This window comes from Acinetobacter sp. COS3, assembly GCF_000475335.1.
Classification (GTDB): domain Bacteria; phylum Pseudomonadota; class Gammaproteobacteria; order Pseudomonadales; family Moraxellaceae; genus Acinetobacter; species Acinetobacter venetianus.
In genome coordinates this window covers 1-115,343 of sequence record NZ_AXCD01000078.1, presented here as the reverse complement: position 1 = coordinate 115,343, position 115,343 = coordinate 1, and the positions used below count along the sequence as shown (strand labels likewise).

Annotated in this window: 112 protein-coding genes and 4 pseudogenes; 56 read left to right on the top strand and 60 right to left on the bottom strand. The window is 38.5% G+C overall.

What is annotated here, in order from left to right; genetic code table 11:
• Window positions 1–366 precede the first annotated feature (366 nt).
• Complete coding sequence (gene nadB / locus IO68_RS32555) at window positions 367–2,004, top strand: L-aspartate oxidase (protein ID WP_171068593.1); 1,638 nt, start codon at window positions 367–369, stop codon at window positions 2,002–2,004.
• 227 nt (window positions 2,005–2,231) lie between these two features.
• On the opposite strand, the gene tmk is transcribed toward nadB, so the two are convergent.
• The 3 genes from tmk to pabC are packed head-to-tail and all read right to left on the bottom strand — an operon-like array spanning window position 2,232 to window position 4,715.
• On the bottom strand, window positions 2,232–2,831 hold the full coding sequence (gene tmk / locus IO68_RS32550) for a dTMP kinase (protein ID WP_023014298.1): 600 nt from the start codon (window positions 2,829–2,831) through the stop codon (window positions 2,232–2,234).
• On the bottom strand, window positions 2,831–3,901 hold the full coding sequence (mltG, locus tag IO68_RS32545; RefSeq protein WP_023014297.1) for an endolytic transglycosylase MltG: 1,071 nt from the start codon (window positions 3,899–3,901) through the stop codon (window positions 2,831–2,833). The genes tmk and mltG overlap by 1 nt, the downstream gene beginning before the upstream one ends.
• Window position 3,902: 1 nt before the next feature.
• Window positions 3,903–4,715, bottom strand: coding sequence for an aminodeoxychorismate lyase (gene pabC / locus IO68_RS32540; protein WP_023014296.1), 813 nt, complete (start codon window positions 4,713–4,715; stop codon window positions 3,903–3,905).
• Window positions 4,716–4,969: 254 nt separating this feature from the next.
• On the opposite strand from pabC, the gene IO68_RS32535 reads away from it, so the two are divergent.
• From IO68_RS32535 to IO68_RS32510, 6 genes are all read left to right on the top strand, one after another.
• Window positions 4,970–5,977 (top strand): sulfate ABC transporter substrate-binding protein, encoded by a 1,008-nt coding sequence (locus tag IO68_RS32535; protein ID WP_019384059.1) that lies wholly within the window; start codon window positions 4,970–4,972, stop codon window positions 5,975–5,977.
• An 89-nt stretch (window positions 5,978–6,066) separates the two neighbouring features.
• Window positions 6,067–6,669 (top strand): RBBP9/YdeN family alpha/beta hydrolase, encoded by a 603-nt coding sequence (locus IO68_RS32530; RefSeq protein WP_023014295.1) that lies wholly within the window; start codon window positions 6,067–6,069, stop codon window positions 6,667–6,669.
• Window positions 6,670–6,744: 75 nt separating this feature from the next.
• Window positions 6,745–7,578: a sulfate ABC transporter permease subunit CysT gene (gene cysT / locus IO68_RS32525; RefSeq protein WP_023014294.1), complete on the top strand. Its 834-nt coding sequence runs from the start codon at window positions 6,745–6,747 to the stop codon at window positions 7,576–7,578.
• Complete coding sequence (gene cysW / locus IO68_RS32520; protein WP_023014293.1) at window positions 7,575–8,474, top strand: sulfate ABC transporter permease subunit CysW; 900 nt, start codon at window positions 7,575–7,577, stop codon at window positions 8,472–8,474. Before cysT ends, cysW begins: the two co-directional genes overlap by 4 nt.
• Window positions 8,475–8,485: 11 nt before the next feature.
• The gene (locus tag IO68_RS32515) at window positions 8,486–9,556 is read left to right on the top strand and encodes a sulfate/molybdate ABC transporter ATP-binding protein (protein WP_023014292.1); all 1,071 of its coding nucleotides are present in this window, start codon (window positions 8,486–8,488) and stop codon (window positions 9,554–9,556) included.
• Window positions 9,557–9,631: 75 nt separating this feature from the next.
• On the top strand, window positions 9,632–10,555 hold the full coding sequence (locus IO68_RS32510; protein WP_004878513.1) for a CysB family HTH-type transcriptional regulator: 924 nt from the start codon (window positions 9,632–9,634) through the stop codon (window positions 10,553–10,555).
• Between the two features lie 91 nt (window positions 10,556–10,646).
• Here the strand turns inward: IO68_RS32510 and carO are convergent, their stop codons facing one another.
• Complete coding sequence (carO, locus tag IO68_RS32505; RefSeq protein ID WP_004878512.1) at window positions 10,647–11,396, bottom strand: ornithine uptake porin CarO; 750 nt, start codon at window positions 11,394–11,396, stop codon at window positions 10,647–10,649.
• Between the two features lie 294 nt (window positions 11,397–11,690).
• On the opposite strand from carO, the gene dapD reads away from it, so the two are divergent.
• The 7 genes from dapD (at window position 11,691) to IO68_RS32470 (ending at window position 16,486) form a co-directional block, all read left to right on the top strand.
• The gene (gene dapD, locus IO68_RS32500; RefSeq protein ID WP_023014290.1) at window positions 11,691–12,512 is read left to right on the top strand and encodes a 2,3,4,5-tetrahydropyridine-2,6-dicarboxylate N-succinyltransferase; all 822 of its coding nucleotides are present in this window, start codon (window positions 11,691–11,693) and stop codon (window positions 12,510–12,512) included.
• Between the two features lie 136 nt (window positions 12,513–12,648).
• Window positions 12,649–13,359 (top strand): 7-carboxy-7-deazaguanine synthase QueE, encoded by a 711-nt coding sequence (gene queE / locus IO68_RS32495; RefSeq protein WP_023014289.1) that lies wholly within the window; start codon window positions 12,649–12,651, stop codon window positions 13,357–13,359.
• 75 nt (window positions 13,360–13,434) lie between these two features.
• Window positions 13,435–14,103 carry a 7-cyano-7-deazaguanine synthase QueC gene (queC, locus tag IO68_RS32490; protein ID WP_023014288.1) on the top strand — a complete coding sequence of 223 codons (669 nt, stop codon included), beginning with the start codon at window positions 13,435–13,437 and terminating at the stop codon, window positions 14,101–14,103.
• 30 nt (window positions 14,104–14,133) lie between these two features.
• Complete coding sequence (locus IO68_RS32485) at window positions 14,134–14,547, top strand: hypothetical protein (protein WP_004878508.1); 414 nt, start codon at window positions 14,134–14,136, stop codon at window positions 14,545–14,547.
• Window positions 14,548–14,635: 88 nt separating this feature from the next.
• Window positions 14,636–15,322 carry a diphthine--ammonia ligase gene (locus tag IO68_RS32480; protein ID WP_031234950.1) on the top strand — a complete coding sequence of 229 codons (687 nt, stop codon included), beginning with the start codon at window positions 14,636–14,638 and terminating at the stop codon, window positions 15,320–15,322.
• A gap of 19 nt (window positions 15,323–15,341) precedes the next feature.
• Window positions 15,342–15,803, top strand: a complete 462-nt coding sequence (locus IO68_RS32475; RefSeq protein WP_019384051.1) for a peroxiredoxin — start codon at window positions 15,342–15,344, stop codon at window positions 15,801–15,803.
• A gap of 119 nt (window positions 15,804–15,922) precedes the next feature.
• Window positions 15,923–16,486 carry a CAP domain-containing protein gene (locus IO68_RS32470; protein ID WP_023014286.1) on the top strand — a complete coding sequence of 188 codons (564 nt, stop codon included), beginning with the start codon at window positions 15,923–15,925 and terminating at the stop codon, window positions 16,484–16,486.
• Here IO68_RS32470 and IO68_RS32465 read toward each other — a convergent pair.
• From IO68_RS32465 to gstA, 3 genes are read right to left on the bottom strand one after another with little or no spacing between them, the layout of a single operon-like run.
• A complete protein-coding gene (locus IO68_RS32465; protein ID WP_023014285.1) occupies window positions 16,483–16,863 on the bottom strand; it encodes a nuclear transport factor 2 family protein in 381 nt (126 codons plus the stop codon). The genes IO68_RS32470 and IO68_RS32465 overlap by 4 nt on opposite strands.
• 4 nt (window positions 16,864–16,867) lie before the next feature.
• On the bottom strand, window positions 16,868–17,095 hold the full coding sequence (locus tag IO68_RS32460; RefSeq protein ID WP_023014284.1) for a 2-hydroxymuconate tautomerase family protein: 228 nt from the start codon (window positions 17,093–17,095) through the stop codon (window positions 16,868–16,870).
• 25 nt (window positions 17,096–17,120) lie between these two features.
• Window positions 17,121–17,723, bottom strand: coding sequence for a glutathione transferase GstA (gene gstA / locus IO68_RS32455; RefSeq protein WP_023014283.1), 603 nt, complete (start codon window positions 17,721–17,723; stop codon window positions 17,121–17,123).
• A 97-nt stretch (window positions 17,724–17,820) separates the two neighbouring features.
• Here gstA and IO68_RS32450 point away from each other — a divergent pair, with 97 nt between their 5' ends.
• Window positions 17,821–18,729, top strand: coding sequence for a LysR family transcriptional regulator (locus IO68_RS32450; RefSeq protein ID WP_023014282.1), 909 nt, complete (start codon window positions 17,821–17,823; stop codon window positions 18,727–18,729).
• A gap of 5 nt (window positions 18,730–18,734) precedes the next feature.
• On the opposite strand, the gene IO68_RS32445 is transcribed toward IO68_RS32450, so the two are convergent.
• The gene (locus IO68_RS32445) at window positions 18,735–19,301 is read right to left on the bottom strand and encodes a nicotinate-nicotinamide nucleotide adenylyltransferase (RefSeq protein WP_007481489.1); all 567 of its coding nucleotides are present in this window, start codon (window positions 19,299–19,301) and stop codon (window positions 18,735–18,737) included.
• A gap of 109 nt (window positions 19,302–19,410) precedes the next feature.
• Here IO68_RS32445 and IO68_RS32440 point away from each other — a divergent pair, with 109 nt between their 5' ends.
• Together IO68_RS32440 and IO68_RS32435 are read left to right on the top strand one after the other, a co-directional pair.
• The gene (locus IO68_RS32440; RefSeq protein ID WP_023014281.1) at window positions 19,411–20,211 is read left to right on the top strand and encodes an enoyl-CoA hydratase-related protein; all 801 of its coding nucleotides are present in this window, start codon (window positions 19,411–19,413) and stop codon (window positions 20,209–20,211) included.
• 110 nt (window positions 20,212–20,321) lie between these two features.
• Window positions 20,322–21,083, top strand: a complete 762-nt coding sequence (locus IO68_RS32435) for a nitroreductase family protein (protein ID WP_004878498.1) — start codon at window positions 20,322–20,324, stop codon at window positions 21,081–21,083.
• Here the strand turns inward: IO68_RS32435 and IO68_RS32430 are convergent, their stop codons facing one another.
• Window positions 21,084–21,398 carry an NIF3 1 gene (locus tag IO68_RS32430; RefSeq protein ID WP_019384044.1) on the bottom strand — a complete coding sequence of 105 codons (315 nt, stop codon included), beginning with the start codon at window positions 21,396–21,398 and terminating at the stop codon, window positions 21,084–21,086.
• Between the two features lie 61 nt (window positions 21,399–21,459).
• Window positions 21,460–21,591, bottom strand: a complete 132-nt coding sequence (locus IO68_RS34305; protein ID WP_252152115.1) for a KGW motif small protein — start codon at window positions 21,589–21,591, stop codon at window positions 21,460–21,462.
• Window positions 21,592–21,737: 146 nt separating this feature from the next.
• Here IO68_RS34305 and IO68_RS32425 point away from each other — a divergent pair, with 146 nt between their 5' ends.
• Entirely contained in the window at window positions 21,738–22,331 is a 594-nt protein-coding gene (locus IO68_RS32425; RefSeq protein ID WP_023014280.1) for a hypothetical protein, read from the top strand.
• Between the two features lie 4 nt (window positions 22,332–22,335).
• Here the strand turns inward: IO68_RS32425 and IO68_RS32420 are convergent, their stop codons facing one another.
• The 3 genes from IO68_RS32420 to purL form a co-directional block, all read right to left on the bottom strand.
• On the bottom strand, window positions 22,336–22,746 hold the full coding sequence (locus IO68_RS32420) for an NUDIX hydrolase (RefSeq protein ID WP_023014279.1): 411 nt from the start codon (window positions 22,744–22,746) through the stop codon (window positions 22,336–22,338).
• Window positions 22,747–22,850: 104 nt separating this feature from the next.
• On the bottom strand, window positions 22,851–23,324 hold the full coding sequence (locus IO68_RS32415; RefSeq protein ID WP_023014278.1) for a CC0125/CC1285 family lipoprotein: 474 nt from the start codon (window positions 23,322–23,324) through the stop codon (window positions 22,851–22,853).
• 180 nt (window positions 23,325–23,504) lie between these two features.
• Complete coding sequence (purL, locus tag IO68_RS32410) at window positions 23,505–27,335, bottom strand: phosphoribosylformylglycinamidine synthase (protein WP_023014277.1); 3,831 nt, start codon at window positions 27,333–27,335, stop codon at window positions 23,505–23,507.
• Window positions 27,336–27,734: 399 nt separating this feature from the next.
• On the opposite strand from purL, the gene IO68_RS32405 reads away from it, so the two are divergent.
• From IO68_RS32405 to pal, 11 genes are all read left to right on the top strand, one after another.
• Window positions 27,735–29,075, top strand: coding sequence for a deoxyguanosinetriphosphate triphosphohydrolase (locus IO68_RS32405; RefSeq protein WP_023014276.1), 1,341 nt, complete (start codon window positions 27,735–27,737; stop codon window positions 29,073–29,075).
• Window positions 29,075–29,776: a hypothetical protein gene (locus IO68_RS32400; protein WP_023014275.1), complete on the top strand. Its 702-nt coding sequence runs from the start codon at window positions 29,075–29,077 to the stop codon at window positions 29,774–29,776. The genes IO68_RS32405 and IO68_RS32400 overlap by 1 nt, the downstream gene beginning before the upstream one ends.
• A gap of 8 nt (window positions 29,777–29,784) precedes the next feature.
• Window positions 29,785–30,390, top strand: a complete 606-nt coding sequence (ruvA, locus tag IO68_RS32395; RefSeq protein ID WP_004878488.1) for a Holliday junction branch migration protein RuvA — start codon at window positions 29,785–29,787, stop codon at window positions 30,388–30,390.
• A 4-nt stretch (window positions 30,391–30,394) separates the two neighbouring features.
• The gene (gene ruvB / locus IO68_RS32390; RefSeq protein WP_007481508.1) at window positions 30,395–31,390 is read left to right on the top strand and encodes a Holliday junction branch migration DNA helicase RuvB; all 996 of its coding nucleotides are present in this window, start codon (window positions 30,395–30,397) and stop codon (window positions 31,388–31,390) included.
• Window positions 31,391–31,486: 96 nt separating this feature from the next.
• Window positions 31,487–32,380 (top strand): hypothetical protein, encoded by an 894-nt coding sequence (locus tag IO68_RS32385; protein WP_019384035.1) that lies wholly within the window; start codon window positions 31,487–31,489, stop codon window positions 32,378–32,380.
• A gap of 149 nt (window positions 32,381–32,529) precedes the next feature.
• Entirely contained in the window at window positions 32,530–32,937 is a 408-nt protein-coding gene (gene ybgC, locus IO68_RS32380; RefSeq protein ID WP_004878485.1) for a tol-pal system-associated acyl-CoA thioesterase, read from the top strand.
• 25 nt (window positions 32,938–32,962) lie between these two features.
• A complete protein-coding gene (gene tolQ, locus IO68_RS32375) occupies window positions 32,963–33,661 on the top strand; it encodes a protein TolQ (RefSeq protein ID WP_023014274.1) in 699 nt (232 codons plus the stop codon).
• The gene (tolR, locus tag IO68_RS32370; protein WP_023014273.1) at window positions 33,661–34,113 is read left to right on the top strand and encodes a protein TolR; all 453 of its coding nucleotides are present in this window, start codon (window positions 33,661–33,663) and stop codon (window positions 34,111–34,113) included. The genes tolQ and tolR overlap by 1 nt, the downstream gene beginning before the upstream one ends.
• Window positions 34,114–34,116: 3 nt before the next feature.
• Window positions 34,117–35,409, top strand: coding sequence for a cell envelope integrity protein TolA (gene tolA / locus IO68_RS32365; RefSeq protein ID WP_023014272.1), 1,293 nt, complete (start codon window positions 34,117–34,119; stop codon window positions 35,407–35,409).
• Window positions 35,410–35,508: 99 nt separating this feature from the next.
• Window positions 35,509–36,795, top strand: coding sequence for a Tol-Pal system beta propeller repeat protein TolB (gene tolB / locus IO68_RS32360; protein WP_007481519.1), 1,287 nt, complete (start codon window positions 35,509–35,511; stop codon window positions 36,793–36,795).
• A gap of 22 nt (window positions 36,796–36,817) precedes the next feature.
• A complete protein-coding gene (pal, locus tag IO68_RS32355; protein WP_004878480.1) occupies window positions 36,818–37,384 on the top strand; it encodes a peptidoglycan-associated lipoprotein Pal in 567 nt (188 codons plus the stop codon).
• Between the two features lie 47 nt (window positions 37,385–37,431).
• Here pal and IO68_RS32350 read toward each other — a convergent pair whose 3' ends face one another.
• A complete protein-coding gene (locus IO68_RS32350; protein ID WP_007481521.1) occupies window positions 37,432–37,626 on the bottom strand; it encodes an NF038105 family protein in 195 nt (64 codons plus the stop codon).
• Window positions 37,627–37,803: 177 nt separating this feature from the next.
• Between IO68_RS32350 and IO68_RS32345 the strand changes: the two genes are divergently transcribed.
• The 5 genes from IO68_RS32345 to IO68_RS32325 all read left to right on the top strand — a co-directional run bounded on the left by IO68_RS32345 (window position 37,804) and on the right by IO68_RS32325 (window position 41,266).
• The gene (locus tag IO68_RS32345) at window positions 37,804–38,775 is read left to right on the top strand and encodes a class 1 fructose-bisphosphatase (RefSeq protein WP_023014271.1); all 972 of its coding nucleotides are present in this window, start codon (window positions 37,804–37,806) and stop codon (window positions 38,773–38,775) included.
• A 252-nt stretch (window positions 38,776–39,027) separates the two neighbouring features.
• Window positions 39,028–39,804, top strand: a complete 777-nt coding sequence (locus IO68_RS32340) for a TrmH family RNA methyltransferase (RefSeq protein ID WP_023014270.1) — start codon at window positions 39,028–39,030, stop codon at window positions 39,802–39,804.
• Between the two features lie 158 nt (window positions 39,805–39,962).
• Window positions 39,963–40,571, top strand: a complete 609-nt coding sequence (locus IO68_RS32335) for an RNA polymerase sigma factor (RefSeq protein WP_004878475.1) — start codon at window positions 39,963–39,965, stop codon at window positions 40,569–40,571.
• Window positions 40,564–40,887 carry a hypothetical protein gene (locus IO68_RS32330; protein WP_004878474.1) on the top strand — a complete coding sequence of 108 codons (324 nt, stop codon included), beginning with the start codon at window positions 40,564–40,566 and terminating at the stop codon, window positions 40,885–40,887. The genes IO68_RS32335 and IO68_RS32330 overlap by 8 nt, the downstream gene beginning before the upstream one ends.
• Window positions 40,877–41,266, top strand: coding sequence for a DUF3106 domain-containing protein (locus tag IO68_RS32325; RefSeq protein ID WP_004878473.1), 390 nt, complete (start codon window positions 40,877–40,879; stop codon window positions 41,264–41,266). The genes IO68_RS32330 and IO68_RS32325 overlap by 11 nt, the downstream gene beginning before the upstream one ends.
• Before the next feature lie 64 nt (window positions 41,267–41,330).
• Here IO68_RS32325 and IO68_RS32320 read toward each other — a convergent pair whose 3' ends face one another.
• The 4 genes from IO68_RS32320 to cxpE form a co-directional block, all read right to left on the bottom strand.
• Window positions 41,331–43,793 carry a CSLREA domain-containing protein gene (locus tag IO68_RS32320; protein ID WP_023014269.1) on the bottom strand — a complete coding sequence of 821 codons (2,463 nt, stop codon included), beginning with the start codon at window positions 43,791–43,793 and terminating at the stop codon, window positions 41,331–41,333.
• Between the two features lie 18 nt (window positions 43,794–43,811).
• Window positions 43,812–45,692 carry a rhombotarget A gene (gene rbtA, locus IO68_RS32315; RefSeq protein WP_023014268.1) on the bottom strand — a complete coding sequence of 627 codons (1,881 nt, stop codon included), beginning with the start codon at window positions 45,690–45,692 and terminating at the stop codon, window positions 43,812–43,814.
• Between the two features lie 113 nt (window positions 45,693–45,805).
• The gene (locus tag IO68_RS32310; protein WP_004878470.1) at window positions 45,806–46,504 is read right to left on the bottom strand and encodes a DnaA ATPase domain-containing protein; all 699 of its coding nucleotides are present in this window, start codon (window positions 46,502–46,504) and stop codon (window positions 45,806–45,808) included.
• 20 nt (window positions 46,505–46,524) lie between these two features.
• The gene (gene cxpE, locus IO68_RS32305) at window positions 46,525–47,718 is read right to left on the bottom strand and encodes a chloramphenicol efflux transporter CxpE (protein ID WP_023014267.1); all 1,194 of its coding nucleotides are present in this window, start codon (window positions 47,716–47,718) and stop codon (window positions 46,525–46,527) included.
• Between the two features lie 134 nt (window positions 47,719–47,852).
• Here cxpE and purM point away from each other — a divergent pair, with 134 nt between their 5' ends.
• Together purM and purN are read left to right on the top strand one after the other, a co-directional pair.
• Window positions 47,853–48,923, top strand: a complete 1,071-nt coding sequence (gene purM / locus IO68_RS32300) for a phosphoribosylformylglycinamidine cyclo-ligase (protein WP_023014266.1) — start codon at window positions 47,853–47,855, stop codon at window positions 48,921–48,923.
• The gene (gene purN, locus IO68_RS32295) at window positions 48,920–49,561 is read left to right on the top strand and encodes a phosphoribosylglycinamide formyltransferase (RefSeq protein WP_171068591.1); all 642 of its coding nucleotides are present in this window, start codon (window positions 48,920–48,922) and stop codon (window positions 49,559–49,561) included. Before purM ends, purN begins: the two co-directional genes overlap by 4 nt.
• Window positions 49,562–49,606: 45 nt before the next feature.
• Here the strand turns inward: purN and IO68_RS32290 are convergent, their stop codons facing one another.
• Together IO68_RS32290 and sppA are read right to left on the bottom strand one after the other, a co-directional pair.
• A complete protein-coding gene (locus IO68_RS32290; RefSeq protein WP_023014264.1) occupies window positions 49,607–50,404 on the bottom strand; it encodes an alpha/beta fold hydrolase in 798 nt (265 codons plus the stop codon).
• 168 nt (window positions 50,405–50,572) lie between these two features.
• Window positions 50,573–51,595: a signal peptide peptidase SppA gene (gene sppA / locus IO68_RS32285; protein ID WP_019384020.1), complete on the bottom strand. Its 1,023-nt coding sequence runs from the start codon at window positions 51,593–51,595 to the stop codon at window positions 50,573–50,575.
• A gap of 137 nt (window positions 51,596–51,732) precedes the next feature.
• Here sppA and IO68_RS32280 point away from each other — a divergent pair, with 137 nt between their 5' ends.
• Window positions 51,733–52,680 (top strand): lysophospholipid acyltransferase family protein, encoded by a 948-nt coding sequence (locus IO68_RS32280; RefSeq protein WP_023014263.1) that lies wholly within the window; start codon window positions 51,733–51,735, stop codon window positions 52,678–52,680.
• Window positions 52,681–52,738: 58 nt separating this feature from the next.
• Here the strand turns inward: IO68_RS32280 and IO68_RS34070 are convergent, their stop codons facing one another.
• The 4 genes from IO68_RS34070 to IO68_RS32265 form a co-directional block, all read right to left on the bottom strand.
• Window positions 52,739–53,569: a hypothetical protein gene (locus IO68_RS34070; protein ID WP_023014262.1), complete on the bottom strand. Its 831-nt coding sequence runs from the start codon at window positions 53,567–53,569 to the stop codon at window positions 52,739–52,741.
• Between the two features lie 90 nt (window positions 53,570–53,659).
• Window positions 53,660–56,107, bottom strand: a complete 2,448-nt coding sequence (locus tag IO68_RS32275) for a DNA internalization-related competence protein ComEC/Rec2 (protein ID WP_023014261.1) — start codon at window positions 56,105–56,107, stop codon at window positions 53,660–53,662.
• An 86-nt stretch (window positions 56,108–56,193) separates the two neighbouring features.
• Window positions 56,194–56,880 (bottom strand): lipoprotein-releasing ABC transporter ATP-binding protein LolD, encoded by a 687-nt coding sequence (lolD, locus tag IO68_RS32270; RefSeq protein WP_004878462.1) that lies wholly within the window; start codon window positions 56,878–56,880, stop codon window positions 56,194–56,196.
• On the bottom strand, window positions 56,873–58,108 hold the full coding sequence (locus IO68_RS32265) for a lipoprotein-releasing ABC transporter permease subunit (protein WP_004878461.1): 1,236 nt from the start codon (window positions 58,106–58,108) through the stop codon (window positions 56,873–56,875). The genes lolD and IO68_RS32265 overlap by 8 nt, the downstream gene beginning before the upstream one ends.
• Window positions 58,109–58,133: 25 nt before the next feature.
• Here IO68_RS32265 and IO68_RS32260 point away from each other — a divergent pair, with 25 nt between their 5' ends.
• Entirely contained in the window at window positions 58,134–58,712 is a 579-nt protein-coding gene (locus IO68_RS32260; RefSeq protein ID WP_007481538.1) for a PilZ domain-containing protein, read from the top strand.
• Here the strand turns inward: IO68_RS32260 and IO68_RS32255 are convergent.
• Together IO68_RS32255 and IO68_RS32250 are read right to left on the bottom strand one after the other, a co-directional pair.
• Window positions 58,709–59,602, bottom strand: coding sequence for a DMT family transporter (locus IO68_RS32255; RefSeq protein ID WP_023014260.1), 894 nt, complete (start codon window positions 59,600–59,602; stop codon window positions 58,709–58,711). The two genes, IO68_RS32260 and IO68_RS32255, sit on opposite strands and share 4 nt — an antisense overlap.
• A gap of 7 nt (window positions 59,603–59,609) precedes the next feature.
• Window positions 59,610–60,080 carry a YaiI/YqxD family protein gene (locus IO68_RS32250; RefSeq protein WP_004878458.1) on the bottom strand — a complete coding sequence of 157 codons (471 nt, stop codon included), beginning with the start codon at window positions 60,078–60,080 and terminating at the stop codon, window positions 59,610–59,612.
• Between the two features lie 230 nt (window positions 60,081–60,310).
• On the opposite strand from IO68_RS32250, the gene IO68_RS32245 reads away from it, so the two are divergent.
• Together IO68_RS32245 and IO68_RS34040 are read left to right on the top strand one after the other, a co-directional pair.
• Entirely contained in the window at window positions 60,311–61,249 is a 939-nt protein-coding gene (locus IO68_RS32245; RefSeq protein ID WP_007481545.1) for a hypothetical protein, read from the top strand.
• 35 nt (window positions 61,250–61,284) lie between these two features.
• Window positions 61,285–61,428, top strand: a complete 144-nt coding sequence (locus tag IO68_RS34040) for a hypothetical protein (protein WP_004878454.1) — start codon at window positions 61,285–61,287, stop codon at window positions 61,426–61,428.
• A 78-nt stretch (window positions 61,429–61,506) separates the two neighbouring features.
• Here IO68_RS34040 and serC read toward each other — a convergent pair whose 3' ends face one another.
• Window positions 61,507–62,586: a 3-phosphoserine/phosphohydroxythreonine transaminase gene (gene serC, locus IO68_RS32240; protein WP_004878453.1), complete on the bottom strand. Its 1,080-nt coding sequence runs from the start codon at window positions 62,584–62,586 to the stop codon at window positions 61,507–61,509.
• A 348-nt stretch (window positions 62,587–62,934) separates the two neighbouring features.
• Here serC and IO68_RS32235 point away from each other — a divergent pair, with 348 nt between their 5' ends.
• From IO68_RS32235 to IO68_RS32220, 4 genes are read left to right on the top strand one after another with little or no spacing between them, the layout of a single operon-like run.
• The gene (locus IO68_RS32235) at window positions 62,935–64,431 is read left to right on the top strand and encodes a TolC family protein (RefSeq protein WP_023014259.1); all 1,497 of its coding nucleotides are present in this window, start codon (window positions 62,935–62,937) and stop codon (window positions 64,429–64,431) included.
• A 12-nt stretch (window positions 64,432–64,443) separates the two neighbouring features.
• Window positions 64,444–65,607 carry an HlyD family secretion protein gene (locus IO68_RS32230; protein WP_023014258.1) on the top strand — a complete coding sequence of 388 codons (1,164 nt, stop codon included), beginning with the start codon at window positions 64,444–64,446 and terminating at the stop codon, window positions 65,605–65,607.
• Between the two features lie 3 nt (window positions 65,608–65,610).
• Window positions 65,611–66,741, top strand: coding sequence for an ABC transporter permease (locus IO68_RS32225; protein ID WP_023014257.1), 1,131 nt, complete (start codon window positions 65,611–65,613; stop codon window positions 66,739–66,741).
• Window positions 66,738–67,850, top strand: coding sequence for an ABC transporter permease (locus tag IO68_RS32220; protein WP_023014256.1), 1,113 nt, complete (start codon window positions 66,738–66,740; stop codon window positions 67,848–67,850). The genes IO68_RS32225 and IO68_RS32220 overlap by 4 nt, the downstream gene beginning before the upstream one ends.
• 24 nt (window positions 67,851–67,874) lie before the next feature.
• Here IO68_RS32220 and gyrA read toward each other — a convergent pair whose 3' ends face one another.
• The 6 genes from gyrA to xerA all read right to left on the bottom strand — a co-directional run bounded on the left by gyrA (window position 67,875) and on the right by xerA (window position 75,402).
• A complete protein-coding gene (gyrA, locus tag IO68_RS32215; RefSeq protein WP_023014255.1) occupies window positions 67,875–70,607 on the bottom strand; it encodes a DNA gyrase subunit A in 2,733 nt (910 codons plus the stop codon).
• 353 nt (window positions 70,608–70,960) lie between these two features.
• Complete coding sequence (locus tag IO68_RS32210; RefSeq protein ID WP_023014254.1) at window positions 70,961–71,596, bottom strand: hypothetical protein; 636 nt, start codon at window positions 71,594–71,596, stop codon at window positions 70,961–70,963.
• Window positions 71,597–71,781: 185 nt separating this feature from the next.
• Window positions 71,782–72,717 carry an FAD-binding protein gene (locus IO68_RS32205; protein WP_004878446.1) on the bottom strand — a complete coding sequence of 312 codons (936 nt, stop codon included), beginning with the start codon at window positions 72,715–72,717 and terminating at the stop codon, window positions 71,782–71,784.
• A gap of 12 nt (window positions 72,718–72,729) precedes the next feature.
• Window positions 72,730–73,479: an electron transfer flavoprotein subunit beta/FixA family protein gene (locus IO68_RS32200; protein ID WP_004878445.1), complete on the bottom strand. Its 750-nt coding sequence runs from the start codon at window positions 73,477–73,479 to the stop codon at window positions 72,730–72,732.
• Between the two features lie 470 nt (window positions 73,480–73,949).
• The gene (locus IO68_RS32195; protein ID WP_023014253.1) at window positions 73,950–74,519 is read right to left on the bottom strand and encodes an HD domain-containing protein; all 570 of its coding nucleotides are present in this window, start codon (window positions 74,517–74,519) and stop codon (window positions 73,950–73,952) included.
• Window positions 74,509–75,402: a site-specific tyrosine recombinase/integron integrase gene (xerA, locus tag IO68_RS32190; RefSeq protein ID WP_023014252.1), complete on the bottom strand. Its 894-nt coding sequence runs from the start codon at window positions 75,400–75,402 to the stop codon at window positions 74,509–74,511. The genes IO68_RS32195 and xerA overlap by 11 nt, the downstream gene beginning before the upstream one ends.
• A gap of 161 nt (window positions 75,403–75,563) precedes the next feature.
• On the opposite strand from xerA, the gene IO68_RS32185 reads away from it, so the two are divergent.
• A complete protein-coding gene (locus IO68_RS32185; protein WP_023014251.1) occupies window positions 75,564–76,175 on the top strand; it encodes a LysE family translocator in 612 nt (203 codons plus the stop codon).
• A gap of 33 nt (window positions 76,176–76,208) precedes the next feature.
• Here the strand turns inward: IO68_RS32185 and IO68_RS32180 are convergent, their stop codons facing one another.
• From IO68_RS32180 to IO68_RS32155, 6 genes are all read right to left on the bottom strand, one after another.
• Complete coding sequence (locus tag IO68_RS32180; RefSeq protein ID WP_023014250.1) at window positions 76,209–76,823, bottom strand: alpha/beta fold hydrolase; 615 nt, start codon at window positions 76,821–76,823, stop codon at window positions 76,209–76,211.
• 70 nt (window positions 76,824–76,893) lie between these two features.
• Window positions 76,894–77,748, bottom strand: a complete 855-nt coding sequence (gene dapF, locus IO68_RS32175) for a diaminopimelate epimerase (RefSeq protein WP_023014249.1) — start codon at window positions 77,746–77,748, stop codon at window positions 76,894–76,896.
• Between the two features lie 6 nt (window positions 77,749–77,754).
• Window positions 77,755–79,005 (bottom strand): diaminopimelate decarboxylase, encoded by a 1,251-nt coding sequence (lysA, locus tag IO68_RS32170; protein ID WP_019384000.1) that lies wholly within the window; start codon window positions 79,003–79,005, stop codon window positions 77,755–77,757.
• A gap of 22 nt (window positions 79,006–79,027) precedes the next feature.
• Window positions 79,028–79,252, bottom strand: coding sequence for an LPS translocon maturation chaperone LptM (lptM, locus tag IO68_RS32165; protein ID WP_019383999.1), 225 nt, complete (start codon window positions 79,250–79,252; stop codon window positions 79,028–79,030).
• Window positions 79,253–79,370: 118 nt separating this feature from the next.
• Complete coding sequence (locus IO68_RS32160; RefSeq protein ID WP_023014248.1) at window positions 79,371–80,783, bottom strand: amino acid permease; 1,413 nt, start codon at window positions 80,781–80,783, stop codon at window positions 79,371–79,373.
• A 303-nt stretch (window positions 80,784–81,086) separates the two neighbouring features.
• The gene (locus tag IO68_RS32155; RefSeq protein WP_004878435.1) at window positions 81,087–82,586 is read right to left on the bottom strand and encodes an alanine/glycine:cation symporter family protein; all 1,500 of its coding nucleotides are present in this window, start codon (window positions 82,584–82,586) and stop codon (window positions 81,087–81,089) included.
• 354 nt (window positions 82,587–82,940) lie between these two features.
• On the opposite strand from IO68_RS32155, the gene radA reads away from it, so the two are divergent.
• Together radA and IO68_RS32145 are read left to right on the top strand one after the other, a co-directional pair.
• Complete coding sequence (radA, locus tag IO68_RS32150) at window positions 82,941–84,332, top strand: DNA repair protein RadA (RefSeq protein ID WP_023014246.1); 1,392 nt, start codon at window positions 82,941–82,943, stop codon at window positions 84,330–84,332.
• Between the two features lie 358 nt (window positions 84,333–84,690).
• Entirely contained in the window at window positions 84,691–85,665 is a 975-nt protein-coding gene (locus IO68_RS32145) for a Tim44 domain-containing protein (protein WP_023014245.1), read from the top strand.
• A 618-nt stretch (window positions 85,666–86,283) separates the two neighbouring features.
• Here the strand turns inward: IO68_RS32145 and IO68_RS32140 are convergent.
• A complete protein-coding gene (locus IO68_RS32140; RefSeq protein WP_004878432.1) occupies window positions 86,284–87,912 on the bottom strand; it encodes an inorganic phosphate transporter in 1,629 nt (542 codons plus the stop codon).
• A gap of 436 nt (window positions 87,913–88,348) precedes the next feature.
• Here IO68_RS32140 and metH point away from each other — a divergent pair, with 436 nt between their 5' ends.
• Entirely contained in the window at window positions 88,349–92,035 is a 3,687-nt protein-coding gene (metH, locus tag IO68_RS32135; RefSeq protein ID WP_023014244.1) for a methionine synthase, read from the top strand.
• 255 nt (window positions 92,036–92,290) lie between these two features.
• A complete protein-coding gene (locus IO68_RS32130) occupies window positions 92,291–93,121 on the top strand; it encodes a TIGR02391 family protein (protein WP_023014243.1) in 831 nt (276 codons plus the stop codon).
• Window positions 93,122–93,217: 96 nt separating this feature from the next.
• Here the strand turns inward: IO68_RS32130 and IO68_RS32125 are convergent, their stop codons facing one another.
• Window positions 93,218–93,598 (bottom strand): endonuclease domain-containing protein, encoded by a 381-nt coding sequence (locus tag IO68_RS32125; RefSeq protein WP_023014242.1) that lies wholly within the window; start codon window positions 93,596–93,598, stop codon window positions 93,218–93,220.
• 12 nt (window positions 93,599–93,610) lie between these two features.
• Window positions 93,611–94,096 carry a peptide deformylase gene (def, locus tag IO68_RS32120; protein WP_007481595.1) on the bottom strand — a complete coding sequence of 162 codons (486 nt, stop codon included), beginning with the start codon at window positions 94,094–94,096 and terminating at the stop codon, window positions 93,611–93,613.
• Between the two features lie 132 nt (window positions 94,097–94,228).
• On the opposite strand from def, the gene IO68_RS33755 reads away from it, so the two are divergent.
• Window positions 94,229–94,432 carry an amino acid transport protein gene (locus tag IO68_RS33755; RefSeq protein ID WP_081104321.1) on the top strand — a complete coding sequence of 68 codons (204 nt, stop codon included), beginning with the start codon at window positions 94,229–94,231 and terminating at the stop codon, window positions 94,430–94,432.
• Between the two features lie 45 nt (window positions 94,433–94,477).
• Here IO68_RS33755 and IO68_RS32115 read toward each other — a convergent pair whose 3' ends face one another.
• Both IO68_RS32115 and IO68_RS32110 read right to left on the bottom strand, forming a co-directional pair.
• Window positions 94,478–94,969 (bottom strand): DUF2505 family protein, encoded by a 492-nt coding sequence (locus IO68_RS32115; protein ID WP_004878425.1) that lies wholly within the window; start codon window positions 94,967–94,969, stop codon window positions 94,478–94,480.
• Window positions 94,970–95,077: 108 nt separating this feature from the next.
• Window positions 95,078–95,368 carry a hypothetical protein gene (locus IO68_RS32110; protein WP_023014241.1) on the bottom strand — a complete coding sequence of 97 codons (291 nt, stop codon included), beginning with the start codon at window positions 95,366–95,368 and terminating at the stop codon, window positions 95,078–95,080.
• A 251-nt stretch (window positions 95,369–95,619) separates the two neighbouring features.
• On the opposite strand from IO68_RS32110, the gene IO68_RS32105 reads away from it, so the two are divergent.
• The 3 genes and pseudogenes from IO68_RS32105 (at window position 95,620) to IO68_RS32095 (ending at window position 98,160) form a co-directional block, all read left to right on the top strand.
• Entirely contained in the window at window positions 95,620–96,060 is a 441-nt protein-coding gene (locus tag IO68_RS32105; protein ID WP_004878423.1) for a universal stress protein, read from the top strand.
• A 259-nt stretch (window positions 96,061–96,319) separates the two neighbouring features.
• Window positions 96,320–97,561: pseudogene (locus IO68_RS32100) on the top strand (transporter).
• A gap of 230 nt (window positions 97,562–97,791) precedes the next feature.
• Complete coding sequence (locus IO68_RS32095; RefSeq protein WP_023014238.1) at window positions 97,792–98,160, top strand: hypothetical protein; 369 nt, start codon at window positions 97,792–97,794, stop codon at window positions 98,158–98,160.
• Window positions 98,161–98,251: 91 nt separating this feature from the next.
• Here the strand turns inward: IO68_RS32095 and IO68_RS32090 are convergent, their stop codons facing one another.
• From IO68_RS32090 to IO68_RS32080, 3 genes are all read right to left on the bottom strand, one after another.
• Window positions 98,252–99,415 carry an alanine racemase gene (locus IO68_RS32090; RefSeq protein ID WP_023014237.1) on the bottom strand — a complete coding sequence of 388 codons (1,164 nt, stop codon included), beginning with the start codon at window positions 99,413–99,415 and terminating at the stop codon, window positions 98,252–98,254.
• Between the two features lie 212 nt (window positions 99,416–99,627).
• Entirely contained in the window at window positions 99,628–100,914 is a 1,287-nt protein-coding gene (locus tag IO68_RS32085) for a D-arabinono-1,4-lactone oxidase (protein ID WP_023014236.1), read from the bottom strand.
• On the bottom strand, window positions 100,911–102,647 hold the full coding sequence (locus tag IO68_RS32080; RefSeq protein WP_031234948.1) for a neutral/alkaline non-lysosomal ceramidase N-terminal domain-containing protein: 1,737 nt from the start codon (window positions 102,645–102,647) through the stop codon (window positions 100,911–100,913). The genes IO68_RS32085 and IO68_RS32080 overlap by 4 nt, the downstream gene beginning before the upstream one ends.
• Before the next feature lie 64 nt (window positions 102,648–102,711).
• On the opposite strand from IO68_RS32080, the pseudogene IO68_RS32075 reads away from it, so the two are divergent.
• Window positions 102,712–103,805: pseudogene (locus IO68_RS32075) on the top strand (AraC family transcriptional regulator).
• A gap of 348 nt (window positions 103,806–104,153) precedes the next feature.
• Here IO68_RS32075 and tauD read toward each other — a convergent pair.
• The 4 genes from tauD to tauA are packed head-to-tail and all read right to left on the bottom strand — an operon-like array spanning window position 104,154 to window position 107,749.
• The gene (tauD, locus tag IO68_RS32070; protein ID WP_023014233.1) at window positions 104,154–104,999 is read right to left on the bottom strand and encodes a taurine dioxygenase; all 846 of its coding nucleotides are present in this window, start codon (window positions 104,997–104,999) and stop codon (window positions 104,154–104,156) included.
• A gap of 30 nt (window positions 105,000–105,029) precedes the next feature.
• Window positions 105,030–105,911 carry a taurine ABC transporter permease TauC gene (gene tauC / locus IO68_RS32065; RefSeq protein WP_023014232.1) on the bottom strand — a complete coding sequence of 294 codons (882 nt, stop codon included), beginning with the start codon at window positions 105,909–105,911 and terminating at the stop codon, window positions 105,030–105,032.
• A complete protein-coding gene (locus IO68_RS32060; RefSeq protein WP_023014231.1) occupies window positions 105,908–106,699 on the bottom strand; it encodes a taurine ABC transporter ATP-binding protein in 792 nt (263 codons plus the stop codon). The genes tauC and IO68_RS32060 overlap by 4 nt, the downstream gene beginning before the upstream one ends.
• A gap of 9 nt (window positions 106,700–106,708) precedes the next feature.
• Window positions 106,709–107,749: a taurine ABC transporter substrate-binding protein gene (gene tauA, locus IO68_RS32055; RefSeq protein WP_171068589.1), complete on the bottom strand. Its 1,041-nt coding sequence runs from the start codon at window positions 107,747–107,749 to the stop codon at window positions 106,709–106,711.
• Window positions 107,750–107,974: 225 nt separating this feature from the next.
• Here tauA and chrA point away from each other — a divergent pair, with 225 nt between their 5' ends.
• Window positions 107,975–109,318, top strand: a complete 1,344-nt coding sequence (chrA, locus tag IO68_RS32050) for a chromate efflux transporter (protein WP_023014229.1) — start codon at window positions 107,975–107,977, stop codon at window positions 109,316–109,318.
• 55 nt (window positions 109,319–109,373) lie between these two features.
• Here the strand turns inward: chrA and dmeF are convergent, their stop codons facing one another.
• On the bottom strand, window positions 109,374–110,315 hold the full coding sequence (gene dmeF, locus IO68_RS32045) for a CDF family Co(II)/Ni(II) efflux transporter DmeF (protein WP_023014228.1): 942 nt from the start codon (window positions 110,313–110,315) through the stop codon (window positions 109,374–109,376).
• A gap of 56 nt (window positions 110,316–110,371) precedes the next feature.
• On the opposite strand from dmeF, the gene IO68_RS32040 reads away from it, so the two are divergent.
• Window positions 110,372–110,638 (top strand): metal/formaldehyde-sensitive transcriptional repressor, encoded by a 267-nt coding sequence (locus IO68_RS32040; RefSeq protein WP_004878410.1) that lies wholly within the window; start codon window positions 110,372–110,374, stop codon window positions 110,636–110,638.
• Here the strand turns inward: IO68_RS32040 and IO68_RS32035 are convergent.
• The 8 genes and pseudogenes from IO68_RS32035 to IO68_RS33970 form a co-directional block, all read right to left on the bottom strand.
• The gene (locus tag IO68_RS32035) at window positions 110,633–111,250 is read right to left on the bottom strand and encodes an ATP-binding cassette domain-containing protein (protein WP_007481625.1); all 618 of its coding nucleotides are present in this window, start codon (window positions 111,248–111,250) and stop codon (window positions 110,633–110,635) included. The two genes, IO68_RS32040 and IO68_RS32035, sit on opposite strands and share 6 nt — an antisense overlap.
• Complete coding sequence (modB, locus tag IO68_RS32030) at window positions 111,247–111,939, bottom strand: molybdate ABC transporter permease subunit (RefSeq protein WP_023014227.1); 693 nt, start codon at window positions 111,937–111,939, stop codon at window positions 111,247–111,249. Before modB ends, IO68_RS32035 begins: the two co-directional genes overlap by 4 nt.
• Before the next feature lie 7 nt (window positions 111,940–111,946).
• Complete coding sequence (gene modA, locus IO68_RS32025) at window positions 111,947–112,678, bottom strand: molybdate ABC transporter substrate-binding protein (RefSeq protein WP_227502901.1); 732 nt, start codon at window positions 112,676–112,678, stop codon at window positions 111,947–111,949.
• 223 nt (window positions 112,679–112,901) lie between these two features.
• A pseudogene (locus IO68_RS34265) lies at window positions 112,902–113,287 on the bottom strand (NF045616 family extracytoplasmic (lipo)protein).
• 75 nt (window positions 113,288–113,362) lie between these two features.
• Window positions 113,363–113,770 (bottom strand): NF045616 family extracytoplasmic (lipo)protein, encoded by a 408-nt coding sequence (locus IO68_RS32015; RefSeq protein ID WP_023014224.1) that lies wholly within the window; start codon window positions 113,768–113,770, stop codon window positions 113,363–113,365.
• A 53-nt stretch (window positions 113,771–113,823) separates the two neighbouring features.
• Window positions 113,824–114,252: a hypothetical protein gene (locus tag IO68_RS32010; protein ID WP_023014223.1), complete on the bottom strand. Its 429-nt coding sequence runs from the start codon at window positions 114,250–114,252 to the stop codon at window positions 113,824–113,826.
• Window positions 114,253–114,265: 13 nt separating this feature from the next.
• Window positions 114,266–115,081: a hypothetical protein gene (locus IO68_RS32005; RefSeq protein ID WP_023014222.1), complete on the bottom strand. Its 816-nt coding sequence runs from the start codon at window positions 115,079–115,081 to the stop codon at window positions 114,266–114,268.
• A pseudogene (locus IO68_RS33970) lies at window positions 115,082–115,343 on the bottom strand (PAAR domain-containing protein); the annotation flags it as partial.

Here is a 115,343-nt window from a genome sequence, read left to right as displayed (position 1 = left end):
AGAACCTACATACTGATGATCGAATAAAAATTTAAGGTTATGTTGTATCATAACCATTTCATACGTTTCGTTAAAAAATGTTTATATTTTCAATGTATACAAAGAAATAAAAACCTAAAATGTGAATAAATTGTGGAGGAAAATTAATATAACCACTGTTCAAAACAGGTTTTATAATGACCAACTTAAACTCACATTAAAAAAATGTTCTTAAACGTAATCGCATGATTATTGGTATGTAGCAATACAACAAAACAAGCAAATTATTGACTCATTCGCCAAAAAATCGCTCAATTCTAAGCAGATTAGCTCTTGCCTTTTTGTTCAAAAAGCGTTGTCATTAGCGAACGTTTGAAATTGAAGCAGATCGACATGCCTGATTTAGAAACAATTCATCATTTTGACATGATTATTGTGGGCAGTGGCGGTGCAGGTTTAAGCCTAGCACTCTCTTTACCAAGTCATTACAACATCGCGATTTTAGCAAAGGCTGCGCTCACAGAAGCGAGTACCTATTATGCTCAAGGTGGTGTTGCTGCGGTATTAGATGAGACTGACTCAATTCAACAACATATTAATGACACGATGATCGCAGGTGCACATTTATGTGAACTAGATGCAGTAAAGCATACAGTCGAAGGTGGTAAACCCTCAGTTGATTTTTTATTAGGACAGGGTGTTCAATTTACATTAGACGATGATGAGCAACTCCACTTAACGCGTGAAGGTGGTCACTCACAGCGTCGGATTATTCACTCAGCCGATGCAACCGGCAAAGCAATTTCAACAACTTTAGTCGAGCGTGCAAAAGAAAGAAAAAATATTACAATTTTTGAAAACTATATTGCGATTGATCTCATCACAAAACACAAACTTGGTCATTTAGGTGAAAAGAATAGAGCGATTGGCTTATATGCTTTAGATGAGAAAAATGAACAAGTCCATACCTTCTTAGCGCCATTTACAGCACTGGCTTGTGGCGGAGCAATGAAAGCATATCTTTATACGTCTAATCCTGACATTGCAACAGGCGATGGTATTGCAATGGCTTATCGAGCAGGTTGCCGTGTTGCTAATATGGAATTCAATCAATTCCATCCAACTTGTTTATATCATCCCAAAGCGCGTTCTTTCTTAATTACCGAAGCAATGCGTGGCGAAGGTGCTTATTTGCGCTTACCAGACGGCGAGCGTTTCATGCTACGTTTTGATGAACGTGCTGAACTTGCACCGCGTGATATTGTGGCACGTACCATCGACCATGAAATCAAGCGCCTAGGTATTCGCCATGTTTGGCTAGATATCACCCATAAATCACCAGAATTTATTACCGAGCACTTCCCTACTTTATATGCACGACTTATTGAACTTGGTATCGATATCACCAAAGATATGATCCCTGTCGTTCCAGCTGCACATTACACCTGTGGCGGTGTTGTCGTTGATGAGAATAGTCAAACCGATTTAGATGGCTTATATGCAATTGGTGAGACTTCGTATACTGGCTTGCACGGCGCTAATCGTATGGCAAGTAACTCACTGCTTGAATGTTTTGTGTATGGCATGAGTGCAGCTAACGATATCCAACAAAAATTTGATTCGGACTTTAAATTCCCTACTGTACCATCTTGGGACGAGTCTCAAGTTACGGATGCAGATGAAGATGTTGTGATTCTGCAAAACTGGGATGAGTTGCGTTCAACTATGTGGAACTATGTCGGTATTGTTCGAACTACTAAGCGTTTGCAACGCGCCTTACACCGTATTGAAATGTTGAAACGTGAAATCACTGAGTATTATCAAGATTATCGTGTCAGCAAAAACTTGATCGAATTGCGTAACCTAGTTCTAGTTTCAGAAATGATTGTGCGTTGTGCGATGGAACGCAAGGAATCTCGTGGTTTACATTACACACTTGATTATCCTGAGCTTTCTAATGAAATTCGTAAAACAGTTTTGACACCGCCAAACTTTAAAGTGGAACAACCGCTGGTGAATGAGTGACTCTTTTGTGTTTTGAGCTTTTCAAGACGACTTAAAGTTATTATTAGTTATCGCGGTAGGCGACATGGATGTCGCTCGTTGAACTGCGGTATCAAGGATGTACCGTCAGCTCAACACAGGATTTTTGTTACTTTTCATCCTTGAAAAGTAAGGCATAAGTAACAGAGTTCAAAGTGTGATTTCAAACTTTTTCAACAATACAATAAAGATTGATAATATAGCTGTTTTTATGTCAAATGCTGCAGCGCCTCTTCAAACACAACATCCGCATTCTGTGTTGCATCCAAACGCTTGATTCGTTCAGGCGCTGTCTGCCATAAAGTTTCATAACCCGCACGCACCTTAGCAAAGAAACTTAACTTCTCTTGCTCAAAACGGTCCAATGCCCCACGCTCACGCGCACGAGTCATGCCCAACTCAATCGGTGCATCCAGCCAAAATGTAATATTCGGCATTTTCGCCACAAAAGTTTGATTCAATAGTTGAAGCTTTTCCTGACTTAAACCGCGTCCAGAACATTGATACGCAAAACTGGCATCGGTAAAACGATCACTTAACACAATCTTACCCGCCTCTAATGCAGGTAAAATCACTTGTTCTAAATGCTGTGCTCGTGCCGCATAAATCAATAACAGTTCAGTATCATGACTCATTTGCTCTTCATGATTCACTGCTAATAAAAGTGAGCGAATCTGCTCAGCGAGTGGTGTGCCACCCGGTTCACGAGTCAACACCACTTCTTTACCTTGCTGTTCAAAGTACTGATGAATTTTACGAATCAGTGTTGTTTTTCCTACACCTTCCGTACCTTCAAAACTAATAAACATCATTCACCTTGCTTTTTCTTTGAACGTAGAACAGTTAAATATTCTTGAACTGCACGATTATGGTCTTCTAAAGACGCTGTAAATTTATGACCACCATTTCCTGTTGCAACGAAATAAATATTCTCCGCATTATCAGGGTGCATAGCAGCTTCAATGGCTTTTTTACTTGGCAATGCAATTGGTGTTGGTGGTAAACCGTTAATAGTATAGGTGTTATAAGATGTAGGCGTACGCAAGTCATTACGTGTGATATTGCCTTTATAATTATCGCCCATGCCATAAATCACTGTTGGATCAGTTTGCAAGCGCATACCTATTTTTAAGCGACGTACAAACACACCTGAAACTTGCTGAAGCTCACTATCCAAACTGGTTTCTTTCTCAATAATAGAAGCCATGATCAATGCTTCATATTTATCTTTATAAGGCAGATTAGAAGCCTTATTTGCCCAAGCTTCATCTAATGACTTCATTTGGCGATGATATAAATCGGTTAAGATTTTTTTATCTGTTTCACCTTTGGCGAAGAAATAAGTATCAGGTGCAAACAAACCTTCTGGATGAGAATATGGAATATCGAGTGCTTTTAACAATTGATCTCGGGGTAAATCCAAAATTGTTTTGGTTACATTCGAATCTTTTTTAAGATTTTGAACAAGCTGCTTAAATGTTGTCCCTTCTATCACCAAAATTCGATTCATCTGTGCATTTTCTGCATCAGACAACATCGATAAAACTTGGCGAATACTCATTCCCTGTGTGACTTCATACACACCAGCTTTCATGCTGTCATGGATTAAAAACTTTTGATAAAGCTTTAACACAATAGGTAAGCTGACTTTACCCTCTTTGGCTAGGCGATCAATAAATCTAGAATAAGTATCCCCAGATGAAATCACTAAAAGTTGCTTTTTGCCATCAACAGGGTAATTTTTAAAAAGATTTGCCCATAAAATACACAATATAACCAAACCTAAAAGGAAAATAGCAATCCAAAAGGCTTTGAAAGTAGATTTCGGTTTAGCTTTTGGCTTTTTCTTGCTTTTGCTCGTGTTTGGTGACTTTGGCATATTAATCAATCTGGTTAAGTTTTAAAGTATGAAATAAATCAAGATACGGCTGTTGAGCTAAAACTCGATGATCAAATCGAATTACGGCTTTCATAGGATGTAAAGCATTACAGAAAAATAAACTCTGAATCTGCCCAAGCTCATGCATTTCGACACAACGCTGTTCACATTTCACCTGATATTGTTGCATCAGAGAAAGGATTTTTGCTCGCATAACACCGTGGACGCCATTATAACGAAGTTCTGGTGTAATCCATTGATCATTTATACGAATGAAACAATTACTGCTCACCCCTTCAACAATATTTCCCTGAACATCACTCACCAAAGCCTCTAACCAACCTTGTTGATCAGCTTCTTGCTTTAATAACACTTGTTCTAAGCGATTTAATGTTTTCAGTCCAACAAGATGAGGCATATTTAAACCTAAAGCATGTCGAAGTAAACCACTTTCAATCCATTCTGGTTGAAAAGCTTGCACGACTCTTGGGTAATACCACACATAAATATCCGCTGCATGTAAAGGCAAACTATAACCACGATCACCTTCACCACGGCTAATAACTACCTTTAACGTGCCATTTAGTTGAGAATTATGCTGTTGCAGTTGTTCAAGTGAGGATTCAATCAAAGATAAATCTGCATCTAAACTTAAACTTTTGCAGGCCAAAGCTAAGCGTGCAAAATGCAGCTCTTTTAACTCAAAATTGTTTTGAAAAAGTCGAGCAGTTGTAAAACAACCATCACCGTAATGAAAAGCGCGATCAAGCAAAGGAATAGACTCAATCAGTTGTCCATTTTTATAGCATTGCATGATCCAAACACCTTTCAAAATTTTGCATATAGTCGCACTAAATAGCAGAACAACCTATTGATTTTAAAAAATTATAACAACTTAAAATTTATAAATAAAAATTTCTTTTTTATCAATAATTCAGCATAGCTTATCTCATTTATATATTTCTCTATTTTTCATATCAAATTCGATTTTAATTATTTTTTTTGCAAAAAAACTGGCGTTATGCTGCATCCATATTCCAAACAAACATTGAATTTTTAGGGGTTTTCATGCGTTTATCTCAAATCAAAGTTGGTATTATTGCCACACTATTATCAGTTTCCTCGTTTGCTGCTCAAGAATTCTTGAACGTTTCTTATGATCCTACACGTGAGCTATATACGGATTTTAATAAACAGTTTGGTACTTTTTGGAAACAACGTACTGGACAAGATATTGATTTCAAGCAGTCACATGGTGGTTCAGGAAAGCAGGCACGAGCTGTCATAGATGGTCTAAATGCAGATGTTGTGACCTTAGCGCTTGCCGCTGATATTAATGAAATTGCAGAAAAGTCAAAATTATTACCAAGCGATTGGCAAAAGAAATTACCAAATAATTCGACACCTTATACCTCAACAATTGTGTTCCTCGTTCGCAAAGACAATCCTAAACAAATCAAGGATTGGAGTGATCTCATTAAACCCGGTGTAGAAATTATTACACCAAATCCAAAAACCTCAGGCGGTGCTCGTTGGAACTATTTGGCAGCTTGGGCATGGGCGAAACACCAGAAAGGTGGCAACGATGCAAAAGCGCAAGAATTTGTTCGCCAAATTTATAAACAAACCAAAGTGCTTGATTCTGGCGCTCGCGGTGCAACTACTACATTCGCTGAACGTGGTATTGGCGACGTCTTATTGGCTTGGGAAAATGAAGCTTATCTCGCAGTACGAGAGCAACCGGGTAAATTCGAGATCATTACGCCATCTCTTTCCATCCTTGCAGAACCACCAGTTGCCATTGTAGAAAAAAATGCAGCAAAGAAAGGCAATTCTCAAATCGCTCGTGGCTACTTAAATTATCTTTACTCTCCAGCTGGGCAAGAAATCGCTGCTCGTAATTTCTACCGCCCGCGTAATGCCGCAATTTTAAAAAAATACAGTACAACCTTTAAGCCACTTAAATTGGTGACAATTGATCAAGAGTTTGGCGGCTGGAATAAAGTACAAAAAACTCACTTTGATAATGGTGGTGTATTTGACCAGATCGTAAAACTCAACAGTACAGGTAAATAAAATCCCTCTCTTGCATGGCTACAAACGCAATTTGTCGTTTAGCGTGTAGTTCCCAAGAGAGATTTTCAGGGATTCTAAGGAGAATAGACATGATTCATACTGTAATTGTTCCCGGTGTTGGCGGTAGTGAAGCACAACATTGGCAGTCTTGGTTACAACATAAGCTCGTGTCTAGTTCTCGCGTTGAACAAACTCATTGGGATCGCCCTGTGTTAAGTGAATGGGTTACTCAATTTATTAAAACTATTGTTGCAGCTCCAGCACCTGTCCAAATCGTGGCACATAGTTTTGGCTGTTTAACTAGTGTTGCTGCACTCGCTGAACACCCAGAACTCAGAGCAAAAGTGAAAAATCTAATTTTGGTTGCGCCTGCAAATCCTGCACGTTTTGGTGAATCAGGTTTCGCTCGTCATAGTTTGACTGACTACAAGCAGTATTTTCATCAACTTAAAATTGACGTACCAGCCACGCTATTGATTAGTGAAAATGATCAGTGGTTAGGTTATGCCGATGCGCTACAACTTGCTCAGGCGTGGAAACTAACACCCATCAATCTAGGTGCTGTTGGTCATATCAATGTCGCATCTGGATTTGGCCCTTTCCCTGAGATCCTGAACTACTTGCTGCCTGAAAAAAAGATGCTGCCAATCCCTCGAATGAGTCAGGCAAATTTTAATTTGAAATTTGCCTAACTTTACTCTCGTGTTTTTAGCATTCATATTATTTATTTGCTTGTTTTAGCAAACATTTCTCTTTGAGGAAATATCATGTCGCAGCGTTCCCGAGTGCTGCCTGGGTTTGGTCTATCATTGGGCTTTACCCTCGCTTACGTGTCTTTGATTGTGCTTATTCCTTTATCTGCTGTCTTTATCAAATCTTTTGGAGTTGGATGGGATGGCTTATGGGAAATTTTAACTTCAGAACGAATTTTAAAGTCCTTACAGCTTAGCTTTAGTGCTGCATTAATCGCTGCACTAGTTAACGTTATTTTTGGCTTGTTACTGGCTTGGTGTTTAGTACGATATAGCTTTCCAGGTAAACGGATTGTTGATGCATTAGTTGATTTACCCTTTGCTCTACCAACTGCCGTTGCAGGTATTGCACTCACCTCTTTATATGCACCAACAGGCTGGATTGGACAATATCTTTCTCCGCTTGGGATTGAAGTGGCTTATACACCAATTGGTATTACCCTTGCTCTAATTTTTATTGGTCTACCCTTTGTGGTTCGTACTGTTCAACCAGTACTCAGTGATATTGAAACTGAACTGGAAGAAGCCGCTTCTGCCCTAGGTGCAAATCGTTGGCAGACCATTACCAAAATCATTTTACCAATACTATTCCCTGCATTGCTCACTGGGTTCGCTTTAGCTTTTGCCCGCGGTGTCGGTGAATACGGTTCCGTGATTTTTATTGCAGGCAATCAACCCTATAAAACTGAAATTGCCCCCCTGATGATCATCTCTCGCTTAGAGGAATATGATTACGCAGGTGCAACGACCATTGCCGTAGTCATGCTCATTCTGTCATTTGCCATTCTATTTTTAATTAACTTAGTACAAGCATGGGCGAGCCGTCGCACTGGGAGAGTTGCACAATGAGCCTAAATACCAACAGCAATGCTTTAGCTCTCAAACTTCAAAGTCGAGATGCAACTCGCGAACCGACATGGGTTCGTTTTAGCCTAATCAGCGTTGCCTTAATCTTTTTCCTCAGTTGTTTGATCTTGCCGCTGATTTTGGTTTTTGTTGAAGCATTTAAACAAGGTTTAGCGGTTTATATCAATGCGTTAACCGATTCAGATACTTTATCAGCTGTAAAACTTACCCTAATTACGGCTGCAATTGCCGTCCCTATTAATGTCGTGTTTGGTGTTGCAGCAGCATGGGCCGTTGCAAAATTTCAGTTCCGTGGTAAAGCCATCTTAACCACCATCATTGATATGCCTTTCTCGGTATCACCTGTGATTGCTGGATTAATGTTAGTTCTGATCTTTGGCACACAAGGTTGGATGGGTGGCTGGTTAATGGATCATGACATCAAAATTTTGTATGCCATCCCAGCGATTGTATTAGCCACTATTTTCATTACCGTTCCATTTGTAGCCCGTGAATTAATCCCTTTGATGGAAGCTCAAGGCACAGAGGAGGAAGAAGCAGCGATAGTACTGGGTGCTTCAGGTTGGCAAACCTTTTGGAAAGTAACCTTACCTAATATCAAATGGGGTTTGATCTACGGTGTGATTCTGTGTAATGCCCGTGCAATGGGTGAATTTGGTGCGGTCTCAGTTGTTTCAGGACATATCCGTGGTCAAACCAATACCTTACCGTTACATGTAGAAATTCTTTATAACGAATACACTTTTAGTGCTGCATTTGCTGTGTCTTCACTATTGGCATTTCTAGCAATCATTACATTAATTTTAAAAACTTGGCTTGAAGCTCGCCAAGACCAAGCAAATGAACATCAATTCAATCAAAATCAACCTAGCCACTAAGGAATAAGCACATGAGTATTCAAGTAAAAAATATTGAAAAACACTTTGGTGCATTCCATGCGCTGAAAAATATCTCTTTAGACTTTCCTGAAGGTGAATTAGTAGCCTTACTTGGTCCTTCAGGTTGCGGTAAAACAACATTATTACGGATCATTGCAGGTTTAGAATCTGCCGACGGTGGACAGGTGTTACTTGAAGGTGAAGATGCCACAGACATTCATGTCCGTGAACGACAAGTAGGTTTTGTATTCCAGCATTATGCATTGTTCCGTCACATGACTGTTTTTGACAATATTGCCTTTGGTTTACGCGTTCGCCCACGTGCAACACGCCCATCAGAAGCTGAAATTAAAAAACGTGTGACTCGCTTACTTGATCTCGTTCAACTTGGCTTTTTAGCAGACCGTTATCCAGCCCAACTTTCAGGTGGTCAACGCCAACGCATCGCTTTAGCACGTGCACTCGCTGTTGAACCGCGTGTTTTATTACTAGATGAGCCATTTGGCGCACTGGATGCAAAAGTTCGTAAAGAATTACGCCGTTGGTTACGTACTTTACATGATGAACTACATATCACCTCGATCTTTGTAACACATGATCAGGAGGAAGCTTTAGAAGTTGCAGATCAAATTATTGTCATGAATAAAGGTGATGTCGAACAAATTGGCTCACCACGACAAGTCTATGAAAAACCAGCTACGCCATTTGTTTTTGATTTCTTAGGTCAAGCAAATCGCTTTGAAGGTGAACACTCCAACGGTATTATCCATATCGATGAAAATCGCATTCAACTTCCAAATACTGTTGAAGCACCACAAGGAAAAGTAATTGCATTTGCAAGGCCAAATGAATTACATATTCATACCCAACCTCAGAACAACACCATTGAGGCTACTTTCCTACGTGAAGTATGGATAGCTGGGAAAGTTATTGCTGAATTACAAGATCGTAGTGGACGTACGATTGAAATTTTATTAAGTGTAGAAGAAGCAAATTTACATCAATTCAAACCGAATCAAACTGTTTGGATAAGTGCAACTCAACTTCATTTATTTGCAGACCAAACGACGCAAGTTGCTTAGAATAATACCTTGAGGATGGTTAAAATGTTCTTGCTGAACTTTAGCCGTTCCTCACCTTTTATGCGGAAAATGATTATGAACTTTCAACAACTCAGAATTATTCGAGAAACTGTTCGTCAAAACTTTAATTTAACTGAAGCTTCAGCGGCACTTTATACCTCCCAATCAGGTGTCAGTAAACACATTAAAGATTTAGAAGATGAATTAGGCGTGCAACTTTTTGTGCGTAAGGGCAAACGTTTACTTGGACTAACTGAGCCAGGTCAATCTCTCTTGAGTATCGTTGAACGTATGTTGGTTGATGCTGATAACATCAAACGTCTTGCCGATGATTTTAATAAAGTCGATGAAGGCACACTTACAATTGCAACGACACATACCCAAGCACGTTATGTTTTGCCTCCTATTGTGAACCAATTTAAAAAACTATTTCCCAAAGTGCATTTGGTTCTACAACAAGCTAGCCCCGTTGAAATTGCTGAAATGTTGTTACAGGGTGAAGCAGATATTGGTATTGCGACGGAGTCATTAACTACTGAGGAAAATTTGGCGAGCGTACCTTATTATGAATGGCACCACAGTATCATCACCCCGAAAGATCATCCTTTAGCAAAACTAGATAAAATTAGTCTCGACATTTTAGCTGAATACCCACTCATTACTTATCATGGTGGCTTCACAGGTCGTTCAAAAATCGACAAAGCATTTGAAGATGCACATCTGCACGCTGACATCGTCATGTCTGCTTTAGATGCCGATGTAATTAAAACCTATGTTGAGCTCAATATGGGTGTCGGTATTGTCAATGATGTTGCTTATGATGCTGAACGAGATTATCGTTTGCAACAGATCAAAACAGGTATTTTTGGTACAAACACAACGTGGATCGCAGTTCGTAAAGGACATTTACTTCGTGGTTACGGCTATGAGTTCATTTCGCTATGTTCGCCAAAAACAGACATTAAAGCACTTAAAAAAGTAGCTTATCCTGAAGAGTAAATAACAAAACAAAAGGTACATAAAAAAGCCTTTTGTTTTCTTTAGATCATAAAAAAACGAGCTTAAAGCTCGTTTTTTTATATCCAGTTGTTTAGAACTTGAAGTTCACACCAACTTTAGCCACTGGCATCCACTCATATTTGCTCTTGTTAGCAATTTTATCTGCTTCACGATCAGCCGCTGATTGACCTGACTCAACACCACCAACTTTTACCAGACCTTCTGATTTCAGATCAACAGTTGGGTTACCAGTATAGTAAGCACCTACTTCACCAAACACACCAATGTTTTTATAAACAGGAGTGTTAAGACCGAAACCTAGGTATGGAGCAAGCTGGTTGTCATAGTTTAAATGACCTTTTACAGAACCACTGCCGCCAGGTGCATAGTAGTTAGAACCATCGATTTTAATCGTATCGTTCGAGTTAGATACTGATTTTTTCAAATCATAGCTATTATCTAAATAACCAACACCCGCTGCTACATATAATGCACGAGCAAACGCATTTTCATTCGCACCCCATGGATAAATTTCTGCATTTAAATATGCGTTTTTATTATCCATATCCATATCATACTTAGTGCCATCAATTTTCAAGCTATCAGACCAAGAGATATCTCCGCCGTTATAACCCAAGCTTAGTGCCACATAAGGATTTACACGATATGAAATCGCACCACCATAACCTGTAGTACCTACTTCAGCACGTACAGAAACTGGATCTAAATATGAAGGGAAAGCATAAACTGATTCCTTCACAACTTGTTCATCTGCTGCAAATGCAGTACCTGCAATCGCTGTTAATGCACCTGCTGCTAACATAACACGCAAAGCTTTCATTGGAGTCTCCTCAAAAAATGCTCTTATTTAAAAATGTATAATTGTTGCTTGTGGAATTAGCATAAAAGAATGATCGCTAACTTTTTATACAGAAAATGATTACTTTTTGTTATTTTTTGATACAAATTCAGAATAATTGTGAATTGTAAAATAATGAATAAAAAACAATAAAATCCGTTTTTATTACAATTTTGTTGCATAAATTTAAAACAGTTTATTGTAACTACTTTTTTCAAAGCTAATTGATCTAATTTAGTGTAAAATCTTCAAAATTTTTTTGGAAGATGGAAGATCATGTCTCAGCTTTCTACAATCATTGAGCAAGCATTTGAAGACCGCGCCAACTATAGCGCAGCGGACTGCCCTACTGAAATTCGTCAAGCTGTTGAAGAAGCTTTGACTGGCTTAGACAACGGTACACTTCGTGTAGCTGAGAAAATCGATGGTGAATGGGTTGTTCACCAATGGTTAAAAAAAGCAGTTTTATTATCATTCAAACTTAATGACAATAAACCAATCGAGTCTTGTGATCTTCGTTTCTATGACAAAGTTGATACAAAACACTCAGGTTGGACTGAAGAACAATTCAAAGCAGCTGGTGTACGTATTGTACCACCTGCTGTTGCTCGTCGTGGAAGTTTCCAAGCGAAAAATGTTGTATTAATGCCATCATATGTCAACATCGGTGCGTATGTTGATGAAGGCACAATGGTTGACACATGGGCAACTGTAGGTTCATGTGCACAAATTGGTAAAAATGTTCACTTGTCTGGTGGCGTTGGTATTGGTGGTGTTTTAGAACCATTACAAGCAAACCCAACAATTATTGAAGACAACTGCTTCATTGGTGCACGTTCTGAAATCGTTGAAGGCGTGATCGTTGAAGAAGGTTCTGTGATTTCAATGGGCGTTTTCATCGGTCAATCAACTAAGATCTTTGATCGTGAAACAGGCGAAATTCACTACGGTCGTGTACCTGCTGGTTCTGTTGTTGTTGCAGGTAACCTTCCTTCTAAATGCGGTACATACAGCTTATATGCTGCAATCATCGTGAAAAAAGTTGATGCTAAAACTCGTGCTAAAACGAGCTTGAACGACTTATTACGTGCAGACTAATCTGTCATTTATTTAAGGAACTTAACCGTTCCTTGGAGCTTCAGTCGCTCCTCGTCTCTACGATCAGACATGGTCGTAGAGATTTTGTTTTTATATAGCATGCTGCTTTTGTTATAACTGTTTGTGGTAACTCTTTATGGCTTCCTTACGTTCTTCTGCAATTCCTGTCTCTGATCCTGCGGCTGGGCTGCGTATTACTGAGATTTTTTATTCTTTGCAAGGCGAAGCGAATACCTTTGGTTTACCAACCGTATTTATCCGCTTAACAGGTTGCCCACTACGCTGCAGTTATTGTGATACGACTTACTCCTTTGAAGGTGGTGAGCGTTTTTCACTTGAACATATCATCGAAACAGCAAGCCAATATAAAACACCTTATATCTGCGTCACAGGTGGAGAACCTCTGGCACAACCGAATTGCTTGATTTTGTTGCAACGTCTTTGCGATCTAGGTTTTCAAGTTTCTCTCGAAACCAGTGGTGCTTTAGATGTATCAAAAGTTGATTCACGCGTTTCTAAAGTACTTGATTTGAAAACACCCACTTCAAAAGAAGATCATCGTAATTTATTGAGTAATATTGATCACCTCACACAACATGATCAAATCAAATTCGTCATTTGTAATCGAGAAGACTATGAATGGTCTAAACAGCAACTTGAACAATTTCAATTGCAGGAAAAAGTGAGTACAGTCTGGTTCTCACCAGCCTTTGCTGTTGAAAAAGGTGCCGTTGCCTTACCTGCTTTAGCACGTGATTTGGCACAATGGATTTTAGCAGACCATCTCCCCGTTCGGTTCCAACTACAGTTACATAAACTGTTGTGGAACGATGAATCTGGTCGTTAGAAAACTTTAAAAGTTCGTTCTCAAAATAGATCAGCTTTTTTCAAATTTATTTTAGGTTGAATCATGGAAAATAATATGCGTTCTCGTGCCATCGTATTATTGTCTGGTGGCTTAGACTCGACAACTTGTCTTGCTTGGGCACAAGCAAACTATGAGTGTATAGCTTTAAGTTTTATGTACGGTCAACGTTCTACAACAGAACTTGATGCAGCTAAAGCACTTGCGAAACGTGCGGGTGTTGAACATCGCGTGATTAATATTGATTTGGGTAACTTAGGTGGCTCAGCACTTACAGATCATAACATTGATGTTCCAGAGCAACTACAAGAAGGCATTCCTGTAACTTATGTTCCAGCTCGTAACACAATTTTCCTCTCTTATGCCCTAGCCGCAGCAGAGGTTTTTGATGCTGAAGCGATTGTGATTGGAGTAAATGCTGTTGATTATTCAGGATATCCAGATTGCCGCCCTGAATTTATTGATGCTTTTGCAAATCTTGCTCGTCTTGCAACAAAAGCAGGTGTTGAAGGAAAACCACTTAAAATTGAAACACCTCTGTTACATTTATCCAAAGCGAATATTATACGCTTAGGGATCGAACATGGCGTAGACTATAGCCAAACGGTATCCTGCTACCAAGCAGATGCTCAAGGACGTGCATGTGGCAAATGCGACAGTTGCCGTTTACGTCAACAAGGTTTTATCGAAGCAGGTATTGCGGATCCTACACGTTATACTGAATAGACGATATAGGGTAATAATTAGGTACAATATATGAAGTTTTTCAAATCAAATCTTATTCTTTCTACAATGATGTCAGCTGCTGCATTACTGGCAACAGGGGCTCACGCAGCTGATAATCCTTTACAAACTGCGTATAAAAGTACCAATGTTAAAGCAGCATTGATCAACGTATGTAAAGATCAAACTGCGAAAGGCGGTAAACTCACTTCTGCAGAAGTAAGCAAATTCTGTGGTTGCCAAATTGATGCCCAAGGTAAAGTGACCGAAGCGCAAAAATGGGAAATCCAAAGCGCGATCAATGCTAAGAAAAGCCCTAGTTCTTTAGCTTTTGTACAAAAGCAAAATAAAGACTTACAAGCTTGCTTAGGCGCACCACTCGTTTCTAAGCTAGAAAAGCTAACTGAAGAAGCAATGAAAGCAGCTCAACAAGCGCAGAAAAAATAAGCCTTTGTTGTTCTAAAGAAAGCCTGCATTTTGCAGGCTTTTTTTCTTTTCTGTTAGACTCTATTGATCTTAATTCAGTTGAATTCGCATGCAAGATCAATGGAAAACTAACGCCAATCATAGGCGATCTATCGTGTCATTCAGTGGCGGTAAAGATAGCTCTCTCGCGTTATATCATGCGCTACAATCAGGCACAGTAATTGGTTTGATTGTCATGCTGGAAGAGCAAGGACAACGATCACGTTCACATGCCATGCCTCTTGATATTATTCAAGCACAAGCAGATGCAATTGGTTTACCTGTTTTTATGGCATCTTCGAGTTGGGCTGATTACGAAGATAAGTTCATAGATTTAATGAATCAAGCAAAGCAAAAAGGTGCTGAAGTTTTAGTGACTGGTGATCTGGATATGCCTCAACACGGTTGTTGGCACGATCGCGTGACCCAGCAAGTTAGTCTTAAATTGGCAATGCCCCTTTGGTTACGCCCACATCGTGAAGTCGTGGAAGAGTTCATCAATTTAGGTTTCCGAAGTGTCATCGTCACTGTAAATTTAAAGCTCGGTATGAAAGTCGAAGACCTTGGCAAAATCCTAACCTTAGAATATATCCAAGAACTTGAAAGCCGTGACATCGATCCATGTGGTGAAGGCGGTGAATTTCATACCACCGTTATTGATGGACCAATTTTTAACAAAGCTATACCTATACGTCAGTGCAATATTGTTTATCATGAAGAATATGCTTTTCTACCACTTGAATTAGATCAAATTTAATTTATTAAAAGGATGCACAATGTCTGAGAATATTGAATTACCAAATCACGTTTTCCCAACAACACAAGGCGAAATTAATCTAGCCGAGATAGCAAATGAATGGCTGGTGTTATACTTTTATCCAAAAGATTCAACACCTGGATGTACAACCCAAGCTGTTGGTTTTTCATGCTTGAAAGATCAATTTGATGCTTTAGGTTGTCAAATTATTGGTGTATCTCGTGACTCAGTGAAGGCACACCAAAACTTCACTGAAAAGCAATCACTAACCATTGATCTCATCAGTGATAAAGAAGAAGTGCTGTGCAAACATTTTGACGTAATTAAAGAAAAAAATATGTACGGCAAACAAGTGATGGGAATCGAGCGATCAACTTTTATTTACCACAATAAGCAATTAGTTAAATCTTATAGAAAGGTTAAAGCTGCTGGTCATGCTGAACAGGTATTAGAAGATTTAAAAGCATTACAAGCTGGATAAATTAGTTTTTTAATGCTAAGGGCGAGTTTCAAACTCGCTTTTTTACTGAAGTAAATTGATCAGTGCTTTGCTCTTCACGTATGATAAAAAACTAAAAAAATTACATTTAAGACATCGCCATGGACAAGCTCATACTTCTTCTTATTTTTCCTTTTTTTATCTCCGCATGTAGTGCAAATGCACCAGATAGCTCGACACGAGACTCTCCTAGTGTGGATCAAATCTCAAAATCTGCGATAGAAATTAGTTGCCAAGATTTACAGAATCCAGCTTATCAACAATCAATTTTAAATGCGATTAACGAAATACGACAACATCCACGTCAATGCGGCCAAAAACGCTATCCAGCTGTAGCGCCTCTAGTTTGGAATAGCCATTTATACAACAGCGCATTTGCTCAATCAGAAGATATGGCAAAACACAATTTTCTCGGTCATGTCAGTACTACAGGCTTAGATTTGAAGGCGAGATTAAAACTTTACCACTTCAAAGGTCGTGGCGGTGGTGAAAATGTTGCGCGCGGTCAGAAAAACTTAAATCAAGTCATGGCAACGTGGCTTGCAAGTCCAGTGCATTGTGCAAATCTGATGCACCCTAAATTCACGGATTATGCACTTGCTTGCACATCCGACCGATCTGCAAAACAAAAGGCTTACTGGACTCAACAGTTTGGTGTTCGTTAGTCAGTCTGTGATTGATATTGAAAAACTTTCGCCATAATTTTCCATTCACCATGATCAAAAACGAAGGTTAGCGCATCATAAAAATATTTAGGTGAAATCGCACACTCTACATGTGCGACTGCCAGCTGATCATTGAGTAAATGAACTGACATAATTTTATCCTGCCTTGCTTCATGTTTAGATGCAGGTGAAATGCGCTGTGATACCATTGCAAAATAGGTTTGCATGTCCAACTTTAAAATGGGTTTATCCGTGGCATTGATATAAATCGCGTCAGGGTGAAACACATCATTCAACTTGCTCACATCACAAAAATACAAAGCATCAAAATATTTTTGTAGTTGTGAATGGATTTCAACTATTGCTTGCTGACTCATATTCTTACTCAACTTGATGAACTGTACATTTTGCTTGTTTCTGCCGTAAGATCGTAACCGACTCCCCTGCAACCCCCCAATTATCTGTATCAACCTCATCGATCACGACAAAGGTAGTGGCAGGATCTTTATCAAGTACACGAACAACCAACTCTGTTGCTTCTTGAATCAACTGCTGCTTTTGCTGTTGTGAAGCATTTTCTTTAGTGATTTGAATTAAAATATAAGGCATTTCATTTTCCTTGTGATGATTTTTATTATTCAGTTTCCGCCATAATTGCATCCTGAACCGTTTGTCGGTTAGCAACACGCTGCATAAAACTGGTTAAATACTTAAAATGCGTAAGCTCTAAACCAATAAATCCAGCCCATCTTGTCACCACAAAAAGATAAATATCTGCAATGCTCAATTCATTTCCTGTTAGATAAAGCTGCCCAGTGAGTTGTTGATCGATCCATGCATAATGTTGGTTTAAAATTTCAGTAAATAGTGCTTTTGTCCGCTCACCATAAGATTCATGGAAAAATGGTGAATATGCTTTATGAATTTCAGAGGCAATAAAGTTCATCCATGCCAAGACTTGATAACGTGGCAATGTATTGATTTTTGGTAGTAAATCATCACGCTTTGCTTGATCAACCAAAAACTGACTAATGATCGCTCCTTCAGTTAAAAACTGACCATCATCAAGCTGTAAGAGTGGAACTTGCCCTTTAGAATTTAACTGATAAAAATCTTCGCCGGATGTAGTCAGGTGTTGCTGTAAGTCGACTTTGACCAATTCAAAAGGAATACCAATTTCTCTTAAAACAATATGAGGCGCTAAAGAACATGCATTTGGTGAATAAAAAAGTTTCATAAAATCACTCCATCATTTGAGATAAAGCCATCTTATTATTTACATTAATGTGCTTAAATAGCATACAAATCAAATCATTTTTTACATGGTGTAATCAATGACACAACTCAAAAGAATGATGTTCAGCAGTGTCGAACTTTTTTGCTTAGTTGCTGAATATGAAAGTTTTTCCAAAGCCGCATTACATGCAGGCGTTAGTCCAGCAGCCGTGAGTCGTTCAATTGCTCGATTAGAAAAACGTTTAACCACGCCACTTTTTATTCGAACTACACGCCAAGTCCGATTGACCACACAAGGAAAAACCTATTTTGAGGAATGTAAACAAGCACTGAATCAAATTTTAGAAGCAGAACAGCATCTCAAAAATCAAAATCAACAACCTACAGGACTGATTCGCATCAGTGTGCCAACACCTTATGGGCATTATCGAATTTTGCCCTTATTGGCTAAATTTACACAGCAATACCCAGCAATTGAAATTGATGTTCAATTGACCAATAAGAATATAGATTTCATTGCAGAAGGTTTTGATTTGGCGATTCGCGGTAGACAATTTGCCGATTCAAATTTGATTGCACGTAAGCTAGAACAAGCAGAGCTTATCGTGGTTGCATCACCAACATATTTAAAAAAATTCGGTACACCACAACAGCTTGAAGATTTACAACATCATCAATGCATTCAGTTTGTGCTACCAAGCACGGGTAAAAATGTACCGTGGCTTTTCAACATCAACCATCAGACTATCGAATATACGACCAACGCTAAACTTCGTTGTTTAGATGATATTTTAGGCACGGTGACATTAGCTAAGCACAATGCAGGCCTATTACAAACTTATCGATTTATAGTGGAAAAAGAACTCGAAAGTGGTGTGCTAATAGAAGTATTGACTGATTTTTCTGGCGCATCTCGCCCATTTTCTTTGCTTTATCCATCAAAAAAACACGAGTCTTTTCATATCTGTGTTTTCATTGATTTCTTAATCGAAGCGTTAAAGCCGTAAAATGATTAAGTTAAATTGCTTTTATCTTCAGCAAAATATTTTCGTTGCAATTCCGCATAGACATTCGTCTTTTTAAATTCACTCAGGAATTTAATCGTTCCTTGAGGAAAATATTCCTTTTGAATATCACCACGATAATATGCCTCTCGCATCGGTGTCGCCGAGATTGCCCCTTTTAAGCTATCCAACTCCACCATTTCCCATTCAGGGAATAGGCTCAGGTAATAAGATGATTCATCTTTAAAATGACCAATCAAACCAACCTTTGCATCGGGCTGAATGACGCTATTAACCAAATCTTTAACTTGCTTCACCCACTTTTGATCATTATAAACGTCAACAACATGCACAAAACGAATCCGTTTCTGATCCTGTTCAGAGAAGTTGGAAAGAATCATTTGCTCACGTTCTATCGCTAAAAATGGATTCTTAATATTTCTCTCGGGCTGTGCTGAACCGAGAGCTAAAATCACAGATTGACTTTGTTGTAGTGCAATTTCAATGGTTTGCAGATGTGCCAAATGAAATGGCTGAAAGCGTCCAATAAAAACAAGATAGTCAAATGTGTACATAGGCTTAATTTCACTTTTTGTGAACTCATCAGTTGCACTATATTCAGTAAATATGCGACATAATGAGGGCACTTAAAAAATCAATCTGGATTAAAGCAAGGATAGTACGATGACACTTAGCTGTATTCAACAACCTCATCAACATTTGCAAGCAAATTTAGAAGATGGCGTACTCACCTTAGCCATTAACCGTTCAGAAGCAAAGAATGCGCTTTACGGCGAATTGTATCTTTGGATCGCCCAAGCATTAGATGAAGCTGATGCCAGCAAAGAAGTCCGTGTCGTAATTTTCCGTGGTGCAGAACAAGACTTTACCGCGGGTAATGACATGAAAGACTTCATGGGCTTCATGCAGAAACCATACGAAGGCAAAGCAGGTGATCAACCTCCATTTGTCCTATTAAAAGCAGCAGCTCGTTTCTCTAAACCTCTCATTATTGCAGTGAAAGGTGTTGCAATTGGTATTGGCGTAACGATTTTATTACATGCTGATATCGTCTTTGCAGACAATACTGCCCTGTTCCAAATTCCATTTGTCAGTCTTGGTCTTTCTCCTGAAGGCGCAGCAAGCCGTTTATTAGTGAAGCAAGCTGGTTATCAAAAAGCGGCCGAATTACTATTCACAGCGAAAAAATTTGATGCTGCAACAGCGGTTAAGGCAAATCTTGTCAATGACGTAGTTGAGGACGTTTATGCAACTGCTCAACAAACTGCACAACATCTAGCGGCATTACCGTTAGCATCATTAAAACAAAGCAAAGCACTCATGAAAAAAGACTTGGCTGAAATCATCGCTTGTGTAGATGACGAAGCAGAAATCTTTATGCAACGTGTTCGCTCACCTGAAATGATGGAAGCTGTGCAAGCATTTATGCAAAAACGTAAACCTGACTTTTCTCAGTTCAATTAATGAGACAATAACTCATTAATAAAACGAAACCACTTCATTGCAAAATCGAGGTGGTTTTTTTATTGAACGTCCCAATATGAATATAAAAGTTTTAGGAAAATATCAAACTCATGTCAGATCAAAATCAAACTGAAAAAAAGCGTTATTATGAACCTGCCCCACAAGACATCGATATTGCCAACTTCCGTAAGGTGGTTGAAAGCAGACGCTCTGTGCGTAAATTTACAGATAAACCGATTCCAAATGAAGTTTTAGATGAATGTTTAGATTTGGCGCTACTTGCACCAAACTCATCCAACTTACAACCTTGGACATTTTATGTCGTTCAAAACCCGAGTAAGAAAAAGCAACTTGTTAAAGCGTGTCTAAACCAACTTGCTGCGAAAACTGCCTCAGAATTGATTGTCTGTGTTGCACGTACAGATCGTCTGGATGAAATGGCAAAACGTAATATCAGCGAGTTTCCTTTTCCTGAAGCGCCCCCTGCTGTTCAAAAATATTATCGTTTTATTCCATACAATTATAAGACAGGCTATTTCAATGCCTTAGGTAACTTTAAAAAAGTGGCTTTCAAAGTTGTAAGAACACTTGATAAACAGCTTCCTGTTACTGCTTTTAATGCTGCTGATGCGAAACTATGGGCAACTAAAACTACTGCGCTCGCTTGTGAAAATTTGGTATTGGCTCTACGTGCTTATGGTTTTGATAGCTGTATGATGGAAGGTTTTGATGAGCCTTTGGTTCGTAAAATTTTAAAATTGAATGATCAACAATACCCTGTGATGGTGATTGGTGCGGGTGAACGTGCCAAAGACGGCGTATTCTTCCCACAATATCGTTTTGATCGTGATTTATTCATTCAAAAAGTATAATTATTCAATATCTAATATTTGGATAAATTCAAAGGCAGGCTCTTCATAAGGATGGCTTGCCTTTAATGCTTTGGCGACAGTACTGGCTTTATCTTTTGGGACAATGGTTTCAACCCGCCATTCTTCAAGTTGTTCGAGTTCATCTAATTTCCCAAGAAAAGGCTTTGCACCTTTAATAGGCTTAAATTGCCCTATTCCTTTCACTTGCCAAGCACAGTGTTCATAATTGCCAATACCACCAGCACCCGCTTCAAAAATAGCAAGTTTGGTTGACTCTAAATGTGATTCAGGTACGTAATAAATAAGCTTTAGCATAGTTTTAATGATGTTAATCTTTATATGATCATCAAATCATAAGCTCAAAAATGACGAAAAATCAAAGTGAAATATTCATCACAAGGTAACTTACCACGATAAACATCACTTGGATTATGACTGTTAAGCTAAACCAGAACCAGCCTTTATCTTTGGTATACGCTGTCCTTATATGATTCTCATGTTTCATCATATTGTTCTCCGAGTTTTATAATCATTATTGAGAAAGCAAAAATTGAACCAGTTTTTAAAAGCAAAATTGACCTGAAGCCATACTTCTTAAATCAGTTATGCCAAGTTATATTCATAATATATTACTAAATTCTTCGATTTCAAAATATGAGCAACTCATTTCAATCTCAATGGGATCAGTTCTATCCCAACAAACTCCCAATTTCTCATTATCTAGTTCAATACTTTCAACAGTCTTGGTTTAGAATCCATAGCCTGCCCGAATCAAAAAGGTATGCAGATACGCCTGCTGAATATGAATTACTACTAAATCGACATAATCAAATTATTACAGACTGTTTTAGGGAAAATACCTCTATCTTTATAGTTTCAGGTCACTATTTTAGCCGTTCCCGTAACAATAAAGCCTATGATCCAGCCTTTATACTCGCCTACAAATTTCATTTAGAGCAGGAAATCAACTTAACCCGAGCTAATCCTGAATATTATGATGGAGAAGATAAAGATCACTACTTTAGACCATGCTCTGTAAAAGTAACTTGGCAAGCTAATGAACATAATGACTTATTGAAAAAAATCGCTGACGATGAATTAAGGGCTTTTATGATTTCTTTTGACCAGAACATTATCGTTGCACCTTATGATGGCGGTATTGATTTTATTATTTTTGACGATGCAAAAAGGCAAGCTTTAAGGGATAAATATAGAGATTGGCTTTCACCAAGAGAAGATGGACTATAGGATATTAGAATAAATCTTGTTGTTCCTTAATAAAACCTAGGGCCTCTTGAAACATTACATGCCAATTATCATTTGGCTGTTGATATAAAGGAAGCCAAAAAAACTCAAAATCTAAACCGCCACCATCCTGACAGTGATGTGTCCAAGTTTCAGCTAAATCTGCGCTTACCTTACATAAATAGAAATACCAATTTTGCTGGTTAAATTTAATTTGAAAGTTTCCAATAAACTTTGGATTTGGCTCAGCGATCAGTCCCGATTCCTCAAATAATTCACGAATAGCTGCATTTTGATGATGTTCATGTTTTTCAATTGTCCCTTTTACAAGCTGAATACCTACGAGTGGATGTTTAAAAACCAATATATCCAACTGTTGTTTCTGACGTCTTAAAACAATAGGAACAACTTTTTTCATAATTCATATCAACAAAATAAGCCAATTTAACTGATTAGATTAAATTGGCTACATAGATGATTCAAACAAATCAAAGTTTAAATTTTAGATAGTTTAGTTCTGATCTATTGCTCAACAATGTCATATTTTTTCTTAATCTCTTGATTGATCGCAGCTGAGACATATATTTCACTTTGCTGGTTGCCACTTGCAGCAGAACAACTCACTTCTACAGTAGATTTTGGCTCGTGATATTGTCCAAAAGTATTTGTATTACCATGAATACGATTTTCTATTGCACTTGAAAAAGGGTTAATCGCATTTGTTTGTGGAAATACCACACTGCTGATCATTTCGTTTGAAGAATTAAGCACTTTAAAATTCAAACAACCTTTCGCAATCATCAACTCAGAAGCTCGTAACATTGCAAAATCATTGGCTTGTTTTTGTGAAGTCTTCTCATTGCCTTTAAACGTTACTTTATAATGATTCTGAGATAATTCAGTTTCAGCAAAGCCATTTTGCCCAATCAATGAATGTGGTTGATAGGTCGTTGAACATCCAGTTAATAGTACAGATAATATTAATATTTTTTTCATAGTGTGGTTCCCCTCTCACGTACAGAAGAATACCACAACAAAACCAATTTAAATAAAATAACTTTTATTATCAATAATTTAAACTTAATACACTTATATAGTTTATTCTTCTGCAAAATCGACAACTTGCCAAAAAAAATGCCACTAAAAAAGTGGCATTTTCAATCATCGGTTGTTTAATTAACCAATAAATTTACGTGCGTTGCGGAACATACGTAACCATGCACCATCTTCAGCCCAATCTTCAGGCTTCCAAGAATGCTGTAAAGCACGGAAGTTACGCTCTGGATGCGGCATCATCACTGTTGCGCGGCCATCTTTAGAAGTTTGACCTGTAATCGCCTCAGGTGAACCATTCGGGTTCAATGGATAGTGCTGAGTTGGATTACCCAAGCTATCCACATAACGCAAGATCACTTGATTCTCTGCATTTAAAGCAGCAATTTGCTGTTCAGTTGCAACCAAACGACCTTCACCATGCGCAACCGCGATTGGTAAAATCGAACCTTGCATATCTTCAAGCAATACAGAAACAGATTTCTCTACGCGAACATTCACTGCACGCGCTTCAAATACTTCTGACATGTTACGGTGGAAACGTCCCCAATGCTCTGCACCAGGAATCAGCGGAGCAAGTTGTGACATCATTTGACAGCCGTTACATACGCCTAAGCTGAATGTATTTTCACGATGGAAGAATTGTTCGAACTGATCACGTAGTTTCGCATTGAACAATACTGATTTCGCCCAACCACCGCCAGCACCCATTACGTCACCGTATGAGAAGCCACCACAAGCGACTAAACCTTCAAAGTCGCTCAAGCTGACACGACCTGCAAGCAAGTCACTCATGTGTACGTCGATGGTATTGAAGCCCACTTTATCAAATGCAGCCGCCATTTCCACATGACCATTAACACCTTGCTCGCGCAAGATTGCCATGTTTGGACGACGTGTATTAATAAACGGTGCTTCAACTGGCTCATTCAAGTCATAAGTTGCTTGTGCAATTAAACCTTTATGATTTTGATCTGCAATCAAAGCAAACTCTTGATCAGCTGTTTCAGCATTGTCACGTAAACGTTGGATTTGATGAGAGACTTCAGCCCAAGCTTGTTGTAATTCAGCGCGCTCAAGCGTTAAACCATTTACAACCAATTGATCCGTGGTATTTACACGACCAACAACAGCAATTGCATCTTTCAGGCTTGATGCTGCAACTTCAACTTCTAACTGCGCCCAATCAGCAGCAGTAATTTGCAGTACGGCACCAATTTCTTCAGCAAATAGGCTTTCTGTTGATTGATTTTGTAATGCTACACCTAAGCGTGATGCAAACATCATCTCGGCAACAGTTGCTAATAAACCTCCATCACCAATGTCATGGTAAGCCTTGATTAAACCACGATTGTTCCAGTCTTGAATCAAGGCAAAGAATGCTTTGAAGTCATCAAAACTATCGACATCAGGTGTCACCGAACCAATCGCTTTATACACTTGTGCAAGGATCGAACCACCTAAACGGAACTGCCCTTTAGATAGATCAATACGAACCAGTACTGAATCAGCTAAGTTCTTCAATTCAGGCGTTAAGGTTTTACGAACATCTAGAACTGGTGCAAATGCAGTGATTACCCCTGTCATTGGCGAAGTAACAGCTTTGTCTTCACCATCATTCCACGTCGTACGCATTGAAAGTGAATCTTTACCCACTGGAATTGCGATGCCTAATGCAGGACACATTTCCATACCAATCGCTTTCACACCTTCAAACAAGGCTTGGTCTTCACCTTTTTGACCTGCCGCGGCCATCCAGTTTGCTGAAAGTTTGATATCACTAATTTGTTCAATGTTGGCACAGGCAATATTGGTAATTGCTTCAGCAACCGCTAAACGTGCAGATGCCGCAGGATTTAACAAAGCAACTGGTGGACGTTCGCCCATTGCCATTGCTTCACCCGTGAAGCCTTGCAAACTTGTGGTGGTTACTGCTGCATCAGCAACAGGCACCTGCCAACGACCCACCATTTGATCACGCGCAACCATTCCCGTAATCGAACGGTCGCCAATGGTAATCAAGAATGATTTAGAAGCCACTGTTGGGTTCTTTAATACGCGGAAAATCGCATCTTTCAAATCAACTTTTGCTACGTCAAAGTCATTACCTGTACGCTCAATCGTTTCATATGAACGTTGCATACGTGGCGTACCGCCCAACATGACTTGCATTGGGATGTCGACTGCATTGTTTTCAAACAATGGATCTTCAACTGTTAAATGACGTGCTTCTGTCGCTTCACCTAACACGGCAAATGGACAACGTTCACGCGCACAAATTTCTTCAAACTGTTCTAAAGATTCTGGACGAATCGCTAACACATAACGTTCTTGTGCTTCGTTTGACCAGATTTCCATCGGGCTCATACCTGGCTCTAAAGATGGAATCTTACGAAGGTTCAATACAGCACCTAACTCGTGATCATTCACTAGTTCAGGCATCGCATTGGATAGACCACCCGCACCCACGTCGTGTACAGACACGATTGGGTTAAAGTCTTCTAAGCGCCAGCATGTATCAATGACTTCTTGGCAACGGCGTTCCATTTCTGGATTTTCACGTTGTACTGAAGCAAAGTCTAAGCTCTCGCCCATCGTACCGCTGTCTACAGAAGATGCTGCACCACCGCCAAGACCGATCAACATGGCAGGACCGCCCAATACAATGAGCAAGTCACCTGGTTGGATCGCATCTTTTTCAACATGGTCAGGACGAATGTTCCCGTAACCACCAGCAATCATGATTGGCTTATGGAAGCCTTTGACTTCACCATTTACATTTTGTTCGAAAGTACGGAAGTAACCATTTAATGCTGGACGACCAAATTCGTTGTTAAACGCAGCGCCACCCAATGGACCTTCAATCATGATTTGTAATGGCGAAGCCATACGTGAAGGTTTGCCGTAGTTTTCTTCCCAAGGTTGTTCAAAACCAGGAATATTTAAGTTCGAAACAGTAAAGCCCGTTAAACCTGCTTTTGGTTTACCACCACGACCCGTTGCACCTTCATCACGGATTTCACCGCCCGAACCTGTTGCAGCACCAGCAAATGGAGCAATTGCTGTTGGGTGGTTATGTGTTTCAACCTTCATTAAAATGTGAGCGGCTTGGCTCTTATATTTATAAACAAAGTGACCATTTTCATCCGCTTTCGGATAAAAACGCATCGTGTCATAACCCACGATCACAGACGCATTGTCTTTATATGCTGACAATACATCTGTTGGAGACTCTTTATAGGTATTCTTAATCATCTGGAACAATGACAATGGTTGTTTTTCACCATCAATTGTCCATTCAGAACCAAAGATTTTATGACGACAGTGCTCAGAGTTTGCCTGAGCAAACATCATCAACTCGATGTCATTTGGATTACGACCCAGCTTGGTAAATGCTTCAGTTAAGTAATCAATTTCTTGCTCAGATAAAGCAAAGCCAAACTCATTATTGGCTTTAACTAATGCTTCTTTACCTTGACCCAAGATATCAATTGAGTTTAATGGCTTTGGCGCTGTTTCTGAGAACAAAGCTTTTGCATCATCAATTTGAGCAAAAACACTCTCTGTCATACGGTCATGTAATGCCAATTTCACTTCATTCGAAATCTCTTTCACACCTTTCAGTGTAAATAACAGACCACGCTCTAAACGGTGAATTGGCGTATTACAGTTTTGAAAAATATCCGTTGCTTTAGACGACCACGGAGAAATTGTCCCTACACGCGGGGTGACTAAAATCTGGATTTCATCACTTGCAGCTTGGCGAAGTTCGAAAGATTGACCATCGTTTAAAAGTTGTAATGCCGATTGATGTTGCTGCTCGTTGAGCGCTTGATCAAACAAATAAACCCACTGGCTGTCAAAAGATTGAACAGAACTCATTGACGCTAAACGGTTTAAGAGTTGAGTTTTCTTAAAAGAAGAATGTGCTGCTGCACCGGCCACGATAAACATGTTGACTTTGGCTCCACGGGCGGGTCTGACGAACCTACCACAATGTGACTTATGAGAGAGCGCATATTCTACTGTGAAAGGCTCATTTCAGCTAGACATATCCATCTTAAAAAAAAGAGTTTTCTACCTCAAATGGTCTAATTTCTATTAGCTTTATCTGTTTTACTTTATTCGTAACAATTCATTTACTTCATTCATTAAGGATGCATGATTATTTCAACCTTTATATTTATGCACCAAGATCGAGATATAATTTATTTATTCGATCCTCATTTCGAATAAAGCCTTTTATTGTATTTTCAATCCCTCAACATTAATAAGACAAACTATGTCGCACTACGCTAGTGCTTTAATCTTTTTTTTGGCATGATGCATTGAACTTAGTTTGAATAATGATAAATGGAACAAATGCGTTGGTTAGAGTTGCTTTCTGCAATTCGTTTAGGTAGTAAAAAAAGCAGTACAGAATTGGCTCGAAGCCCTTTCCATAAAGATTATGACAGAATTATATTTTCCCAAAGCTTTCGCCAACTGAATAGAAAAACACAGGTTCACCCACTGACTCAGCATGATGGTATCCATACCCGCTTAACCCATTCGCTTGAAGTCTCTTGTATTGGACGTTCATTAGGCATGCTCGCAGCCGAAAAAATTAAAGATGAATTACCGATGTGGATCTCACCTGCTGATGTTGGCGCGATTATCCAAGCGGCTTGCTTAGCACATGATATTGGTAATCCTCCCTTTGGTCACGCTGGCGAATATGCAATCCGTGAATGGTTTGATGATGCCTCACATCGTGACTTTCTCAGTCAATTAACACCTGAAGAAGCCGCCGATGTACGTCAATTCGAAGGCAATGCTCAAGGACTGCGCTTACTCAGTCGTATTGATTATCATCCCAATGATGGTGGTATGCGTTTAACCTGCGCCACTTTAGGCGCTTATTTAAAATATCCGTGGCTTTCAAAAACGATTGATGAACAAGGTGATACGCCATCCCATCAACGTGCAAAGTTTGGATGTTACCAATCTGAAAAAGAAATCTTAAAACAGCTTGCGGAACAACTCGGTTTAATTCAGCTTGGTGACTATCATTATTGTCGTCATCCACTCACCTACCTATTAGAAGCAGCTGATGATATTTGCTATGCACTGATTGATTTAGAAGATGGCATCATTCTGAATATGTTGAATTATGCAGAAGTTGAACCAATTTTTCTTAATCTAATTGCAGATTATGGAATACCTGAAGAACTGCATTTACCGCATACCACATGGCAACAAAAAATTGCAGCTTTACGTGGGCGTGTAATGAAACGCTTAGTCGATGAAGTCACAACTGCTTTTGCAAAACATCATTTTGAGATCATCACAGGTCAGCTGAAAGGCAGCCTTTTACAATATTGCTCACCCGATATTGAAGCTGGTATTCAAACAGCAAAAAATCTTGCGCGTGATCGAATTTTTGAGCATCCACAAAAATCTGGTTTGGAGATTATTGCTCATCAAAGTTTGCAAACAATTTTAGATGCTTTTGTTCCATTAACGATGCCACATAAGACATTAAGCTTTAAAGAACAGCGATTGATGTCGATTTTGCAACATTCGGGCGTAAATCTGCAAAACAACCATTATAATAATATTATGCAAGTCTTAGATATTATTAGTAAGTTTTCTGACCACCAAGCGTATAGTTTGGCACAAGAGCTACAAGGCAATAAAGTTGGATTCTTCTAATGGATAGATTTATTGATCAAGGAGTTTATAGCCTATCTCTTCTCAAACCTGAAATCTGGGTACATTGTCCATCTTGTCAGAAGCTTGCAAAAATTATCGAAATAAAGGATCGAGAATCAGAAACTGTAAAGGTCTTTTGTACTCAGTGTACCTATCGCAAAGCGTTACAGCATATTCGTATCCAAAGTTATAACTACATGAGCTATCACTTTAATTTGAATCAAAATATGACTGAATGGAGTGGTGCATGTGAAGTCAAAATCAATACAAAATGTACAATATGCAAGCAAGGAAAATACAAATACCTTCAGCAATATGCTCGTAAATCACTTATTCCAAGACAAATAACTGTAAGTTGTAATTTTTGCCTACGAGAAAATAAGTTTGATGACTCTGTCTATATTTTAAGGAAGGTTAGTTATTCTAAAGTTGGCTTTGATCCCTATTATTCATATTCATTATTTTTAAATATTGCTGTTCGGCAAGGTCAAATCTGTGCTTATAACCCAACACATTTAGGAATATTAAAAAGTTTTATACAAGCTGGGCTAAGAGAACGTAAACTTCCTAACTACAATCGTAGTTATTTCTCACGTCTACCTGCTTGGGTAAAATCTAGTCGAAATCGAAAAGAAATTCTAAAAGCCATTTTGCGTTTAGAACAAATGGCATCTACTATTCAACCATTAACAAATAAGTGAAAGACTCGATGATCGGATGTTTAATTGGCGAAGTGTTTGCCTTAGAAGCCCCAACAGTATTACTCAATGTAAATGGTGTGGGTTATGAAATCGACACACCTCTTTCGACATTTTGCCAATTACAAAAAGGACAGAAAGTCACGCTATGGACGCATTTAGTTGTTCGGGAAGATGCTCAACAACTTTACGGTTTTATTGATTCGCAAGAGAAAACTATTTTCCGTACACTACTCAAAGTGAATGGTGTTGGGCCAAAAATGGCATTAGGAATTCTATCAACATTAAGTGTAGAACTACTCATCCATACAATTGAGCACGATGATCTTAATACACTCGTTAAAGTTCCGGGTGTTGGTAAAAAAACAGCTGAACGTTTAATGATTGAGCTACGAGATCGTTTCAAAGCATTGGCTCAAACCACAAGCAGCACAACAAATACCACTGCAACTCAAATACAATTTATGGCAAATTCACCTGTTGCTGAAGCTGAAGCCGCTTTACAATCTTTAGGCTATAAACCTGCGGAAGCACAAAAAGCGGTTGCTGCCGTAAAAGCAGATCATACTGAATCTGCCGATATTATTCGTGCTGCGCTTAAATCTATGATGAAGTAACTCTATGCAAGATCGTCTTATTAGTGGAACAGAAAAACCTGAAGATCATTTTGATCGTGCCATTCGCCCAACATCTTTAGCTGATTATATTGGTCAGCCTATCGTTCGTGAGCAAATGGAAATCTTCATCGGTGCAGCTCGTGGTCGTGGCGAAGCGCTAGACCATACATTGATCTTTGGCCCACCAGGTTTAGGTAAAACGACACTCGCAAATATTATCGCACGTGAAATGGGTGGAAATCTTAAATCAACTTCTGGCCCTGTCTTAGAGCGTGCTGGTGATCTAGCAGCTATGCTGACCAATTTGGAAGAAGGTGATGTTTTATTTATTGATGAAATTCATCGTCTTTCACCTGTGATTGAAGAAATTCTCTATCCCGCAATGGAAGACTATCAGCTCGACATCATGATCGGCGAAGGTCCAGCGGCTCGCTCAATTAAGCTCGATTTACCGCCATTTACACTCGTTGCGGCAACGACTCGTGCAGGTCTACTCACCTCACCTTTACGTGATCGTTTTGGGATCGTACAACGTTTAGAGTTTTATTCTGTCGAAGATTTAACTCACATTGTCACACGTTCGGCAAACCTCATGGATGTACCTATTACTCATGATGGTTCAATGGAAATTGCACGTCGCTCACGCGGTACACCACGTATTGCAAATCGTCTACTCCGTCGTGTCCGCGACTATGCCCAAGTTAAAGGCACTGGTGAAGTGACACAAGACATGGCTCAACGCGCTTTAGATATGCTCAATGTTGACAAAATGGGTTTAGATACCTTAGATCGACGCTATCTGAGTATGTTACTTGAGCGTTTTGAGGGTCGCCCGACAGGTGTTGAAGCTTTAGCAGCAGCGATGGCTGAAGATAGCGGTACATTAGAAGATGTCATCGAACCTTATCTCATTCAACAAGGTTATGTGATGCGTACGGCCCGTGGTCGTATTGCTACTAATATGGCTTATTTACAATTTGGTATGACTCCCCCTGAATAATATAAAAACATTCTTAATAAAATACTTTCTATAATGAAGCAATTAAAATAATATACAGATTATTCTAATTGCTTCATTATTTTATTAAGGGTCGAAATGAAAAATAAGTTATTAACAACAACATTTTATAGTAGCATTGTATTATTAACAGCTTGCGGTGGTGGGAGTGATAGCAACAATAATGAAAACTCTTTTCAAAGCAAAGAAAAAGTAGACTACACCAAAGCAGAGACAATTGAATCAATTTATGAACCAATAACAAATTTATCTCAAGATCAAAACAACATCTTATTAATCGGTACTGAGTTTGCTGAAAGTCTCTATTACGGTATTTATGCTAATAATAACTTTAAATGTTCGGATGGATCTTATACAAAAAATAGCGATAAGAGCATTACATTTAATAAATGCTCATTTCTAGATTATGCCAACGACGACAGCATCATTACACAGTTACGAGTTATAACCATTTCTGGATCAGTAAACAGTAAAGAAACACTTTATACAGATTCAGGCCGTTATGAGACTACGCTAAAAAACTTCAAAATCACGCCATCAAATAATGATACAATTACTTATAATGGCAGTATTATCAGCAAATACAGTTATAACAATGCTCAATACCAAATTAAAAAAATGACTTTTAATGTTTTTGATAACGAAACAAAGGAATCGAACCAACTAATTGCTAACAACTATCAACTCAACGTAAATAATCTGACAGTAACTAGTCAAGGAAATGTCGAAGGAAATCCAGACAACAAAATCTTCTCTGTGAATTTCAAAAGTGATATTAGATTTGAAAACATTAATGATAAAATTGCTTTCTACCCTAATTCAGCAGATATCGTAATTGAAGATACGAATAATGTGAAAAATTCAATTAAGATTTCGAATACGAGCAATTACAAAGCACTCATTCGAGCTTATGCCGATGGAATCACAGTGGCCGGATATCCTAAAACGATTGAATGGTCTGACTTAGAATAAAGATTATTTATTTCTTTTTGAAGAAGCCCTACTTGTTAGGGCTTTTTTTATCAGCACCAAGAATATGTTATTTATTACTATTTCTTTAGTCTCATCGAGATCTTATCATTCCCTCATTGCTCCCAGTACGAAACCAATAGGTAAAAGAAATGGCAAATCATTTTGAGTTCAATATTCGCGTTTATATCGAAGACACTGATGCAGGCGGTATTGTTTATCATGCCAATCATATCCGCTTTATGGAGCGTGCACGTACTGAATGGCTACGCGCAGCAGGTGTTGATCACTACTGGCATCAACAAGACTACAACTTCGTTGTTCATCAAATTCAAGTCAAATATGTACGCCCAATATTAATGGATGATTTAATTACCGTTACAGCACGTGTTATTTCGTGTAAAGCAGCATCATTTGTGTTGCAACAAAATATTTATCGTGGTGAAATCTTGCTGGCTTCAGGTGAGGTAACGTTGGCATGTTTGAATAAAGAATTAATGCCACGTAGACTACCTGAGGAAATTCGTGATCTGATTCAAAAAGAATTAGCACAGGACTAAAAATAAACTTTCGGCACAGCAACTTATGGCAACTAACCTAGAATCTTCCCTGCATATTTCTGATTTGATTTTACAAGCAAGCCCTGTTGTACAACTGGTTATGCTGATCTTATTACTCGCATCCATTTATAGCTGGTATTTAATTGCCAAATTGCATATGGGGTTCAAGAAAGCAGGTCAAGAGGATGAACATTTTCAAAAAATGTTCTGGTCAGGTGCCGAATTAAATACGTTATATAACAATGCTCAACTCAACTCTAAACGTCGTGGTTTAGAAGATATCTTCTATCAAGGTTTAGGAGAGTTTTTCAAACTTCAAAAACGTAAAGCAGATACCAACCAAACCATTGAAGGTACTGAACGTATCCTTCGTGTTGGTTTAAGCCGCGATCAAGGTGGTTTAGAACAAGGTTTGGGTGCTCTCGCAAGTATCGGTTCAGTTGCCCCTTATATCGGTTTATTTGGAACGGTTTGGGGCATTATGAATGCCTTTATCGGTCTGGCAGCCGTTGATCAAGTGACTTTAGCTACAGTTGCTCCTGGTATTGCAGAAGCTTTAATCGCAACCGCAATTGGTCTTTTTGCAGCAATTCCAGCAGTACTTGCATTTAACCATTTCACTGCAAAAGGCGAATCTATCTATTCTGATCGCGCATTATTTGCAGAAGAAATGGTTGCTCTTCTACAACGTCAGTCAATTGGAACGACACAGGAAGATGCATAATGGCAATTCAGCGCTCAGGTCGTTTTGAACGTATCAAAAAACCACTTAAAAGTGATATGAACGTCGTTCCTTATATTGACGTCATGTTGGTGCTCCTTGTTATTTTCATGGTTACTGCACCAATGATCACCAGTGGAATCAAAGTAGATTTGCCGCAAGCAAATAATCATCCAATCGAATCAAAAGATATGCCTGCAATGGTAACGATTGGAAAAGATGGAAATATTTATCTGCAGTATCAAGAATACAAGGATATTGAACCGCTATCACTGGAACAACTTGAAACAGTCCTAAGTGATGCTCAAAAGCAAGCTGAACGAGACAACAAACAACTAACCGTATTGGTCAATGGTGATAAAACACGCCCTTACGGCGAGGTTGTATCACTCATGGCAAGTTTGCAAGAAGCTGGTTTAACGCAAGTTGGTTTACTCACAGAGCCATTAAAATAAGCTATGAAAAAAATTCAAGAGCCTCCTTTTAAGCAAAATGCGATTGCACTGGGTTTTACACTCGGTGTTCATGCGATCGCGATTGTTGGCTTGCTTTTTTTAGGCTTGAGCAAACCACCTGAGCAGCCAAAAAAACTGACAACAGTTTTAGTAAAACCCGAAGATCTTCCTCAAATTAATGATGAACAAGCTTCTGCAGAAAACCAAGCAAATGAAGTGCAAAGTCAGATTGTCGATCAAACCTTGCCAGAAAATATTCCTGTCGTGCCGCCCAAACCAACGACTCAACAACCAAATTTGGAACAACAAAAAGCTGAGCAAGAAAAGTTAGCAGAACAAAAACGTAATGCTGATGAAGCTGCTCGTGCTAAAAAAATTGAAGAGCAACGAAAACTTACTGAAGCTCAGGCACAAAAGCAACGTGATGAAGCAGAAGCCAAACAAAAGGCAGATGCTAAAGCTAAATCGGATGCAGATGCTAAACGCAGAGCTGATCAAAAAGCGGAAGCTGACGCTAAAGCACGCCAAAAAGCTGAACAAGATGCCAAATTGAAGCAGCAACAGAAAGCTGCAGAAAATGCAAAGTTACAAGCTCAGCAAGATGCCAAGCGCAAAGCTGATGCGGAAGCTAAACGAAAAGCTGATGCAGAGGCTAAACGTAAAGCAGATGCGGACGCTAAACGCAAAGCTGATGCAGACGCTAAACGCAAAGCCGATGCAGACGCTAAACGAAAAGCCGATGCGGAAGCTAAACGAAAAGCTGACGCAGATGCTAAACGTAAAGCTGATGCGGATGCCAAAGCTAAGGCTGACGCAGAAGCTAAACGCAAAGCCGATGCTGATGCTAAACGAAAAGCTGATGCGGATGCCAAAGCTAAGGCTGATGCAGAAGCTAAACGTAAAGCCGATGCAGATGCTAAACGAAAAGCTGATGCGGATGCCAAAGCTAAGGCTGATGCAGAGGAAAAAGCTGCTGCTGCGAAAAAAGCTGAACAAGATGCTGCGCAGAAAAAAGCGGAAGCTAAACGAATTGCATCAACAGCAAAGCAAGATTTTGAAAAGAAAATCTATCGTACTTGGAATATTCCAATGGGCTCATCTGGTCAGAAAGCTACAGCTCGTGTAACTCTTAATGATAGCGGTGCTGTTATGTCTGTTATTGTAAATTCATCAGATCCAGACATGAAAGCAAGTATTGAAGCTGCCGTTCGAGCCGCTGCTCCATATCCGATGCCTCAAGATCCAGATGCTCGACGTGAAGCAAGAAGCTTTACTTCAAGTTTCACAGCAAAATAGTAATGAATAGTTAACATGCTTCGTTTTTAATAGCCGAAAGCATGTTAAGTATGTTAAATAATCAACTGTCTCAAAACACCAGCTCAAGTAATTGTAATTATGGAAAATACGCGTAGACATCTTATTTCTTTGGCAGTTCTTACAGCGCTTAGCTTAACTGTACCAGCCACGACCTTTGCACAATTACACCTAGAAATTGCTAAGGCACCCGAACAAGCACCAAAGATTGCAATCGTTCCTTTTGGTAATGACAATAATGCGCTCTACCCCATCATTGAAAACGACTTAAATCGTTCAGGTCGTTTTACAAGTGCATCACAAAATCTTCCTGCGACTGCACAACTCAATCAAATTCAAGCGGAAAATTGGCAAAGTGCTGGCGTTCCTTATGTTGTCGTTGGTCAACTTAAGCCAATTGCTGGAAACTCTTTTGAAGTCCATTACCAGCTATACGATGTACAAAAACGTCAATACTTACTCAACGAAGTGTTAACAGTTCCAAACTCAAGAGTACGCCAAGCGGGTCACATGATCAGTGATGCAATTTATCAAGCATTAACTGGCATTGCAGGTGACTTCAGCGGTCGTATTGCTTATGTATTACGAAATCAAGCGACTCCAGCTCAACGTTATACATTACAAATTGCTGATACAGATGGCGAACAGCCGAAAACTGTACTTTCATCACGCGATCCTATTCTGTCACCGACATGGTCACCTGATGCCAAGAAAATTGCTTATGTCTCATTTGAAACCAAACGCCCTGCAATTTATATGCAAGATTTAGCAACGGGTGAAAGAGAGGTTTTAGCGAGTTTCCGTGGTTTGAACGGCGCACCAAGTTTCTCTCCAGATGGCAAGTCTATGCTCTTCACAGCATCTATGCATGGAAACCCAGAAATCTATCAAATGGATTTAGGAACTCGCCAAGTAAAACGAATGACTACGGACTCAGCAATTGATACTGAAGCACGTTACGCACCAGATGGAAAATCATTCATTTTCACGTCTGACCGTGGCGGCTCTCCACAAATTTATCGTTATAGTTTTGATGATGGATCAGTTAAACGACTTACATTCAAAGGTGCGTTCAATGCACGAGGTACATTGAGTGCTGATGGCAAAAAAATTGCACTTGTTCATCGACCTAGCGGCAGCAATTACAAAGTCGCGATTCAAGATATTAATACTGGCATCACAAATATCTTAACCCCAACAAGTCTGGACGAATCACCAAGTTTCTCACCTAATGGACAAATGGTGGTTTATGCAACGCGTGAAGGTAATCGTGGCCTGTTATCAATCATGTCAACAGATGGTCGTTTCCGTATGAACTTGCCAAGCGAACAAGGCGAAGTTCGAGAACCAGCTTGGGCACCAAAATAAATTCAATCGATTGGAGATTCAAATGAATATTAAATATTTAACACTTCCACTTATTGCTGCAACGCTTGTATTTACAGGATGTGCAAGCCGTAAACCAGCTGCTGAAATTACAACTGGTAATACACCAAATGGTTCAACTACTGTAAGCACAGAAGGTTTAAGCGAAGATGCTGCATTAAATGCACAAAATCTAGCTGGTGCATCTTCTAAAGGTGTTACTGCTGCAAATAAAGCATTTTTAGCTAAACGTGTTGTTCATTTCGACTATGACAGTAGTGATTTATCAAATGAAGACTATCAAACACTACAAGCACATGCTCAATTCTTAGTTGCAAATGCCAACTCAAAAGTTGCTTTAACAGGCCACACTGATGAACGTGGTACTCGTGAATACAATATGGCACTTGGTGAGCGTCGTGCAAAAGCTGTAGAAAGCTTCTTGATTACCAATGGTGTAAATCCACAGCAACTTGAAGCTGTGAGCTATGGTAAAGAAGCACCTGTTAATACAGGTCACAATGAAGCAGCTTGGAAAGAAAACCGTCGTGTGGAAATCAACTACGAAGCAGTACCACCATTATTAAAATAATAATGATTTAGCTTCAAATAAAAATGCTCACATATCGTGAGCATTTTTTATGTTTGAGATTCTGCATCATCTTTTTTATCAGATGGCTGCATCGACTCAATCATATCGTGTTTATTAAACTCTTTATATTCAGGCTTTGATTCGTACTCTTTCCACGCCTCTTGCACATTTTCTTTAGAAATCTTTTCTAAGCTAATTGGCTCGCTTGGCGTTGGGGTAGCGTCAAAATTCTTAGTCGACATCTGTGCTCTCCAAACTTCCTGTCTAGTATGCGATCAACATAGCATGTAATCTGTCGCTTGTAATCATAAAAGCAACATAAATAAAGTAAGATAATTTTTATTTTCGAGCGTTCTCATCTAAAATAGCCGCATTCTTTTATCAATTTTTTGATGCGGCTAAATCGGAGCTATTCAATTATGTCAAACCTTACCTTGTCCCAATATCTAGAACAACAAAATGGGAATTTGACACCAGAGTTGGCACAAGTCATCGAAACAATTGCAGACACTTGTAAGACAATTGATCAGGCATTACAGAAAGGTGCCTTAGCAGGTATTTTAGGCAGTGCTGGTAATGAAAACGTTCAAGGCGAAACTCAAAAGAAATTAGATGTTATTTCTAATGATTATTTAATTGATGCTTTAAAGGTACATCCTCAAGTTGGCGGTTTAGCGTCTGAAGAATTAGATGATTTCACACCTGCACAAGAAAATGGTAAATACCTCGTGTTATTTGATCCATTAGATGGTTCAAGCAACATCGACATTAATATGTGTGTAGGCACAATCTTCTCAATCTTGCCAGCAAAGAATGCCGTAACGCAATCTACCGACTTCATGCAAGCAGGTACAGAACAAGTTGCTGCAGGTTACGTATTATACGGCCCATCAACAATGTTGGCTCTTACTGTTGGTGCTGGTGTAATGTTCTTTACATTAGATCCAGTCACACAAACCTATCTACTAACCACCGAACAAGTTCAGGTGTCAGCTGATACACAAGAATTTGCGATTAATGCATCGAATCAACGCCATTGGGAAAACCCTGTAAAACGTTATATTGATGAACTTTTAGCAGGTAAAACTTCAGTTCGTGAAAAAGACTTTAATATGCGTTGGGTTGCATGTATGGTTGGCGACATTCACCGTATTTTGTGCCGTGGTGGTATCTTCCTCTACCCTTACGATTTAAAAGACCCTAAAAAAGCAGGTCGTTTACGTTTAATGTATGAAGCAAACCCAATGAGTATGTTAATCGAACAAGCTGGTGGTGCTTCAACAACAGGTCGTGTTCGTATTATGGAAATCCAACCGACAGAATTACACCAACGCGTTCCTGTCATTATTGGTTCTAAAAATGAAGTTGAACGTGTGACAAGCTATCACTAATCCAATCAAAATTTGATACTCGGAAACATCATCCACAACCTACGACGTATCAAAAATTTAAATATTTCATAGACATGATGAGATATTCTAATGAATAAAATCGATAGGTTTTGTGGATGACTATGGTTTACCTACTTTTCTCTCAAGAAAAGTAGGTTTAACCGAAGGCTAACCCTTAAATAAGATGAGAACTTAGCCTGATACTGCTAAACCATCCTATTCATTGAGCCTAAATTTATTAGACAAACTCTTATGGCCATTATTTTCCTAGAATCAAAAGACAATGCAAAAATCAAACATTTGCGTGGGCTGATCGAGCTGAATAGTGCCCGAAAGAAACATCAGCAAACCGTTCTAGAGGGTACTCACCTATGCCTAGCGTGGTTACAACAACAAAAGAAAATCTTTTCACTATTTACCACTGAACAAGCATTAGAAAATTCCGAGTTACAACAAGTCTTTGAGCTTCATCAAGGGCATATTTTCGTTATCAGTGAGGTTTTATATAAAGATTTAAGTACACTCGGTACAACATTACCTTGTTTGGCAATCATTGATTTACCACAGAATCCTGCACAAATTGATTTTACTCAAGACACTTTAATTCTTGAAAATGTCCAAGATCCAGGCAACGTAGGTACGCTTTTACGCTCAGCCGCAGCAGCAAATATCAAACAAGTTATTTGCACACAAGGATCTGCATCACTTTGGTCACCGCGTGTATTGCGCGCAGGAATGGGCGCACACTTTAGCTTAGTCTGCTTTGAAAATATTCAACTTGAAGACATTCTTCCACAATTTAAAATTCCAGTTTTTGTTACGAGTTCGCATCGTTCAACAAGCTTATATAGCAAAGACTTAACACAAGCTTGCGTATGGATTTTAGGAAATGAAGGCCAAGGTGCAAGTAATTATGCCCTCGAACATGCCGAGGCGGTTGCGATTCCACAACCAGGCGGACAAGAATCTCTGAATGTTGCAATTGCTGGATCAATTTGCTTTTTTGAAATGGTTCGCCAACGTCAGTAAAACGTTAATTTATTTTAAATACGATTTTTTTACTGAGAAAATCAATTACACTACTAAAAATAATTGCTTAAGTTGTCAACGAATCCACCATTTTCAACGTTATATGGTTAATGAATTGAAAATAATGGTGGGTGTCCATGACAGGATTTTCCATCTCTATGGATTTAGCACCGAAACAGGCTCGAACAGATAGCAGTACTGATCACAGTACTGTTGAACAACGTCTGCGTTTTTTTATGCAAGATGTTACTGGTCGTGCCCTAGTGATGATGGAAAGTGCAACGCAAGGACAACAAGGTATTGCAATGGATTTAGTCCAAGAAGCCTTTATTTCCTTACACAAATCATATTCTGATAAAAGTACAGAAGAATGGTATCCCCTTTTCTATACCATCCTTAATAACAAATTACAGGATTGGCGACGTAAAGAAGCGCGTCGAGCAAGCCCATTTTCTCTATTTAAAAAAGTGAGTCTAGATGACGACAATGAAATTATTGATGTCGTCGATGAATCTACTCCAAATCCATTTGAATTTCTCAATCAAGAAGTAACAATGGAAGAAATTCAGGTAGCGATTAACCAGCTACCAGTAAGACAACAGCAAGCTTTTATGTTGAGAGCTTGGGAAGGTTTTGATACATCTACCACAGCTCAAATAATGGATTGTAGTGAGGGCAGTGTAAAAACACACTATCATCGTGCAATTCAAGGACTCAGAATCGCTTTAGAGCATTTAAATCCACATGGAGGATCATCAGATGAATAAAGATGAGTTCACAAAAAAAGTGACTTCCAAGCTCGATCAACTTGAGAAAGAGCAATATCACAACAAAATGTTAGTGATGAATCATGTTCTTGATACTGTTCAAAAGAAACCAACGTCTTACTACAGTATTTGGAAAATGACGGGCTTTGCTTTTGCAGCAGCACTTATGGGCATTGTTGTATTACCTAGTTCATTGCAACTTGCTGATAAGCAACAGAATCAAGTGATCGTAAATCCAAAACTGTCACCACAAATGGTTGAAGATATGGAAATGTTAATGGCCTTTGGTGAAGATAGAGTTCCTCATGGCAGCTAAAAGAATTGCTCTTGTTGTATGTACACTCAGCCTGCTACAAACCAGTTTTGCTAGTTCAGAGCGTTTTTGGGTTTTTTCTAAACCTAACAAACCAACAACTGAAGAAGCTTGGGATGATCTATCGCCTGAAGAACAACGTGTATTGATTCAACGCTATCAAACACTAAAAGAAATTCCGACAAATCAAAGTACTCAGCTCCAACAGAGAATGGAGTGGTTTACTCAACTGCCAGAAAATGAAAAACAAAAAATGCGTGACGTTTGGCAAAAAATGAGCACCCAAGAACGTAATACATTGCGCAAAAGAATGCAGAATGCCAGTGTTGAAGAAAGATTAAACATCCGAGAAGAATACTTAAGCAAATATTCTGAACATTGATTTCAAAAATTAAATTTAAAATATAAAAATAGCGCCTTTCGGCGCTATTTTATTGAATCAAATTTCATTTTTTCATTCGGCGATAACCCAGCAATCCAAATAGTCCAAGTAAAGAAAGCCATCCCATACTTCCCCCACCACCATTACTTGCATTACGAGTATCATCTGTTGTTGTAGCTGTACTAATAATATTTACAGTACCAACATTAGAAATAGTAGGTGTACTATCATTATCATACACTTGATAATTGAATGAATAATTAAATGGGTTAAAGGTATTTGATTCTTGAATATAAATATTCCCACCATAGCATGTTTCTTTTTCATCAGGAGCTGGACATGCACCTTGACGATCAGCAGTAACAACTATGTTCTTGGTTGGCACATTTGTTAAACGAATTGGTAGCTCAACGCCATCTTCATTTCGCCAAAATGCTGGCTTATCAGGATTATTATCAGGACCTTTACCACCCACTCCAGTATCACCATCATCATTTGACAACTTAAGCAAATCCAAAGCAACTTTCTGATTTTGTTTATACTTTAAAGTTACTGATGTATCCTTCACTTCTGGAGCAATATTAACAAAAGCTGCCTTTATTAAGCCTGAGGACTTAATATTAGAATCGGCTAATGATTCAATCGTATATTTACAGAATACCTTATCACCTGCTTGTGTGATCGTATCATCCTTACGATATAAAATAATTTGACCTAAATCATAATTCCATGAACAAACTAAATTTGGATCTGGCTGTACACTTTCTCCAGTATCATTTATTTGCCCTACACCTAATGCCTCAGTCGTTACCTTATACAAATCCTTGTCAAAAAACTGAATTTTATGAGTTCCATCAGCCTCAACAATTTCCTCAGGTAAAGGTAAATTGTATTGCTTCAAATCAATATAAATTGCTCGATAATGCAAGTTTTTATTTATGTATTCATAAAGATTCTTAGCAATTGCTAAGTTTTCTTTATCAGATGTTAATAACAATGGATCATCTGGATGAGCTATAAGATATTCATAATCGTCAATTTGCTTCTTATAGCCATCAACCAAGCTTTTAATTGAAGTATTTGAGAGATCTTGCAAATCTCCAGCCGTAAACTTCATTAGCTCGACCGAACCGATATCACAGCTATTACGCCCCTCAGGATCATAATACAGAGTTCCATCAGCGATACGTGCGACTCCACGCTGATCAGCTGAACTACATCCATCTGTACCAGGGGTACTCACATCAATTAAATCAGTTTTAGTTTTATTATTAACGGGATAATATAGTGGTTTGAATGCAGTGTTTTCATTTTCGGGCTGTATCGTACTTAATAAAGTTCTTACATTTTGAGTACTGATATCAATATTTGTATTTTTCTCTGGTAAAGCATCATCTGGTAGATCACATTTATTTGAATTACCACTTAGCGCTAAAGCATTATAACCAAGCAAGAAGCCCATGGAGTTAACTTCTTCTTCTTCGTTAGCAGCACCTAATAAATATCGACATGCATAACTACTATTATTAAATCCTAAGACATTAAAACTTAATAATTTCACACCTAATTGATCATACAAAAAAATCGTGTTCGCTTGGTTCTCGACAATTGTATTACTCGTTAATGTCAAACTACTGCTATCGCTTAAAATGCTAGAGGTATTGTTTGTACTACCACCCGCTTTAGTATCACCACTAAACTTAATTATTGTTCCAGTAGTAGTACTGGCCTGATTTTGAGCAATTGTATTGGCTGCCAATGTAATAGAAGGCTCCCCACAAAAGTTAAAGATACTCGTGGAAGCATTTGAACCATTAGAGATAATACTACTTGATGTAAAAGAAATTTCTCGTCGTGAATAAACATTATCATTGAAACAGCTCATCCCCAGTACATCACCTACTGGAGATTGATTTCCTCTGATTACTGAATTAGCTACAGATAACCCAGCGACTGGTCCTGCCAGAAATACTGCCCCACCTGATACTCCAGCACTCGAAGAAAGGACTTGTACATTATTAAGGTTTACATCCGCACCAGCATAGATCGCACCACCACGATCCGCTGTCTTACCATTTTTTAATACTAAGTTATTTAATATAAGTGCATTATTCCCAGCGGTTGTATTAAAAATACGTGAACCATTTTTTGCATCAATTACTGTTTTCAATGCTGTTTGAGCCGGGTATCGATTAGTGATTACATTCTTTTTTTCCCAATTTAATGGCGTAGCACCATAAATTGCAACAGCAACTTTTGGAACCAACTCACTATTTATTGTATAAGTCCCTTCTTCTAGCTGAATTTGTTTTGTCGTACTGGTTAAAATATCAGTGGTACTACAACCACCATAAGGTCGTCTTATTTCAGCTGTCTTTAATGCTTCTCTTAAAGAGCAAGCATTTGTATTTTCTCCATCTTCATCTGCAAAAGTCGTGACTTTGATAATATCCGTACTTGTTGCAGCAATAAGTGGCATTGATGCAACAACCATTGTCGCAAGTATTCCCTTTTTATAATTTTTCATCTTTAAAATCATCCTTGATCAAGCTCTAAAACGGCGTAAACCAATTAATCCAAGCAACATTAAAATTGCTGGAAAACCAAAACTTCCTCCACCAACATTAACTGTTTTGCTTTCGAAATTATTTGGCGGGTCTTGAACAATTGTTGTTGGGATACTGATGTAATAATTTGAAACATCATTGAAACGAGTTGTCGTAGTTATAATACGCATATTGAATTTATCAGCACCATGCCAATCACTATTTGGCATATAAACAACATTACCCTCTTGATCAAGTGTTAATTTACCTTTAGATACTGTTTGAGTCTGCTGAATTTCTAAACAGCCTGGCTGCCAAACTTGACCGTCTGGACGTTTACCTAGAATTCGCTCACATGAGGCTGAATCCAATAACTCACCATCCAAAAAGCTATCAGCAATACTAAACTTAGCAGTTTGTCCATAAATTATATCTTGTCCCGCGATTGGCACATCATTACGATTAATAACTAACTCAATAGCACCTAAATCACAAAGCTCACTATAACCACTTCTATTTTGACCACGTTGATCCGTTGATTCGCAACTTGCAAGCCCAATCGAAGTCCCATCACTGTATATACGCCCTTTATTCACAATAAGCGAATCAGATAGTCTTGTGTAAGCCATTAATAATCTAGGTTTAAAAAAACCTAACATTTGATCTTTTGGCGTGAAGTACGGACATAGCAAGCCATTTGCTGGTGGTGCATCACAAGTCCCCTGATCATCCACACCGCCAGCAATTAATTTATGCTCGGGATTACTACTATTCCAAATAAAGTTAGGACGTTCTGACGGGGCATTGAGATTACAATCGGTCTCTGTCAAATTACTTTGTATGACAGACTTATCGCTCGCAGAAGCCACACAATTCTTACCACTATTATCAACAATTATGCTATTTGAAATATAAGCACTTGGGGACTTATTCGTTGTAGTTTCTTCACCCGTTGTTGTTGTGGATGTCCATTCTGGAGCTTCTAAATATAATCCGGCTGCATTTTTAATAATCGTAACATTATTTAGAATCATTCCTTCTCTAACATTGGCAATATAACCACCTTTATTATGGAAAATAGTAGCGTTTCTAAATCCTGCAAGACGTGTTGCCAATGCACCAGGTGTCGTACTATCTGTAAACCCTGTTTGTGAATATAGTAATGAACCTTCGGAGGTTGCAGCTCCTTCATTATCTCTAATAACCGATTGCGTTACTAGATAACGAGGCATTTCACTATAAATTACAGCACCTTTATCCGCTTTATTTGCTTCGATAATACTATTGTTTATATTTATATAACCTGCTGTCTTTTGATTATCAGATAAAATACCAGCATTGTAAATTGCACCACCTCTAGCAGCATAACCAGCAGATAAACGAGAGTATTGAATACTTACACCTTCTCGATTATAGATCAGACCACCGTCATTTAGCTTGGTAGATGAGCCCTTTAAATTCAATTCATTCAAAGTAACTAAAATAAGATCTTTTTCAACACTTCCATCATCGATTAAAAAAATACGATCATTACCAACCATTTTTAATGTGGCATTATGCAAGCCTTGTTTATTATCGTTAAAATCACCGCTACTTGCTACGGTTATAGTCATTGCTGCCTTTATCTGCAATGAACTATTTAAAGTATATTCTTTATCACGTTGCAAAATGATTGTAGAAGATGCATCTTTATCTCCACAACCATGATATCCATTTTCGTACTTAGTCTCAGCTCTATTATTTAAAAAGAATACGGCTTCACGTAATGAACAAACAGTATCATCCTTATCTTCATCAACTAATGTTGTAACTTGAATATCTGCAGAATATACATGTCCAGTAATCGCAAATAAAGCACAGGCAAGCGTCCGCTTGAGCATACCGATCTCCTTCTATTTTTCATTTTTCTTCGTATCGCAAACTAATCATTTGCAACCACAATCCTTTGTGCGTACTTTGTCACAGCTCTCGAAATTACTCAAGAAATTTTGTGCTATTGGCGATATTCATCAATTAATGCATAAATTTGCTTAAGTGTTGTATTTGAAAGCTTTGTTTTTTCGCCCTTCAACATTTTTTCGAGCTGCGCAAGAGTTTGTAATAAAATAGAGGCTTGGTGTGGGCCATTTAATAATAAATAATCTACAATTTGTTGATCAAAATGTATGCCTCGACGAATCATCACAGATTGAAGTAATGCTTGTCGATCAGAAAAAGAACTCCCATTTGGCACTTTCACACTTACAGCCTGCGTTAACCTTGACTGTAAATCTGGTAATTCTAGTTTTAATTCAATAGGAGCAACACGAGAAGAAAAAACAAGCTGCCCCTCGTGATTATTCATTAAATGAAATACAGCTTTTTGCCAATGTGGAACACCACTGATTGCATCAATGTCATCTAAAGCAACTAAATCATAAAATTCTAATGAGGTAATCGCTTCAATAGGAGCATCTAATAATTCTAATAAAGATACCTTGATTGCTGGGCGCCCCAATTCAAGATAAGAATCACAAATTGCTGATAGTAAATGACTCTTTCCAGTACCAGCCCCACCATAAATATAAAAACGACTCACTAGACCCGCATGTAACTGTCTAATTGCATCAACTACAGGCCCCCAACCTGGCCCCGAAAAATCACTGATTCGAGCATCCAGTTGGGGTTCAATATCCAGTTGGAGTTGACGCATATATGTCGTATTTTCCTCAATTACTTGGAAGTGTTTGTATCTGAAGTCTCTGTATCTTGAGAGTTTTTCACATCAATATCAATATCTATTTCATTCGTTTCGATACTAATGTGCTGAGTGCTGCCTTCTGCAACAATAATTTCGGTAGGTAATCCATAGAGACGACTTTTTTCATAGTTATTTCTTGCATGTTTAAGCAAAACAACGATGACCGCAGCGACAGGTAAAGCAATCAACATTCCAAGAAAACCACCTAATTGCGCACCTGCTAAAACAGCAAAGACAACCGCAACAGGAGACAAACCAATTTTATCACCTAACAGGAACGGTTGCAGAATATAACCTTCAACCATTTGACCAATCATAAATACAATGCCAATTAACAATAGCTGCATCCAATCAAGTCCGAATTGGAATAATGAAGCAATCACAGCAGCAATAATACCAACGCCAAAACCTAAATAAGGAATAATACTCGCCAAACCCGCAATCATTCCAATAATTAAGCCAACTTCTAAACCGATAAGTTGTAGACCTACCGCATAAACAATTCCAAGTAAAAGCATCACCAAGAACTGCCCTTTTACAAATGCACCTAATACACTGTGACACTCACGAACAATTGTTAATGTTGATGCTTCGTATGGACGAGGAATTAAACGTCGAAGGCTTTGTAACATTCTTTCCCAATCAAGTAAGAAATAGAAAGAAATGATTGGAATAAGAATAACTACCCCACCAATTTGAATAAAATTCAACCCAGACTGAGCAAGTCTTAACGCCATCGTTTGAATACTATCCGCACTATAATTGGTTTGGATATAATCCATTACAGTCTTAGAAATTTGCTCAGTATCGATTTCCATTGGTACCACATTGAACGTATGAGAAACCCAAGGCAAGAACGTCGCGTTGATCCAGTGAATGCCCGCAGGAATACTGTCTCTAGCGTACATTAACTGTTTCCATACCAATGGTACAAGGAACCACAAAACAACTGTCAGACCTACGCCAATACCAACAAATACGATACTAATGGCTAACCAACGGGGTAATTTAATTTTTACAAGAACATCAACAAGTGGACTAAACAGGTAAGCAATAAAAAATGCACCTACAAATGGCAGTACAACAGGTTTCAATAAGTATAAGACCCAGAGAAGCAATGCGAGTCCAGCGATGATAAAGATACGGCGCAGTACCTGATCTTGCATAAAATCTAGCCTTTTTTCGTGTAATCGTTATAAATGGAAAAAAATTTTAAATAAAGATAGCATTTTCGAGCATAAATAACATAAGAGTTTCGTATATTCGGGTTATAATCTGCCGCCAATGCGGAGACTTCATTATGAGCAACTCAACTTCTACCCCAAACACTGGTTTAAGCTACAAAGATGCGGGGGTCGACATTGAAGCGGGCGACGCACTGGTCGATCGTATCAAATCTGTCGCTAAACGTACCACTCGTCCAGAAGTTATGGGCGGTCTAGGTGGCTTTGGTGCACTATGCAAAATTCCTAAAGGCTATGAAGAGCCTGTATTGGTTTCAGGAACTGATGGTGTAGGTACTAAGCTACGTTTAGCACTTAATCTGAACCGCCATGACACAATCGGTCAAGACCTTGTGGCGATGTGTGTAAATGACTTACTTGTATGCGGTGCTGAACCACTATTCTTCTTAGATTACTATGCAACAGGTCATTTAAATGTTGATGTTGCAGCAAATGTAGTCACTGGTATTGGTAAAGGTTGTGAACTTGCAGGTTGTGCATTAGTCGGTGGTGAAACTGCTGAAATGCCAGGTATGTATGAAGGTGAAGATTACGATCTTGCTGGTTTTGCTGTGGGTGTTGTTGAGCAAAGCAAAATTATTGATGGCTCTAAAGTAAAAGCTGGTGATGTATTGATTGGTGTTGCATCTAGTGGTGCACATTCAAACGGCTATTCTTTACTACGTAAAATTTTAGATGTTAAAAATGTTGATTTAACTCAAATCGTTGATGGTCGTCCTCTTGCAGATGTTGCAATGGAACCGACTCGCATTTATGTAAAACCTGTTTTAGAACTTTGCAAACAAGTTGATATCCATGCAATGGCACATATCACTGGTGGTGGTTTGCCGGGTAACCTTCCGCGTGTTCTTCCAAATGGCGCTCAAGCCGTTATTGATGAATCAAGCTGGGAATGGTCTGAGTTATTCCAACTTTTACAGCGCGAAGGCAATGTAGAACGCTTTGAAATGTATCGTACATTCAACTGTGGTGTTGGTATGGTGATTGCTGTTGATCCAAGCGAAGCGGATAAAGCCGTTGAGGTATTGAACGCTCAAGGTGAAAAAGCTTGGAAAATTGGTCATATCCAAGAAAATGCTGAATCAGTTGAAGGCGCAGACGAAAAAATTCGTGTGATCTTTGCATAATGAAAATTGCTGTACTTGTCTCTGGCAATGGTAGCAACTTACAAGCCCTGGTAGATGCTCAACAAGGCAAACAACTATCAGGGCAAATCATTGGTGTTCTTTCCAACAAAGCTGATGCTTATGCATTAAAGCGTGCCGAGAATGCCAATATTGCAACTGCTGTCATTTCGCATAAAGACTTTCCAAATAGAGAAAGCTTCGATGAAGCAATGCATCAACAACTGCTGAATTGGCAGGTTGATTTAGTCATTCTTGCAGGTTTTATGCGCATTTTAACACCAACCTTTGTCAGCAAATGGCAAGGGAAAATGTTAAATATTCACCCTTCTCTCTTGCCTTTCTATAAAGGTGTTAATACGCATCAACGTGTACTCAATACAGGGGATCGCCTGCATGGCTGTACGGTTCATTTTGTAACAGCTGAACTTGATGCTGGTCAAAGTATTGCTCAGTCAGTTATTGAAGTTGGTTTGCATGATACGGCAGAAAGCTTAGCGCAACGCATACATAAACTTGAGCATTTCATTTATCCTCAAGTTACACAATGGATATGTAATGGTCAGCTATCTTGGGAAAATGGCAAAGCCTATTTCAACCAAAAACCTTTAGAGCGTCCTATTCAATTTGCTCAATTGTAGTTAAAGAATCAGCAAATTTAGATTTGCTGATTTTCCTCATCTTTTTTATTTTGATTTAATCAAACTTCTAATCTTTTCTACTGTATCCAATGGATGTTCCAACGGGAACATATGCCCTCCGTCAACAACTGAAAATGGAATATCCAATTTCTTTTGTGCTACTTGAGGCAGCTTCTGCTTTAAAAATACGCTGTCTTGACCGACAACCAAATCAACAGGAACTTTTGGCTTAGGCATCGGCAACCACCACATTGATGGTGTTGTTCTAAATATCTTAACTTCTGCGTGCTTAGGTATGGTTAACATGACGCCATTATTTTGCGGATCGTTTGTTAAGGCATAATCGATATAGGCTCGAAAACAATCTTCATCGAAGAATTGATAAAAACCTTTTGATCTCAACAATTCAGCAGCCTGCTCTCGCGACTCCCAGCGATCTCTGCGTCGCGCAGATAAACCCGCTGGTGTAATCTGATCGACGAGTTTTGGCTTAAATAACTTTGCCAAATGAAAAGCAAAAGATGCTTTACCAATAATAAAAGGTGGATCAAGCATGATCACTTGAGAAAATAATTCTGGACGACGATATGCTGCCATTAAGGTCAAAACAGAACCCAAAGAGTGCCCTAATCCAATCACCTTACGTCCATGCGATTGCTGAACGATACTATCAATCACTTGGTCAACTAAATATTTCCAACCGTGCGTAATTGGATAACGCTGATCAGAACCAATTTCTGATACATAAATGACATCATATTCATCTTTGAGTTGATCAAAAAGTTTTTGATAAACTTTTGAAGGGACACCGTTCGCATGTGCGAAATGGATTAAAGGTTTCATAAGTTTGTCTATAAATTTATTGATTGGTCAATTATCCCGCTATGTCACTTTAATGCAAATTAAAAGAAAGAACTAAGGAGTAATTTTTAGAGAGGGAAATTTGATGGATTAATTGATTTGCTTGGTTTCCCCTTACGAATAAGAGGAAACTAATTTTAAAAACTAAAATTATTGAATTTTTGCACTTTGCTGAGTTTCTAATTGAGCAGCTAATGAGCTACTAATCCCTTCACCAATCTTCGCGCCCATACGTCCCAAAATTGACTCTAAAGGATTACGCTGTACTGTGTAGTCAACTTTTTGCTCAACTTTCAGCTCACGCATTAGCGTAGTAAGACTGCCACTACGGTCAGCAACACCTAAAGCAATTGCTTGTTCACCCGTCCAAAATAGACCAGAGAACACCGCAGGATCAGTTGATTTCAAACGCTTGCCACGACCTTCTTTAACCGCATTGATAAAATGTGTGTGCACGTTGTCTAAAACAGATTGCACATGCGCTTGTTGAGCAGGATTAATCGGTTTCGTCATACTCAAAATATCTTTGTTATTACCCGAAGTGAGCGTACGATCTTCAATACCAAGCTTTTGTGCTAAGCCACTTAAACCATAATTTGGCATAATCACACCAATTGAACCCACCAAGCTTGAAGGATTCACGATAATTTCATCCGCTGCCGAAGCAATATAATATGCACCTGATGCGCCCATATCACCAATCACTGCATAGACTTTTTTATCTGGATGTTGTTTTTTTAAATAACGAATTTCTTGCCAAATTTCATCTGATTGAACAGGTGAACCACCAGGTGAATTAATATTTAAAGCAATCGCTTTGCTACCGCTCGCTTCGAAAGCACGTTTTAATGCTTTATTGGTATCTTCACTATTGACAGTCGATTGACTGCTAGAAGAATCAATCGTACCAATAATATCCACGACTGCTAGGTGGTCGCTACTGATACTTGTTGTTGATTTTTCTGTTGATGTTGAACATCCTTTGGTCATCGCTATAAGTACAATCAGTAAATAAGCAAAACCTAAACATTTAAAGAAGATACTCCAACGACGGCTACGACGTTGTTCCTCTACGGAAGCTAAAACAGCCTTTTCTAAAATTTGCCATTCTTTGCCTGTGACATTATTACTATTTGTTGGTTCGTTTTGTGGTTTCGGTGGCCAATCGGACATAAGATTCCAATCCAATATATTGTAAAGTGGTTTTATTATATACGCGGATTTGCATAAAACTGTTTAAATAACTTGTCTTAACTTATAATTATTTTTTGCATTATACTTTCCTTTGTAATTCTCAATACCTTTGATAAATGACCCAACATACATCGACAAGTACTTCCTATCGTCTTATAAAATTGATTAGCCGCCAGCCGATTCAACTCGGGCGTTTCTTTGCGAGACTACTGGCTGCACTATTTAATACATTTCAACTCTCTAAAATTTCTAAAATTATTGGTTTAAATCTCCGAATTGCTTTTCCACATTTATCTGAACAAGAACATCAACGACTCAAAAAACAAGCCATTCAAAATGAAATCACGTCCTATTTTGAGTTTTTGAGCATTTGGGGAGCATCAAACAAAAAAAATATTCAACGTATTCATCATGTGAGTGGTGAACATTATTTCCATGAAGCTCTCGCCGCAAAAAAAGGGGTTGTCTTGATTCTTCCACACTTTGGCACCTGGGAAGTAATGAATGCATTGTTATCTCAACATACACAAATGACTATTTTGTATAAGCCCGTTAAAAACCCTGACGCTGATCGTTTTGTCCGTGATGCGAGAAGCCGAGAACAAGCAAAACTTGTTCCAACGGATGAAAGTGGCGTGCGTCAAATTTTTAAAGCTTTAAAACAAGGTGGAACCACAGCTATTTTGCCTGACCATACCCCTGATCATGGTGGTGAGATGGTCAATTATTTTGGTATTCCTCTAGCTTCAAGCAGCTTGAGTGCAAAACTGATTCAAAAAACTAAAGCTGCTGCATTATTGCTCTACACTAAACGTAATGATCAAGATGGATTTGATATGGTGATTGAACCTATTAATCCTCAAATCTATCAAGGAACTGCCGAGGATGGTACGCTGATCATTCATCAAAGCTTAGAACAACTGATTCGACGTTATCCTGAACATTATCATTGGAGTTATAAACGTTTTAGTGCCAATAAGGCATTGAAAAAAATTTATGACATTGATGAGAAAGAGGCATTAGAAAAAGTTGATGAAGTTCGCAATCAAGCAATGCAGCAGTAAAATATTTAGATTACTAAAAATAATGAGAATTTAAAAATTCTCATTATTTTTTAAAAGCTTAATAAAAATTTTTAATGAATTTTAAATCATCCAATTGAGTCTTCTTATCTCCAACGCATACAATATGAAAAGATGCGCCTTCTTTCTGAATATAAAATCGGCCTGATTGATTAAAATCCATTTCAATAATATCAGTGCCTTGAATTTTATCGCGGTATACCAACTGATCTGAACGGTGTTGTAGTTGCCCCAATTTTTGCTCAAATTTTAACAAAGCAGTTTCATTTAACCGACCAATTCCTTTTAAAGCTCTTTTATTAAAAATTAAAGATGGATAACAAACATTGAAACGTCTTTTAAAACTCTGATTCACTTGTTCTTGAGTTTGAGTATAGGATTGTTTCAAAACCTCCCATTTTTCTTTATCCTTTAATAAATTTTCAATAGTATTATCCTTTTGCTCAAGCTCATTAAAATAATGCTCTAGATCTTCAATCGAAAATAAATTATTTTGCTCTGATAAGAATTCTTTTATTTCTAGCTCTTTTTCACTAAGCGTATTTTTTAAAACTGCTTCTTCTGTTTTATAACGATTTAACTCTATATCAGCCTCTTCGCTAATCGGCATCCATTTGTTACCATTACATTTTTTGCAGGTATAACCTTTATTAGCTAACCACTCAACAATTTCATCTCCATATTTAGCAACTAATGCAGGCCCACCAACTACAATAGCAATACAAAGTGGCATTGCAAAACCAGTACCAGCAAATAAAAATGAAACCCAAGCCCAAAAACCAAAACCTGCTGCCGCACCACCAAGAAAAGTTAGAATCAACTCTTTATTCATTGTCTCAGAATGACCACAATCACGACAGCGAATTTTCATGCGTCCCCCACTCACTTATATTAAAGATAAAAATCATAATAAATATTTAATTAACCATTTTCATTATTAACTCAAATTCTAGACTTTATATTATGATATGTCATTAGTTTTTCCTAAAGATAACCATTTCACCTGTTGCCGTTGTTGCTTGAGCTGAACCTGTCCCTGATCAAAGATAAAGCTGATCGTTCCAGCATTTACAGTCGTCAGCAGTGGAATATTCAAAGCTTTCAATCGCTGTTGCAATTCTAAACTCGGATGACCATAACGATTGTCGAAACCTGCTGAGGCAATCGCTAGCTTTGGTCTTAATATTGCTAAAAAATCATAAGCAGAACTATGTTTACTGCCATGATGACCAAGTACCAATACATCAACTTTTAAATCAGGATACTGCTGCAAAAGCTTATATTCAGTTTCCCATCCCGCATCTCCCATAATTAAAAAGTGCTGATAAGGCTGGGCATTGGAAAAAGTTAAATAAATGACACAGGATTGTTCATTTTGCTGACTGCTCGCAAGTGCTAAATCTTCAGTACGTGGTGATAGCACTTCAATTTTAAGATTAGTATAAGTCCACTGCTGTCCCTGCTGACACAATGAGAAATTATCTTTAAATTGGATAGTGCTACGATATTCATTTGACTGAACTTGCTCAATAGCAAAAGCATTTTGAATCTTAGGAAATGCGCCACTGTGGTCTTGATCCAGATGCGATAGCATCACATGATCAAGTTCCCTTACACCCTGTTGACGTAAGAAGGGAATAATAACGCGCTCGCCTATACTAAATTTTGTTTCATCATAAGAACCACCTGTATCAATCATCAAAGTGTGCTCTGGGTGTTGCAGGAAAATCGCCTGCCCTTGTCCAACATCTAAAATATTTAAGACGGTTGGTTGTGCTTTGAAACCTAACAGAATGGGCAAAAAACCAATCAACGACCAAGCTTTTGGAAATGTTCCATGTGGCAAAAAAAGTATGATAAGTCCGACAATTAAACTCACCATCATGAGTGGAGTACAACTGACACCATATAACGCAGGTGAAGCTTGCTGTAAAAAGCTTAAAATCCACAACAAAATGGATAAACAGACATCATTTATATAAAATAAAAGCGTTCCTAATATTGGAATAATGGAACTTAGGCAAGCAGCAAGAATATCCAATGGGATGACAATCATACTTAAAAATGGTATGGCGATTAAATTAGTCAAAGGTGCGAATAAGGAAATTTGCTGAAAGAAAATGAGTACTAACGGCAGTAAAGCCACAAAAATTTTCCATTGTGATTCTACTAAGAGCTTAATCGCAAAATATCCCTTTTGCACATAAGTCATCGGTTGATCTTGTGGTAATTTCGCTATGGTTTGATAAATTCTCAATAGAATAAAACATGCACCATAAGACAACCAAAATGCCGCTGATAAAATACTAAAAGGATCAAAAATCAGTAATAGACTTGCGCTATATACCAACAAAGCAAAAGGTCGAATCGACTGTCGAACAAGAAGAAAAAAGCCAATAATACAAACCGTGAGTAACGTTCTAAGTGCAGGGATTTCAAACCCGACAAAGGCAACATAGAGCAATACGCAGCAGATAAAAGGAAATAACAATACAACCTGTCTAGGCTGCCATAGATAAAGTTGTGGGCAATAACGTTGTATCACTTTCTGCAATAACCACGTCAGCATCAAAGCAAATATCAGTACATGAGGTCCTGAAATTGCCAATAAATGTGAGATGCCAAGCAATTGAAATTGTTGTTTGATTTCATCAGAAAGTAAACTTTCATCGCCAGTCAACAATGCTAACATCAGTCCTTTATTCTGATAATTTGAGGTCTGTAACTTTAATCGAAATGACAATCGCATCATTTCGACATTCAAAAGAAATTTTGCAGTGATACTTTTTTGTTGTTTTAAATGTTGCTGATAACCAAGTTTATAAACTTCATCCTCACTCAGAAGTTCGATCTGCTTTACAGAAAATGCAGACATGACATTTTGTTGCAAAAACCATTTTTCTTGATCAAATGCACCAGAAACAGCATAACTATGCGCTGGCTTGATCGTGCCATAAACTTTGTAATAGCTACCGAGTTTTAAGGAAGAAGATAAGTCAAACTGATCTTTATTTTTCTTTAAATACAGAAACCAATTTACAGGCTGATCATAGCGATTTAAAACTTCCGCAATTTGCTTGTGCCCATTGTCGCTAAGCTCATCTATTTTCTTGATATAAATAATGGCTTCAAATGGCTGTGTTTGAGTTTCGCGGAATTGTAGGCGTTGCTGCAATGCCTGATCAGCAAAATGATATCCAGCACAAAACAATGCCCAACTTGAACTTATTAAAATGAGAAAAATAGATAAAGGCTGACGAACGGCTGACTGTCGTTTTTTATAAAATCCTATAGCAAATATAAGGATTGCCAATACAAGCCATATCCACCATGTTGCATTGATAAAAGCAAGGTTGTGCCCCATCAAAGCAATACCCGCAATCCACCCTATAAGAATAAGTTTTAACATTTAATTTTTTAATTAAGTTTTTGATTTTTCTAAGGGCAAAATTAAAGCCCTTTTTCAGGGCTTTAACAAGAGTACAAACTAAAAAATTATGGCTGATCAATCCATAAACCATCTTGCATATGCAAAATCGAATCAGCAGATTGTGCCAACTGCTCATCGTGTGTCACGATCAGCATCGCCATATTCAACTCTTTTTTCAGGTCAGTTAACAGCTCGAAAATACTGAGTGCCGTTTTACGATCAAGATTTCCTGTTGGTTCATCAGCAAGTACAACCGCAGGTTTCGTTACTAATGCACGCGCCAATGCAACACGCTGACGCTCACCACCAGACAACTCACCAGGTTTATGCTCCATACGATGCGATAAACCTACACGATCAAGTAAATATTCAGCTTGTCTTTTCACATCTTTAAAGTTGCTTTCACGACGCAACATCAAAGGCATTGCAACATTTTCAAGCGCTGAAAATTCAGGTAACAAATGATGGAACTGATAAACGAAACCTAGATGCTGGTTACGCTTATAACCACGTTCTGCTTCGCCTAAATTATCAAAACGTTGGCCATGTAAAAAAACTTGTCCTTGTGTTGGCTGCTCTAAACCACCCAACACATGCAATAAAGTACTTTTACCTGAACCGCTTGAACCAACGATTGAAACAAATTCACCCGCATTAACTTGTAAAGATAGACCTTTAATCACTTCAACTTTAGTTTTACCATCATCAAAATGTTTAAAAATATCTTTAGCTTCTAATACAATTTTACTCATAACGTAATGCCTCAGCAGGTTGAACTTTGGCTGCACGCAATGCAGGATAAATTGTCGCCAAGAAACTCAGCAATAATGACACAATGACGATAATAACAACATCTTGCCATCTTAAATACGAAGGTAAGTAATGTACAAAATAGGCATCAAACAGATTCAAACCTAAGGCTGTATTAAACCAAGAAATAATATCACTGATGGTTAAAGCCAACGTTACCCCTAAAATCGTGCCCGCAATTGTACCAATTACCCCAATCACAGTTCCTTGCACCATGAAAATTTTAGTAATCATCGATGGTGAAGCACCCAAAGTACGTAAGATTGCAATATCTGACTTTTTATCTGTTACGACCATCACCAGTGATGAAACGATGTTAAACGCGGCAACCACGATGATAAGGAATAATAATAATCCAACAAGTGTTTTTTCCATTTGAATCGCATTGAACAAATTACCGTGGGTATATGTCCAGTTCGATGCGTAGAAATTACTTGGTAATTGGCTCACGATTTCGTCGGCTACTTTGGGTGCTGCGAAAATATTATCAAGTTTTAAACGTACACCTTGAGCCCCATCAGGTAGACGTAATAATGTCGATGCATCATTCAAGGCAATATAACCCACCATCGAATCAACTTCAGCGCCTACACTAAAAATACCCACGATTTTAAATCTTTTAAAACGAGGTACTACACCAGCTGGTGACGGCGTTGCTTCTGGTAAAACCAAAGTGACATTATCATTAAGCCCCAAGCCTAATGCATCTGTCATATCCTTACCAAGCACGATCCCAAACTCACCTTTTTTAAGTGAATTTAAATCACCTGCCACCATATGGTTCTGGATGATAGATACTTTCTTTTCGTATTCAGGTTCAATCCCTGTCACCATGATGCCTGCGACCTGCCCTTGAGCGGTCAACATGCCTTGTAATTGGGTAAAAGGTGCAGCACCCGTCACATGCGAATGTTGTTCAACCTTTTTTACAAGCTCAGGCCAATCTGTTAGAATTTGAGTAGAAGAAACAGTAGCTTGAGGAACCATTCCAAGGACACGGTTTTTAAGCTCACGATCAAAACCATTCATCACAGATAATACTGTAATGAGGACTGCAACGCCGAGAGTTAAACCAATCATGGAAACCAAGGCAATAAAAGAAATAAAATGATTACTCCGCCGAGCACGAGTGTATCTCAACCCTATATACAGCGAAATTGGCTTAAACATACCATCTAGTCCGAGGTGATTTATTATGGAAAGTTCACAACATCATCTTGTTGACGACAACACAGAACGTCGTGTGATGTCTCGTATTGATGCCGTGTTGAGAATCAACTATCAAGTCATTCCAGATGATGTTGCACTGAATGACCCATATGACTCTCATTTTGTATTGCCACGCTATTTTCTACTACTTGCAGAATTAGATCAATTTGATCATGCGTTTCGCTACGAATTAGAACAATTAAATGAAAAAGATCAACAAATTGCTCGCATCTTATCCCTATTTAATCAGAAGTTGAACCTTATCACAGGGTCTTTCTATGACAATATTGTGCAATCTTTATTGCCAGTGCCTGAGCAAGTTAACTTCTCTGAAAACGGCTTAAGTTTCTTCAGTACCCAAGATCTGAATGAAGGCACCTATATCCATATTACGTTAAGCCACCCTGAAAACTTCTTTCACATCGCTGCAACTGCGCAAGTGGCATATAGTACAGCCGAAGAGCACGGAAAATTTAGAATCGGGGCTTACTTCATTACGATTAACCCTCAAGATCGTGCAAAACTTGCTGACAGTATTCAGCTGAGTGACAACAATCAAGGTTAAATTTTTAAACGACGGTACATCTTTAAATCTTTATAGAAATAAAGTAGCAAGCCAAATAAGATGATGACAGCACCAACAAACACGCGGATTGATAACTGTTCATTATTGAGATAAGCACCGACTAAAATTGCTAACATTGGGGTCATCACTGTGGTAAGTGAAAGTGTCGTTGCTTTTAAATTTTGCACCAATTTGAAATAGCAGAACATTGCAATCAATGAAGCCATAATCACAGTATAAGCCAATGCTAAAAGTGACTTAGCCGAAGGAATGTGCGTAGGTGCATATTGCCAAATCCAAGGCAAGATCATAACTGCAATGATCGTCGAAAAAAGGATTGATCCTGTTGCTTGTGCCATCGCCTGCACATCAGCATTAATCTTTTTAACCAAGAAAATAGATAGTGAGTATGAAAAAACACTGATCAACATTAAGACAATGCCGATTGGCTGTACATGCTTTTGACTTCCACTCAAACAAATCATCGCCAGCCCAACAATCGATGTTCCCATACCAAGCCATTGCAGTCCTGCTAACTTTTGGTGAAAGCCAAATCGTCCTATCAAACCCGCCATAATTGGCGCAAGCCCAAACATCAGCGCAATCAAACCCGAACTTAGATAAGCTGTTGCTGCATAAGTAAAAATCTGTGATCCGATCAAACTAAATGAGCCTGCAACATAACTTAGCAAGGCAATTTTATGAACTGGAAACTTAATTTTTAAAAATAGTAAAACCGTCATTGCCAACGGTAATGCAATAAAGAACCGAATAACCAATGCCCACATTGGATGTAAATCTGAAACACTCCAGACAATTGCTAAAGGCGTTGTCGCCCAAATAAATACAAGCAATCCATAAGTGAACATTAAGTTAAGACGTGATGGCATAGCGTGCTCAGCAAGCAGTTTTACGTTTTTGTTTTAAAATCGTTTGATCTAATGAGCTAGAGAATTCACGTTTATCTCTCTCAGAAATCGGTGGTGGGCCACCTGTCTGTACACCAGCTCCACGCAATGTATCCATAAAATCACGCAAATGAAGTCGGGCTTTTACATTCGCTGTGGTATAGATTTCACCGCGAGGATGGATAGCAATACCACCTTTTTCAATCACTTGAGCCGCTAAGGGAATATCTTGCGTAATGACAATATCATTCTCTTGCATACGTTCCACAATTTCTTGATCGGCACGATCAGCACCACTCATCACCTGAATAGATTTAATTCTGACAGAGGGTGTAATTCCAACATTCTGATTGGCAACAAAAGTGACTTCGAGTTGATAGCGATCAGAAGCACGTAAAATCACTTCACGTAAAATCTTAGGTAAAGCATCTGCATCTACCCATAACTTAAATGGCAGCACGTTTGCACAAGCCTAATTGAATAAAAGTATAGTTTAGCAGATTGCTAGAAAAGTAGAGTTAAAATGATCAAGTAAAAGCATTGCACTTTTCATCTAAAATCCATGATAAGAACATTGAATTAAAGGAAATAAAAAAGAAATAATTGCTCAGAATTACATATCCAGACTTGAAAAATTGAGGTTACCCTCGATTTAATAGAATAAGTTCAATCTTTTTAGCATCACGCTTTATGAAAAATCAAAACAGTCCAGAAACCATTAAAATTCAAGATCAAAATTTCGGTAATCATGTCGAGCATTGGAACTTATTGACAGATACACCTGAAGTGGATGTACCCAAATGGTTAGGATTGGCGCTAGATGCACCCGTAATGCCAATGGGCTTATGTGAAGATGAACAAGATATGGATCAGTCATTTTGGCTTATCCAAGGACCAAGTGGACAAAAGGTTTGCATCAATCAAATTATTGCAGTGGAAGACCAAAAACCTCGCGCATTAAAAACTGCTTTTCCAAGTTTTGAAAGTCCATATAAATATGATGCAAAAATTGAGCGTATTATTACCTGTGATTCTGCAACACAAGCAGTATTACGTCTAAATTTAAATAAAAATACCATTATTTATGCCTTCGATAATTTGTTCAGCGTAAATAACTGTCAGTATGATAAAAACCAAACCTATCAAGTTCAGTTTAATGCTTGGGCATATGAATTAGAACCTGTTGCTAAAGATGAGAAAATCGTTGTTGATGATCCAGCTTCAATTAAACATCACCGTGCTTTAAATGCAATTTTGGCTGAACATAATGGTATCGCACCTGAAAATTTACAGGAGCTTATTAATGAGTGGGAACCAAAAACGCCAGAAGATCAAGAACCTGTAACTGTCGACTTTTCTAAAATGGTTGCCTATTTATTTGGTGAGACATTAGGACAAGAAGATGAAGCTTGGTTTCAAGGTAATATCGTGGGTAAAACAACGATGCAGTTTATGCAGGATGAATATACCCTTTATGATGTCACTTTAGTTTTAGAAGATGATTTACCTGCAATCTTAATTCGTATTGCAACTAAAAACGTTTTGTATAAAAACTTTAACATTGGTGAATATATTCGCGGTAACCTATGGATTCAGGCGAATATTTATGCTAAAACTGCTTCTAAGTGACAAAAAATCACATAAATGGCATTTTAGGCGTTCTAATGAAAATTATACCAGAACAAACGACCACCAGTCTTATTCATTCAAGCGACCAAGGGCTTAAACTTGATGTTGGTGCTTTTTGCTTTTTTTTACTAGGTATGTTTCTAGCAGCAATCATTTTTCATCAAATTGGCTTGTTCTAATTCTAATTTTTGACCATGACCTAATTCAAATAAAAGCCCTCAATGATGAGGGCTTTTATTTTATCTATAATATATGGCTTATCCGTGACGTTTCGCGAATTCATCCATAAAGTTCACAAGAGCTTGAACACCTTCCAATGGTACAGCGTTATAAATACTTGCACGCATACCACCAACTGAACGATGACCTGCCAAGTTAAGCAAATGATTTTGCTCAGCTTCTTTTAAGAATGTCTTTTCAAGTGCTTCGTCTGCAAGTGTAAATGGTACATTCATCATAGAGCGATTTGGTACAGCGATTGGGTTGTTGTAGAAATCACTTGAGTCAATATAACCGTAGAGCAATTTTGCTTTCGCTTGGTTCATTTTGTAGATTGCATCTACCCCACCCTGCTCAAGTAACCACTCAAATACCAGTCCAGATAAATACCAAGCATACGTTGCTGGTGTATTCACCATAGAACCGTTCTTCGCTTGATCAGCATATTTCAAGATACTTGGGATCTCAGGTTTTGCTTGATCTAATAAATCTTCACGAATAATGACAATGGTTAAACCAGCAGGCCCAATGTTCTTTTGGGCACCCGCATAAATAAGTCCAAACTTATTCACATCTACTGGCGCAGACAAAATACTTGATGAATAATCGCAAACCAAAGGAGCAGCTACATCAGGTACACTCGCGAATTGCAATCCACCAATCGTTTCATTATCTGCATAATGAACATACGCAGCATCATTCGATAGATTCCAAGTACTTTGTTCAGTAATCGCATGTTTACCATCAATCATGGTGCCCGCTTCAACGATATTAATATCGCCATAACGTTTTGCTTCTTTTAATGCTTTCTCAGACCAAATACCCGTATGAATATAATCCGCTTTATTATTTTTACCGAGTAAATTAAGCGGAATCGCTGAGAATTGTAAGGATGCGCCACCTTGTAAGAATAACACTTTATAGTTTTCAGGAATATTCATGAGCTTGCGTAAATCAGCTTCTGCCTTTTCTGCGACAGCAACATAGTCATTGCTACGATGACTCATTTCCATGATCGACAAGCCCTTACCCTGCCAATCCAACATCTCTTGTTGAGCTTTTTCTAAAACAGCAGTAGGTAATGCAGCAGGACCAGCGCAGAAATTATAAGCACGCATGAGTTTTCCCTTGTTAAAGTGAAACAAATTGAGATGGGAATTTAATCATAGATTGGCGAAGCTTGCAGCAGCTTATCCAGTAAATATTTCAATTTGACTGTAAAAAATAGTTTAATTTTTCAATGATGTTTTTGTGATTTCCATAAATTTTCAAATTGTCTTTTAATAAAAATTATGAAAGATAAATTATTTTAATTTTCAATCTGATATATAGATTAAATACTCTATTTTTTACAAATTAACTACACCAATTCTATGCATTCAACTATTTAATTAAAAACATAATATTTAAATTTTACAAAAAAAACTTAGACTAGCGCAGGTATTATTAAATTGCGATATATCATCATGTTGAAACGACATAATCGGCCCAATGTTCAGGTCAAACGGTTTCCAAAGCAACTTTGTTTAAGTATTAGCTTAATCAGCAGTGCCTTATTTTCAACATCTTTATTCGCACAAACATTTAGTTATAACGAGGCGGAACAATATGTTGTAGAAAATGCCTACGCCTCTCAAGCGCAGCAAGCTTTACAACAAGCTTCACAACTCGAAATGGAGGCAGTTAAATACTTAGGACTGCCACGCATTGATTTAAATGCAACAGCCTATTCATTTCATAGTGAAACCAGCGTCCCACTCGAATCAAGTAAACGTAGGCTCGAAAACTCGCTCACGCGTGGATTTGATGACAAATTATCGCAATGGGAAAATGTATTACCGCCAGATGTAATTGATCAAGTTGGTCAAGGATTCGATCAAGTTGTCAGTGATGGCTTAAATAAAGCACCGAATAATGTTGACGTCACAATTAAAGACCACGATGTTCGCACCTCTATTTCAATGGTAATGCCGATTTATACAGGTGGAAAAATTACCAGCGCCAAGCAAATTGCAACGATTCAAGCACAACGCTCTAACATTAGCGAAAAACAACAACAAGACTCGCAAAGATTTGAAATGATCCAATCTTATTTCAATGTGCAGTTACAACAACAGTTGCTGAATGCGAGTTTATTTAATCTAAATGCGATGCAAGAACATTATAACAATGCTCTGAAACTTGAACAGCAAGGCTTTATTAATAAAGGTCAGCGCATGCAATTTGAAGTCGCTCGTAACAATGCAGAACGTACTTATCAAAATGCAAAATCAAATCTTCGCGCCAGTGAATTTAGTCTTCAAAACCTATTAAAAACCAAAGAAGACCTCAGCCTAACAACACCACTTTTTGTTAATAATACGCAAAGTCAGTCTTTAGACAAATTACTAGCAAACTATGACCAAAATTCGAGTTTGATTAAAAAGCTAAAAATGGATACTGAGCTTGCGAATGAAAATATCAAAGTTCAACAATCAGCGAAGAAACCTAGTGTTTTTGCCTTTGGGGAATACGGTTTAGATAGCAAAGAGAATTGGATTGTTGGCGTTATGGCAAAGTACAACCTTTTCTCTGGGATCGATAATAATAAAAACATCCGTGCAGCTGAGCTGAAGAAATATGCTGCTGAACTCATGACAGAGCGAACCAAGCAAGAAGTTGAAAATGTCATATACAAATCTTATAGCGAGTTAAACTCATCACAGACTAGTCATCAACTTCTCACCCAAAATATTAAAGCTGCTCAAGAAAACTTACGCATTCAACAGCTATCTTTTAAAGAAGGAATGGGAACAGCAACCCAAGTGATTGATGCACAAAATGCATTAAGTGCTTTAAAAAGCGAAATGTCGATCAATGCGTATAAATATATTTTATCGCTCGCGACTTTATTGCAAAGCTATGGTTCGATTGACGAGTTCAAGCTTTATGTGAATCAACCACGAACTGACTATATCCGTTAATTGGAGAAACTTATGAGCCAAAATCAATCATCATCCAATTCTGAACGTGATACAGATCAAGTTAAGCAAACGACAGATACTTCTTCAACAGAAACTCAGATAGAACAAGTTTCACCTATTGAGCATACCGAAAAAGTGGATGCTGCAAATACACCTTCAAATCAAGAAATTCAACCAACTGAACCACCGAAAAAAAGTAAAGCTAAAATTATTGGTTTAATTGTCCTAATTCTATTATTAGGCTTGATTGCTTTTGGACTATGGAAAGCCTATCAGCCGCAAGCGATTGAATTGCAAGGTCGAGTCGAAGCTGAAACTGTACATATCAGTACCAAAGTTCCGAGTCGTATTGAAGAATTTTATGTGACTGAAGGTCAAAGTATCAAAAAAGGACAAGCACTGGTTCGTTTTGTTAGCCCTGAATTAGAAGCCAAGAAAGAACAAGCCCAAGCAGCCTTACAAAGTGCGACAGCTTTTCACTCAACTATTTATCGTGGTGCGCAACAAGAAAATATCGATACTCTCTATGCCAACTGGCAAGCAATGCAGACACAAGCAGAGTTAGCTGCTACAACCTATAAACGTGGCGAAAACCTTTATCAACAAGGTGTTATTTCACGTCAGCGTCGTGACGAGATGTTAGCGGCAAAAACCTCTGCTCGTGAGGCCGCAGAAGCAGCATATCAACAATATGCTCGTGCAAAACGCGGCAGTACCGAGCAACAAAAATCTACTGCTGATGCGCAAGTTGCGATGGCTCAAGCAGCAGTGAAAGAAGCAAATGCACTGACCGAAGAAACCAAACTCTATTCACCTACCGATGGCACTGTCTCAAAAACTTATGGTAAACCGACTGAATTAGTTGCAACAGGAGTTCCTGTCGTCAGTATCATTGAAGACCATGATCTGTGGATCAGCTTGAACGTTCGTGAAGATATGTATAGCTCAGTGTATAAAACTAAAACACTGGAAGGTTACATCCCTGCCCTTGATCGTAAAACAACATTTAAGGTTAAGAGCATTGATGCCGAGGGTGACTTTGCGACGATTAAAACCACACGCCAAACTGGTGGTTACGATATTCGCAGTTTTAAATTTCACTTAGTCCCAGAGCAATCCATTCCTGATCTAAAAGTTGGTATGAGCGTATTATTCAAAATTGAAGAGGTAAAATAAGCAATGTTTGCAGTGATGCTGCGGGAGTTGCGTTATCTCAAACGTCATAAAGTTGATCTTTTTATGGCAGTGATTGCACCTTTGCTGATTATTTTGCTGTTTGGGAATATGTTTTCATCTGGTAAAGCCGAACATTTACCGATTGTGGTGATAGATCAAGATCAAAGTGAAATGAGTCGTAAGGTTATTCATGCGCTCAGTATTAATCATACGTTAAAAATCAAAACGATTACCTCTAGCCAAGATGAAGCAGAAAAACTGATTAATACAACTGAGGCTTGGGGATTTGTGATGATTCCCGAAGGTGCTGAGCAACGCTTAGTTAAAGCCCAGGATGCGCAAATTAGCATTGCCTATAACCAATCCTTTTTTAGTATTGGTAATACCATCTCCTCCGCCATGCTCATCAGTACTTTAAATGGTATGGCTGAGTATTTAGGGCAAAGCTATCTGGCTAATACTATTCCATATTTAGATGTCCCCACACCACACATCAAAATCTCAACCCTTTATAACCCAAGTATGAGTTATGAATTGTTTCTTGAGCCATTTATGGTGCCTGCTGTGCTACATCTCTTGTTATGTTGCTGTGTGGCTTTCGCCATTGGGCAAGAGTTTAAGCGGAAAACGGTTAATGAATGGGTCAATTCTAAACAGGTGATTTCAAGCTTACTAGGTAAAATATTGCCTTATGTTTTCATTTTCTGTGCATGGACAGCATGTTGGATGTTTTGGTTAGCGCATGTCCGCGGTTATTTCATTGCAGGTTCACTAATACTCATTCTAGCTGCACAATTTCTATTCTATTTTTCCTATGCTGTTATTAGCAGTACTGTTGTTCTTGCGACAAAAAACCTGCCAAAAACTTTTGGTTTTATTGCACTTTATGGTGGATCATCCCCTAGTTTTTCAGGAATCACTTTACCCTTGAATAATGCTCCTGCATTTACTCAATTTTGGTCAATGATTATTCCTTATACCCCCTATGCCAAGCTACAAACAGAACAATGGATTATTGGTAGTGACCTTGATGTTTCACTTATACCTTTTAGCATTTTAGTTATTTTCGCCATCTTGTTCTTTGTACTTAGTATTCGTCTACTCAAGAAAAATGTTCAGGAGATTCATCCATGAAATCATTTTTCGATTATTACATTCAGACGTTTAAGAATATTTTTGCCAATAGCTCAGTTTTTACGACATTGATTGCCGCGATCTTGTTATATAGTTTTTTTTATCCAACCGCGTATAAAGCACAAACAGCCGAAGATATTCCAATTGTGATCGTCGATGAAGAACAAAGTATTTTAACGTCAAAGATCATTAGCCAAGCGTCTAACAGCCCTCATATCAAGATCAAGATTGTGACTGATAATTTTCTTGAAGCTCAGCGAATGGTTCAAAATCAACAAGCGGAAGGCATTTTACTTTTACCCGAGAATCTAACCAATAGTCTCAAACGCGGTGAAATGGGAGGGATTGGCCTTTATCTGAGTACTGCATATTTCATTCGAACAAAAGAAGTCGGCGTAGGTTTAGCAGGTTCTATTGAATATACCTTGCAAGAATATCTAGAGAAATTTGGCAATGCTTCACAGTTTCATCCAGAGCTTTCAATTCATCAGATTCCGCTGTTCAACACAATCTCAGGTTATGGAAGCTATATTTTCCCAGCAGTCGCAAGTTTGATCATTCACCAAACAATTTTACTTGGCTTAGCCATGCTGATCGCCAGTTATCGTGAAAATGGCTGGGCTGCGAAACCCATCGAATTTTGGGCAACTTTTACAGCTATATTTACCATTGGCTGTTTAGGATGTTTATATTTATTCGGATTTACATTTTGGTTGTATGAATATCCACATGGTGGCAATTTCTGGGGCATGCTGTTAGCTGTACCGATTTATGTTAGTTGTATTATTGGTTTAGGGATGCTAGTCGGCTCCTTAGTTGATATGCCAGAACGCGTGGGACATTTAATAGTCGTGACTTCTGTTCCCTTATTTCTACTTACAGGAACGGCATGGCCACATGAATCAATGCCAGAATGGATGCAATGGTTTGCATGGACACTGCCGTCCACGAATGGCGTACAGATGTTTGTACAACTCAATCAAATGGGAGTACCAACATCGCTTGTGATCCCAAAACTTATCTATCTTATAACTCTGGGCGCAATCTTTTTGGCATTGTCTTATTATCGCTTAGTCATCATGAAACCAGTAAAAAAGGAAGCTGATTAGCTTCCTTTTTTATTACCTCAATGATTACGCTTCAGGCGCATCATCTTTTGGCTCAGCAACAACTTCTTCAGAAGTTACTGTTTCGGCTTCAGTATTTTCTACCGATTCCTCTATAGCATCCAACTCTTCGTCATCTTCTACAGCTTCAATAGATACAACACCGACAAGTGTTTCAGCATCACTTAAACGGATTAAACGAACACCTTGAGCATTACGTCCAGTCGTCGCAACTTCAGCAGCACGAGTACGTACCAATGTACCACCATCAGAAATCAGCATGAGTTCTTTAGTTTCATCAATTGATACTGCACCAACAAGCTCACCATTACGCTCACTTGTCTTAATTGCAATGACACCTTTACCACCACGTTTCTTGGTTGGGAAGTCATCTACAGGTGTACGTTTACCATAACCGTTAGCACATGCACACAATACTTCCCCAGTTTCTGGCACAACTACCAATGAAACAATACGGCTGATTAAATTCGAATCTGATGAATCATCATTGTCATCGCTATCATCATTTTCAACATCCGCATCTTCAGCTTCAATGGTATTGCTTGCAAAACTTACACGCATACCACGCACGCCTTTCGCAGTACGTCCCATTGCACGAACATCAGTTTCAGCAAAACGAATTGCCTTACCTTCATTCGAGAACAACATAATCTGCTGATTACCATCCGTAATCGCCACACCAATTAAGGTATCTTCCTCATTCAGCTCAATCGCACGTAAACCATTTGAACGAACATTACTAAATTGCGCGAGTTCAACACGTTTTACCGTACCTGATGCAGTCGCCATAAATACATAGTGATTCTCAGGGAACTCCGTCAACGGCAAGATCGCTGTTACGGTTTCATTTGCTTCCAGCGGAAGTAAATTAATGATTGGGCGACCTTTAGCACCGCGAGATGCTTGTGGTACTTCAAACACACGTAAACGATAAACTTTACCCACATTGGTAAAGCACAATACCGTTGCATGGTTTGAAGCCACAATTAAATGCTGAATAATGTCATCATCTTTCATTGCAGTTGCAGACTTACCACGACCACCGCGACGTTGTGCTTGATAATCAGAAAGTGGTTGAGTTTTTGCATAACCTGTTTGAGACACAGTCAAAACAACTTGCTCTTCAGGAATTAAGTCTTCACGGCAGAAATCAACACCTGACTCAACAATCTCAGTACGACGACCATCACCGTATTGTTGCAAAATCAAAGCAAGTTCTTCACGAATCACGTTCATCAACAAGTTAAAGTCATTTAAAATTGCTGTTAATTCAGCGATTTGACCTAAAATCTCGGTATATTCTGCGTGTAACTTATCTTGTTCTAAGCCAGTTAAACGGTGTAAACGTAATTCTAAGATTGCGCCAACTTGAGTTGGTGATAAGCGATAAATATCACCAGACAAACCGAATGGACGTGCAGGATCTTCGCCTTCGATCTCATCAGGGCGAACTGAAATTGCACCCGCTTTTTCCAGCAATGCAACAACACCACCGCCAGCCCACTCACCCGCTTGCAAACGCTCACGTGCTTCAGCTGGGTTTGCAGATGTTTTAATGGTTTCAATAATGGCATCGATATTTGCCAAAGCTACCGTTAAACCTTCTAAGATATGACCACGTTCACGAGCCTTACGTAATTCGTACATGGTACGGCGAGTCACAACCTCTTGGCGGTGACGAATAAATGCCGCAATGATATCTTTTAGGTTCATCAACTTTGGCTGACCATTGTCTAGGCAGACCATGTTGATACTGAATGAGTTTTGTAGCTGTGTATGCAAGAATAAATTATTGACTGCAACTTCAGCGTTTTCGCCACGCTTCAAGTCGATGGCAATACGCATACCCTCTTTATCAGACTCATCACGAAGCTCAGAAATACCTTCGAGTTTCTTTTCTTTCACTAACTCAGCAATACGCTCAATGGTTTTTGCTTTGTTGACTTGATAAGGAATCTCAGTAAAGACAATCGTGGTACGACCTGTTTTTTGGTCTTCTTCAAAGTGATATTTACCGCGAATATGCAAACGACCTTTACCTGTACGGTAAGCATCTACAATACCTGATTTACCGTAAATAATGCCGCCTGTAGGGAAATCTGGACCAGTAATGTGTTCCATCAAACCTTCTACAGAAATATTCGGATTATTTGCATAAGCCAAACACGCATTCACAACTTCGGTCATATTGTGCGGCGCCATATTGGTCGCCATACCCACCGCAATACCTGTCGTACCATTAATCAAAAGATTAGGGATACGTGTCGGCATCACTTGAGGAATACGCTCGGAACCGTCGTAGTTATCTTCCCAATCAACCGTATCTTTTTCAAGATCAGCTAAAATCTCATGGGTTAATTTTTGCATACGAACTTCGGTGTAACGCATTGCAGCTGCGCTATCCCCATCGACAGAACCGAAGTTACCTTGACCATCAACAAGCATATAACGCAAGCTAAAGTCTTGCGCCATACGAACGATCGTTTCATAAACTGCGCTATCACCGTGTGGATGATATTTACCGATCACGTCCCCGACAACACGAGCAGACTTTTTGTACGCTTTGTTATAATCGTTGCCCAATTCATGCATCGCATATAGTACACGGCGGTGAACAGGTTTTAGACCGTCTCTAACATCTGGCAATGCACGAGAAACAATTACGCTCATCGCGTAATCTAAATATGAATGCTTGAGTTCGTCCTCAATGGCAATCGGTCTGATTTCCGATACGCTCATGCATACTCCTTGTGTACAAATAGAAATTTCTATCTGTTTTTATGTCTTCAATCTTGCAAAAATTTAGCCCAGAAATTGGAACTAAAAATAAAAAATACAGCGAAAAATTATAGCATAAAGGTCATATAAACGGGGAGTACAGCAATCGGAAAATAGCATTTTTTTACAATAAAAAGTTTATTAGAATTAACAAGTTAAAAACATTGAATTGGATTGGAAAAGATACGAATAATTAAAGACCCAATTTGATTAAAATATAAACAAAACGGCTTGTAAAAATAATGATTCCTAGGATTGCAATATAGATTTTAAAGCCCACTAATCTAGAACAATAGCTGCAGGCTTTTTAAATATTAGTTAGATTCTGTACACACCATTGCCATATCAACCTCAACTGGTCGATCTTGCTGCATAAAGAAAAGAGCAGCAGAAAATAACGCAAAAATAAATGGTGTTTCATATAATTCTTCTACGACATCTTGGCTCGCTAGATCAGTCAATAGCCATGAACCAATCAGACGATGATGCTCGACACAGTCGGCGAAAAATAAAGATACGATTGCTATCATTAAATACCAAAATGGAAATCTGACAAAGCATACTTTATACGCAATCTCTGCACGTAATTTCGAGGAGAAAAGCATAAATACGACTGGTGCAATCACAACCACAGAGATGGCTCTAAAGTAAATCTTTGCAACATCAGGGAAAAAGTCACGCCCCCAACTGATACTCCGCCCAAAAAACATAAACCACCATGCGATAGCCCACATCCAAAACCATTTCTTTTGATCTGATAAGCTTTTAGGCTTCATATAGAACCAAGTAAAAGGCACACATAGAAGTAAGATTAAAGCTTGTACATCCTCGATTAAATGTACATTCCACGTCAACAACCACTCAACTTTTGTAATAGAGATCAGGAGAGTAAGCAATACTAAGCTAAGCAAAAATAGCGCCTTAGCATCAAAGCGCATATCAAATTTCATCAGGAGATAACCTATCCAAATTGGATAAAAGCTAATTTTAGCAAAAGTGTACTAACAAGTACACTTTAAGATTAAAACAATAACTTAATTTGATAATAGAATTTAGGACGCGATACATATTATTCAGATTTTTTAATCATAAAAAAACGCTCCTTTAGGAGCGTTTTTCAACTTAATTCAAAGAATTAAAGTTTAGATACCAATTCTGGTACAACAGTGTTCAAATCACCAACTAACCAGTAGTCAGCAACGCTGTTGATTGGCGCTTCTTCGTCTTTGTTGATCGCAACAATAACTTTAGAATCTTTCATACCAGCTAAATGCTGGATCGCACCAGAGATACCGATCGCCATGTAGAGATCAGGCGCAACGATTTTACCAGTTTGACCAACTTGGAAGTCATTTGGTACGAAACCAGCATCAACCGCAGCACGTGAAGCACCTTGTGCTGCACCAAGCTTATCAGCTAATGGGTCAAGTACTTTATGGTAGTTCTCACCAGAACCTACACCACGACCACCAGAAACTACGATACGAGCAGCAGTTAATTCTGGACGATCAAGTTTAACGATTTCTTCGCTAACAAACTTAGAAATACCAGCATCGTTTGCTTCAGCAACCGCTTCAACTGCAGCAGAACCGCCTTCAGCAGCAACCGCATCAAATGCAGTACCACGAACTGTACCAACGATAATTGCTTCGTCAGATTGAACAGTTGCGATCGCGTTACCTGCATAGATAGGACGCTTAAACGTATTTGCAGATTCTACAGCAATGATGTCTGTAATCATGCTTACGTCAAGAAGCGCAGCAACACGTGGAAGAAGGTTCTTACCAGTCGTTGTAGAAGCAGCTAATACGTATTTGTAACCACCTTTCGCGATGTCAGCAACTAAGCCAGCAACGTTTTCAGCAAGTTGGTTAGCATAAGCAGCATTGTCAGCAAGCAATACTTTGCTCACACCAGCAACTTTAGCAGCAGCGTCAGCAACTGCTTGAGCGCCAGAACCAGCAACTAATACAGTAATGTCACCACCAATTTTTTGAGCTGCTGCAACAACGTTTAAAGTTGCACCATTCAAAGCTTGGTTGTTGTGATCTGCGATAACTAAAATACTCATGATTTTACTCCCTTAGATCACTTTCGCTTCATTTTTCAATTTTTCAACAAGCTCGTCTACAGACTTCACTTGTACGCCAGCTTTACGTTCAGCAGGTGCTTCAACTTTAACAGTTTTAAGCTTAGTGCCTGTTGCAACACCGTAATCAGCTGGAGTTTTAGTATCAAGAGGCTTCTTACGAGCTTTCATGATGTTTGGAAGAGCAGCATAACGTGGCTCATTCAAACGTAAGTCAGTTGTGATGATTGCAGGAAGTGCAAGCTCAACAGTTTGTAAACCACCGTCGATTTCACGAGTAACTTGAACTTTACCGCCATCAACTTTAACTTCAGATGCGAAAGTACCTTGACCTGCACCAAGTAAAGCACCAAGCATTTGACCTACTTGGTTAGAGTCATCATCGATTGCTTGTTTACCAAGAAGAATAAGTTCTGGTTTTTCAGCATCAACAACGCCTTTAAGAATCTTAGCAACTTCTAATGCGCCAACTTCATCAGCAGTTTCAACTAAAATACCACGGTCAGCACCTAAAGCCATTGCAGAACGAATTTGTTCTTGCGCGTCTTTAGAACCCACTGAAACAACAACGATTTCTGAAACCGTTCCTTTTTCTTTTAAGCGAACCGCTTCTTCCACTGCGATTTCACAGAATGGGTTAATTGACATCTTAACGTTGGTAAGGTCAACCCCACTATTGTCCGGCTTAACACGAACTTTAACGTTGGCATCAACCACACGTTTTACAGCAACAAGAGCCTTCATGTAATCCTCGGCTGTTCTAAGCAAGTAAATGTAGTGAAGAGTATTCTAACTCTTCGATTGAAACTTTTTAGGTGCCCTATCTTGCAATGTATTTGGCATTTCGGTCAAGTCAGAATTTCCGCTATGCCTGTAAAAAAGATGAAATGCTCAGTTCACTAAATAAAAGTTGAGTTTGATAAATGCAATTCAGAACAATTAAATTAAAATTATTATGCTTTGATTTATTTAATATTTTAATAAATTCAATGATCTAAAAAATACAAAATTGATTTAATGCTTAAAACCCAAATTAATCAGTTTGACTTATGCTTTAACACATTTTTCAATTTACCAAAACTTGGCAAAAAAGTAAGAACACGAATTAAACATTCTCTAACGATAAAGTGTGTATACAGCTGATTATTAATCAACCGCATTTGAAACATAATGTATCGTTCAAAGTTTATCTAAAGCACAATCATAAGTTCTAACTACCATTTAAACATCGGTAGTGGGCTCCATGGTTTTTGCAATAGACGTTTTATTCCCAAATAAATTAAGGTCTTATGAAAACCATTATTTGGGAATTCTCTTGTCAATTTATGAAATTCACTCAATGGAATATTTGATCGAACTAACCCAAGTGTGAAATCGGCATAATCAGCCCGTCGAAATTTTTCAACTAAATGATATTCAGCCTTAGTGACCTTATGATGCTCAGTAATCATTAATGTGATTTCTTTTTCCCACATTAACAACTCATTTGATACAAGATATTGCCGCATTTCCTCAACCGAAGGTTTAATATAATCAATAGTGTGTGCAGTCCATATACCAATATCATGAAAAGCCGCAGCAATCGCAATTTTACGCAGTGTTTCTTTACTATCATCCTTACTTAACATCAAACAACATGCCGCCACACGCTTACAGTGATTTAAATAACCTTGATAGCTTTGATTTATAACTGCTCGATAATCTTGCAAAATCTCATCAATTAATTCACAACATTGCCTAAATGCAACTTGAGCTAATGGTTGCGGGTACTTTTCAATGTTCATTCTTTTGCGCCCGTGGATGTGTCTGATCGTATACTTTTGCCAACTGATCAAAGTCGACATGTGTATAAATTTGCGTGGTCGATAAATTGCTATGTCCTAGCATTTCTTGTACTGAACGTAAGTCCCCACTGGCTGACAGCATATGACTGGCAAAACAATGTCTTAATAAATGTGGATGTAAATCGATATTTACACCAGCGCGTTGCGCTTGCAGCTTAACTCGATTTTCAATCTGCCGAGGTGTTAATGCATGACCCCGTTGAGAAATAAAAACCGCTGATTCAGCAGTGAAGTTACCTTGCCAAATACGATAAATCTTCAGCCAATCAATCAAGCTTTGTTTTGCTGGGGAACCGAAGGGAACTATTCTCGTTTTATTTCCTTTACCTGTGATCCGTAAAAGCTGTCTATTGAAATCAATATCTTTAATGGTTAATCCTTGCAACTCAGCCAAACGCAGACCACTGGAATACAATAATTCCAATATCGCCTTATCTCTTGCCCAAAGTTGTTGCTCTATGGGTTTTTCAGGCAAAGCCTGATCTAATATTTGATGAACCGTTTCGATATCAATTAGCCCCGGTAAAGGTCTTGGCTGGCGTTTTAACTTAAAGTCTTCTGATGGATTTTGTGCTAAATACTGACCTTGCTCTGCCCATTTCATAAACTGACGAATAGAGGTTAAATGACGCTGTAAACTGCTTGAACTTAATTGGTCACGCTCAACACGCGCCGCTAAATACTCTCTCAAGTCTGAAGCTTCAACATCTTGCAAATTTAATTGCTTATTTTCACAAAATTTAAAAAAGCCAGTTAGATCACGTTGATATGCTGAAATCGTATGTTCAGACTGATTTTGAATAATTCGTTCTTTTAACCACATGGACAGCAGTTTTTCTGGGGCTTCCAATTCGCTCTCCATTCTGACCTAAATCACCAATTATTAAAGTCTAACAAATATTTCCTAAATAGCGCCAACAGCACTCCAAGAATCATTATTGATGTAATACAATCGAATTCAAGCTTTACTGAGCGCTCCCTAAAATGTCAACGATACTTATTCCATATTTGATTGCAATCACGGTACTAACCATCACGCCTGGATTGGATACAACATTGATTATCCGAACAGCAACACTGGAAGGTCGAGCGAAAGCTTTTCAAGCTGCTTTAGGAATAAATTTAGGATGTGTCGCATGGGGTATTATTGTGGCCTGTGGTTTAGGTGCGCTGTTGATGACGTCTGATCTTGCCTTCAATGTATTGAAGTGGGCCGGAGCAATTTATCTTGCTTGGTTAGGTCTCAATCTTATTTTAAAACCACGTACTCAACTTGCAAATATCAATGAAATAGCAGTAACTCAAAATTGGTTCATACGAGGGTTTTGGGGAAATTTATTGAATCCCAAAGTTGGTATTTTCTATATTTCTTTTCTTCCACAATTCATCCCTCCATCCTCTTCTCCAGTAATTTGGACGATGGGTCTTGTCTCTATCCATGTCATATTAGGATTTATTTGGTCTGTTTTTTTAATTGCTGCAATGCAGTCAGTCTCTAGCTATTTAAAGCAACCTAAGTTTATTCAGTATATGGATCGCATCACAGGCAGCATTTTTATTTTATTTGCTTTAAAACTCGCATTCAGTAAAAGATAAAAAAGTATACCACTTTATGTTGGTACGCTTTTTTCAGTTTGATAACGATAATTCCTCTAAATAATGCTTAATTTGCAGGCTAACTTCATTTGCATATTTCTCTGCAAGTTGATGATCACCATTTTTGACAATATATAACGTTGAGTTTTTCAGAATACGATTGAGATATTGTCCAACTGGAACAGGGCTAATGAGATCCTGATCTCCCCAAATGAGTAAAGTTTTTATATCAATATCAGTTAATGAATTTTCGTAGGCTATATTTGCTGTTACAAACCAATCTGGATATTTCAAGTATTCGGCTTGATAACCTTGTCGCCAATCTTGGACTTGAAACTGATCTAAATTAATACCGCCAGAGGTTGCAATCAAAACTAAGCCTTTAATCAAATGTGTCTTTTTTAATGCTGCTGCAATAGCAAAAATACCACCCATTGATTGAGCAATTAAAATCGAGGGTTGTTGAATCTGTGCAACCACATAATCGGTTAAATCATCAAAACTATTTATATCTGGATGTGCAGCCACACCATGAAAACCTGGATAGGCCATGACCTGTTTGGTATAGCTCTTCGGCAATTGTGCAGTCAGCGGATTCCAAAATTCTGTATTGCCTGATGCGCCAGCAAGAAACACAAGATTATTCATAGCTATCCTTTAAAATTATTATTCTCTCTAAAAATAAACACCCAATAATGGGTGTTTATTTGATCAAATTTTAACTTTGAAAATATCTTAAATCCAATCGTGCATCATAAACATGCGTGGTTGGGCCTGTCATCCAAACCACATCACCTTCACGCCAAGCAATATGTAGTTTTCCACCAGCCAGTTGAACTTCAACCTCATTGGCAAGTAAACCACGGCGCATGCCGCTGACAGCAGCAGCGCAAGCACCTGTTCCACACGCCAATGTCTCGCCTACACCACGCTCAAATACACGGAGTCGCACTTGTTTTTCATTCAAGATTTGCATAAATCCAGCGTTAACACGTTCAGGAAAACGTACATGAGACTCAACTTGCGGACCAATTTTGGCAACATCAGCAGTCAACACATCAGAAACAATCGTCACCGCATGGGGATTCCCCATATTCACAACATCTATGTTAATGCTCTTCTCTTCAGCTAAAGCCAATGAATACAAACCTTCAGTATCTTCATTTTCTTCCGCAACAAAAGGAATTTCCTGCGGCAAGAACTTTGGATAGCCCATATTCACTCGAACCCAACCGTTCGCACCTAATTCAGGTTCAACGATGCCAGCTTTAGTTTGTACGCGGATTTTTGTTTTCGTCGTCAGTTGACGCTCATGTACAAAACGCGCAAAACAACGTACGCCGTTACCACATTGCTCGACTTCAGAACCATCTGCATTAAAGATACGATATTTAAAATCAACATCAGGTAAATCAGGTGGTTCTACAATCAGAAGCTGGTCAAAACCAACGCCGAAGTGACGATCAGCCAAACGTTGAATCGTGACCGTGTCTAAATAAGCTCGTTGGGTAACAAGGTCAACGACCATAAAGTCATTGCCCAGACCATGCATTTTGGTAAATTCTAAATACATCTCAATTTACTCCTCAGGCAATAAACGCTCTTTTTCCCAAAGAGATTCTATTGTTTCACGCTCACGAATTAAATAGGCTTGATCTCCGCTGACCATAATCTCAGCAGCACGACCACGCGTATTATAATTTGAGCTCATTACAAAACCGTAAGCACCTGCACCCAATACTGCAAGAACATCATTTTCTTGTAGTGCTAAATCACGCTCTTTACCCAAGAAATCGCCAGTCTCACAGATTGCACCAACCAAGTCCCACGTCTTTGTTTCAACTTCAGGATTTGGGTTAACTGATTGAATATCCATCCAAGCTTCATATAAAGATGGGCGAATCAAGTCATTCATTGCGGCATCAATAATAGCAAAGTTACGATGATTGGTCGGTTTTAATAAATCGACCTTGGTGAGTAATGCACCTGCATTGGCAGAAATACTACGTCCCGGTTCCATATAAACTTTTAAACCGAGTTGTTCTAATACTGGACGCATCGAGTTTGCATATTCTGCAACGCTTGGCGGCGTTTCATCTTTATAACGAACACCCAAGCCACCACCGATATCAATGTGTTTGAGATTGATACCTAATTTTTTTAACTGCTCAATCATCACGACAACACGATCAAGCGCATCCACAAAGGGCTTTGTTTCTGTTAATTGTGAACCGATATGACAGTCAATTCCGACAATATCTAAATTTGGCAAAGATGCAGCATATTGATAGGTTTGATCTACCGTATCGCTCGGAATACCAAACTTATTTTCTTTCAAACCAGTCGAAATATAGGGATGTGTTTTTGCATCAACATCTGGATTCACACGTAAAGAAATCGGCGCTTTTTTACCTAGCTTTGCCGCAACTTTTTGAATACGATCAAGCTCGGCATGTGACTCCACATTGAAACAAGCAATACCAACATTTAATGCATTTTCAATATCTGATTCTGATTTGCCTAAACCAGAAAAGACAATTTTTGCAGGATCGCCGCCAGCCGCAAGTACACGAGCTAGCTCACCACCTGTAACGATGTCAAAACCAGCACCTAATTTTGCTAAAACATTCAGAACAGCTAAGTTTGAGTTTGACTTCACCGCAAAACAGATTTGATGATCAATGAAATCAAAAGCACGATGCATATCTAAATAATGCTTCTCCAAAGTTGCTTTTGAATAAACATATAAAGGTGTGCCAAATTGCTGTGCGAGCTGATCTAATGAACATTGCTCAGCATGCAATACTCCATTAATGCGAGTGAAACCCATGAAGATGTCCTTATTTACAAACTTAAGGTGAGATTGTCTGTGATTGAGTCGTCGAAGATGTGTTCTGATCTTCTGTAATTACATCAGATGAAGCTTTATTTTGAGATGCTTCATTTTTATAAAGCAGATATTTGGCACGTTTGTCATGATTTGGATCAGATGGTAATTGCAATGCACCTGATTGACCACATGCTGTTAACACGATACTGCTCAGTAATAAACTGATCGAACAAATGACTTTAAGCATCTGAGCACCTAACTTTTACAATTCGCAGCAGTATAGCGTGATCATAGGATTGGCTAAAGACCAAACATAAAAAAACGCCAACTTATGCTGGCGTTTTTTTCTTATCGAATGTTTCTGCCTATTTCTTTTTCGCAAAGAAATAACCAATGATCAATACTACAAACCAAATGGGACTGACTTTTAACGCCTCTAAAGTAGTCTCATCCAAAGCAAGGAAATAAATCGTTGCAAGGAAAAATACAATCACAACCCAACAGGTTGCAATTCCACCTGGAAGCTTAAATGTCGATTGTGCATGAAGCTCAGGACGATTCTTACGGTAGTTAATATAACTCCACATAATAATCATCCAAACACATATAAACAGAATCGTTGATAAAGTCGTCGCTAAGGTAAATGCTGTGACTTCATCATTTGTTCCCGTTTTCAACTTATAGACAAATTGTACGAATGCACCGATGAAGATACAGATTGATGAGAAAATCAACGCTTTGGCTGGTACAGCAGATTTAGACAACTTACCGAATAATTTTGGTGCTTGGCGGTCTATCGATAAACCAAACAACATGCGACTTGTAGAAAATACGCCACTATTCATCGATGACATTACCGAAGACAATACCACCAAATTCATAATAATCGCCGCAGAAGCAATACCCGCTTGAGAGAAGATGTTTACAAAGGGACTAACTTTCGGATTGATTTGGTCCCAAGGCGTTACACACATGACAACAAACAATGCCAATACATAGAAAATAATGATACGAATTGGAATCGAGTTAATTGCTTTAGGAAGATTTCGTTTTGGATCTTGTGTTTCGGCTGCCGTTGTACCCACCAACTCCACCCCAACAAAGGCGAAAATTGCGATCTGGAAACCAGCTAAGAAACCATCTAACCCTTTAGGGAATAAACCACCATGTGTCCATAAATTACTGACACTTGCCGTTGTTCCTAAATTATTAGTAAAACCTGTAAATATCATCCATAAGCCCACAGCAATTAATACAATAATTGCTGTGATTTTGACCATCGCAAACCAGAATTCCATCTCACCGAATAATTTGACAGTGACAAGGTTCAAACCAAGTACGAATAGAATGGCAACCGTACTAATCAATAATCCTTCTGCTGCACCAAAAGATTCACCACCATTGAAAAACTCAAGGTAATAAATAATTGCGGATAAATCTGCAATACCAATCGTGACCCAACAAAGCCAGTAGGTCCAACCCACAAAATAACCAGCCCAAGGCCCAATTAAATCAGTAGATAAGTCGATGAAGGATTTATAATTTAAGTTGGATAATAATAATTCTCCTAATGCACGCATTACGAAGAACACCATCAAACCAATCATCATGTAAATAAACAGAATAGATGGACCAGCTAAACTAATTGTTTTACCTGACCCCATAAACAATCCAGTTCCGATTGCTCCGCCAATCGCAATCAACTGTAGATGTCGATTGGATAAGCTACGGTGAAGTCCGTCTTGTTCTACAGACTCACTCAGATTTTGATTCGACATTTTTACAAAAACGCTCCAGTATTCTTAGTGAGCTAGCTCAGAGCCAAACCAAAAATAATCTTGCACCATTTATAGGCATCTTTTCTGCTGAGTATTTTCGACAAGTTTCCAGCTAACCAATTCTTTGTGTGTATTACTCAATATTTCATGGGAGATACAATGGGCATCGATAATACGCACAAGAATGGAGCAATACAATGCACTTTTTTGACACAGCAGTTTTTAGAAAATCCGAATATTGACAATAAAAAAGCAGCCTATATGGCTGCTTTTTTAAGTTTTACTGAACGAATCCTTCAATATTTAGTCATTCTTTTGTTGTTTCTTTAAACGCTCTTCCCAGTAAGTTGCATTACGGATACCTAATTTCACTGGATCGAAAGTGAACTCTTTTACGCCAGCTTTCTGCTGTTGTTCATAGTCTTTCAATGCTTTCATGGTTGGCTTCCAGATGAAATAGGTCAAGATAATACCAATGATATTAATCCAAGCCATTAAACCTACGCCGATATCACCAATACCCCAGATATAACCTGTCGCACTAATCACACCATAAATTACTGCAATCATAATGAAGCACTTAGTTATGAACATCAATGATGGCATCTTCATGATATAGCTAAGATAAGTAATGTTGGTTTCAGCAATGTAGTAATACGCAACGATTGTTGTGAACGCAAAGAAGAATACCGCTAATGCAACAAAGATTTGACCAAAACCACCGAATACAGTGCTTACAGCCATTTGAGTGAATGCAGGAGAACCAATCTCAATCGTTGCACCTACGTTTTGTACAATAAAGCTTCCAGCTTCTAAAGTTCCTTGTACGTTATACATACCCGTAATGAGGATCATAAATGCTGTTGCTGAACATACAAATAAGGTATCAACATATACAGAGAATGCTTGGACAAAACCTTGTTGTGCAGGATGTTGAACTTCGGCAGCTGCCGCAGCATGTGGACCAGTACCCTGACCCGCTTCGTTTGAGTAAACACCACGTTTTACACCCCAACCAATTGCAGCACCAATACCCGCCATTGGAGAGAATGCATCGGCAAAGATCATTTTGATTACACCAGGAAGTTCATGAATGTTCATAAACACAATCACTAGCGCCATCAAGATATAACCAACAGCCATAAATGGAACAACAAACTCTGCGAAACGTGCGATACGTTTAATACCACCAAAAATAATGATGGCTAACAGTGTCACAATAACAACCAGTGCTAATAATTTATAAGCACCAATCCCAGCAAATACGACTGCACCCTCACCCGTAATCTGAGTAAAGGCATTACCAACTGCATTTGCTTGGATACCCGGTAGGAATAAGCCACAAGAGATAATTGCAGCGATGGCGAAGAGAATACCTAACCAACGTTGCCCCAAACCTTTATCGAAATAAAAAGCAGGCCCACCACGATACTGACCTTGATACTCAACTTTATAAATTTGACCTAAGGTTGATTCGACATAAGCTGTACTCGCACCTAAAAAGGCAACAACCCACATCCAAAATACAGCGCCCGGACCACCAAAACCAATTGCTGCGGCAACCCCAGCAATATTACCTACACCCACACGTCCTGAAAGCGAAACTGCCAGTGCCTGAAACGATGAAATACCTTGTGCTGATGAAGATCCATTAATCAGAAGCTTCATCATTTCTTTGATCTGTCGGACTTGGACAAATCGCGTTAAAACCGAGAAAAATAAACCTGCACCTAAACATAAATAGATTAGAGCTTTGCTCCAAATAATTCCATTTACCCAATCAACAATTTCTGCTGCACTCATAAACATCAACCTTTTTATATAATTTGAAAATATAGCAAATGATATATTTTCATTTGTCTGAGCAGGAGCAATATCTATGCCATTCAACCTGCGCTATATGACAAGAATTGAACAACTGCTCGCAGACCTTCCATGGTAAAAGTGAATTGAACGAATATTTTGACTCAAAAACACACTGTATCTTACTTGTAAAAGTCTTATATCATGTTATTTTTCTGAGCACTTCCCTTTAACCAATGAGTTACGAAAAACGCCCTTTTTCTTTATTCCTTATTCAGAAAAATGGACTCGACGCATCGTTTTCGTAATTACTATACTTTTTAACTAATTTATAGAAAATTTTCAATTTAAAATATGGCAAAAGTTAAAACAGTTTACCGCTGTGAACAATGTAGTGCAGATCATCCAAAATGGGCTGGGCAATGCACTGAATGTGGCGAGTGGAATAGTCTCGTTGAAGTGCGTATCGAACCAGTGGTGACGCATCGCGGTCAAACTAAGTTGGGCGGTGGCTATGCTGGTCAAGCAGCAAGCATTACAACATTAAATCAAGTTTCGGTTTCACACGAAACACGTCTTGCAACAGGTATTGGCGAATTTGATCGCGTACTCGGTGGTGGATTAGTTACAGGTTCTGTTGTGCTGATCGGTGGTGATCCCGGGATCGGAAAGTCTACAATTTTATTGCAAACAGCAACGCACATGGCAGCTGCAAAGAGTTCTGCACTCTATGTCACAGGAGAAGAATCACTTTCCCAAGTTGCTCTTCGAGCACAACGTTTAGACTTACCAACAGATCAACTCAAGGTTATGGCAGAAACCTGTGTTGAACGGATTTGTGAAGTATTAGCACATGAACGACCTGCCGTTGCTATTTTAGATTCGATTCAAACCTTATACACAGAAACCTTACAATCAGCTCCGGGTGGTGTTTCTCAAATCCGTGAGTCAGCAGCCCTGCTGACGCGCTTTGCAAAAAATAGCGGAACAGCACTATTCATCGTTGGTCATGTGACCAAAGAAGGTGCTTTAGCAGGTCCTCGCGTACTCGAACATATGGTTGACTGTGTGTTGTATTTTGAGGGGCAATCTGACTCGCGATATCGCATGATTCGTGCAGTAAAAAATCGTTTTGGTGCAGTCAATGAACTCGGCGTATTCGGTATGACCGATAAAGGGCTTCGTGAAGTTGCTAATCCTTCTGCTATTTTCCTCAGTCGATATGATGAAGCAATTCCAGGATCAATCGTCATGATTAGCCGTGAAGGTACGCGTCCTTTATTAGTCGAAGTACAAGCGTTGGTAGATGATGCTCACGGACAACCTCGACGCGTTGCACTTGGTTTAGAGCAGAATCGTCTCAATATGCTGCTCGCAGTCATGCATCGTCATGGTGGCGTACAAACTTCGGGACAAGATGTTTATGTCAATGTCGTCGGTGGTTTAAAAATCACTGAGACAGGCTCCGATCTCGCGGTCTTACTCGCATGTGCCTCTAGTCTTCGCGGTAAAGCCTTGCCTCAACAGTTAGCTGTCTTTGGTGAAGTGGGCTTATCAGGAGAGATCCGTCCCGTACCGAATGGGCAAGAACGTTTAAAAGAAGCAGCAAAGCATGGCTTTAAGTATGTGATTCTACCTAGAGGCAACGCGCCTCAAAAATCAATTGAGGGAGTTCAGATCATTTCTGTCGCTCGCTTACATGAAGCACTAACTGAAGCAATGCAGTTAAGTGATGAGCTTAGCTAATGGTATAAGCAATATTGCTTGATCATTGGTATGATTGGATAAAGTCCAATAGGTCTGATTTTTAATATAAAGCGTAGAAAGCTGTTTTTTATATTTTAAAATAAAATCTATTGTGATTTTATCCTTTATAGCCCCTATTTCAAATTATAGGCTTAAATCTCACTCCGCTATAATCATTCTATTTAAAATAATAAATTAGCTTAAACTTACTGTTTATTATCAATAGGCTATAATCTTAAAACAACCATAAATGTGAGCTAAATAAATCCTTAATAAAAAAACATATTTTTCTAGTTGAAATTACTGACAAATACCTGCATAAATACACTGACAAATTGGATTTAAATAGGAATTTTCGATGCAAGTACATCAGCGTGGCTTGATGGCAGCTTTATTAATGGCGACTTTGGTTGCAGCACCGATTGCAGAAGCAAAACGTGCAGGTGGCGGTAAAAGTCATGGTATGAGCCGTTCTAGCTCAACTAGCCAGTCGTACCAACAACCTCGTCAAGCGACTCCAACTCAACAACAAACAACTGCTCCACAAAAATCAGGTCCTGGTGTAGGTTCAATGGTTGCTGCTGGTGTGGCAGGTGCTGCTGTAGGTGCTGTTGCTGCAAATGCGCTTGCTGATGATAAAAATCCAACTGCAACAGAACAACAAGCTGCTGAACAATCTCAACAAGAAGAAAAAGGTGGCATTCCTAGTTGGCTTTGGGTTCTTCTTGCAGCTGCTATCGCTTTCTTTGTGTTCCGCAAATTAGGCGCAAAAAAAAAATTAGCAACCAATAACCCATACGCTCCAAACAACAGCGGTCAAAACAATTTTGGCCGCCCAAGCTCACCTCAATCAACTGCACGTCAATCTAGTGGTGATAATACCAATATCTTTGGTCAATCCGTCGCTGGTGGTGCTGCAACACAAGCTCCTTTCGGTGCCGCATCTATGAATAGCGGAAACCAGCTACCAGATGGCACTGAGCCTGCTGCATTCTTACGTATCGCACGCCAACGTTTCAATCATATCCAATCCGTAAATAGCGCAAGCAATGTTGAAGAAATTCGTCGTTATTTAACGCCTGAACTTTATAACTCAATGTACAGTGACATCGTGGCAAACCAAGACCAAGATGTAGCTGAATTTAGTAATTTAAATGCAATGGTTGTTGAAAGCACGACAGAAAACGGTCAATACGTTGTAAGTGTTCGCTTTACAGGTACAGTAAGTGAAGATTTAAATAGCTTACCGCAACCGTTTACTGAGATTTGGCATTTTGTAAAACCTGCTGGCTCTCAACAAGATTGGGTTGTTGCTGGTATTCAACAAGCATAAAGCTTGAAAAAACAAAAAGAGCTGCTTCGTCAGCTCTTTTTTTATGGCTCAATTTAGGGTCTGTTGGCATTTCACATTGCGAGCTACTCAGCTCTCATTTCGACAGAGAACACTTTTTAGATGATACAACGCATGACTTGCGAAATTTAACCATGCTAAATGAGCCAAGTTATGATGCAGTAATGGCAAAAATAACTTTATCTCTATTAAAAGCTAAAAAAAGCCACCCTCTATTTCAGAGAATGGCGGAGTGTAAATGAAATCAAACTTAGTTACTTTATGAAGAGTAACTTAATACATAGGCAAGTTAATACTAGTCGATAATTTTGTAGAAAAACATTCCCCATTTGGGGAATAAACCCTATTTTCCACCCGCTTATTTTGCGCAACTCATTACAGAACAAGATATTAAAACACTTATAAATAATATGATCAGTTGCTACACACTTTAACGTTGATTAAGAGATTCAGAACCAGATATTCGTTCAATTTAATGAGCTATGCTTTATTTTTATCTCTACATCTAATTAAGTAACTGAACTCATCTATGATAGACATAAAAAAAGCTTTGCCGAAGCAAAGCTTTTAAAGAAACGATTTTATATTTGTGTTGATGTATCAAGATACAAACTGTAGGAACAACCAATATAGTCCGCCTGATAATGCAATCGTAGCAGGCAATGTAAAGATCCATGCTGAAAGAATTGTTTTCACAGTCGCAAAGTTTAGACCTGACTTATTAGCAACCATTGTACCTGCAACCGCACTGTTCAATACGTGAGTTGTAGACACAGGCATACCTAATCCATCCGCAGCAGCAATCGTGCTCATCGCAACAAGCTCAGCAGACATACCTTGACCATAAGTCATATGATTTTTACCAATACGCTCACCAACAGTCACAACAATACGCTTCCAACCCACCATCGTCCCTAGACCCAGTGCAAGTGCTACTGCAACTTTTACCCAGTTAGGAATATATTGAAGGAATGAATCCAAGTTACTGCGGTATTCTTTAACAACTTTCTCTTGGTCTTTATCCATCGCTGGTAAAGCTTCAGCTTTATCTAAGCGCTTGAATGTTGTCGTGCTTAAATACATGTCATTACGGATTTCACTTACAGCACCTTCAGGAATCGCTTTAAGATCACCATAAGTTGCTACACGCTCACCTAAATGCATTGTCATACTTGCTAGTGCTGGTACAACTTCAGCCGTTTGTTCTTTAGTTTGGATATATTTCGTCAATACATCACGGGCTTTTTCATCAGATAGCTCATTTTGATTAACATTCAAAACGGTTGCAGTCTGAACTGAAAGCTGTTCAAAAGACTGTAAATGATGTGCATCAAGGTTCTTATTTAAAGAATAAGCCAATGGAACCAAACCGATCAAAATTAACATGATTAACCCCATGCCCTTCTGACCATCATTTGAACCATGCGCAAAACTTACACCAGTACAAGTGAAAATTAAGATCGCACGAATCAATGGTGGTGGTGGCTTATTACCAACTGGTGGTTGGAATAACTCCATTTGACGCTTAAAGATTTTCTTTACTAATAAGAACAGGATCGCAGCAAAAGCAAAACCAATTAAAGGAGAGAACAATAAAGCCTTACCGACTTTAATTACCTGATCAATATCAATCCCACTCGTTGCACCAGTCGATGCATTTAAAAAGTGGTTCATGATACCCACACCTAAGATTGAACCAATCAAAGTATGCGAGCTAGACGCAGGAATTCCTAAAAACCATGTTCCAAGATTCCATAGAATCGCCGCGATAAGCAAAGCAAAGACCATAGCAAAGCCAGCACCACTGCCAACATTCATGATCATTTCTACAGGAAGTAACGCGATAATACCGTATGCCACTGCACCACTTGCAACCATAACTCCCAAGAAGTTACAGAAACCAGCCCACATGACTGCCACTGGAGCAGGCAATGCGTTAGTATAAATAACGGTAGCTACAGCATTCGCTGTATCGTGGAAACCATTTACAAATTCAAAGCCTAAAGCAATGAAAAGAGCCGTCGATAAAAGAATAACGGAATATAAACTCAAAGGTGGCACGTGTGCCAAATCTGCACTTACCTGAAAACCAATGTAAATCAATGTCGCGACAATGATCGTCAGGAACACCGGCATAAAGAATTTTGGTGTTGGTACATGTACATTCGTCGATTGTGCCGAAGAGTCGGCAAGCGGTGAATCCGAAACAGGAGGAAGATTTGAATTCATGTAGACGGCTAGAGGATAATAAAATCCCCTGTATTGTTTAATTAAATTATGACAATTATATGACAAAGCACTGTCACATAAAGCCAAAATTTCATGTTTTTAATACATTTTCTTGCCGTTTTTTGCGATAATTTAGCCCTGATTTTTTATTTATTCAAATAAAAACATATAGATAGAATAAGACAAACACAGTAAAAACTGTTTGTCTGATTTTGCAACAAACGCAAATAAATATGACAACAGCTTGTCATATTTCATTCATGCGTTTTCTTTTTAAACATTATTCAGCTCAATTATTACAGCCTGATGAAGCTTTTATGACATTTTCAAATTGAACTCAGCAATCACCTCTCCTTTTTGATGAAAATACGCGCTTTGGCTTCGCTTCTGTTACAATGCGCCTGCTTTTTCAATTTGTTATGTACTGGGGTTCCTTATGTCCACGCTTGCCACCCTACAATCCCTTCTCGCCCAACGCATCTTAATTATTGATGGTGCAATGGGGACTATGATTCAACGCCATAAATTAGAAGAAGAAGATTATCGTGGTGATCGCTTTGCAGATTGGGCATCAGACCTAAAAGGCAATAACGACTTATTGGTTTTAACACAACCACAAATTATTCAAGGCATTCACGAAGCTTATCTTGATGCTGGCGCTGACATTATTGAAACCAACAGCTTTAATGGCACACGCGTTTCAATGTCTGACTATCATATGGAAGACCTCGTACCTGAGATCAACCGTGAAGCCGCACGTTTGGCTAAAGCAGCCTGTGAAAAATATTCAACACCTGACAAACCCCGTTTTGTTGCTGGTGTACTCGGCCCAACATCACGTACCTGCTCGATTTCACCGAATGTGAATGACCCTGCTTACCGTAATATTACTTTCGATGAATTAAAAGAAAACTATATCGAAGCAGCACATGCATTGATCGAGGGTGGTGCTGACATCATCTTGATCGAAACTGTATTCGATACATTGAACTGTAAAGCAGCGATCTTTGCCGTTAAAGAAGTATTTAAGCAAATTGGTTATGAATTGCCGTTAATGATTTCAGGGACGATTACAGATGCTTCTGGTCGTACCTTAACAGGTCAAACCGCAGAAGCGTTCTGGAACTCTGTTCGTCATGGCGATCTACTTTCAATCGGCTTTAACTGTGCGTTGGGTGCAGATGCAATGCGTCCTCATGTTAAAACCATTGCTGATGTTGCTGATACTTTTGTTTCTGCCCATCCAAATGCGGGCTTGCCAAATGCCTTTGGTGAGTATGACGAAACACCTGAACAGACTGCAGCATTCATTAAAGAATTTGCTGAAAGTGGACTGATCAATATTACAGGCGGTTGTTGTGGTACAACTCCTGATCATATCCGTGCTATTTATAATGCGGTTAAAGACATTAAACCGCGTCAAGTGCCTGAAACGGTTCCTGCGTGCCGTTTAAGTGGTTTAGAACCATTTAACATTGATGAAAATTCATTATTCGTCAACGTGGGTGAACGTACCAACGTCACAGGTTCTAAAAAGTTCCTACGATTGATCCGTGAAGAAAACTTTGCTGAAGCATTAGAAGTTGCACAACAACAAGTTGAAGCAGGTGCTCAGATCATCGATATCAATATGGATGAAGGGATGCTCGACTCGCAAAATGCGATGGTACATTTCTTGAATCTCGTTGCATCTGAGCCTGATATTTCTCGTGTGCCGATCATGATTGACTCATCAAAATGGGAAATCATTGAAGCAGGTTTGAAATGTGTACAAGGTAAGCCCGTTGTAAACTCTATTTCACTGAAAGAAGGTTATGACGAGTTTGTTGAAAAGGCTCGCCTATGCCGTCAATACGGTGCTGCGATCATTGTTATGGCCTTTGATGAAACAGGTCAGGCGGATACTGCTGCACGTAAGCGTGAAATCTGTAAACGTTCTTATGATGTATTGGTCAATGACGTTGGCTTCCCTGCTGAAGATATTATTTTTGACCCGAACGTATTTGCTGTTGCAACAGGGATCGAAGAACACAATAACTACGGTGTCGACTTTATTGAGGCAACAGGCTGGATCAAACAGAATCTACCTCATGCCATGATTTCAGGTGGTGTTTCTAACGTCTCGTTCTCTTTCCGTGGTAATGAACCTGTGCGTGAAGCGATTCACTCTGTATTCCTGTACTATGCCATCAAACAAGGCATGACGATGGGTATTGTGAACGCTGGTCAAATGGCGATTTATGACGATATTCCGAGAGAACTAAAAGATGCTGTTGAAGACGTTATCCTGAACCAAAATCAAGGTGAAAGCGGTAACGATGCAACAGAAAAACTTCTCGAAGTTGCAGAGAAGTTCCGTGGTCATGGTGGTGCAGCGAAAGAAGCTGAAAATCTTGAATGGCGAAATGAATCAGTTGAAAAACGTCTTGAATATGCATTGGTCAAAGGTATCACCACGTATATTGATGAAGATACTGAAGAAGCGCGTTTAAAAGCCAAACGTCCACTTGATGTCATCGAAGGTGCATTGATGGATGGTATGAACGTAGTCGGTGACTTATTCGGTTCGGGTAAAATGTTCCTACCACAAGTGGTGAAATCTGCACGCGTGATGAAACAAGCCGTCGCTTGGCTCAATCCGTATATCGAAGCGGAAAAAACGGGTAGCCAATCTAAAGGTAAAGTGTTGATGGCAACCGTTAAAGGCGACGTACACGATATTGGTAAAAATATCGTAGGTGTAGTGCTTGGTTGTAATGGTTATGACATCGTTGACCTTGGCGTGATGGTGCCATGTGAAAAAATCCTACAAACTGCGATTGATGAAAAATGTGACATCATCGGTTTGTCTGGTTTGATCACTCCATCTCTAGATGAAATGGTATTTGTTGCTAAAGAAATGCAACGTAAAGGCTTTGATATTCCACTGTTGATTGGTGGTGCGACGACATCTAAAGCACATACCGCAGTGAAAATTGATCCGCAATACCAAAATGATGCGGTGATTTATGTAGCGGATGCATCTCGTGCCGTCGGTGTGGCAACCACCCTACTTTCTAAAGAAATGCGCGGTAACTTTATTGCAGAACATCGTGCTGAATATGCCAAAATTCGTGAGCGTTTGGCGAATAAGCAGCCGAAAGCAGCCAAACTGAGTTATGCCGAATCAATCAAAAATGGTTTTAAAGTGGATGACAATTACGTGCCACCAAAGCCAAATGCTTTAGGTACGCAAGTCATCACCAATTATCCATTGGCAACGCTGGTTGAATATTTTGACTGGACACCGTTCTTTATTTCTTGGAGCTTGGCGGGTAAATTCCCGAAAATCTTAGAAGATGAAGTGGTGGGTGAAGCTGCAACTGATTTATACAACCAAGCGCAAGCGATGTTGAAAGACATCATCGAAAATAATCGCTTCGATGCGCGTGCGGTGTTTGGTTTATACCCTGCACAACGTACAGGTGCAGATACGGTGAGCGTATTTGATGAATTTGGTCAAAAAGTTACACACACATTCGAGCATATTCGCCAACAATCTGACAAAGTCACAGGTAAACCGAATTTATCTTTAGCGGATTTTATCAGTACCTCTAAAGAGAATACTGATTACCTTGGTGGTTTCACTGTGTCGATCTTCGGTGCAGAAGAACTTGCAGATGAATATAAAGCCAAAGGTGATGATTATTCAGCAATCTTGGTTCAGTCTTTAGCGGATCGTTTTGCCGAAGCTTTTGCAGAGCACTTACACGAGCGTATCCGTAAAGAGTTCTGGGGTTATAAAACTGATGAAATCTTGACGAATGAAGAACTGATCAAAGAGAAGTATGTCGGTATTCGTCCTGCACCAGGCTATCCTGCTTGTCCAGAGCATTCTGAAAAAGCGGTGTTGTTTGACTGGTTAGACTCTGAAGCGAAGATTGGTACCAAGCTGACTGAACACTTTGCGATGATTCCGCCTTCTTCTGTCAGTGGTTTCTATTATTCGCACCCTGAAAGTGAATACTTTAACGTAGGTAAGATTTCTCAAGATCAGCTTGAGGATTATGCAAAGCGTAAAGGCTGGACATTGGATGAAGCAAAGCGTTGGTTAGCTCCGAATTTAGATGATTCTATTGTTTAAATCCCCCTCGATCCCCCTTTAATAAAGGGGGAAGAAAATCAATTCGTATCAAATAAAAGAATCCTCTCAAATTGAGGGGATTCTTTTTGATTTTAATCTCCCCTAACCCCTCTTTAAAAAAGAGGGGAATGTCATGTGAGTAAATAAACTACATGACTGCTCCTCCCTTTTTCAAAGGGAGGTTGGGAGGGATTGAATTGATATTCCCCAAACATATATTTAGAATATATACGTCCTTAAAAATTAAAGTAAAAGATGGCAATAATTAAAAATATTGATCTAGGTAGCCTCGAAAGTATTTGTAAAATTTTGGGTGACACCAATAATGGATTTTCAGGAACCGAAATTTCCAAATATCTTGCTGAAACAAACATCAAAGACCCACAATTAAATTCTACAAAATGGAAACGTTTGTATGATGCATTGAGTATCAAGCAAAGTGAAGATCGCTGTTCCAACAATGTTCTGGCATTTCTCAAATATGTTCTACGTCCATCCCGACACATCCATAGAAAAGAATGGTTTAAAAATATAAGAACTGAACTAAATTATGTACTGTCATTTGAGGGGTTTGAACTAACTGAAAGTGGCGATATTAGAGCAACCGATAAAGTAAAAACTTTTTCTGAAGCTGAAGAACGAGCTCAAAATTTAAGAAAAGCATTATTAGACCGAAAAATTCATTCTGATGTCCTTACTTTTTGCAAAGCTGAATTACTTGTCGATAATTATTTTCATGCAGTCTTTGAAGCAACTAAAAGCATTGCTGAAAAAATTAGAGTTAAAACAGGCTTAACGAACGATGGAGGTGATCTTGTTACACACGCTTTTTCCTTTAAAGACAAAGTGCCTTATCTTGCTTTAAATTCATTACAAACTGAAAGTGAAAAGAGTGAACAAAGAGGTTTTTCAAATTTATTGATTGGAATATTTGGAACTTTCAGAAATACAACAGCTCATGTGCCTAAAATCACTTGGAATATTAATGAACAAGATGCTTTAGATATTTTATCAACGATTTCACTTATTCATAGAAAATTAGATAAAACTATAGAAGCTAAAAAAATGTACGAAGGAAAATTATAATCCTCCCCAACCCTCCTTTGAAAAAGGAGGGAGTACCAAGAATCCGAAAACTATCATTAAATTCGCGTAAAGTCCCCCTTTCCCAAAGGTGAGAAACTACGTTTCGCAAGAGGGGGATTCCAATCTCTGCTTAACAACACTATAAATCTGCTCCACCACAGCATCAGTTTCAGTCAAAATCTGATGATTACTAAATCTTAGAGTGAGCAGCCCTAATTCACTCAAAGCATAATCTCGATTTTGATCAGCCTCTAACCCAACTTGGGTGTAATGTTGCCCACCATCACATTCAATGACTAAATTCGCTGCGGAACAATAAAAATCTACGATGAAATTTAGAATTGGCTTTTGTCGATAAAACTGTAACCCTAAAATCTGTTTACGACGTAATCTTTGCCAAAGCAGTTGTTCTGCATCGGTCATATTACTCCGCAAATCACGCGATGGAAGTTTTAAGTTTTTATTATAAGATTTCATTGTTTTTATTTTCTAAGCACTCAATCTATCCACAAACAACACACCATCTAAATGATCCACTTCATGCTGTACTATACGTGCAGGAAAACCATCAAAATTCGTTTCAACCACTTCACCCTGTAAATTGTAATAACGAACTTTGACTGCTTGTGCTCTTTCCACCTCTCCACGCTCATTCGGTACACTCAAACACCCCTCTTCACCAAAACAGGTCGCTTGAGAAAATTCTAAAATCTCAGGGTTAACCATCACTACTGGATCCATTTCAGGAGCATCTGGATAACGAGGATTGGCGCGAGAAGCAACGATAATCACACGCTTAGAGATATACACTTGCGGCGCTGCTATCCCTACACCATTACGTTCAAGCATAGTGGCATGCATCGCAGAAGCCAGTTGCAATAGCCACTCGCTATTGAACTCCCCATGAGCAACCGCAGCCGCTTTAATTTTTAAAATTTCTTCACCGCGTTGCGCTACAGGTAAAATCACACTCATCCCACGACCTTATTATTTTTGATCAATACTCATACACATCGTATTCGATATTTATTCACGCTTCTATAATTTTCATTTAAGAATTTTGTCATATTATTTACATAATAAAAAATCAATTCACGGCATAAAACAATGAATGCAACACAACTTTTTCTAGGGGTCATCTTTAGCTCGATAGGCTTAGGCTATTTTCTGTATGGCAAAAAACAAAAGATGACGGTACCTCTCGTCTGTGGATTGGTTCTCATGCTATTTACCTATTTTATTGATAACACCATGATCATCAGCGTAATTGGTATTGTTCTATCGATCCTTCCCTATTTTCTACGCTTTTAAAAATAAAAAAACTCCCCAAATGGAGAGCTTTAGATTTAGGTTAAATTAAAGATGTTTCTTTAATTCATCCTCAACGATTTCAATTTCAAGCTGGCTAAATTTACGAATTTCGCCTTCTGCATGTTTCTCCAGCATACCGCCAATCAACGGAACTTTAACTTTTACAGTCCATGTCAATGTGATATCAACTTGCTGGCTATTGCCTGTCACTTTGCGCTCAGCTTTGGCATCTAAAGGTAAGTTTGCACCTAACTCCACTGTCGAAGTTAGATTTTTTAAATGTGTAATGTCAGAACGCTTTAAGCGAAATGCATTTTTTAATAGTTTTTTTGCAACTTCAGGAATATTGACATCAAGGTTATATTCACGGCGTAGCGTATAAATATCACCATTTACATTAGATTCAATAATTTCTAAATTTTCGCCCGGAATGCGTTTACACACTGCTTCATGCAATGATGTTTCAGCGACTAATCTTGAAAAGTCTTCAATCGAAACACCATGAATAGTTTCATTAACCGTAAATTGATGTGCCATCTTTAAATTTCCATTTCGTTTTATTTAGGATCTCATCATTGCGCAAAAGTATAGCATTCTCATTAAAAACTCAAAATCTGATCAGTCAAAAATGGATGACTGCGCGGATTAGTTATTTTTATTGTAATGATGTCGACGACCTAATTTTACCGTCACCCGTTCGGCGCGACTGATATATAAATAATGATCCCCATATTCAATCACCGCATAAAACTGCTCAGCACCATCATCCAAACCTGTTGCTGACCATGTTGTTCCTTGAGGAAATTCATCTAACCAAGCGGCTTTATAAAAATCTGACACAGATTCAAAATCCAAATAGAGTTTTGGATCTGCCATAATTTTGGCAGCAACTTGATCAAATTTTTGCTGTTTAAAGGCTTCTAAACTGAGTAGCACAGATATTCCTATGATCAAAAATATTGGTTTAATTTCAACATTGCAGCTAAAGTAAATTTTTAACTAAATTACAAAAATACAGTGATTTTCTTATACCCCTATTTTGCTGAGGAATTTCCAACAATTCCACATTAATTTCAGTTTTATCAGATGCTTTTGATCAAGGTCTAATTTGCTTGAACCTGCTCAATATGCTATCAACTTATTATAACTTTTATCTTTTTTACAACGATAAACTATAAGGAGCAAACATGTCTTATCAAAATATTTTAGTGCCTGTCGATGACTCTCCAATCTCTTATGCGGCGGTTGAACATGCACTTTCTTTGGCTAAATTGTCAGGGGCAAAAGTTACGATTCTCAGTGTGGTTGCAGTTGATCCATTTGTAGGTGTCGATTTTTATCAAGTTGCACCCGCTGTCACAGATTATTTCATGCAAGCTGAATCACATGCCAAGACACAACTGCAAGATATTGCTCAGTCATTTGTACGTGATGGAATCGAGGTTGCAACCAAGATTTATCATGGCTCTGCTAGCGAAGGTATTATTTTCGTTGCGGATGAAGTCGGTGCTGATTTGATCGTCATGGGTTCTCATGGTCGTACTGGCGTAAAACGCCTATTGCTAGGTAGCGTTGCGCGTGCTGTTCTTACAGAATCACACATTCCAGTGTTAATTGTTAAGCAATAAATTTCTTTAAAAAAATCTGAAAGCCTTGTACGTCATTACAAGGCTTTTTTATTGTCTATCGTTTATATTTGACCGATCTCCCCCCCATTTTGATGAATTACAACCCTACTCCATCATTTCAAAAGATGCTTCACTACACTATGGACATAGACTTTCTATCAAAATAGTAAATGGAATCATGCTGCTATAGATAGAAAAAATGACCGTTTATAAAAATAGAAACTCAACAATAAAACACGGTTTAACAAGGATGATGCCTATGAAACTCAACCCTATAGTGCTTGGTATATTTGGAATGTGTATCTCGACATTGAACCATGCATCAGCATTGGATCAATCAGGACAAACCATTCTGCCCTTTCTAGAAAATGGCAATTATGTTGAGGTGAATGCTACAGCAGTTGATCCAGATATTTCAGGAACGATCCGCAATCGTCCTGAACTTGTGAATGATCCTAATAATCTGAACTCTGGCAATATGGGCAATAGTTTTCATTATTACAGTGCAGCTTTAAAACTCCAACTCACTGAAAAAATTAGTTTTGGTCTACTCTATGACCAACCATTTGGCGCGGATATTCGCTACCCAATGCAGTCCAATAATACCTTCTCAGATAATGAATATACTCAGCAAGGAACATCGGTAAATGTTGATACTGAAAGTATTAGCATGATCTTCGGATTAAGCCCATTTACCAATTTTCAACTTTATGGCGGTGCAGTTTATCAATCCGTTAAAGGTGATGTCGCTTTACGTGGTAATTCTTACAGCGAAGCATTTAATGGCTATGATGCAAAATTTAAGCAAAATCATGCAGTAGGTTGGCTTGCAGGTTTAAGCTATCAAATTCCAGATATTGCATTAAAAGCAGCTGTGACGTATCGCTCAAAAATAGATCATGACATGCAAGTTACAGAAACCATGTTCGGTGAACCATTAGACGTAACCACACCAAGTAAAACCACAATCACGACGCCACAATCAGTCAATATTGATTTTCAAACAGGTGTTTATAAAGACACGCTCGCCTATGCGAATCTACGTTGGGTCAATTGGAAAGATTTTCATATACGTCCGACACAATTTGGAGCAGTCACCGAATATCTCACTGGTTTAATCAGTGAAGGTTCTTATACAGGTGGTTTTGATTTAGATAGTTATCAAAAAGATCAATGGGCAGCGACGCTAGGAATTGGTCATCAATTTACTGAAAAATGGAGTGCATCCACTGAGGTGAGTTGGGACTCAGGCACAGGTAATCCTGCATCGACCTTAAATCCAACCAAAGGTTCTTAGGGGCTTGGTTTAGGCGTACAATTTAACCCTGCTGAGAACTACTTTATTGCAGGCGGTATTAAATACTTCTGGCTAGGGGATGTGGTAGCTGAAGACGGCACGTATTACATTCCTGTAGCAGGAATCAAACCGATTGCAGAGCAAGCAGATTTTAAAGATAACTCAGCGATCGCCTATGGCTTGAAAATCGGCTATAAATTCTAAGTTTTAAATGTTGAGCATATGAAATATCTAGTTGGACTTCATCTTTTTAACGATCTTTTGACCGACTAGATATTTTTATGATTTAAACAAAAATAAAACCATTATAAAATTTGAAAACCGTTCTCAATCTACTGAGTTTATATAGAATAACGCTGTCTTATTTAATCAATTCTTTCAATACAATATCCGCATATTTCTTTATATTGCTATTCATCAATTCGGAAAACTCAATGAAAAAAACTTATATTTTACTTTCTATGCTTACATATGGTTTGCTTCAACCTGTTATCTCTTTTGCAGACAGCACAGAGCCAAAAGAAATAATGGATATGTTTATTGGTACTTTAAGTGTTAAAGATAAAAAAGCGATTTTGACTCGCTGCGATCTTGCTGAAAATACATATACATTAAAAGATGCAGATTGGGCTGAAACAAAAGCAGTCGAAAATTATTTATCAAAAGCAGAAAAACTAAAACAACCCGTTTATGCAGAAGTGCTAGGTGCATATAAGCAAGAAGCAGATACAAATGTGCTTTTAGTTGATTCAATTGAAAATATAACGGAAGCCAAAAGCTGCCACTTAAACGATTTATTTTAAAATTTATATTTTCATTAAAGATAGAAACGCTCTCATTTCTACTTAACAAACCCCTTTGTTTAAAATATAAGGGGCTATTTATACCGTATCGTTATTCACGAAATGTATCCCATGCTTCAAAGATATTTTGCTTATATCGTATTAACGTTGAAAACTGAGGAAGAATTGCTTCACTTTGCTTCGGTCTAAGAAAAACAAAATCATCAACTTGAATATCACAATCCTTAGGAACATTGACCAATTCTTGATTAGTACTACGTCCGTACAATGCATGAATATGCGCTTGGTTAGGATAGACATAGTCAGCCAACCAATAGCCACCATAGATGAATAGCGCCTTATGCTTATGTGGTAATTTATCCAATAAAGACATAGAGGGAAGCTGGGTAAACGGTAGGACTTTTAACACAGGCGCAGCGATCCATAATGCAGGTTGTAATGCCTTTAAAAAATCACTGTCAAAATCACTCGGTTTCAGTAGCATTGAACCAAAAGATAGATCATTACAAACACTATTGTCAGTATGAAAACTAAAAGTTGGACTACCCCCACCATTAAAACAAAGTTGTTCTGACCATAGTGAATTAAACTGTTCTTGAATTAGCTTTTTATAAACCGCGTAAACATGTTGAGATTCTTGATAAGCAAGTTCTGGTTTTTTAATGATGGCTGGGATTTTGGTGACATGCGCATCATAGCCCATCAAACCAGAAAGCTTTAAATACTGTGGATACTGTTGAATCAGCTTTAAGATTTCGATCAGTTGTTGTGTCGACTGTACCCCACCACGATGTAAACCAACATCAATTTCAATATTCACATCTAAGCACAGAGAATAGAGCTGGGCAATCTCAAGATATTGCTGTAAACGTTGCTTGCTATCAATCAGCCATTGAATTTTGGCATTCGACCACTCCACATGCTGATCAAAAAAATGACGTACAGCTTGAGCAGGCATTGGCTTACCCAACAAAATATCAGCTACAGCAAAGTTTTCTAGGATCGAAACAATATGTGGTAAGTGAAATACCATAAAGCGTTGCGTATTGATTTGCTCAGATAACAACTTAAGTAAATCTAGGCTTGCTAATGATTTCACCACCAAACGTGCTCTTAAATGTTTGGCATGAGCAAGACGAATCTGAACATGCTGGATATTTTGTTTTAAAGCCGCTTCATCAACAATCAGTTGTGGTGTCGCCATCCCCTGTTTTTTTAGATCGAAATTGAGTTGTTTAAAATAATGATCCAACATGGCTATACCTTTTTTTATTTAATCGTGATCCTAAAAAAAATCTTATACGAGGGAATGTCATCTACAATCTGAGCAAGCTGAAGCGACTATAGCTTTGGCAAAGTATAAGACGAAGTGGCTTATCCTAAAATGGATAAAACTCGGCAAGACTCTGTTAAGTTAATTATTTTTCAATAAATTAAATCAACATTTAAGTCGAACCTAAGTTAAAACTAACCTAAAAACAGCTTTTCCAGATAGGGGTTTAAAAACTTGGCTTCTGGGTCAAGTTGCTGACGTAAAGCCATAAAATCATCCCACTTTGGATATGAAGCCCGAAGCTGTGCCGTAGTCATAGTATGCATTTTTCCCCAATGAGGTCGCCCTCGATATTTCTGTAAAATCGGTTCAACTACATCAAAAATTAAATGTGGGTCTTGCTTATGATATTGATGCACTGAAATCGAAATTGAATCTTGCTGATAAAAAGGGCTAAGCCAAATATCATCCCCTTTTACAAAACGAAATTCGAGCGGAAAAAAGGTCGCGACTTTATGTCTTCGCAGTGCATGTAATACTTCGTCTAAACAAGCAACCCCTTGATCTACTGGAATCTGATATTCCATTTCATTGAACTTGGTATTTCGTGGCGTCGGAAATATTTTGCTCGACCAATCGACATAGGTGGTCGGTTTGACAAAGATGCCTAACAGCTTTTGTAAATAAGGATTCAATGAAGGAAATGTTTTGGTTAATTCTGAGCACATCGTGAGCAAGGTATCATCCGAAGGAAAATTTTCTTTCCTAGGCAAAATTGCTTCCTCAGTCTCATCTAAAGTTTTCAGCATCAATTGCTTTTCATACGAAAATACAAAGCACTCGATATGTCGATGTTGGTGCTTCCATTGATGAATATGTTGCATCATGTCCTCTACAGGACAAAGTTCAATATGTTCTTTGAGCTTATAACGCGGGCGGTTTTGCATAGTGATCTTGGTCAAGATTCCCAAACTACCCAAAGAAACTCGTCCAGCAGCAAAGATTTCGGGATGTTCTGTTCGGCTACATGTCAGGATTTCACCAGAAGCCGTCAATAACTCAAAAGCTTCAACATAACCAGAAATACAATATAAATCTGCACCTGTACCATGTGTTCCCGTAGAAACAGCTCCAGCTAAGCTTTGCTGATCAATATCACCCTGATTCATCAAGGCTTGGTTGATCGATTGCTGCTGTAAATGTTGGTCTAAATCATATAAGCGTGTCCCTGCATAAATGCTGCTCTGACATCGATTAGTATCCGTCGATACAACACCCGCAATATGGTCTAAAGACAATAAGGTTGCATCTGTACATATCAATGGTGTGAATGAATGCCCTGCACCAACCACTCTAATCTTGTCATGATCTCTGACGATATTCTGAAGCTCTTGGATGTTTGCAGGTTGTAAAATTTGCTGCGGATTGGACTTTTGAAAACCAGACCAATTTGACCACTTCACTTGATGCCTATCACTCATACAGCCTCTCCTTGACTCACAGCAGTTTTTAGATTTCCATGATTAGTACGTTTTGCTAGTTCTTGAAGTGGAATTAATTTAGGTCGTGTTGCTTGATCGTAGTCGCGGTACTTTTTATCCAACAATAATTGTTCTGCGAATAATTTAAACTTGCTTTGACACGCGGCTAAAGTCCATTGTCCAAATAAGGTATGCCCACCTTCATAGGCTTGTTGTTGATATTCCTCATACGTGGTGACATAACCCATGTAATCATTGCAATATGAGGCAAACCAGACTCGATCAATTGACGATTTTCCAATAAGTTGTTGCTTTACTGTTTCCATAACGCGTTGCCCTGCAATCGTCGTAAACTCTCCCGGACAACAAACGAGCGCTAAATTACCTAAACGAACAATTTGTAGCGGCACAATACTCGGAACCAGTGGGCTTTGTTGAATCGCACCAGCACGAACTTGTCGATTCATCTCTGCAATCAATGGATCAAGAATACTGGGAGGAAAACCAATCGGTTGACCTAATATTTTTTTAGCGCCAGCTTCAAGCAAAATCTGTTTAGGCCCTTGAGAAGCGTACAGCTGTTGATAAGCAGTAAAATCATGCGCAGCGTCACTCTTTAATTTTTGCTTTTTAAATTGATCTGCAAGAAATTGCATTCCTTTGATCAATGGTTTTGGTGCACCTAAACCATCCACAGGCGTACCCGCAAAAAATGCTACGCCATGACAGGGCTGACTGGTTTTTGCATCCTTCTTGCCATGTGCAAACTCAGGAGGAACGTCAATATGACTCAGATCAACATAAGAAAAAATTGCATCAATCTGACCTTGCACTTTCTGCATTGGTTGCTGCAAACCAGTTAATGCCAAATCACTTTGATAACGACCATTTTGCTGAGCATAGTAATATTCCTGCTCGCCTTTAATCTTGTTGCGAATCTTGAGTTGATCTTTGCCATGAAAATGCGGTGACACATCGCCAGCTGTTGCTTGAGCAAAAATCGTGACTGGATTTTCAATTCCGCGTTCAATTAAAGCCTGCTCTGAAAATGACGCGGCATAACCTTTATTATCACCATCATAAGCACTTAAACTATTTCCTAAACAGGTGGCATGCACACCAAACAGAGAAATAAATGACTGTAATTTCTGCTCTCTATAAAAACCAATCAACTGCATTTCACGATTGATTGCTAAATGCGTTTCATGTTCTGAATGCTCAATCACCTCTGGATTTCGGTTATAAGCACGGATCGAGCGATTCCATGCAACAGGCGTATCATTTTCAAAATGTTGAGTAGAAAGACCGATTTCAGTATTTTGTTCATTTTCAATTGCAGTCTGAATACTGAGAACAATCGCATGCACTATCGCATTGATATGTTCAGGAACAAATCCTGGCGTGGGCATATTATATAAGGCTTCATGCGCGCAGCCCCCCGGTCCTGAATGGGTATGTGTTGCCATGAGTACCAATTGATTTTCATCAAACTCAGCACCCAACATTTCTCTTAATCGAGCGACAGTCTTACTTCGTATCGCATGAGTGATACAACCTAAATCTAAACAACACAGAATCAGTCGACTCTGTTGCTGATCCACAATACTAAAGCTTCGCACATACAAAGCGGTTCGCTGCTCATAAGCACGATGTGACCATTGACCATAGCCAAACATGGCATAGCCTTTCGGTGCAATCTTGATTTCTTGTTTATCCCAACCAACTTGATACATTGGCACACCCTTTGTAAATTCTTTTTCTAACTGCAATAAAGCATGTTGAAAGTTAAACAAAATTATGAGATACCCAAAAGGGTTAAAGAATCTTCTTTTGGGGGGCTAAACGGACTTATGCCTAAACAAATCATTCATGCGGAAAGCACACAGCAATTTATACCAGCTACGATTTTGGCAAGCTTGATCCACTATGCAGAACAACAAGAATGGGATTATAAAAAATGGTTTGAAGATTCTGGTTTAGATTTAGATCAAGTCCAGCAAAGCAATGGCTTTGTTCGTTTTAGCCAAATGTGTGATGTTATTCGTAAGGCAATCACTGCCTACGGCCAACCTGATTTAGGTTTAAAAATGGGTCGTAGTGAAGGTCTCATTTCGATGGGAATATTAGGCTTTGCAATGCAATCTTGTAAGACTGTTGCCGATGCACTGGAAATAGCACTCGAATTTCATCGCGTTTCAGGTAGTGTGTTGAACATCGAATTTTCAATTCACGATGATATTTGTACGCTAGAAGTGACTGAATCGAGCCCAACTTTTGATCTCAAAGCTTTTTTTTACGATGAATTATTTAGTAGTGTAATTGCCTGTTTAAATGCAATGCTAGGTGACCACGATGATGTTATTGGGCTTGAACTTAACTATGCTCCCACCGCAAATTTAGAAGATTATCAATATCTTTTTGGCTGCCGTGTTCAGTTAAATACTACCAGCAATAAAATTCATTTTAAAAGCAGCATGCTCAGTCGAAATCTCAAAAATTACAGCCCCGCGAACTACGCTACGGCGATACAAATCTGCAAACAGGCTTTAAAAGAAATTGATCAGCTCAATCAAGTCGGCTTTGTGCATATAGTCGAGCATTTGATTGAACAATATTTACCTGAACGTTTTGAGATGCAACAAGCAGCAGATCATCTGCAAATGAGTGAACGCCATTTAAGACGTAAATTATTATCTGAAGGTTTGAGTTTCCAACAAATTCGACAAAATGTCTTGGAGCGTAAAGCTAAACAATTACTGGAAAAGAACCTATCCCTGAGTGAGATTAGCCTACAATTGGGCTTTAGCGAATTACGTGAATTCCGACGCGCCTTTAAACGTTGGACAGGACAAGCCCCTTCGGTTTATAAACAAGAGACTCATCTTAATTAAATATACTTTGAAAATTCTGGATTAATTTTTGCTATCCAACATTTTATAAAGAACTTATCCCTGAAATCACTGGTGCTACACGTCATCCACAACCTGCGTGAGATTAATCAAATGCTATTTCTGCGATTAATTTAAAGAGATGTTGGAAGTAAACAGGTTTTGTGGATGACAAAGTTTTTGGTTACTTTTTCAAAAAAGTAACTCCAGCCGAAGGCAAATCCTAAAATAGGATGAGATCTCTGTAAGATTCCACCGAAGCGATCAAATTATAAAATAAAACCGAAGGGATCAAACTATAAAAATAAAAAAGCTCAGGATTTTACCCAAGCTTTTTATCAAAACTAAATTTTAACTTGCCGCTTGATAAAATGGTACATCACCATTAATCGTGGCACGATGCATAATTCGATGCGCATCACCATAATCAAATAAAGCCTTATGCTGCGTGCAACGATTATCCCAAATCGCTACATCACCCGCCTGCCACTGCCAACGCAGATGAAACTGCTCATTGGTGGCATGCGCAAATAAGTACTGCAGCAATTCAGCACTTTCGGTCTCATCCAACTCATTAATACGTGTGGTAAAACCTTCACTCACAAACAAAATTGGCTGACCTGTAACTGGATGCGTTCTCACTACAGGATGAACAACAGGCGGATTACGCTTAAAGGTTTCTTCCAGCTTTTGACGCTCAACATAATTATGCGCAAAACGCTCAATCGGGAAAGATTGACGAATATCATGCGTTGCGGTTAAGCCTTTTAACTTCTTCTGTAAATCTTGATCTAGCGCAGCAAATGCAGCTGCCCCACTCGACCATAACGTATCGCCACCTACAGGCGGAATCTTGATGGCTTGTAATACACAACCCAATGGTGGTTTCTGGCTAAAGGTCACATCGGTATGCCAAAGCTCATTGTCACGTAAATCCTGTTTCCAGCTGTCCAGTACAATGATTTCAGGTACATTTTCGACTGATGGATAGATCGGATGAATATGCAAAGAACCAAAGCTACGTGCCAATTCAGCTTGCGCGTGTGGCGCTAGCTGCTGATTGCGAAAGAAAATGACATGATGATCAAGCAATGCTTGCTGAATTTGTTGGGTGGTATGTTCATCAGCCGTGTTTAAATCAACATCGTGAATAATTGCACCGATTGTTGGTTTAATTATTTCAATATTTAACGTCATCTCTAACTCTCTCATCTTTACTATTTGCACTTACAGCTGTTGACCATACCAAGGAGATAATTGCTTCTGTAACCAACGCAAGAATAATTCAAAACTGACTGCGACAATCGCAATCACAATAATGCCCAACACGACGGTATCCGTAATCAGGAACTGCGCCGCCGACTGCACCATAAAACCAATACCACGATCTGCCGCGACTAATTCTGAAGCCACCAATGTTGACCAACCGACGCCTAAACCAATGCGAATACCCGTTAAAATATGCGGTAACGCAGTCGGCAGAATCACATGCCAAAACACTTGTGACTGGCTCGCCCCTAATGATAAGGCTGCACGCTCACGATTAAGCTGATGACTCAACACGCCATGCGTACTACTGATAATCACAGGTGCAAGGATCGAAAAGAAAATCAAAAGTACCTTGGTGGTTTCACCAATGCCGAACCAAATCACCAATAAGGGTAAATAAGCCAACGGTGGAATCGGGCGCAATAACTCAACCAAAGGATCCAGTACAGCACGTACCCATTTGTTCAATCCCATCCATAAACCCAAAGGTACACCAATGGCAATCGCAGCAACTAAAGCCAACAAAACACGAGAAATACTCGCGGCCAAATGCTGCCATAAAGTGGCTTTCATAAAACCTTGTTGGCTGACTTCTAGAAATTTTTGCCATACTGCTTGTGGACTCGGTAAAAATAGACTCGGGACAATTTTTAATGCCGTGATCAAATACCAGATCACCAATACGCTCAAGACACTGGAAAGGCTCAGCGCTAAACTACGATGGCGTGTAAAAAAAGCACCAATTGGACTAAAAAACGAACCCGACTGTGCTTGGTTTGTCGATTCTAGTTCCTCGACCTTACTCACCTCATAGGCTGTATTCTTTGCTTGCCCTGTCATACAGCCACCTCATGCCCTGCTTGTTTCTGCACGCGTAAACGTTCAAACAATTGCTCACGTAATTGAATAAATTTTGGATCGGATTTAATTGCTCGAATCGATTCGCCCTGCTTATAACGATCTGCAAAATCCAGCTTTAAAGTTTCCACGATCTTGCCAGGTCGAGCTGTCATCAACACCAGTTGATTACTCAACAACAAAGCTTCTTCAATGTCATGGGTAATTAGGAAGAACGATTTATTTTGCTCAATCCACAAATCCAGAACCAACTGCTGCATGGTTTCACGAGTAAAAGCATCTAAAGCGGCAAAAGGCTCATCCAATAGAATAAAAGCTGCGTGGCTAATCAAAGCACGTGCAATACCGACACGTTGTTTCATGCCACCTGATAATTCCCAGATATTGGCTTGAGCAACATGGCTTAAACCCACAATTTTCAGAATAGCATCGACTTGCTGTTGAATTTCTTGCGCTTTTAAACCTTTGAGCTGTAAAGCAAAACCGATATTTTCAGAGACATTTAACCAAGGTAATAGCGCATGATCCTGAAAGACCACCGCACGTCGTGCATCTGGTGCAGTCACGATTTCATGATCCAGTGTAATCCGCCCCGAACTCGGTGCTTGAAAGCCTGCCAAGATATTTAACAACGTGGTTTTACCACAGCCAGACTCGCCCAAAATCACAGTCAAAGTGCCTTCTTCAATCTTCAGATTAATATCTTGAAGAACTGGTACCATCTGCTTTGGAAAAGTTAAATGAAGATGCTCAGCAGCTAATACGCTCATTTCGATCTCCTATGGCTGTAAGAATTGAGTTGTGACATTGCTTTGGTAATCAGGCTTGACTTGATCCACCTTACCTTGGCTCTTTAGGAAAGTTGCAGTATCAAAAATATTCTTGGCGAATTCACCCGCTAAAGTTGCGTGTTGTTGCTGGCCATTCAGATAAATATTGCCTGACAACAGTAAAGGAATATCTTTCGCATCAGAGCCTGTCAGTTGAGCAATTTTTTGGATATTGTCCGCATTTTGTTCAAATGCTTTTGGGTCTTGGTTATAGGCTTCGATCTGTTGCAAACTGGTCTTCACGAATGCTTTCAAGAACTCAGGATTTTTCTCGGCAAAGTCTTTACGAACCACCCAAAGATCATAAGTTGGCGCACCCCATTCACCGACCTGTTTCGAGTCTGTTAATACATGGCCACTGGCTTTGACTTTACTCAATGCAGGTTCCCAAACATAAGTCGCATCGATATCACCACGTTCCCATGCCGCTGTAATTTCAGGTGGACGCAAATTGATGATCTTGACCTGATTGTCTGCAATATTCCAATGCTTTAAAGCGGACAATAAGCTGTAATGTGTGGTTGAAACGAATGGCACAGCGATGGTTTTTCCAATCAAATCCTGCGGCGTTTTAATGCCTGATTTGTTGCTGACCACCAATGCCTCAGAACCACCTAATTTTGCCGTCACCAAAAACACTTCAATCGGTAAATCACGGCTGGCTGCAGCCGCCAATGGACTTGAGCCAATATTGCCAATCACAACATCGCCCGAAGCTAATGCATTGACCACATCTGAACCCGCATCAAATTTACGCCATTGAATTGCTTGATTACTATCACGTTCATAATCACCATTGGCTTGAGCAACCTTAGTTGGATCCACACCAGTTTGATAAGCTATCACCACGGTCTGACCATTTTTAGATAGGTTTGGAGTAGCATCTTTTTGATTTTGATAGACAATAAAAGCAACAATCGCCACTAGGACGATTGCTGTAACAATGAGCGGCTTCGTGTTCTTGATGGCCATAATTAGATGATCTTTCAACAATATCGACTTATGTTATGCGCCACGCTTTATGATTAAAAATAAGAAAAAATGCGTTGCTTATTTATTTTTAATATATAGAAATTAAGATTATCTGATGAATTCAATTGAAGCTACCTTAGATATTCATCATTCTGAATTATTCAATCGCTAAAATGTCCTATCTGACTTAGGTGATTTATTTCAATGACCTAAATGAGTAAAAGAATATACTGAGAAATCTGAATGCAGCAGTCCAACGATGTTTCAACCCAGCCAGCAATCCCATTTTGGCAAGCTTTTTGGTTTTGGTTAAAACTGGGATTTATCAGTTTTGGCGGACCAGCAGGTCAAATAGCGGTGATGCATCACGAGCTAGTTGAACAAAAACGCTGGATTTCAGAACGAAGATTTTTACATGCACTGAACTATTGCATGCTATTACCAGGCCCTGAAGCACAACAATTAGCGACCTATATGGGTTGGCTGATGCACCGAAACGTTGGTGGACTAATCGCTGGGATACTGTTTATTTTACCCTCTCTCATTCTACTGATTTTATTGTCTTGGATTTATATTCAATTTGGTGATGTTCCAATTATTGCAGGGCTTTTTTATGGGATTAAACCCGCAGTGACAGCCATCGTATTTCATGCAACGTATCGTATTGGCCATCGAACTTTAAAAAATCACCTTTTATGGTTAATTGCTGTCGCAGCATTTATTGCCACCTTTGTATTTAGTCTTCCTTTTCCATTCATTATTTTTTGTGCAGCGGCATTAGGATATGTATTTAGCAAATATTATCCTCAGTTATTTAATCAACAAAATGCTCAACAGCATCAGCAAAAGAATTACGGCACTGCACACATTGATGATGATACTCCTTTACCCCAACATGCGATCTTTAGTTGGTCTCGACTCGGGAAAATTTTAATAATTGCCGCTATTTTATGGTGTTTGCCGATACTTATTTTGAGCTTCAGCTTAGGTTGGCAACATACATATACTCAAATGGCATGGTTCTTTAGCAAAGCTGCTTTACTGACATTTGGTGGCGCGTATGCTGTGTTGCCGTATGTTTATCAAGGTGCAGTTGATCATTATGCATGGCTCAATCCAACACAAATGATTGATGGTCTTGCATTAGGTGAAAGCACACCAGGCCCATTAATCATGATCGTTGCTTTTGTCGGTTTTGTGGGTGCTTTTAATCAAGCTTTATTCGGTGTAGAGCATCTCTTTATTGCTGGTGTTGTAGGTGCAATCATCGTTACCTGGTTTACTTTTCTTTTTTCTTTTGTATTTATTTTAGCTGGTGCTCCAATTATCGAATCCACCCACAATGAATTGAAATTTACAGCACCTTTAACTGCCATTACAGCAGCAGTCGTCGGTGTCATATTAAATTTGGCATTATTTTTTAGTTATCATGTACTTTGGCCAAATGGCTTTGAACAAGCTTTTGATTATAGTGCAGCACTCATCACCATTGCCGCATTGATCGCTTTATTTAAATTTCAAATCAACGTCCTGTACGTGATTTTTGTCTCAGCGCTTTGTGGTTTAGCCCTATATTTACTTATCTAAAAAAATCAAACCACACTAGAGCTAAAGAGAACTCAGCTTTAGTGTGGTTTATCGATTAGGTGTGATGAATCTCAATGGAGGCATGTACAATTTCTTCGTGAATCGATAATTCAGCTTTGATTTGATCAGGGTTTAAATCAGCACTTGTCGTCTCTAAACCGAGAATACAAGAAAATTTACCCTTGCCCACTTTCCACACATGCAGATCAGTAATTTCAACATCCTTAAACGTTGCAATCAGCTCTCGAATTTCTGCGACCACAGGATGCTCCATTTCAGCATCTAATAGCGTCTTCCCTGTTTCCTGAATCAATCCCCAAGACCACTTTGCGACCAACAATGCTCCAACAAGTCCTAATAGTGCATCTAAAAAATTCCAACCAAAATATTTAGCTGCAAATAAAGCAATAATCGCAAAAACTGAAGTTACGGCATCAGCAACTACATGTAAAAAAGCCGCTTTTTGATTTAAATCATGATGATGATCATGTGAATGGTGATGGTGTGAATGTCCATGATGATGATCATGATGGTGGTGATCATGTCCACCTTCATGTAGTAACCAAGCACAAACTAAATTAATCACTAGCCCAACAATCGCAATCGGAATTGCTTCATTAAAATGAATCGTAACAGGATTAAATAAGCGCTCAAGTGATTGAATACCCATCATTAAAGCAACAACCATCAATAAGATTGCACTGCTATAACCAGCTAAGACTTCAATTTTCCATGTACCAAAACTAAATCGCGGATCATGCGCATAATGACGTGCCATTCGGTAAGCAAAATAAGCTAAACCTAAAGCCAACATATGAGAGCTCATATGCCAACCATCAGCCAATAACGCCATTGAATTAAAAATCCAACCGCCCGCTATTTCTAAAACCATCATGATTGCAGTCAAAATTGTTGCAATTAAAATACGCTTTTGCGCTAGAGGATTGCCTTGATCAAACTGATGTGAATGACGTCTTTCTAGGTTACTATGCTGCATTTGTTTTAGCTTTAAAATATACTCCCCTACAGTATATATTTTTTTTGGAAAAAAGTATGTCTCATCTCCATCATGACAAGAAAATTTTAAATCGGGTTAAACGAATCCAAGGACAAGTTGCGGCTGTTGAAAAATCCATACTCAACCCAGAAAGCTCATGTATTGAAGTTTTACAACAAGTTGCCGCAGTCAAAGGTGCGGTAAATGGTTTAATGAATCAGCTCATAGAGCAACATTTAAAACAACATGTGCTGAAAGATGCAGATCATGTAAATGATGAGGAAATGCAGAAGTTTTTAGCTTTGTTACAACGCTACTTATAAATACCAAATGTCTTCGGTCAGTTGTTCAAGCTCTGATTTGTCATGGCTGACATAAAGCATAGGAATCTTTAATTCATTTTTAACCATTTGAAAAAAAGGAATAATTTCAGCTTTATGATCAGCATCAAGCGCAGACAACGGTTCATCCATTAACAATAAATGAGGTGAATATAACAACGCACGTCCTAATGCAACACGTTGTTTTTCTCCACCAGAAAGCTTGATCGGCATACGCTCAGTCAAATGTCCTAATTTAAGCAATTCCACCATATAGTCGAGTTCAAACTGACGCTGCTCTGGTCGAATATGCTTAAAACCAAACAACAGATTTTGCATTACATTCTTATGAGGAAATAACTGTGCATCTTGAAAAACTAAACCAACGCGGCGCTGTTGCGTGCTCAGGTTTATTTTATGTTGATGATCAAACCACGTCTGATCCTCAACTTTAATCCATCCTGATTGAGGCGTAATCAAACCTGCGATGCTATGAAGAATTGTTGTCTTACCCGAACCAGATGCACCAAATAGACCAACCACAGCATGTGCAGAGCTAAAAGCTTGATCAAGGTGAAACTGCCCTTGCTGGATCGAGATATGACAATCAATCATGATGAAAAACCACGTTTATTTCTTTGATAACGGTTGAACCATTGAGCAAACCATAATGCAAGGAATGCAACCGACAATGAAATCATAATCAATCGCCAAACAGCCGTCTCAGTATCTGGTTGTTGCATCAAACTATACATCGCCAAAGGCAAAGTTCGTGTTTCACCTGCAACATTACCTACAAAACTGATGGTCGCGCCAAACTCACCTAAGCTACGACAAAAGCAAAGAATTCCACCCACTAAAATTCCACTACTGGCTAAAGGCAAGGTCACTTGCATGAAAGCACCAAGCGAAGAAGCACCCAAAGTTTTAGCAGCCATTTCTAAACGTTGATCAACCAGCTCTATTGCTAAGCGTACCGATTGGACCAGAAGTGGAAAACCCATAACAGCGGAAGCCAACACAGCTCCTTTCCAATTAAATGCAAACTCCAATCCATAAGGTGCGAGATATTGCCCAATTAATCCACGATTTCCAAAAACTTGTAGTAATAAATAACCCGGCACCACTGGAGGTAAAACTAAAGGAAGAAAAATGAATGTTTCGAATAGAGATTTACCAAAAAACTCTTTTCTTGCTAAAACCCAAGCGATGAATATGGCTGGAATCAAACTAAAGATGAGACAACTTGCAGCCACTTTACAAGACAGCTTCAGTACTTCTAACTCATCTGGGTTTAATATCATGACTGAATCACTTTAATACGCTAAACCCATACTTCTGAAATATTGTTTTAGCCTGCTGACTTTGTAAAAATTGATAGAACTTTACTGAATCCGCATTCTTTTTAACTAGACCAATCGGGTAAATAATTGGAGGGCGAGTGTCTTCTGGGAAAATACCTGCTATCACGACGTCTTTGCTGATAGCAGCATCTGTTGCATAAACAATTCCAGCTTGGCATTCTCCCCTAGCAACAAAATTTAAAGCCACTCGAACGTCTTCTGTTTCAACAAGTCGAGGTTTTATGGTTTCCCACCATCCGAGTGAGTTTAAAGCTTGCTTGGCGTATTTTCCGACTGGAACACTATTGGTATCCCCTGTACAGACCTTACCTTGTAGTACCTTACTTGGATCGAATCCTTTAACCATTTTAAGTGTTAGAGGATGATCTTTAGGGGTTATCAGCACAAGTCGGTTCCCTAATAAATTAATACGATCTTTGGCGTTAATGATTTGTTTATTCTGTAAATAATCCATCCACTGTATGTCTGCTGACATAAATACATCGGCTGGAGCACCTGCCTCAATTTGCTTCGCTAATGTTGAAGACCCAGCATAGGAGGTTTTCACTTGCATCTTATAATTTTTTTCATACAACACATCTAATTCATTTACTGCATTGGTTAAGCTGGCAGCAGCGTAAATGGTTACTGAATCAGCTGCATAGATTTGAGAGCTTATTAATAAACTTCCACAAATCATCCCTATCGTATGTTTCTTATGTCTTTTGATCAGCATTTTCTATCCTCATATTTCGATATATTTCTAAAAACATATCGCTTGATAAAGATACACTAAAAATGAGATTTCGTCAGTTTTCTATCTTAAATTAAGTATGTAATGCATTGTTCATAAGACTTAAATTAAGAAACTTGTATCCAAAACAAATCGCAAGTCAATCTCAATCACAAGTTGATTTTCCTGGCTAAAAATATCTAACCTCTAGCTTATTACCTTTATCCATAACACAAATACTTGTATGAAAGATTTTATTTGTATTTAAAATAATTTCGTAAGCAATATTACGTTCAATTACTTTTAATGGTATTGCAATACAAATTTTTTATCTTTAGGCAGAGGGGCATTAGTGTATAGCTTTTCATAAGTACTTTTAAAATCTCTATTGTAGTCGATCTTTCCTAAGTAAATTAGGAGCGTATTATCAATATCATAATAGGTTTTAGAGTTATTCGTAAATACACATAAGTGATCGTAGTTAATTTTGACTTCAAGATTCTTAATTTTAGATTCACATCGAATTAAATATAAAAAACTAACTGTTAACAAAATAAATAACATATCAGTTCTCATGTTTTACCTCTATTTAATTGGATCAATTTCACCTATTCTAGGATTGGATTCGGACTTTTGTTTACAAATCATTAGTTAATCACATTTGGATTTCCCAGGATCAATATACTTAATACCTAAATTATCCTTACTATCAACTACACAAATACTTCTATGATAGATCTTATTTGTTTCTAGAGTTATTTCGTATACAACATTTTTCTCAAAAAAATTTATAGGTATCTTGACACAACTTTTTTCATCTACAGGAAGTAACCCATTTTTGTAAAGTTGCTCATAGTTACTTTTAAATTCTCTTGTACGATCTATTTTACCCGTAGAAATTATAATACTATTATCAAATCCATAACGTGTTTTAGGGTTATCCGTAAATACGCATAAATATCCCTGCTTAAGTTTCACCTCAAGATTCTTACTTTGCAGATTACATCCAATTAAGTATGCAAGAATAATAATAAAAACAAATAAAGCACATTTACTCATATTTAAAATCTAAAAGACAGTCAATATTTACTACCACTCACACTCTTCCCATTTTATTTACATTTAACAATTTCATTTTTCGACAAATTTAACTTAGAATCACGTCCTGACAAGCACGAATAATTTATAAATTCAAATTGTCTTAAATATTTACCTTTTTTAATCTCTAGTCTAATTTGTGTCTCCAAACTTTTATATTTTACTTTCAATGGGTCAAAACAGAAAATATACTTACTTTGGTTATTAGATAAATTTTTTAAACTTTCGTCATATATGTCAACTGATAGTTTTTCATCAAAAACATCTTCTTTATACTTAAATGAACTATCTAACAACCCAAAATCACTAGCTGCTTTCATATCACTTGTTTTTAAAGCACAAATCTTACCACCATAAAATTCATATTTAAAATCGTTCACTTTCTTTTCTTTGCAACCAACTAAAGAAATAAATAGTAAAATCAAAAAAGGACTTCTAATCATACTTACCACCTCATTAATAAACTAAAAAAACTAAAGATGCTAAAGCTGCAGCGGGTTGTATATCTTGTAAAGAAGTTAAAGGATAACCTTTAGGATCCTGTAAAATTGGTTGAACAACATTTTCTATATATGCAGCATTATATTTTTTATTATTCCTCCAAGCTGCACTAAAATTAATATCATTATAATGATGAATAACCCCATAATAATCAGCCAAAATATTTGCTTGTTGTTCTGGATTTAATTTTTTAAAATTAGTTTCCCCATCCAATTTATAATCATATGGATCATATATAGAATCAGGAAGAGTCCATTCTAAAGTTTGTAAGACTAACCCTTTTTTTAGTACATTTACGCCTTTCTGAAATTGCCATACATGAGTCATTTCATGGATAAATGTTAATTTTGCTTTAACTCTTAGATCACTACCATCTACTCGAATAGGATTTTCAGAGAATTTTGGATTTGAAAAGTCATCTTGGTAAATATCTGAACCAGTTAATCCATCGGGATAATGTACATGTCCTCGTGGTGTCATAGGTACTTGTTGTGCTGGAATAAAGGCCTTATTAATAATCTTAACTTTTTGATAATCTATAGAATCCTTAAAAATTCTTTGACACATCAAAATTTCACCAGATGTCAAAGAACGATATTTTTTAGATTTTTCCTCTTTAATTACTACCTTTGAATTAGAAATTGTATTAGTAACAATTTTATCTGTTACAAACCTAATTATTGATTTTCCAGTGGGCAATTCTGGTGCATTAGGTATTTTAAACCCTGGAATTTCAGGTAGATGTAGATCTGGCACTATTTTAAAATTCATTTAGACCTCACATGAACATGATTCATTACAATTACTATCGACATATAGATCTATTGAAATAATTCTTAATGCCTTTTCAGTTTTTAATCTTTCTGTATTTCCCTCCTCATCTGTTTTTCCGTGTTTAGTCGTGCCATCTTCGTATGTAACTATATAATCAATATTTGCGTATGGTTGACCATGAGTATCTTCTAACTTTATTTGCTCATCAAAAGTTAATGATTCCTCTTTTACAAAATTATGAGCCGTACTGGGTTTTTCG

Bases quoted from the DNA above. Each gene is read 5' to 3' on its own strand.
- ruvB (WP_007481508.1), top strand. From the start codon at position 30,395: ATGCAAGATCGTCTTATTAGTGGAACAGAAAAACCTGAAGATCATTTT.
- IO68_RS32515 (WP_023014292.1), top strand. From the start codon at position 8,486: ATGAGTATTCAAGTAAAAAATATTGAAAAACACTTTGGTGCATTCCAT.
- IO68_RS32090 (WP_023014237.1), bottom strand. From the start codon at position 99,415: ATGTTGGATCATTATTTTAAACAACTCAATTTCGATCTAAAAAAACAG.
- metH (WP_023014244.1), top strand. From the start codon at position 88,349: ATGTCCACGCTTGCCACCCTACAATCCCTTCTCGCCCAACGCATCTTA.
- IO68_RS32460 (WP_023014284.1), bottom strand. From the start codon at position 17,095: ATGCCTTATATTTTAATTCAAATCACTAAAGAAAATGCTTCACAACAG.
- lptM (WP_019383999.1), bottom strand. From the start codon at position 79,252: ATGCTTAAAGTCATTTGTTCGATCAGTTTATTACTGAGCAGTATCGTG.
- dapD (WP_023014290.1), top strand. From the start codon at position 11,691: ATGTCTCAGCTTTCTACAATCATTGAGCAAGCATTTGAAGACCGCGCC.
- serC (WP_004878453.1), bottom strand. From the start codon at position 62,586: ATGCGTGCTTATAATTTCTGCGCTGGTCCTGCTGCATTACCTACTGCT.
- IO68_RS32335 (WP_004878475.1), top strand. From the start codon at position 39,963: ATGGATTTAGCACCGAAACAGGCTCGAACAGATAGCAGTACTGATCAC.
- IO68_RS32310 (WP_004878470.1), bottom strand. From the start codon at position 46,504: ATGCGTCAACTCCAACTGGATATTGAACCCCAACTGGATGCTCGAATC.
- pal (WP_004878480.1), top strand. From the start codon at position 36,818: ATGAATATTAAATATTTAACACTTCCACTTATTGCTGCAACGCTTGTA.
- gyrA (WP_023014255.1), bottom strand. From the start codon at position 70,607: ATGAGCGTATCGGAAATCAGACCGATTGCCATTGAGGACGAACTCAAG.
- chrA (WP_023014229.1), top strand. From the start codon at position 107,975: ATGCAGCAGTCCAACGATGTTTCAACCCAGCCAGCAATCCCATTTTGG.
- dmeF (WP_023014228.1), bottom strand. From the start codon at position 110,315: ATGCAGCATAGTAACCTAGAAAGACGTCATTCACATCAGTTTGATCAA.
- IO68_RS32465 (WP_023014285.1), bottom strand. From the start codon at position 16,863: ATGAGTCAGCAAGCAATAGTTGAAATCCATTCACAACTACAAAAATAT.
- tauC (WP_023014232.1), bottom strand. From the start codon at position 105,911: ATGACAGGGCAAGCAAAGAATACAGCCTATGAGGTGAGTAAGGTCGAG.
- cysT (WP_023014294.1), top strand. From the start codon at position 6,745: ATGTCGCAGCGTTCCCGAGTGCTGCCTGGGTTTGGTCTATCATTGGGC.
- purM (WP_023014266.1), top strand. From the start codon at position 47,853: ATGAGCAACTCAACTTCTACCCCAAACACTGGTTTAAGCTACAAAGAT.
- cxpE (WP_023014267.1), bottom strand. From the start codon at position 47,718: ATGCAAGATCAGGTACTGCGCCGTATCTTTATCATCGCTGGACTCGCA.
- IO68_RS34305 (WP_252152115.1), bottom strand. From the start codon at position 21,591: ATGATGAAACATGAGAATCATATAAGGACAGCGTATACCAAAGATAAA.
- gstA (WP_023014283.1), bottom strand. From the start codon at position 17,723: ATGAAACTTTTTTATTCACCAAATGCATGTTCTTTAGCGCCTCATATT.
- IO68_RS32340 (WP_023014270.1), top strand. From the start codon at position 39,028: ATGGCCATTATTTTCCTAGAATCAAAAGACAATGCAAAAATCAAACAT.
- IO68_RS32320 (WP_023014269.1), bottom strand. From the start codon at position 43,793: ATGAAAAATTATAAAAAGGGAATACTTGCGACAATGGTTGTTGCATCA.
- IO68_RS32280 (WP_023014263.1), top strand. From the start codon at position 51,733: ATGACCCAACATACATCGACAAGTACTTCCTATCGTCTTATAAAATTG.
- IO68_RS32035 (WP_007481625.1), bottom strand. From the start codon at position 111,250: ATGATTGATTGTCATATCTCGATCCAGCAAGGGCAGTTTCACCTTGAT.
- IO68_RS32440 (WP_023014281.1), top strand. From the start codon at position 19,411: ATGACACTTAGCTGTATTCAACAACCTCATCAACATTTGCAAGCAAAT.
- IO68_RS32210 (WP_023014254.1), bottom strand. From the start codon at position 71,596: ATGAAATTTGATATGCGCTTTGATGCTAAGGCGCTATTTTTGCTTAGC.
- purL (WP_023014277.1), bottom strand. From the start codon at position 27,335: ATGTTTATCGTGGCCGGTGCAGCAGCACATTCTTCTTTTAAGAAAACT.
- pabC (WP_023014296.1), bottom strand. From the start codon at position 4,715: ATGCAATGCTATAAAAATGGACAACTGATTGAGTCTATTCCTTTGCTT.
- dapF (WP_023014249.1), bottom strand. From the start codon at position 77,748: ATGTATTTAGAATTTACCAAAATGCATGGTCTGGGCAATGACTTTATG.
- tolQ (WP_023014274.1), top strand. From the start codon at position 32,963: ATGGCAACTAACCTAGAATCTTCCCTGCATATTTCTGATTTGATTTTA.
- cysW (WP_023014293.1), top strand. From the start codon at position 7,575: ATGAGCCTAAATACCAACAGCAATGCTTTAGCTCTCAAACTTCAAAGT.
- IO68_RS32405 (WP_023014276.1), top strand. From the start codon at position 27,735: ATGGAACAAATGCGTTGGTTAGAGTTGCTTTCTGCAATTCGTTTAGGT.
- lolD (WP_004878462.1), bottom strand. From the start codon at position 56,880: ATGAGTAAAATTGTATTAGAAGCTAAAGATATTTTTAAACATTTTGAT.
- xerA (WP_023014252.1), bottom strand. From the start codon at position 75,402: ATGTGGTTAAAAGAACGAATTATTCAAAATCAGTCTGAACATACGATT.
- sppA (WP_019384020.1), bottom strand. From the start codon at position 51,595: ATGTCCGATTGGCCACCGAAACCACAAAACGAACCAACAAATAGTAAT.
- radA (WP_023014246.1), top strand. From the start codon at position 82,941: ATGGCAAAAGTTAAAACAGTTTACCGCTGTGAACAATGTAGTGCAGAT.
- IO68_RS32180 (WP_023014250.1), bottom strand. From the start codon at position 76,823: ATGAATAATCTTGTGTTTCTTGCTGGCGCATCAGGCAATACAGAATTT.
- lysA (WP_019384000.1), bottom strand. From the start codon at position 79,005: ATGGGTTTCACTCGCATTAATGGAGTATTGCATGCTGAGCAATGTTCA.
- IO68_RS32450 (WP_023014282.1), top strand. From the start codon at position 17,821: ATGACACAACTCAAAAGAATGATGTTCAGCAGTGTCGAACTTTTTTGC.
- IO68_RS32200 (WP_004878445.1), bottom strand. From the start codon at position 73,479: ATGAAGGCTCTTGTTGCTGTAAAACGTGTGGTTGATGCCAACGTTAAA.
- IO68_RS32510 (WP_004878513.1), top strand. From the start codon at position 9,632: ATGAACTTTCAACAACTCAGAATTATTCGAGAAACTGTTCGTCAAAAC.
- IO68_RS32400 (WP_023014275.1), top strand. From the start codon at position 29,075: ATGGATAGATTTATTGATCAAGGAGTTTATAGCCTATCTCTTCTCAAA.
- def (WP_007481595.1), bottom strand. From the start codon at position 94,096: ATGAGTGTGATTTTACCTGTAGCGCAACGCGGTGAAGAAATTTTAAAA.
- IO68_RS32010 (WP_023014223.1), bottom strand. From the start codon at position 114,252: ATGATTAGAAGTCCTTTTTTGATTTTACTATTTATTTCTTTAGTTGGT.
- IO68_RS32225 (WP_023014257.1), top strand. From the start codon at position 65,611: ATGTTTGCAGTGATGCTGCGGGAGTTGCGTTATCTCAAACGTCATAAA.
- queC (WP_023014288.1), top strand. From the start codon at position 13,435: ATGCGTTCTCGTGCCATCGTATTATTGTCTGGTGGCTTAGACTCGACA.
- queE (WP_023014289.1), top strand. From the start codon at position 12,649: ATGGCTTCCTTACGTTCTTCTGCAATTCCTGTCTCTGATCCTGCGGCT.
- tmk (WP_023014298.1), bottom strand. From the start codon at position 2,831: ATGTTTATTAGTTTTGAAGGTACGGAAGGTGTAGGAAAAACAACACTG.
- IO68_RS32275 (WP_023014261.1), bottom strand. From the start codon at position 56,107: ATGTTAAAACTTATTCTTATAGGGTGGATTGCGGGTATTGCTTTGATG.
- IO68_RS32140 (WP_004878432.1), bottom strand. From the start codon at position 87,912: ATGAATTCAAATCTTCCTCCTGTTTCGGATTCACCGCTTGCCGACTCT.
- IO68_RS32485 (WP_004878508.1), top strand. From the start codon at position 14,134: ATGAAGTTTTTCAAATCAAATCTTATTCTTTCTACAATGATGTCAGCT.
- IO68_RS34070 (WP_023014262.1), bottom strand. From the start codon at position 53,569: ATGAAAATTCGCTGTCGTGATTGTGGTCATTCTGAGACAATGAATAAA.
- IO68_RS32325 (WP_004878473.1), top strand. From the start codon at position 40,877: ATGGCAGCTAAAAGAATTGCTCTTGTTGTATGTACACTCAGCCTGCTA.
- IO68_RS32445 (WP_007481489.1), bottom strand. From the start codon at position 19,301: ATGTACACATTTGACTATCTTGTTTTTATTGGACGCTTTCAGCCATTT.
- IO68_RS32220 (WP_023014256.1), top strand. From the start codon at position 66,738: ATGAAATCATTTTTCGATTATTACATTCAGACGTTTAAGAATATTTTT.
- IO68_RS32470 (WP_023014286.1), top strand. From the start codon at position 15,923: ATGGACAAGCTCATACTTCTTCTTATTTTTCCTTTTTTTATCTCCGCA.
- tauD (WP_023014233.1), bottom strand. From the start codon at position 104,999: ATGACGTTAAATATTGAAATAATTAAACCAACAATCGGTGCAATTATT.
- ybgC (WP_004878485.1), top strand. From the start codon at position 32,530: ATGGCAAATCATTTTGAGTTCAATATTCGCGTTTATATCGAAGACACT.
- IO68_RS32115 (WP_004878425.1), bottom strand. From the start codon at position 94,969: ATGGCACATCAATTTACGGTTAATGAAACTATTCATGGTGTTTCGATT.
- IO68_RS32535 (WP_019384059.1), top strand. From the start codon at position 4,970: ATGCGTTTATCTCAAATCAAAGTTGGTATTATTGCCACACTATTATCA.
- rbtA (WP_023014268.1), bottom strand. From the start codon at position 45,692: ATGCTCAAGCGGACGCTTGCCTGTGCTTTATTTGCGATTACTGGACAT.
- IO68_RS32480 (WP_031234950.1), top strand. From the start codon at position 14,636: ATGCAAGATCAATGGAAAACTAACGCCAATCATAGGCGATCTATCGTG.
- IO68_RS32420 (WP_023014279.1), bottom strand. From the start codon at position 22,746: ATGAAAAAAGTTGTTCCTATTGTTTTAAGACGTCAGAAACAACAGTTG.
- IO68_RS32235 (WP_023014259.1), top strand. From the start codon at position 62,935: ATGTTGAAACGACATAATCGGCCCAATGTTCAGGTCAAACGGTTTCCA.
- IO68_RS32005 (WP_023014222.1), bottom strand. From the start codon at position 115,081: ATGAATTTTAAAATAGTGCCAGATCTACATCTACCTGAAATTCCAGGG.
- IO68_RS32425 (WP_023014280.1), top strand. From the start codon at position 21,738: ATGAGCAACTCATTTCAATCTCAATGGGATCAGTTCTATCCCAACAAA.
- IO68_RS32040 (WP_004878410.1), top strand. From the start codon at position 110,372: ATGTCTCATCTCCATCATGACAAGAAAATTTTAAATCGGGTTAAACGA.
- IO68_RS32475 (WP_019384051.1), top strand. From the start codon at position 15,342: ATGTCTGAGAATATTGAATTACCAAATCACGTTTTCCCAACAACACAA.
- IO68_RS32105 (WP_004878423.1), top strand. From the start codon at position 95,620: ATGTCTTATCAAAATATTTTAGTGCCTGTCGATGACTCTCCAATCTCT.
- IO68_RS32060 (WP_023014231.1), bottom strand. From the start codon at position 106,699: ATGAGCGTATTAGCTGCTGAGCATCTTCATTTAACTTTTCCAAAGCAG.
- IO68_RS32095 (WP_023014238.1), top strand. From the start codon at position 97,792: ATGAAAAAAACTTATATTTTACTTTCTATGCTTACATATGGTTTGCTT.
- IO68_RS32290 (WP_023014264.1), bottom strand. From the start codon at position 50,404: ATGAAACCTTTAATCCATTTCGCACATGCGAACGGTGTCCCTTCAAAA.
- IO68_RS32015 (WP_023014224.1), bottom strand. From the start codon at position 113,770: ATGAGTAAATGTGCTTTATTTGTTTTTATTATTATTCTTGCATACTTA.
- mltG (WP_023014297.1), bottom strand. From the start codon at position 3,901: ATGCCAAAGTCACCAAACACGAGCAAAAGCAAGAAAAAGCCAAAAGCT.
- IO68_RS32185 (WP_023014251.1), top strand. From the start codon at position 75,564: ATGTCAACGATACTTATTCCATATTTGATTGCAATCACGGTACTAACC.
- IO68_RS34040 (WP_004878454.1), top strand. From the start codon at position 61,285: ATGAAAATTATACCAGAACAAACGACCACCAGTCTTATTCATTCAAGC.
- IO68_RS32130 (WP_023014243.1), top strand. From the start codon at position 92,291: ATGGCAATAATTAAAAATATTGATCTAGGTAGCCTCGAAAGTATTTGT.
- IO68_RS32345 (WP_023014271.1), top strand. From the start codon at position 37,804: ATGTCAAACCTTACCTTGTCCCAATATCTAGAACAACAAAATGGGAAT.
- IO68_RS32415 (WP_023014278.1), bottom strand. From the start codon at position 23,324: ATGAAAAAAATATTAATATTATCTGTACTATTAACTGGATGTTCAACG.
- modA (WP_227502901.1), bottom strand. From the start codon at position 112,678: ATGATTTGTGGAAGTTTATTAATAAGCTCTCAAATCTATGCAGCTGAT.
- modB (WP_023014227.1), bottom strand. From the start codon at position 111,939: ATGATATTAAACCCAGATGAGTTAGAAGTACTGAAGCTGTCTTGTAAA.
- IO68_RS32230 (WP_023014258.1), top strand. From the start codon at position 64,444: ATGAGCCAAAATCAATCATCATCCAATTCTGAACGTGATACAGATCAA.
- IO68_RS32265 (WP_004878461.1), bottom strand. From the start codon at position 58,108: ATGTTTAAGCCAATTTCGCTGTATATAGGGTTGAGATACACTCGTGCT.
- IO68_RS32350 (WP_007481521.1), bottom strand. From the start codon at position 37,626: ATGTCGACTAAGAATTTTGACGCTACCCCAACGCCAAGCGAGCCAATT.
- tolB (WP_007481519.1), top strand. From the start codon at position 35,509: ATGGAAAATACGCGTAGACATCTTATTTCTTTGGCAGTTCTTACAGCG.
- carO (WP_004878512.1), bottom strand. From the start codon at position 11,396: ATGAAAGCTTTGCGTGTTATGTTAGCAGCAGGTGCATTAACAGCGATT.
- IO68_RS32385 (WP_019384035.1), top strand. From the start codon at position 31,487: ATGAAAAATAAGTTATTAACAACAACATTTTATAGTAGCATTGTATTA.
- IO68_RS32080 (WP_031234948.1), bottom strand. From the start codon at position 102,647: ATGTATCAAGTTGGTTGGGATAAACAAGAAATCAAGATTGCACCGAAA.
- IO68_RS32330 (WP_004878474.1), top strand. From the start codon at position 40,564: ATGAATAAAGATGAGTTCACAAAAAAAGTGACTTCCAAGCTCGATCAA.
- IO68_RS32145 (WP_023014245.1), top strand. From the start codon at position 84,691: ATGCAAGTACATCAGCGTGGCTTGATGGCAGCTTTATTAATGGCGACT.
- ruvA (WP_004878488.1), top strand. From the start codon at position 29,785: ATGATCGGATGTTTAATTGGCGAAGTGTTTGCCTTAGAAGCCCCAACA.
- IO68_RS32530 (WP_023014295.1), top strand. From the start codon at position 6,067: ATGATTCATACTGTAATTGTTCCCGGTGTTGGCGGTAGTGAAGCACAA.
- IO68_RS33755 (WP_081104321.1), top strand. From the start codon at position 94,229: ATGAATGCAACACAACTTTTTCTAGGGGTCATCTTTAGCTCGATAGGC.
- IO68_RS32155 (WP_004878435.1), bottom strand. From the start codon at position 82,586: ATGAGTGCAGCAGAAATTGTTGATTGGGTAAATGGAATTATTTGGAGC.
- tolR (WP_023014273.1), top strand. From the start codon at position 33,661: ATGGCAATTCAGCGCTCAGGTCGTTTTGAACGTATCAAAAAACCACTT.
- IO68_RS32160 (WP_023014248.1), bottom strand. From the start codon at position 80,783: ATGTCGAATCAAAATCTGAGTGAGTCTGTAGAACAAGACGGACTTCAC.
- IO68_RS32260 (WP_007481538.1), top strand. From the start codon at position 58,134: ATGGAAAGTTCACAACATCATCTTGTTGACGACAACACAGAACGTCGT.
- tolA (WP_023014272.1), top strand. From the start codon at position 34,117: ATGAAAAAAATTCAAGAGCCTCCTTTTAAGCAAAATGCGATTGCACTG.
- IO68_RS32255 (WP_023014260.1), bottom strand. From the start codon at position 59,602: ATGCCATCACGTCTTAACTTAATGTTCACTTATGGATTGCTTGTATTT.
- IO68_RS32125 (WP_023014242.1), bottom strand. From the start codon at position 93,598: ATGAAATCTTATAATAAAAACTTAAAACTTCCATCGCGTGATTTGCGG.
- IO68_RS32430 (WP_019384044.1), bottom strand. From the start codon at position 21,398: ATGCTAAAGCTTATTTATTACGTACCTGAATCACATTTAGAGTCAACC.
- IO68_RS32245 (WP_007481545.1), top strand. From the start codon at position 60,311: ATGAAAAATCAAAACAGTCCAGAAACCATTAAAATTCAAGATCAAAAT.
- IO68_RS32195 (WP_023014253.1), bottom strand. From the start codon at position 74,519: ATGAACATTGAAAAGTACCCGCAACCATTAGCTCAAGTTGCATTTAGG.
- IO68_RS32205 (WP_004878446.1), bottom strand. From the start codon at position 72,717: ATGAGTATTTTAGTTATCGCAGATCACAACAACCAAGCTTTGAATGGT.
- IO68_RS32435 (WP_004878498.1), top strand. From the start codon at position 20,322: ATGTCAGATCAAAATCAAACTGAAAAAAAGCGTTATTATGAACCTGCC.
- IO68_RS32085 (WP_023014236.1), bottom strand. From the start codon at position 100,914: ATGAGTGATAGGCATCAAGTGAAGTGGTCAAATTGGTCTGGTTTTCAA.